This is a genomic window from Synechococcus sp. BO 8801, assembly GCF_002252675.1.
Lineage (GTDB): Bacteria > Cyanobacteriota > Cyanobacteriia > PCC-6307 > Cyanobiaceae > Cyanobium.
Genome location: NZ_NQKY01000004.1, coordinates 1 through 109,676, shown reverse-complemented (window position 1 = coordinate 109,676; position 109,676 = coordinate 1). Strand labels below are relative to the sequence as shown.

Below are 109,676 nucleotides of genomic sequence, written 5' to 3'. Positions count from 1 at the left end.
AGATGAGTCCCCGGGTGGCCAGCTCCTGGTGCACGTTGCGCTTCCAGACCTTCCAGAAGTCGTCGCCGTCCGGCGAGAGCAGCACCAAGGGAATCGGCGATGTGCGTCCCGTCTGGATGAGGGTGAGGCACTCGAACAGTTCATCGAGGGTGCCGAATCCCCCGGGCATCACCACCAGCGCATCGCTCTCCATCAGGAAGAACAGCTTGCGGGTGAAGAAGTAGCGGAAGTAGAGGAGACGCCCCTCGCAGGCGCTCACGTAGGGGTTGGGATGCTGCTCGAAGGGCAGATCCACGTTGAGGCCGATGCTGTGGTCGCATCCCGCGCCGCTGTTGGCGCCCTCCATGACGCCGGCCCCGGCTCCGGTCATCACCTCGAAACCGGCTTCCACGGCCTGGCGGGCGACGTCCTCGGCCAGGAGGTAGCAGGGATCCTCGCGGCGGGTGCGGGCCGAGCCGAAGACGCTGATCTTGCGGGCGCTGCGCCTGGGGCGGAAGACCTCCAGGGCCTCACTGATGTCGGCCAGACAGCCGGCGATCAGGCGCCACTCCTCCTCCTCCTTCTCCTGCCGCGCCACCTGGAGCAGGGACACCACGGCGCGCTCGATCTGACGGCGCTGGGGGTGGCCGTGGAGAGCTTCGGCGAGGGCCTGCAGGGGGCTGATGCCCGCCGCCGGCGGGGGATTCGGGGGGAGGGGCGGCGTCAGCGGAGCGGTGTCAGAGGTATTTGGAGATGGTGCCCGACAGGGTGTTCTTGGGAACGGCACCCACCACGGTGTCGACCTTCTGGCCACCCTTGAACAGCATCAGGGTGGGAATGCTGCGGATGCCGTACTGGCTGGCGACGTTGGGGTTTTCGTCGGTGTTGAGCTTGTAGACGCGGATCTTGCCCTCGTATTCCTTGGCGATCTCATCGACGATCGGGGCCACCATGCGGCAGGGGCCGCACCAGGGTGCCCAGAAATCAACCAGCACGGGCACATCACTCTTGAGCACGTCTTGCTCGAAGGAGGCGTCGGTGACGGCAGCGGCGCTGGACATTCCTTGCAGACTCGGGATGTAGTGAATCTAGCAACCGGGTTCGGCCGCTCTTCCCGGGAATGGGGCCAGCGTTGCAGGCCGTAGCGGAACCCGGAGGCAGTGCCGCCGGGATCGGCGGCAGAAGACAAAAAGCCCGGACACGCCGGGCCGGGGGGTGTGAGGAGTGTGCGAGCCGGAGCCCCCACATCCAGAGGTTAGCCCCCATCTCGCCTTGAGGCCGTGGCGTCCAGACCTGGGACGACCTACTTGCCCATGCCCAGTTGCTGGGCCTTCTGGTACACCTTGCCCTCGGTCAGAAGGGAGGGCGCCACCACCACCTCCACCTCACGCATTTCCTTGAGGGTGCGGGCCCCCAGGGTGCCCATGGAGGTGCGGATGCAGCCCAGCAGGTTCTGGGTGCCGTCGTCGAGGCCGGCCGGACCGCGCAGGATCTTCTCCAGGCTGCCGGTGGTGCCCACCTTGATGCGCGTGCCCCGGGGCAGCACCGGGCTGGGGGTGGCCATGCCCCAGTGGAAGCCCCGGCCGGGGGCCTCGGCGGCCCGGGCGATCGGGGAGCCGATCATCACCGCATCGGCCCCGCAGGCCAGGCACTTGCAGATGTCACCGCCGGTGACGATGCCGCCATCGGCCACCACCGGTACGTAGCGGCCGCTTTCGCGCTCGTAGTCGTCCCGGGCGGCGGCGCAGTCGGCCACGGCCGTGGCCTGGGGAATGCCGACGCCCAGCACACCCCGTGACGTGCAGGCGGCGCCGGGGCCGATGCCCACCATCACCCCGGCGGCCCCGGCCCGCATCAGCTGCAGGGTGACGTCGTAGGTGACGCAGTTGCCGATCACCACGGGCACGCCGAGGTCGCGGCAGAGGGCGGCCAGGTCGAGGGTCTGGCGGCCTTCCGGGCCGATGTGCTCGGTGGAGACCACCGTCGCCTGCACGAAGAACAGGTCGGCGCCCGATTCCGCCACCGCCGCCCCGAAGCGCAGGGCGGCCACCGGGGTGGCACTCACCGCCGCGATGCCGCCGCCCGCCTTGATCTCGGCGATCCGCTGCCGCACCAGGTCCTCACGGACCGGCTGGCTGTAGAGCTCCTGCATCAGGCCCACGAACTCCTCGCGGCCCACCGAGGCGATCTTCTCGAGCACCGGCTCGGGGTCGTCGTAGCGGCATTGGACGCCTTCGAGGTTGAGCACCCCGAGCGCCCCCAGGCGTGTGAGCTCGATGCACATGCCCACATCCACCACCCCGTCCATGGCGCTGGCGATGATCGGGATCTCCCGCTGGATCCCCCCCAGGCTCCAGCTGCTGTCGGTCACCTCGGGATCGACGGTGCGACCGCCCGGGACCAGAGCGATTTCATCGATGCCGTAGGCGCGGCGTACGGTCCGGGAGCGACCGAGCTGAATGTTCACCGTTGGACGGACACAGTGGGCACAAACTATCAACCGGTCCGCGTCGGCCCCCGGCCCGTGCCCGTGCCCTGGATCACTCCCGGCCGCGGAAGTCGTTCCAGCGGCGGCTCCAGTCGGCGAAGACCTGGTCCCGGTCGCTCTTGCGCACCAGCCGGGTGGCGGTGAACCGGAGCGCGGCGATCAGGCCCACCAGCTCCAGCAGGCCGCCCACCAGGGGCAGGCTGTCGAGGGTGCCGATCAGGGACGCGTAGACCCGCAGCAGCAGCACCACCCCGATCAGGATCGCCAGCCCCTTGAGGGGGCCGCGGAAGCGCTGCCACTGGGCCTGCAGTTCGCCGCTGCCGAGCCAGTCCTTGATCTTCTGCAGCAGCAGATCGAATTCGCCACCGCCCTCGCCGGCAGGCTCCGCCGAGCCCTCCAGGGGGGGCACCTCCAGGGTGGCGGTGATGCCGGGTTCCGGCTCGCTCACCGGGGTGGGCACCGGCGCCGGGATCTCGCTGTCGGCTTCGGCCAGGGGCTCGAACCCGGCACTCATCGGCTCCGGCTCTGGCTCCGGTTCCGGCTCGGGGGCCACGTGCTCCGGTTCATGGGCCACGGGTTCCGCCGCCCACGGCTGCGGAGACGGTCCGTTCTCCTGGGCCTCGGGGCTGGAGGGGGCCTCGGGGCTGGAGGGGGGCTCGGGGCTGAAGGGGGTCTCGGCCATGGCAGGCGCCGGCAGCTCACGGCGGAGCTTACGGCCGTTTTCCCCCACCGCCCCGGAGCTGTGCAGGGAGTTCAGCTGTCGAGGGGAATCAGGCCACCACGGCCGGAGAGGGGCCGGACCGGCAGGCGCAGCGGAAAGCGGTCCTCCTCGAGCCAGGTGATCAGCTCGGCGCCGATCGACTCGGCCAGCCGTGGGCTGTGGGCCGGAGCGGCGGTGACGCGGCGTCCCTCCACCTGGATCCGGCCGGACCTGAGCCGGGCATAGCTGACCGAACCGAGGCGGGGCCGCAGGCGGCGCGGAATGGAGACATCCAGCACCGGCGCCTCCAGGTCCTCGTCGCCGCAGGCGGCCTGGCGGGCGACCGCTTCGTTGATCAGGGGGATCGGCGCCGCCAGGCCCACCAGCAGGGCGGCGCCGTGGCCCTCGAAGAAGCAGGGCCGCAGCCATTCGGGCCGCAGGCCGTGCAGATCCACGCTCACCGCCGCCACCGCCCCGGGGCTGAGGGCATGGCCGGCGGCGGAGCGCGGCACGCCGGGCTGGTGGCCGCTGCCGCTGCCCATCACCCAGCCGATGGCCCCCGCCACCAGCACCGGTGAGCCCGGCCCCAGCAGCGCCAGCCCCGGCATGGTGAGGCCGATGCTGCCGGCACCGCCGCAGCTGTGCAGGGCATTGCCGAACGGTCCCAGCACGGGGCCCCAGGGGCTGCGCAGCACCCCTTCGGCGCTGCTCACGGCCACCAGGCCGTTCTCGGTGATGCCCCGGTGCAGCAGCAGCCGGCCGGAGCCGATCCGCTCCAGATCCAGCTGGGCCTGCAGGTCCCGGCGGGGATGCAGGGCGGTGATGTCCCCGGTGGCGGCGAGGGTCAGGCTCCCGCCCCGCAGCAGCCGGTCGAGCAGGTGGGCGCCCCCCTGCCGCTGGGCTTCCCCGAGCCCACCGCCGATGGGCAGCACCAGGTCGCCGCCACCGCCGCCGCTCTGGGCGCCGAAGGATTCCAGCTGGGCGTCCCGGAAGCGGATCGGCGGATCGCTGGGGCCGATATTGAGGTGCAGGCTGCCCTGATCGGTGAATTCGGCATTGGCGGCCACCACCACGTCGGTGGCCGCGTAGGCCTCCGCCAGCCCCGCCTCGGCCACCAGCCGGCGGAAGTCGGCGGCGGCCCGCACCCGCAGCACACCCTTGCGCTGGCGCTGGCGCAGGGCCGATTCACTCCGGGCCGGCAGGGTCATCGATAGAGTGGGTTGTGCCCCATACGGTCTTGCATGGCGGATCCAACCGGACCCGGTGAATCCGACGGACGGATCATCCAGACCGACCTGCGCAATGAGATGTCGCGCTCCTACCTGGAGTATGCGATGAGCGTGATCGTGGGCCGGGCCCTGCCCGATGCCCGCGACGGCCTCAAGCCGGTGCACCGGCGCATCCTCTACGCGATGTACGAGCTCGGCCTCACGAGCGACAGGCCCTACCGGAAATGTGCCCGTGTGGTGGGGGAGGTGCTCGGTAAGTACCACCCCCACGGCGACACGGCCGTCTACGACGCCCTGGTGCGCATGGCCCAGGACTTCTCCATGCGGATGCCCCTGATCGACGGGCACGGCAACTTCGGCTCGGTCGACAACGATCCGCCGGCCGCGATGCGGTACACGGAGTCGCGCCTGCAGGCCCTGACCACCGACAGCCTGCTGGAGGACATCGAAGCCGAGACCGTCGACTACATCGACAACTTCGACGGCTCCCAGCAGGAACCCACCGTGATGCCGGCCCGGGTGCCGCATCTGCTGCTCAACGGCTCCTCCGGCATCGCCGTGGGGATGGCGACCAACATCCCCCCCCACAACCTCACCGAGCTGATCGACGGGCTGCTGGCCCTGATCGACGATCCGGAGATCGAGGACCGGGCCCTGATGGCGATCATCCCCGGACCCGATTTCCCCACCGGCGGCCAGATCCTCGGCCGCCGCGGCATCCGCGAGACCTACACCACCGGCCGCGGTTCGATCACCATGCGCGGCGTGGCCTCGATCGAAACGGTGGAAGCCAAGGGCCGCCCCGACCGGGATGCGGTGATCATCACCGAACTCCCCTACCAGACCAACAAGGCCTCCCTGATCGAGCGCATCGCCGAGCTGGTCAACGACAAGAAGCTCGAGGGCATCGCCGACATCCGCGACGAAAGCGATCGCGACGGCATGCGCATCGTGATCGAACTGCGCCGCGACGCCTACCCCCAGGTGGTGCTGAACAACCTGTTCAAGCTCACGCCGCTGCAGAACAACTTCAGCGCCTACATGCTGGCCCTGGTGAAGGGCGAACCGGTGCTGCTCACCCTCGGCAGGATGCTGCGGGTGTTCCTGGATTTCCGCATCGAGACGATTGAGCGGCGCACCCGTTACTTCCTGCGCAAGGCGGAGGAACGCGACCACATCCTGCAGGGTCTGCTGCTCGCCCTCGACCAGCTCGACCCGATCATCGCCCTGATCCGGGCCGCCCCCGACACCGCCACCGCCCGGGCCCAGCTGCAGGAGCGCCATGGCCTCAGTGAGATCCAGGCCGACGCCATCCTGCAGATGCAGCTGCGGCGTCTCACGGCCCTGGAGGCTGACAAGATCCGGCTCGAACACGACGACCTCGTCGCCAAGATCGCCGACTACAAGGACATCCTCGGCCGCCGGGAGCGGGTGCTGGGGCTGATCCAGGAGGAACTCCAGGTGCTCCGCACCCGTTACGACTCCCCCCGCCGCACCGAGATCCTCGACCTCGAGGGCGGGCTGGAGGACATCGACCTGATCGCCAACGAGCGCTCGGTGGTGCTGCTCACCGAGAACGGCTATCTCAAGCGGATGCCGGTGAGCGAGTTCGAGGCCACCAGCCGCGGCACCCGCGGCAAGGCCGGCACCCGCAGCCAGGGCGAGGAGGCGGTGAAGCTGTTCATCAGCTGCAACGACCACGACGCCCTGCTGCTGTTCAGCGACCGGGGGGTGGTGTATTCCATTCCCGCCTACAGGGTGCCGATCTGCAGCCGTTCCGCCAAGGGCACGCCGATCGTGCAGCTGCTGCCGATTCCCCGCGAGGAGGCGATCACATCCCTGCTGGCGGTGAGCGCCTTCGATGACGACGTCCAGCTGGTGATGCTCACCAGCGGCGGCTACATCAAGCGCACCCGCCTGTCGGCCTTCAGCAACATCCGCTCCAACGGCCTGATTGCCATCTCCCTCGAGGACGGTGACGCCCTGCGCTGGGTGCGGCTGGCCCTGCCCGGCGACAGCGTGCTGATCGGCTCCCTCAAGGGCATGACGATCCACTTCCGCCTCAGCGATGAGGAGCTGCGTCCCCTGGGCCGCACCGCCCGCGGCGTGCGGGCCATGAATCTGCGCCCCGGCGACGAGCTGGTGAGCATGGATGTGCTCACGGCGGAACTGGCCGACCGTGTCGCCAGCACGGCCGAGACCGGCGCCGACGAGGAGGAGGGTGACGAGGTCGCCCCCAGTGAGGGCCCCTGGGTGCTGGTGGCCAGCGCCAGCGGCCTCGGCAAGCGGGTGCCGGTGGATCAGTTCCGGCTGCAGCGCCGCGCCGGCATGGGTCTGCGGGCAATCAAGTTCCGCCGCGACGGCGATGTGCTGGTGGGCCTCAAGGTGCTCGGGGCCGGCGAGGAGCTGCTGCTGGTAAGTGAGCGGGGGGTGATCGTGCGCATGAAGGCCGACGCCATTCCCCAGCAGTCCCGGGCGGCCACCGGGGTGCGGCTGCAGAAGCTGGATGCCGGCGATCGCCTCACCGAGGTGGTGCTGGTCCCGCCGGCCGCCGAGGAGGAGGAACTGGCCGATGGGCCGGTGGTGGACACCGTTGATGTCACTGCCGGCGCTGCTCCAGAGGATGCGCCCCCGCCGGATGCCCCCACGGATGCCGCCGGGGCCCCGGCCGGCGAGGAGCCCACTGACCCTGAGGCCAGCGACGACTGACCCCACCGACGACTGAGCCCACCGCCGACTGAGCCCCCGGCGGGCTCAGCGCTGGCCCAGGGCCCAGAGCAGCAGCACCCCGTAGCCGGCCAGGCTGGCCAGCTGCAGGCCCAGCTCCAGCCGTTCGATGCGGCGTTCGAGCCGTGGCCGCTGCGGGCCGCTGCCGTCGCTGGCGAGACGATCCAGCCGATTGGCGCACCAGATGAACTCGCAGAAGAACACCAGGGTCACCAGGTAGGAGAAGGCGTAGAGCCCATCCAGCACGGTGAGATAGGGCAGGGAGGGCAGGGAGTCGCGGTAGGCCTGCTGCATGAACACCAGCGTCAGCAGGATCACCGGTGGGATCGCCAGGCGCTCGGAGCTGAAGCCGGCCCGCAGATTGGGGGTGAGCAGCATCACCACCATCGTGATCGTCAGGGGCAGCAGCCACTTCACCAGGGCCGCCCAGCCGATCGGGTCATAGAGCAGCTCCATCTCCACACCGCCGCGGCTGGGGAACAGGCGCCAGCTGCGCAGCCGGTAGCCGTTCATGTTGCTGCGGCGGCTGACGCCGGAGGCGGCGCTGTCGGCCTCCAGCCGGATCCTGGGCGGGTCAGGGATCGTGGCGGGAAAGCTGGGGTCGGCCACCAGCCGGATCTGCAGGGGCAGGGTTCCGAAGGGGTAACCCCGGTAGTCGATCTCATCGGAGTAGAAGTTGCCGTTGAAGCGGTAGTCGCGGCCCAGATCCGCCCCCAGCCGCAGCGGACCGCTGCTGGCCTCCAGCAGGGAGTCCCAGGGCTCCACCAGGTTCTGGAAGCGCACCAGCGTGAGGGGATCCACGCCGGCCGCCAGCCACCGCCCCATCACCGCCGCCGGTGCCGAGAGCCGCAGCGTCCCTTCGACGCTGAAGGTCTTCTCCCGCGAGGAGAAGCGGTAGACGTTGTCCACCGCCATGGCGACGCGGATCGTCACCCCGGAGGGCGGCACCACCGGGGGCGGCACTGCGCCCCCTGCCCCTGCCGCTCTCGGCACGGCGGAACCCCAACCTGCCACCAGGGCCAGGATCAGGCCCAGGCCCAGGCAGGCCAGCGTCGCCAGCCGCCGGCGAGCAACACCGCGCATGGCCGTGGTGCAGGATGAGCCCTCACCGTACCGGCGAGATGGCGAGGGACGTGCTGGTGCTCGGCGGCGGCCCCGCCGCCCTCTGCATCGCGGCGGCCCTGGCGGACCAGGGGCTCGCCGTGGCCCTGCTGGCGCCCGACGACCCGCGCGCCCCCTGGCCCAACACCTACGGCATCTGGGGCGACGAGGTGGACGCCCTGGGCCTGGGCCATCTGCTGGAGCACCGCTGGAGCCACACGGTCAGCTACTTCGGCGCCGGTGATCCGGACCCGGAGGCGGCGGCCAACCGCCCCACGGTCCACGGCCGCGATTACGGCCTGTTCGACCGCGCGGCCCTGCAGGGGCACTGGCTGGAGGCCTGCGGGCGCGGCGGGGTGGAGCTGCTCCAGGGGCTGGCCAGCGGCTGCGACGCCTCCGGGGCGTCGAGCACGGTGGAGCTGGCCGATGGACGCCGGCTGCAGGTGCGGCTGGTGGTGGACGCCACCGGCCATCAGCCGCTGCTGGTGCAGCGGCCCGACCGGGGCCCGGTGGCCGGCCAGTCGGCCTACGGCATCATCGGCCGCTTCTCGGCGCCGCCGGTGCAGCCCGATCAGTTCGTGCTGATGGACTACCGCGCCGACCACCTCAGCGAGGCGGAACGGGCCGAGCCCCCCACCTTTCTCTATGCGATGGACCTGGGCGGCGGCCGCTTCTTCGTCGAGGAGACGTCGCTGGCCCTGGCCCCCCCGGTGCCCTTCGCGGTGCTCCAGCAGCGCCTCCACCGCCGCCTGGCCCACCGCGGCGTGCGGGTGCTGGAGGTGGAGCACGAGGAGTTCTGCCTGTTTCCGATGAACCTGCCCCTGCCGGACCTGCAGCAGCCGGTGCTGGGCTTCGGCGGGGCGGCCTCGATGGTGCACCCGGCCTCCGGCTACATGGTGGGCGCCCTGCTGCGCCGGGCCCCGGCGGTGGCGGCGGCGGTGGCGGCGGCGATGGCCGATGCCGATGCCCCCTCGGCCCTGCTGGCCCGGGCGGGCTGGGGCGCCCTCTGGCCCCCGGCCCTGCGCAGCAAGCACGCCCTCTACCAGTTCGGTCTGGGCAAGCTGATGGGCTTCTCCGAGGCCGAACTGCGCCAGTTCTTCGCCAGCTTCTTCTCCCTGAGCGGCCCCCAGTGGTATGGCTTCCTGGCCAACACCCTGACGGTGCCGGAGCTGCTGGCGGCCATGCTCCGCCTGTTCGCCCTGTCCCCGTGGGCCGTGCGGGCCGGCCTGCTGCTGCCGCCGCGCCGGCCCTAGGCCGGCGGCGCCAGCCCCAGCACCTCGGCGCTCTCGCTGCGGATCCGCTGGCAGAGGTCGGCGTCGCAGCGGATTGATTCGCCGTAGGAGGGCAGGATCCGCTTCAGGGTGTCCTGCCAGCCGTCGGGCAGCTTCTCGCGGAAGCAGGAGTGGAGGATTTCCAGGGCGATCGCCACGGCGGCCGACGCGCCGGGGGACGCCCCCAGCACGGCCACCAGGGATGTGTCGGCGGCGTGCACCACCTCGGTGCCGAACTGGAGCAACCCGCCGCGCCGGGCATCGGCCTTGATGATCTGCACCCGCTGGCCGGCCACCGCCAGGGTCCAGTCGGAGGGGCGGGCGGTCGGATAGAAGTCGCGCAGGGCGGCGAAGCGCTGCTCGGCGCTGGCGAACACCTGGCCGATCAGGTACTGGGTCAGGGGCAGGTTGTCCCGGGCCACCGCCAGCAGCGGCAGCAGGTTGCCGGTCCGCAGGGAGCGGGGCCAGTCGCAGAGGGAGCCGCTCTTGAGGAACTTGCTGGAGAAGCCCGCGTAGGGCCCGAACAGGATCCAGTGGCGGCCGTCGACGAGGCGCGTGTCGAGGTGGGGCACCGACATCGGCGGCGAGCCGGCGGTCGCCATTCCGTAGACCTTCGCATGGTGGCGGCTGGCCACGGCGGAGTCGCCGCAGCGCAGCCAGAGGCCGCTGACGGGAAAGCCGCCGTAGCCGCGCCCTTCCGGGATCCCCGATTTCTGCAGCAGGGTGAGGGCGCCGCCGCCGGCCCCGAGAAACACGGTGCCCGAATCGATCAGCCGGGTCTCCCCGGTGGTCTGGTCCCGGGTCTCCAGGCGCCAGCCACCCTCCGGCCGCCGCCGCAGCGATTGCACCGCCGTGGAAAAGCGCGCCTCGAAGGCCCCGCTGGCCCGCAGGTGATCCAGCAGCTGGCTGGTCAGGGCCCCGAAGTTCACGTCGGTGCCGTCGGCGATGTGGGTGGCGCCGATCGCCTGGGCCGGGTTCCGGCCCTCGATCAGCAGCGGTGCCCACGCCGCCACCTGGGCGTGGTCCTCGCTGTAGGCCATCCCCCGGTAGCAGTGGTGGGCCGCCATCACCCGGTGGCGTTCCCGCAGGTAGGCCCGCCGCTCCTCCCCCAGCACGAAGCTCATGTGGGGGACGCCCTGGATGAAGGCCCCGGGGGAGCCCAGGGCCCCGTCCCGCACCAGGTGGGTCCAGAACTGACGCGACAGGTCGAAGGCTTCGTTGATGTCGAGCGCCTTGGCGAGGCTGATCGAGCCGTCCGCCGCCATCGGCGTGTAGTTGAGTTCGCAGTTCCCCGCATGGCCCGTGCCGGCGTTGTTCCAGGCGCTGGAACTCTCCTGGGCCTCCCGGGGCAGGCCCTCGACGAGCAGGAGACGCAGGTCCGGCCGCAGCTGCCGCAGCAGGGTGCCCAGGGTGGCGCCCATGATCCCCGCCCCGACCAGGGTCACATCGACGGTGGTCAGGGTCACGGGGTCTGCGGTGGGATCGGTTCGGCCAGCAGGCCGGGCGACACGGTATCCGATGGCCGTCGGCGCCTGGCAGCATGGATCCTGTTGCGCCCCCGTGCCGCGGGTGAGAGCAGTGACGCAGGCTCCCCCGGCCATTCCCGATGGCCCTGCCGCTGGCGCCGGCGACGCCCAGGCCTGTCGGCAGGAGCTGCTGGGGCTGCTGCGGGGCGGATCTCCCGGTGCTGCAGCCCCCGCCGCCGGGCGCATCGAGGTCCTGATCGAGCGGTTGGAGCACCTGCAGCCCGCCGATCTCACGGCCCAGGCTGACCAGCTGGCGGGGGTTTGGGAGCTGCGCTGGAGCAGCAGTTCCCTGCCCTATCTGGCGGTCAGGCCCTGGCTCGAGAATCTGCAGTTGCTCGATCCCGCCGGCGGCCGTGCCCTGAACCTGCTGCGGCCGGCCGGCCCCCTCGGGCCCCTGGCGGGGATCGCCGTGCAGGCCAGCATCGCCGTGGCTGCCGAGGCCCCCCACCAGCGGGTGTCGGTGCGGTTCGAGCGGGGCGGCTGGCTGGGGCCCAGGTTCGGAGACCAGCGGCTGGAGCTGTTCCGGCAGGTGCGGCAGAGCTTTCCCGCCTGGCTCGATGTCACCGTGCTCGATGACGAGCTGCGGGTGAGCCGCGGCCAGAACGGCACCCTGTTCGCCCTGGTGCGGCGTCAGGACCTGGCCCTGGCGGCGTTTCTGGCCTGAGGGCCCCGAGCCCCCTCACCACCGCCCCTCACCAGCCCCCGTCGTCGTCCCCGTCCTCGGCCGGCTCGGGCGGCCAGGCCAGGTGCACCGCCACCGGCGCATGGTCGCTGGGCTGCGCGTTGCCCCGCACCCCCTTGTGGATCACGCAGCCCGTGGCGCAGGCCAGCAGCTCCTCGGAGAGATAGATGTGGTCGATGCGCCAGCCCCTGTCCATGTCCCAGGCGCCGGTGCGGTAGTCCCACCAGCTCCAGTGGCCGGTGTCCGGTTCGAAGACGCGGAACACGTCCTCCAGGCGATCACCCAGGGCGTCCCTCAGGGCCTGGCGCTCCGGCTCGCTGGCCATGATCCCGCCGCTGAGGCGTTCCGGGTCGTGGATATCGCGGCCCTCCAGGGCGATGTTGAAGTCCCCCACCATCGCCAGGGGTTCCCCTTCGGCGTCCTGGGCCTCCAGGTAGCGCCGCAGACACCCCAGCCACGCCAGCTTGTAGGGGTACTTGTCCGACGTCAGGGCCGAGCCATTGGGCACGTAGAGGTTGAGCACCCGCACCCCTTCGATCCAGGCACTGATCACCCGTTTCTGTTCGCCCAGCTCCTCGGCCGCCGGATCGTCCGGCAGCAGGGCGGCGAAGCCCACCCGCACGTCCTCGATCGGCAGCCGGCTGAGGATGGCCACGCCGTTGTAGGCCTTCTGGCCGCTGATCACGGCCCGGTAGCCCAGGGCCTCGAAGGCCGCGTGGGGGAACAGCTCGTCCGCCACCTTGGTTTCCTGCAGGCAGAGCACGTCGGGCGCTTCGGCCTGGAGCCAGGCGCACACCTGATCGAGCCGGGTGCGCACCGAGTTGACGTTCCAGGTGGCGATCCGCAGGGCCATGGCGACAGAACGGGGAACCGGCTGAGGGCCCTTATCATGAAGGCCTTGGTGATTCGACCCTCCGCCGGCAGGAGCCATGAACCGTTCGTTTTCTCTGCAGGCCTGCGCGGCCGGCGTCGGGGCCCTCGCCCTGCTGATGGTCGGTGAGGCCCGGGCCCAGCAGGCCGGCTACGGCCAGACCCTCGGTACCAGCATCCAGGAGCGTCAGCTCTACGACTACGGGCCGAGCAAATCGGGATCCGGCAGCGGTTCGATCCTCGACAGCACCAACCCGCTCGACCTGATGAACAAGCTGAAGCGCAGCACCGCCCTGGACGACGCCACGCCCCCCAGCTCCGCCATCGATCAGGCCCTCAGGGAGTTTGACGCGAAGACGCCGAAGCCGGCGCCGGCGGGGTCGGCCGGGCAGCTGAAGGGGATCTGAGCGGCTCGAGCCCCCAGCTGGCCGCCAGTTTGTCGAGCCTCGGATCCGGCTTGTCGGGATCGGGGCTGCGCAGTCTTGCCTGGGCCAGGGCCTCCTGGGCTCCCTTGGTGTCGCCCCGGTCGTGGCGCAGCATGGCCAGCCCCAGCAGGGGGCGCTGGTCCTGGGGGAACAGGTTGGCCAGCTGCAGGTAGGTGGCCGCCGCCGTCGCCGCCTGGCCACGTTTGAGCTGCAGTTCCGCCAGCAGCAGGCCGATGCCGAGGGCCTCCGGCCTGACGTCGGGTTTGATCGCCATCCCGTAGGCCGCCTTGACGCGGGCCTCCGCGGCGGCGCCGCGCCCCTGTTCCAGGTTCAGCAGGCTGAGCAGCTGCAGGGCCTCCACCTGGGTGGGACGCAGGTTGAGGATCTGACGCAGTTCCCGTTCGGCGCCGCTGCTGTCGCCCTGGTCGCGGCGCAGCTCGGCCAGCATCAGCCGCAGGGACCAGCGCTCGGGCTCCCGGTCGGCCATCGGCTCGAGCAGGCCGACGGCCTCCCCCTTGCGATCGAGGGCGACGAGGAGTTCCAGCAGCCGCTGACGGTCGGCCGGGGTGGCCTCATCGGCGTCGAGCCGCAGCCGCAGGCGGGTGGCCTCCTTGGTGAGCAGCGTCCGCTTCGGATCGGCGCTGGCCTGCGTGGCCGACTGGCGGTGACCCAGCCACCAGCCTCCCCCGAGGGCCAGGATCCCGACCAGGCTGACGGCCAGCAGCGACCAGAGGCCGCTCAGGCTTCGGTTCGGGGAGGGCATCCGTTGACGGTGTGGGCTCGGTGTCGCGACCGAGTCTGGCCTGGGCATCGCGCTTCCGCTGCTGCTTACATTGACCCGGGCCAGTCCAGGTACCGCCACGGGGTTTTTCCTTCCACCATGCGCCAGCATCCCATTTCCCCGGTCACCGAGCCGCTCCAGTACCGGGCCATCGGAGTGGTGCGCGGGTCCTACGTGCCGGCCGATCCGGCCCAGCTCACCAGGGGCGTGATCCGCACCGCCGAGGGCACCGAGATCGAAGCGGTGGTGCTCGGCCGCCTGCTCACCCTGATGCGCCGCCATCTCGACCTGGAGACCCCCCATCTGTGGGTCGTCTACCCCCGCTCGCGGGAGGAGAACCAGCTCCACCTGCAGATGGTGGGGGTGTGGGAGCCCAGCACCCTCTCGACGCCAGGGGCCGAAGCCGCCGAGCCCGCCGCAGAGGCGCCCGCTGCCGCCGACCAGCTCCCCGAGGGCGACGACTACTTCTCGATCCGCGGCGAGCTGATCTTCACCCGTCCCGAGACCGGCGATCTGGTGATCAAGGTGCGGCAGCAGCCCCGCCCCGACGGCAACCGTCCGGTGCCGTTCAAGCTTCAGCTGCGCGGTGAGATTCCCCTGGAGCACCTGCGCCATTTCGTCTCCCTCGACCTGCGGCGCCAGGGTCAGCAGCTCGCCGTCGAGCGTTTCGAGGTGATCGGCCCGGTGGCCCAGCGGGGCAACCGCGGTGGTCGGGGGGCCCGCCGACCCGGCGCTGACAAGGGCGGCCCGGCCAAGCCCAAGGGCCATGACCGGGCCGTGACCCGCCAGGGCCGCTGAGATGACCAGCGGTGCCTTCACGGCCGGGGTCGTGGTGCTGCTGCTCAGTCTTGCCGCCGTGGTCGGTCCGCTGGTCGGGCTCTCCCCCTGGTGGGTCACCCTGCTGGTGGCCCTGGGCCTGGGCTCGCTCACCGTGGACGCGGCCCGCTTCGGCGGCCGGGGAGGCCACCTGCTGGCCGAAGCCCTGCCCGGCGGTGCGTGGCGCCTGCGCCGCATCGCCGTGCACGAGGCCGGCCATGCCCTGGCGGCGGACAGCGACGGCCTGGCGGTCCGGCGGGTGCTGGTGGGCAGCCTTGCCTGTCTGCGGGCCGGCGTCGACAGCGGCGGCTGCACCGAATTCGCCCTGCCCGAGAGCGTGAAGCTCTCCGCCGAGGACCTGCGTCGCTGGAGCCGGGTGCTGCAGGCCGGCATGGTGGCCGAGACCCTGGTCTACGGCGACAGCGTCGGCGGCGACGACGACCGGGCCCTGCTGGGCCGGCTCTGGGGCCTCTCCGGCTTCGACGTCGAGATGGCCCGGCTGGAGCAGCGCCGGGCCCGCCGTGAGGTGGAGCAGGCCCTGCGGGCACGCCGCGCCGAGATCGAGGCAGAGGCCGATCGGCTCCTGGCGGCGGCCCCCCGGTTCGGACGCCGGTCCCCTTCATGACCCTGGCCCTGCTGGATTGCCCCACCGGTCTGGCCGGCAACATGCTGCTGGCAGCCCTGCTGGACCTCGGCCTTCCCCAGGAGGTCATCGAGGCCCCCCTGGCCGCCCTGGGGCTGGAGGGCCGCTACCGGCTGCGGATCGAGGAGCGGCGCAGCGCCGGGCTGCGGGGACTGCACCTGGACGTGGAGTCGCTGGAGCCCCAGCCGCACCATCGGCCCTGGGGGGCGTTGCGCGGGCAGCTCCAGAGCGCTCCCCTGGAGCCGGCGCTGCAGGAGAGGGTGCTGGCGGTGTTCGGGCTGCTGGCGGAGGCGGAGGCGGCGGTCCACGGCCACGCCGCCGAGGCCGTGGAGTTCCACGAGGTGGGGGCGATCGATGCCCTGGTGGACATCGTCGGCGTCTGCGCCGGGCTGCTCCATCTGGGGGTGGAGGAGCTGTTCTGCGGCGTGCCGCCGGCGGGCCATGGCCGTGTCGTCACCGCCCACGGGGCCCTGCCCCTGCCCGCCCCGGCGGTGCTGGAGATCGCCCGTTCCCGGGGGCTGCCGCTGGGCTCCAGTGAGGGCTTCCCCGCCGGCGAGCTCACCACCCCCACCGGGATGGCCCTGGCGGCCTGCTGGGCCGACCGGTTCGGCCCCTCCCCCGCGGCCCTGCCGCTGCGGGTGGGGGTGGGTCTGGGCAGCCGCGAGCTGGATCGGGCCAACCTGCTTCGGCTCACCCTGGCCCGTCCCCTGGAGGAGGCGGGTGCGGAGGGGGCCATCGAGGGGGGCAGCGAGGGGGGCGAGCTGCGCGAAGCCCTGCTGCAGCAGCAGGCCCAGATCGACGACGCCACGGCCGAGGACCTGGCCTTCCTGGCCGAGGCCCTGCGCCGGGACGGGGCGCTGGAGGTGTTCAGCCAGCCGGTGGCGATGAAGAAGGGACGCACCGGCACCCTGATGACGGCGCTGATGCCCCCGGAGCTGGGGCCCCGGCTGCGCCGGGTGTGGTGGCGCCACGGCACGACGCTGGGGGTGCGGGAGCAGCTGCAGGACCGCTGGATCCTGCCGCGACAGAGCGAGACGCTGGCCACCCGGCTGGGGCCGGTGCGGATCAAGTGGGCCACCCTCCCCGACGGCCGCCGGCGGGCCAAGGCGGAGCACGCCGACCTCGTGGAGCTGGCCGCACGCCTGGGACGCTCGATCGAGGAGGTGCGCGACGAGGTGCGCCGGGCCCTGCCCGCCGACGGGGGAGCCCCATGAGCGCCTGGTCCCGCCACCTGCTGGCCCTGCTCCAACGCCTGGGGACCGGCCTCGGGGCCCTGCGGCGCCGGCTGCCGTCGCCCCCCAAGCTGCCGGCCCTGCCCGGCGGCCTGCGCCCCTGGATCACCCTGGGCAGCATCGGCTTCGTGATGGCGGCCCTGCTCAGCCACGGTCGCCAGCTGGTCCAGCTGCGGCTCGATGGCCAGGGCTGGCTGTGGTTGCTCCTGGGCGTCGGCGTGAGCCTGCTCAGCCTGGTGGTCAACGGCCTGGCCTGGGGCGTGGTGATGCGCTGGCTGGGCCTGCGCCCCGACTGGGCCGCGGTGGTGGAACTGCACGTGGCCACCAACCTGCGCAAGTTCCTGCCCGGGGGCATCTGGCACCTGGCCTCGCGGGTCCAGCGGCTGCGCAGCGAGGACACGCCCCTGGCCGCGCCGGTCGGCACGACCATGGCGCTGGTGGCGGTGCTGCTGGATCCCCTGGTGGCGGCGGTGGCGGCCCTGGCGCTGGTGCCCCTCGGCGGCTGGCAGGGCGGGCTGGGCCTGGTCTGTCTGCTGCCCCTGGCCCTGCTGCTGCCCCGCTGGCTCGACCCCCTGCTGCTGCGGCTGGAGCGGCGCCGGGCGCGGGACCTCGGCCTGGAGGAGGAGCTCAGGCAGGAGACGCCGCTGGAGCGGTCGACCGTGCTGCGGGGCTATCCCTGGCCGCCCCTGCTGGCGGAGATGGCCTTCGTGCTGCTGCGCTTCGCCGGCTTCTGCTGCTGCATCCAGGCCTTCGACCTGCCACTGGCGAACGATGCCACCGTCTGGCTGGCGGGATTCGCCCTCGCCTGGACCGCCGGACTGGTGGTGCCGGGTGCGCCGGGGGGCCTGGGGGTGTTCGAGGCGGTGCTGCTGTTGCGGATGGGGGTGGCCCTGCCGGAGGCGCCGCTGCTGGCGGTGGCCCTCAGCTACCGCCTGATCGTCACGCTCACTGATCTGCTGGGGGCCGCCCTGGTCAGCCTGGACGGCAGCCTGGCCCGGGGGGCGTCGTCCGGGCCCCCGACGTCGGCCAGCACACCAACCTCCGACACCCCTTCTCAATAGGCTCTAGTGTTGCGAAGGTCTGGGATCGCGTGGTGAACACTCCCCCCACCGGTCTGGCCCAGCCCCGCAGTCTGCGCACCACCCTGAACGACCGGGGCCAGCGGCTCACGCCCCAGCGTCAGCGGGTGCTGGATCTGTTTGAGCGGATCGGCGAGGGCAGCCACCTCAGCGCCGAGGAGGTGCACCTGCGCCTGGTGCGCAGCCAGGAGCGGGTGTCCCTGGCCACCGTCTACCGCACCCTGCGGCTGCTGAGCTCCATGGGGCTGCTTCAGGAGCTGGAGCTGCCGGAGGGGGGGCGGCGCTTCGAGCTGGCGGGCGACGCCCACCGCGACCATCACCATCTGGTCTGTGTCCGCTGTGGCCGCACCGAGGAGTTCGAGAGCGGTGCTGTGCTGGCCGCCGGTGAGGCGGCGGCAGGGACCTTCGGCTTCCGGCTGCTGGAGTGCGTCCTCAACGTGCGGGCCCTCTGTCCGGCCTGCGCGGCTGAGGAGCAGGGCTGAGGGGTGCGCCGGCGCCGAGCAGCGGCAGTTGCAGCTGCTGATCGGCCCAGTGGGCCGCCAGGGCCGCCAGCAGGCTGGACCGGTCGCCACGGATGCGGAGCATGGGGTGGAAGGGGGAGAGGTCGGCCTCCAGGCTGGGGCGCGTCCCCAGGGCCGGCGCGATCCATGGCACGGCTCCAGGCAGCGGATGACACCAGTGGATGAAACCGGCGGGAGGTGCGCAACTCCTGAAGACCCGTGGCAGGGACCCGTCGAGCCCCCTAGACGGAGGGGGTGCCCGGAGTGGGAGAGGCAAGATCCGGTCTTCCCGAGCACGATGGCCGCTCCCGCCGTGATCGAACCCCATCCATCCACGGGCGATTGGGGCTTTCCTGTAGCCACGGCGCCCTGGCCATGAACCGCACCGGCGCCCCGGACCCCCTTCCCGTCCACCAGCTCCTTCTCTCCCTGCTGGCGACGGAAGCTCCTGTCGGGTGTTGGTACGAGCGGGTGCTGCCGTTCAGCGGCACCCTGCCCCAGCTCACCAGCCGCTGGAGGCATCGGCGCGCCGTCGTTGCCGTGGTGGCGGCCCTTCGCAGCCTGGGCCAGGTGATCTTCATCAACAATCCCCTCAGTGGCCTGCTGCTGCTGCTGGCTCTGCTGCTTCAGTCGCCGTCGGTGGCGCTGTTCGCCGCCTTCGGAATCGCGGCGGCGCACCTGGCGGCCAAGGCCCTCGGCAGCTCCTGGGACGACCGCCACAACGGCATCTACGGGTTCAACGGAGCCTTGGTGGGCAGTGCCATCGGCACCTTCGCCGATCTGGGTCCTCCCGGAGCTTTTCTGCTCTGGACGCTGGCGGCCCTGGGGGGTGGGGCGCTGAGTTCCGTGCTGGTCCACGGCCCGGGCCGTCGTCTGCATGCCGCCACCGGCCTGCCGCCGATGACGCTGCCCTTCTGCCTGGTGACCTGGGGGTTGCTGGCGCTGGTCACCCTGGCGGATGTGCCGCCGCTGCAGCTCCACGGTCCCGCGATGGTGCCACCGGCGGGATCCGCCCTGCAGGCCTTCCTGCTGGCCCTGCCGCGGGGCTTCGGTCAGGTCTTCTTCTGTGGTGATCTGGCCAGTGGCTGGTTGGTGCTGGCGGCCACGGCCGTGGCCAGTCCGATGGCGGCAGGGGTGGGTCTGATGGGGGCGGCGATCGGGGCGTTGGCGGGCCTGGCCAGCGGTGCCGCCGGCGCCGTCGGCCTGGGCCTCTGGAGCTACGACGGCGTTCTCAGCGCCATTGCCATCGGTGGCATCTTCCATGCCCCCACCAGGCGCAGCCTGGGGGTGGCGGCTCTGGCGGCCCTCGCGGCCAGCCTGCTCACCCAGCCGCTGGAGCGGCTGATGCCGCTCGGATTGCCGGCGCTCACGCTGTCTTTCATCGTCGCCACCCTGGCCACCCTGCTGGTGGTGCGCCGGGCGCTGCCCACCGTTGTGCCGGTGGCGCTGCACGCGATCCTCACGCCGGAGGAGCATCTGCAGCGCTATCTGGTGACCCGGCGGCTGCTGAACGATTACCGCTCCCGTCTGCGCGGGGCCGTGGGCGGAGGCGCCTGGACCAGCCTGGCCCCATCGGCGGATCCGGCGCTGCTGGGGAGGTTTGAGGAGCTGTTCGAGCGCCTCGACCGCGACCGGGACGGCCAGCTGAGCCTGTCGGAACTGGTCGACGGAATCGAACAGGTCCCCGGCGACCCTGACCAGGGCCCCAGCGACCCTGCGGCGGCCCTGGCCAGGGTGCTGGCGGCCATGGATCTCGATGGCGACGGGGTGGTGGACAGGGCCGAGTTCATCGAGGTGATGCTGCGCCTGCGCCGGCTCTGGGACGGACAGGAGCGGCTGAAGCGCTACCTGATCCCCGTCGATGCGGATGGCGATGACCGGCTCGACCCCGGCGAGATGGACCGGCTGCTGAGCAGCATCGGCCAACCACCACTCAATCGGCTGGAGCAGCGGGCGGTGTTCGGGCCTGAGCGTTCCGGGCTGACCTGGCACGCCTTCTTCGATCGGTTGCTGCTCACCTGAGGGCCTGGGGGCCGCCGCTGCGGCAGAGCGGCTTCGCAATCACCAGCTGCTATTGAGAATCGCTTGCAAAAGTGCCCGTGGGTCCTCTAGGTTGAGAGCCATTCGCAATAAGGCCCCTCCCTTCGCCCGATGCGTTACCGCTTCCTCCCCGACGATCCCGTCAGTGCCGTGCGCATGCCCGCCGGTCAGACGGTTCTGCTTGACCCCACCCCCCGCCCCGGCGGCTCCTGCCTCGAGGTCCTCGACGGCATCGCCCGCGTCTATTGCCCCTGCGAGGAGACCGAGGGGATGACCCTGGCCTTCCTGCAGCCCGGTGACCAGCTCCGCACCGACCGCCTCTGCAGCGAGGGTGTCTGCGTGGAGGCCCTCACCCCCCTCTGCTTCCGCAGCGATGCCGAGCCCCTCGAAGGCCATGGCTTCGATCCGGTCAACGAGTGGACCCTGCAGCTGCTGCGCATCCGCCATCTCGGCAGCGCCGAGCAGCGGCTCCATGCCCTGCTTTCGCTGCTGGTGCGCCGCCTGGGGCGCCGCTGCGGCCCCTGGTGCGACCTCCCCTTCCGCCTCACCCATGAGCGCATCGGGGAGCTGATCGGCACCACCCGCGTCACCACCACCCGGCTGATCTCCCGCATCCGGGCCGCCGACCTGATGCAGGTCCCCAGCGGCGAGACCAGCCTGCGCCTGGCACCGGCCCTGGTGGACGGCGCTCCCCTGGCGGCCTGACGCCCCCTGCTTTCAGCTTTCTCCTTTCTCCTCCCTTTCCCTTCGCCCCCATGGCCCCCTCCCTCGGCAGCCTTCCCGACGTCCCCGCTCCGATCAGCGTCCGCGGTCCCCAGCCCCAGGCCAAGAAGAAGGGCTGCCGCCAGAAGAAATGCTCCAAATGGAAAGGCGGCAAGTGCTGCTGCGGCCGCGACTGAGATCGCGCGGAACCCTGGGCTCCGGTCCGGCCGGGGCCCGCTTCACTCGCCCCGGCCCTGGCGTTCCAGGCTCGGCATCAGGGCGATCGAGGCGGCCAGCCCCAGCACCAGGATCAGCAGCGCCGGAATCAGGGCCGCCCCCACCCGTTCGTCACTGGCGTACTGATAGACGCGCACCGAAAGGGTGTCGAAGTCAAACGGGCGCAGGGAGAAGGTGAGGGGCAGCTCCTTCACCACGTCGACGAAGACGAGCAGCGACCCCACCAGCAGCGGACCGCGCAGCAGCGGCAGGTGGATGCGACGCAGCACCGCCAGCCAGCCGCAGCCCAGGCTGGTGGCCGATTCGTCCAGGCTGGGGGGAATGTGCTCGAACGAGGCGTCGAGTCCCTGCTTTGAGACGGCCATGAAGCGGTCGGCGTAGCCCCAGAGCAGCAGCAGCAGGGGGCTGAGCTGCAGCGGCCCGCCGATCAGCATCAGGGCCAGGGCCAGCACGGTGCCCGGCACGGCGTAGCCCATGCCGGCGAAGAAGGTGAGCCGCCCCAGCAGCCGGTTGGCCAGCCAGCGGCGGCTGATGGCCAGCACCAGGGCCGCCGCCACGGTGACCACGGTGGCAACGAGGGCCAGCCCCAGGCTTCGCAGCGTCAGGGCCAGCAGATCCTCCAGCGGATCGCTCTGCAGGTGATCGCGGCTCGCCACCAGCCAGGTGAGGGGAAGCCCCAGGCTCACCAGGGGCGGCAGCACGGAGAGCAGCTGGGCCAGCAGGCGGCGCCATCCCTGCAGCGGCCACTGCAGCGCGCCGGCACCGTCCTGGCCGATGTTCCAGCGGCGGCTGCGCTGGCGCATCCAGCGTTCGGCCCCCACCAGCAGGCTGACCAGCACCAGGGCGATCAGGGCCAGTCCCACCGCCCCCGGCAGGTCGCCCTCCGCCTGCCAGCGCTGCAGGATCCCCCGCGAGAGGGTGGGCACCCCCAGCAGCTCCACGGCGCCGAGTTCATTGACCACCTCCATGCCGCTGAGGGCGACACCGGCACCGATGGAAGGCAGCGCCAGGGGCAGGGCGACCCGCCGGAAGCTGCCCCAGGGGCCCACCCCCAGGCTGCGGCAGGCCTCCAGCTGGCGCTGCCCACTGCCCGAGAAACTCTCGGTGGAGAGCAGGAAGACGTAGCTGTAGGTGGTGAGGCTGAGCAGCAGCACGGCCCAGCCGATGCCGTGCACGCGGAAGCCCCAGCGGCTGCCGAGGTCGACCAGCACGGCGGCAAGCACGAAGGCCGGTGCCGCCAGGGGAAGCACCTGGGCCAGCCGCAGCCAGCGGCGGCCCGGGAAGCGGCAGCAGGCGGTGAGCCAGCCGTTAGCGGTGCCGAGCAGGGCCGCGATCAGGCCGACGCCCAGCACCAGCACCAGGGTGTTGCTCAGCTGCTCAAGGCCTTCGGCCCCCAGCCAGAGACTGCCGGAGCCGGCATCGCGAACCGCGAAGCCGGCCAGGGCCAGGAACGGCAGCACCGCCAGGGCGCAGACCAGCAGAACGGCCGCCGCCAGGGAGGCCCGCCGCATCGGCGGAGCTGTCCGGGGGGCTGGTGCCCGCTCCGCCGTTGCCGCTGTCGCCATCCGCTGTCCTACTTCCAGCCGTTCGATTCCATCATCCGGGTGGCCGCCCGGCTCCTGGATCCGATCTGCTCCACCGAGACGCCATCGGCCCGGAAGCTGCCGAACCGCTTCAGGATCGGGTTATCCCCGAAGCCCTTGAGCGGGTATTCGTTGTTGGCTTCGGCGTAGCCGCGGCCGCCGGTGGGGGAGGCCAGGAACTCGATCAGCCGGATCGCCGCCTGGGGATTCTTGGAGTGGCGGGTGACGCCGGCGCCGGTGATGTTGACGTGGGAAGGATTGAGGTAGACCACCTTCAGCCGTTCGGCCAGCTGCTTGTCCTGGGCGCCGCCTTCTCCGGAAAGCATGCGGGCGATGTAATAGCTGTTCACCACCCCCACGCCGCACTCGCCCCGGGCGACGGCCCGGGCCAGGGGGGTGTCGGAGGTGAAGAAGGGCTGGCTGACGTTGGCCACCATGCCGCGGATCCAGCTGCGGGTGGCGGCGTCACCGTTGAGGATCATGCGGCTGGCCACCAGGGACTGGTTGTAGGGGCTCTTGCGCTCCCGCAGGCAGAGCTTGCCTTTGAGGGCCGGCTTGGCCAGATCGGCGTAGGTGCGGATCGTGGCGGGATTCACCAGCTTCGGGTTGACGACCACGGCCCGCACCCGGCGGGTGAGGCCGTACCAGCGGCCCTGGGAATCGCGCAGGTTGGCGGGCACGTCCCGCTGCAGGGCGGCTGAACGGGTGGGCCGGAACAGGCCCTGGTCGGTGGCGGCATCGAGGCGGGCGGCATCGACGAGCACGAGCACATCGGCGGGGCTGTTCTTGCCCTCACTCTTGAGTCGCTCCAGCAGGGCGTCGTCCTTGGCTTCCAGCACGTTCACCTTGATGCCGGTGCGGGCGGTGAACTGGCGGTAGAGCTCCTTGTCGGTGTTGTAGTGGCGGCCGGAATAGACACCGATGGTGGTGCCGGCCTGGGCGACGGCGGGAGCCTGGGTCTGCGACTGGCCGATGGCCGGTTGGGAGGCGCCGCCGAAGACAGTGATCAGGGTGGCGGCCAGGGCCGCGGATCCGCCGACAGGCAGCAGCAGGCGACGACGGAGGAACCTGGACGAGGGCATCGGGAAGAACGGGTGTCTGCCCGGACCCTATGAAGGCTCCGAAGGGGTGGTCGGAACAAACGACGCGAAGCCAGGTATCAATGCTTACGCGCGCTTCGCTCAGTAGGAGCTGGAGCGGCGCACCGGGATGAGGGCGGGCTGCATCAGGCCGCCGCCGCCGTTGTCGTCGTCGGAATCCATCGCCATCCACAGCACCAGACCGAGAAGGGCGAGAACGCCCGTCATCAGGAGGAACTCGGTCATGGGAGCAGTACGTAGAGCGTCACCCTAGCGGCGCCAGCCGGTGGTTCCGTAGTGGATGCAGCACAACGGGACGGCGGTTTGCCGATCAGGCGAAGCCCTTGCCGGACGCGCCGGCCACGCAGGCCTGGAGCTGCTGGCGCAGGCGCTGGTGGTCGAGATCCTTGCCGATCAGCACCAGCTGGTTCTTGCGCTCCCCCGGCCAGTCGCTGTCGTCGATGGAGAAGCGTTTGCCCGCCAGGTGGAACACGTGGCGACGCTCGCTTTCGTTGAACCAGAGGATGCCCTTGGCCCGGAAGACCCCCGCCGGCATCTGGTTGTCGAGGAAATTCTGGAACTTGCGCAGGGAGAGGGGGCCGTCGCTGCTGAAGGACAGGGAGGTGAACCCCTCAATGGCCTGGTGGTCGGCATGGCCGCCATGGTCATGGTCATGGGCGTGATCGTGGCCATGGTGATGGCCGTGGTCGTGGTCATGGCCGGCTGCGGCCGGCTCGTGCTCGCAGTGGCCGTGGTCGTGGTCGCAGTGGCTGTGATCCTCGGCCCCGTGGTCGTGGTGGGTGCCGTGGTCATGGTCGTGGTCATGGCCATGGAGGTCACCGGCGGCGGGGGCCTGCTGCTGGGCCACCACCTTGTCGCTCTCGAACAGGCCCACGCTCAGCAGCAGGGGCAGGGGCACTTCGCCCTTCACCGAGCGCAGGATGCGGGCCTCGCTCTTGATCGCCCGCAGCTCGGCCTCCAGCCGCTCCAGCCGCTCCTCGCTGACCAGGTCGCACTTGTTGAGCAGGATCATGTCGCCGTAGACGATCTGGGCGCGGCCCACCTCCCCCTGAAGCGTCTCGGCGCCGAAGTTCTCCGCGTCCACCAGGGTGATGATCGAATCGAGCCGGGTGAGGTCGCGCAGGTCGCTGCCGAGGAAGGTCATGGCCACGGGCAGCGGATCGGCCAGGCCGGTGGTCTCGACCACCAGGTAGTCGACGGGGTCGGGGCGCTCCAGCACCCGGTAGACGGCCTCCAGCAGCTCGCCGTTGATCGAGCAGCAGATGCAGCCGTTGCTCAGCTCAACCATGTCGTCGCCGGTGGCGACGATCAGTTCGTTGTCGATGCCGATCTCGCCGAACTCATTGACCAGCACGGCGGTCTTGACCCCCTCCTGGTTGCTGAGGATGTGGTTGAGCAGGGTGGTCTTTCCCGCCCCGAGGAAGCCCGTGAGGATCGTCACCGGCACGGAGATGGGCCGGGCCTCGGTGGCCGCCTCGGTGGCCGCACCCGGGGTCGGGGCGTCCAGTTTCGTGCTGGTCATGGCCGGAAGGGGAACCGCTGTGGTGATTCTGCCGGCGCGCTCACCCCACCAGTGCCGCCGCGGCTGCTGGAATGGCGGTCTCCGTACCTGGCCCATGAACTCCAGCGAAGCGTTCGCCGCCATCGGCCTTGCCGCCGTGGCCTGCGATGGCGCCCTCGACGGTGAGGAGGCCGCCCTGCTGCGCCAGCAGCTGGAGCTGCGCTCGCCCTACGGCAACCTCGGCGAAGCGGTGATGGGGGCGATGTTCGACGGCCTGCTGGGGCGCCTGCGCAGCGGCGGCTGGGAACAGCTGCTGGTGGAGGCCGCGCCGGTGCTGAGCGAACCCCAGCAGGAGACGGCCTTTGCGATGGCGGCCCTGCTGGTGTACGCCAACCGCAGCCTCAAGCCGGTGGAGCAGGCGATGCTGCAGCGGCTGGGGGAACTGATCAGCGTGCCGGCGGAGCGCTGCAGCCAGATCCTCGATGTGATGGCGGTGCTGCACCGCGACAGCCTCCGGGCCTGATCGGCCGGCCTCAGGACCGGGTGCCCCGGCAGCGGCCGCATAGCCCGAAGAACTCGAGGGTGTGGTACATCGGCAGGAAGTCGCCCAGGTCCTCCCCCGGCAGGTGCAGGCCGTGCACCGGGCACTGGGGCAGCACCATGGTGGTGCCGCAGTCGACGCAGGTGAGGTGGTGCTCGTCCCGCTCGGTCGGGGCGTAGAGGGCTTCGCCGCTGGGCAGGTGGCGGCAGCGCACCAGGCCCCGCTGCTGCAGCTGGCGCAGGTGGCGGTAGACGGTGGCCAGGCCCATGGCGGCGGGGCCACCCCGCAGCCGGGCATGGAGGTCCTGGCCGCTCAGTTCGCCGTCGGCATCGCGCAGTTCCGCCAGCAGGGAGGCCTGGCGCGGCGGCAGATCGGGGGTGGTGGGGGCCTGCATGGTTCCGTTTCTACCCTGCCGGCAGCCAGATGGCCTGGAGGGCCTCCTGGGGAAGGGGCTGGAGGGTGAGGCTGGAGGCCTCGATCAGCACCGCCCGGGGGGGCGCCGGCGGTGCCCCGCGCACGTCCCCCAGCGGGCGCAGCACCAGCGCCAGCCGGTCGCTGGTGGGGTCGTAGCTGAGGCCGGTGCCGGGCTCAAGCTCCCAGCCGGTCAGGCGCCGCGAGGCCAGCACGGTGCCGCGCCGGTCGAGGGTCACCAGGGTGAGGACGGGCCGGCCCACCCCTTCGATCAGCAGCGCCCAGATCCGCTCGCCGCCGCGGCTGCAGGCCGTGGCCGCCAGGGCCTGGGGGCCGAGCCAGAGCTGGCGCGGGGCCACGCCCGGCTCCACCAGCTCCAGGGAACGGCGGAAATCGGGCCAGTGGCGCACCAGCAGGGCGCGCCCCGCCCGGGGACAGAAGCTGCTCAGGTCGCGGCTGCCGGGCAGGGTCTGGCGGCGGGGCGGCCGGGGGGGCAGGTCGCGCAGGCTGAGGCCGTCGATCTCGGGCACCACCAGGGCGCCCCCCTCGGGCAGCAGCCGCACGGCGCCGCTGGCCTCCAGCGGCAGCACCCGGGGGCCACCGCGCGCGGGCCAGAGGCTGATGCTCACCTGGTCGGGCTGCTCACCGCCGGACTGCACCAGCAGGTCGCCGCGGCGGTTGCCGCTGATGTGGGCGAAGACCATCTCGCCCGCGCCGATGGCCTCGGGGGCACCGGCCTGCACGGGCGACGCTGACGCCGGACGCCCGCGGCCCAGGGGGCGCAGGGGCTGCTGGCGCAGCGGCAGCCGCCAGACCCGGAAGCGGCCGTTTTCGGAGCGCGACACCACGGCCACGGCCTCGCCACCGCCGAGCGGTTCGACCATGGTGATGCGCGGCCAGACCGGCGAGATCGGCCGCCAGCGGCCGTCGTGCTCCCGCACCTGCAGCTGCTCGCCGCTGCCCGCCGGCACCACCGCCAGCAGCCGGGGGCGCGGATCCCACTGCCAGCGCTGGGGGGCCAGGGCCAGGCCGCGGCGATCGCGGCCGGCCAGCTGCAGCTCCAGGGGGGAGCTGATCCGCTGGTCGGGGGAGAGGTTCAGCAGCAGGGTGTCGCCGTCGCCGAGCCAGCGGTGGGCCAGGGGCGGGTTGAGGGTGCTGGCGGCCTGGAGGCTGGCCGGGTCCATGGGCCGGCTGAAGCGGGCCTGCAGGGCGGCGGGACCGGAGCTGGCGGCCACCGGCGTGAGCCGCTCGAGCCGGGGCGGGTGGTTCAGCAGCAGCTGCTGCTGGACGAGGGCCAGCAGAGCGGCCAGGGCCAGGGTGAGCGGCAGGGGGCCGGCACCGGGGAGGCGGGAGAGCGGGCTCATGGTTCCAGGGGCCGGGCGGGCCGGGGGATCGGCCGGATGCGGCTGGGAACCACCTCCAGCCGCTCGCCGCCGCCGGGGGCGGGCTTGAGGCCCATCACCCCGTCGATGGCCAGCCATTGGTCGGCGGGGAAGGGGGCCTGGCCGGCGGGCCAGTGGACGGGCAGCCCCACCGGGGAGGCATCGGCCAGACAGCAGCGCACCAGCAGCCGGGCCAGCTGGGGAGGCTCGCCCTCCATCGGCAGCACGAAGCCGCTGATGCGCACCGGATCGCCGGCAAACAATTTGGGGTCGGGCTGGCTGCGCAGCAGCCGCACCCAGTCGGTGAGGCTTCGCTGGGCGGGCGGCAACACGAAGCTGAGCTCGCTTTCGGCGGTCTCGTCGCGGGGGCGCTGGCCGGCCAGGTCGGCGAAGGAGGGGGCCGGCGGCAGCAGCAGCACCAGCAGGGCGATGGCGGCGGTGAGCAGCAGGGTGCGGGCCTGGCGCCGGTCGCCCCGCTCCTGCCGGCCGGGCCCGAAGGCCAGGCGCAACTGCAGCAGGGCGACGAGCAGCAGCAGCAGGCCGGCCAGGGCCACCAGGGGGTGGAACACGGCCCGCAGGAGGAGGTCGAGGCGGCCGTCGACGCTGCTGACAAGCATCACCAGGGCCCAGAGGCCGAGGCTGGCGGCGCGCCAGAGGGCGGCCCGCTGCAGGAGGGGGGGAGTCACAGGCGCCACAGGTTCACCCACTGGCCGATCAGCAGCACCATCAGGGCGGCCCCGGCGGTGGTGAGCACCAGGCCGCGGGGGCGGAACAGCAGCCCGAGCAGGCTGACGAGTTTGAGGTCGATCACCGGACCCAGGAGCAGGAAGGCGAGCAGGGCCCCGGGGGTGACCTGGGCGGCGAAGCTGAGGGCCAGGAACGCATCCACGCTCGAGCACACCGACACCACCAGGGCCAGCAGCATCAGGGCCAGGATCGAGAGGGTGGGGGCGCCGCCCACCGCCAGCAGCCAGCTGCGGGGCACGAAGGACTGCACCAGGGCGGCGATGACGCTGCCCATCACCAGCAGCAGGGCCAGGTAGAGGAACTCCTGGCTGGCGTGCTTCATCAGCTCGGCCAGGGGCGGCCGCACCGGGGCGGCTTCGGCGCTGAGGGCCGAGGGTGGCGGGGCCCCCACCAGGCCGCTGGAGCGCTCCAGCAGCCCCACCGCCGCCAGGGGCTGGTGCAGGCGCCGTTCGGCCAGCAGGTCGGCCTGGAGCAGCTGGGGCTCGCCCACCAGCCCCAGCAGCAGGGCCAGGCCCACGGCCACCACCACGGCGCCGAGGGGGCGGGCCAGCAGCAGCCAGGGCTGGTCGGGGAAGGCGGCCCAGGTGCTGGCGATCACGATCGGGTTGAGCACGGGGGCGGCGAACAGGAAGCCGAGGCCGGCGCCGAGGGGCGCGCCGCCGCTGAGCATGCGGCGGGCCACCGGCACGTTGCCGCATTCGCAGGCGGGCAGGGCGAAACCGAGGGCGGCGCCGGTGAGGGGCCCCAGCAGGGGGTGGGACGGCAGCCGCCGCAGCCAGCGGCCGCCCGGGGCGAACCAGCGTGCGCCGGCGGAGATCAGCACGCCGATCAGCAGGAAGGGCAGCGCCTCGATCAGCAGCCCCTGGAACAGGGCCCAGGCGGTGGCCAGACGGGTGAGGATCACGGCGCCGGCCAGGGCTCCGGGCTGGTGGTGGCGCCGGCTTCGAACCAGTCGGGGATGGCGGTGAAGCGGGCGGCGTTGGCCTCGTTCTCGCGGGCCTCGACGCGCCAGCAGCAGCTGCGGCCGCCATCCCGCTGGTGCAGCATCTCGTTGGCCCAGCCCCAGGCCAGCTCGGCGCTGGCCTCCATGCCCACGTTGGCCATCACCCGCAGGTCGAGGGCGCCCTGGTCATGCAGGGCCTGCCACTGGGCCAGCAGGGGGTCGTCGTGGTTGACCAGGAAGGTGTGGTCGAACTGGGCCTCGAGGCGGGCCCGCAGGGGCTGGAGGCTGGAGAAGTCGACCACGAAACCGTGGACGTCGAGGTGGTGGGCGGCGAACCAGAAGGTGAAGCTGCGGCTGTAGCCGTGTACGAAACGGCAGTGGCCCGGGTGGCGCCACTGGCGATGGCAGCAGGGGAAGCCGCCGTAGCTCTTGCTGCAGGTGTGGGCCGCGGGGGTGGACATGGGGGAGGATCACTGCAGCTGACGTCGCGTCCCTTGGGGGCTCCATCCGCCGCTTCCCCTGGATCCTGTCATCCGCCGTCACCCGGTGGGGGGGGCCAGCTGGCGGGCCCTGAGCTGATCGCCACGCTGCGCTTCGACGGGGCGGGGCTGATCCCGGCGGTGGCCCAGGACTGGCTGGACGGGGCGGTGCTGATGGTGGCCTGGATGAACCGGGAGGCGATCGAGCGCAGCCTGGCCACGGGCGAGGTGCACTACTGGAGCCGCTCGCGGCAGGAGCTGTGGCACAAGGGGGCCACCAGCGGCCATTTTCAGAAGCTCAGGGGGCTCCGCTACGACTGCGACGCCGACGTGCTGCTGCTGACGATCGAGCAGGTGGGCCAGGTGGCCTGCCACACCGGCGCCCGCAGCTGCTTCTACGAGGAAGGCGAAACGGCCACACCCGGCGGACCCGACGCCCTGCCGCCGCCGGCGGACGTGTGCACCGAACTGGCGCGGGTGATCAACGGGCGCAGGGAGCGGCCGGAGCCGGGCAGCTACACGAACAAGTTGCTGGAGGGCGGCGACAACCGCATCCTCAAGAAGATCGGCGAGGAGAGTGCCGAATTCGTGATGGCCTGCAAGGACGACGACCCGGCCGCGATCGCCGGCGAGGCGGCCGATCTGATTTTTCATGTGCAGGTGGCCCTGGCCCACCACGGCGTCGACTGGCGCCGGGTGCAGGAGGTGCTGGCCGAGCGGCGCGGGGCGCCCAGGCGCGAATGAGCCGCCTGCAGCGGGAACTGGCCTGCCGGCGGCGGCTGAGCGATGGATCGGGCGAACGCTGGCTGTGGGCCCTGGGCTCGAGCCTGCCCTGGGTGGGGCTGGCGGTGCTGCTGCTGCACGCCCTGACGCGCCGCACGATCACACCGTTTCTCTATGGCCTGACGGCCCTGGGGGCGGTGGGCTTCCTGGTGCTGACGCTGGGGGGCCTGCCGGACGACCTGGCCAGCCGCAACCGGCTGCCGTCGGGCACGGTGCCGGCGGCGATCACGCTGATCTGCGTGGCGGCGTTTGCCTTCGGGCACCGGCAGGGGCAGGAGAAGGCGGCGGTGGAGGCGAAGAAGTGGCTGGAGCTGGATGGGTGAGCGGTCAGGTCCTGGGAGCGGAACCGCGACGGCTCACCGACGGCTCAGCACCCGGCAATGCGTCTTCAGGGAGCCCCAGCTGTCTGCGGATCAGGTTCAGGCTGTTGAGGGCACGGTCGAGATCTTTCTGGAATGCAGGATCTTTTGGTACAAGTTGGCGGTAGATCTCCACGGCTTCGACGGTGGGTGGAAGCGCTTCTGAAGGGCGTCCGAGCTCACTGAGAGCGATGCCCTGATTGAGCAGGGAACGAGCTAATTCTCCCAGGTAGTCGGAATCCTTCACCACCAGTTGGCGGTAGACCATCACCGATTCCAGGAAGAACGGGAGCGCTTTCGAAGGATGTCCTGACCAGCCGTGATAAGCACCCAGGTTGTTCAGGGCAAGTGCGAGGTTTCCCTTTGCCCGGGGTGTCTCTCTCGCCAGTTGGCGGTAGATTGCCACCGCCTCGATGGCGGGTGGGATTGCATTGGCTTGGCGATCCATCCTGCTGTAGATTTCGGCCAGCTTTCCCAAAGCACCGGCCATCTCCCCCCGAATGGCAGGCTCTCCTCTCGCCAGGCTGCGGTACAGCGACACCGCTTCAAGGCTGGGCGATAGAGATTCCGCGTTGCGTCCCAGTGCACTGAAGCCAAGGCTCAAGTTGGTGAGAGATCGGGCAAAGTCAGCCTGGAATGTGGAGTCTCGCTCCACGAGCCCCCGATAGATCTTCACCGCTTCCAGGCTTGCAGGAAGTGCCTCTTCATGCCGTCCAAGATCGGTCAGGCAGTTTCCCTGGTTGTTCAAGGTTCTGGCCAGGCCCTCAACGTGCTCGGAGCTGACTGCCGACAGTCTGCGGTAGATGGAAATCGCTTCGATCTGTGCTGGCAGTGCATCAGAAGGATGTCCCAGATCTCTGTAGATGTGGCTCAGCTGATCAAGAGCATCTCCCAGGCTGTTCTGCCTACCGGGGTCACTACTGGCCTGCCGGCGGACGATCTGGAGCATTTCCAGACTCAATGGCAGGGCCTCTGAGGGACGCCCGAGTTCGTGGTAGACCCCGATAAGGGTGTCGAGGGTGACGGCCAGATCGCTGAGGGAGGCAGGATTGGCTGAAGCCAACCTTCGGCGCATGTCCATGGCCTCCAGAAATGGCGGTAGAGCGTCTTCGAGTCGGCCGAGGTCGCCGTAGCGTTCTCCCAGATCATTCAGGGCATGGGCCAGGTTGGCCATCTCATCTGGATTCCTGATAGCCAGTGATCGGCGGATCGTTACCGACTCGAGGGTGGGTGGCAGCGCCTCTGATGGCTGGCCAAGCTCGCTGTAGAGCAGTCCCAGGACGTTCAGGGAAAGGGCAAGCTCACCCCTCAGGCCGGTGTCGCGTTCGGCCAGCCGGCGATGCATCGCCACCGCTTCCAGGATGGGTGGAAGCACCTCCTTGCTGCGCCCTGTGGCTGCGTAGAGAGGGGCTACCAGTCTCAGGGAAGCCGCCAGATCAGCTGCGCCATCGCTGCTGATTCCCTCCAGACTCCGGCGCAGCTTCACGGCTTCCTCGACTGGGCCAAGCGCCTCGACGAACCGGTTGTTGATCCAGAGAAGCCGCCCGTAAGCATGGAGGATTCGGGCCGTGGTGGCATCATCCTGCTGGGGATTCGCCCGCAGCCAGTCCACCACCTTCTGCTGCAGGTTCAGGGCTTCTCCGTCGGCTCCCGCGTCTTCCAGTGCCATGGCCTGGCGGATCCAGCCGCTCACCTGCGGCGGCAGCTGGTTGTCCGTTCGTGGCGTTGCCTGGGAGCCCCTGGTGTCGCCCGCAGTAGCGGGAAACTGCTGGGCGACGGCTATGGCGGGCACGGGTGTCCCGATGGCATGGCCCAGGAGCAGGGCAACCGCTGGAAGGCTTCGGCTGAACCACGGATTCACCACGGCAAGCACGGCGGCTTGATTTCAAGCTAGGCAGCAGGGCTTTGGCCGCTGAAGACGGGTGAAGGTTTGTCTCTTTGGCTCTGGGCGCACCAGCGACTAGGCGGCTCTGGGGCCAGAGCCCAGCAATGACCCTCGTGGGCCTGCCGCTCACCATGGCACCGGTATCGCCACCAAAGGTGGTACGAAGGTCACTGGCCGCAGCCTCGACAATGGTCTGGATCGCGACGCAGCGCTGAGACAAGGACGTGTCCTACATGGCCTTGCAGCGCTGATCCAGGACTTTGTGCCCCATTGTCAGCCGTGTGCCTTGATGCCTGAAGACCCTCCTGGTGCGGTAGATGCCGCCCTGGCTGGACAGGCATCGTTGAAGCGCTCTGACTTCTTCCACGACGGCCTCCCGAAGCACTGACGCGTGGAGCCATGGACCCCGTGACCGCCGCCGGGAAGCCTGGAACAGGACCTGCACGCGTTCGACGTTTCGTCATCGCTGGCCGATCCCCCTGTCCATCGTTAGGTTCTCAACGTGCAACTCCTGATGTCCAGGAAGTCGCGTGATGGCAATTCCACCAACGCGGATCATGGCTTCCAACCGTTGTGTCCCACAGTGTTTGAGGCAACCCAGATGGGCTTCGTGAACGAAGTGGTCTCGGATGAAGACATTGCCCGATACAACCTGCCGTTCAAGCCCGGTGATGGCCGTTACTGGACGAGGGATAGGGAGCTGGATTGCTACCTGTGGGGGGGGATCATGCAAAGCTACGCATTTGGATACGATCCAGAAGGGCAGTTTGATTTCTATCTCGAAGGAATTCTCTTGAGAGTTTACCTGAATATGGGTAGTGGATCGGAGTCATTCAAAGAGTCTCCGTACCGAATCGTGTGGAAAGAGGTTGCTCATATTCAGCCATTCGACCTTGGCGGCCTGAGTAAGCAAGCCGTGTTCTCGACATTGAAAGCTGCTCTTCTCGCCTATGGTTTTGATGGCAGGGAGAATGCGTTTGCTCCTATTCGTCAAGTGTCTTTTGAATTCTAGTAAGTCAAGAAAGTTAAGTCGCTCCTCAACATCATGTTGCTTACTGCTGAGCAGGCGAATGAACTGCTGGATACGGTTCACACTAAAGAGCAGCTTCTCGAACTAATTGACCGAGTTGACCACCGGGTTGATGGCCCCGTTACTGTTTTGTATAGTGGCTTTACTGGCGAGTTTCACTCGGAAGGAACTCGCAGGCTGCATTCGGGAGCGATTGCAGAGGCCCTGCATAGGTCTGGAAATAATGTCCGCACAATCGACCAGTCTGAGGCGGGTAAGTTCCTGAATCAAACTCAAGGCACACAGTTTTACAATGAGAAGCTAAAGAGAAAGTTTGAAGAGATCTTCAAAGACAATCCTGATGAGCTCAGGAGCTTCATGGATGGCGAGAGAATTGGAAATTCGAGGATCAATAACGGAGTATGGGATCGATTGTCTGCCAAGTACGCTGCTGATGCAGTAGGTGAGGTCGTCACATTTACTGGAAGCGCCGTTGACAACAGAGTATTCTTTCAGACTGAGCTTCCAATTATCCTTAGCAACCCAAACGTTACAAGTATAGATGGTATTCCCATAGAGGCTTTCCGGGGAATGACAATTGAGGAGGCGTTCTCCGTCATCATTACTGCTTCTGACGAAAGAGCTTCGAGGCTAAAGATTGCTGTTGATGCAGCTGGAAATCCAGTGATGGTGGATCGGCATTACGTCCTTGACGCCCGAAACTTCTTTGAAGACTCCAATGCGATCAATGGGAATGCCCCTCCCCCCGATACTCCGATGCGGTCGATGGCGGACTTCATTCCCCAGGAGAGGGTGGTTGCCCATCGTGAAGCGCTGAGAGAGATCCGAATAGCCCAGGACAATTTGGCTGTTCACTACAAGCGAGATCTTCTCAATCAGTCTCCTCAGACTCCTCAGACTCCATCGCGTTGGCTCAAGGCCATGGATCAACTGGGTCACATTGCTGACGTCGTCAGCCTTGCGGCCGTGGCCCATGATGCCAAAGCAGCAATGGATGCGGGCGATCCGGACGCTGCACAGCGGATGATGACCCAATGGGCACTTGAGAATGCCGGGGCGATTCTTGCTGGTCGCCTGGCATCACTGGCAGTGGCACCCTTGCTGGCTGCGGGCCCGCTGGGCTGGTTGGCTGCAAGTGGCATCGTGCTGTCGGCCTCGATGCTTGGAAGTGCCTATTCCGACGAGGCTGCAGAGTTTGTGGCCGGGCACCTTGCCGATCTCTGGGATCGGGGACTGGGGGTATTGAGAAATCAGTTTCAAGCGGCGGAAAGAAACTATTCATGTCCCCTTATTCTTGATCTTGACCGCAATGGAGTGATTACATCATCTGAGCATGGATCTGCGATCCATTTTGATCATGACGGTAATGGATTTGCCGAACGGACGGGTTGGATCAGCCCGACGGACGGACTGCTTGTGCATGATCTTGATAGCAATGGTCTCATCGACCATGGAGGTGAGCTATTTGGCAATCACACATTGCTGCCGAATGGAACGAAGGCGGCCAATGGATTTGATGCTCTCAGGGCGCTTGATGGAAATGGAGATCGCTGGATCGATCAACAAGATCCAGTATGGTCGAAGCTGAGTGTATGGATTGACAGAAATAGCAATGCGGTTACCGATCATGACGAGATTGTGAGCCTCAGCGAGGCAGGCTTGCTGCGGCTTGGTGTTGACTATGCAGCATCAGATATGGTCGACTCTGAGGGTAACCGGCACCTTCAGATCGGTAGATTCCAGGCCTCTGACGGAACTCTTCAATCCATGCATGATGTCTGGTTTCAGGTCGACCAGGCACGAACCAGGTGGCTTCACCCTGTCTCCATTGATGCAGGCCTTTCTGCACTTCCAGATCTGAAAGGCATGGGTATGGTGCCTGACCTGCATCAAGCCATGGCTGCAGATCAATCCGGAGAGCTGCGATTGCTTCTGGAAAGCTGGATCCAGGGCAACACCTTACAGCGCGAGGTACTGATTGATCCATTGATCTTTCGTTGGGTGGGGGTGTCTTCTGAGCAGCTCAAGGCTGGCTGGGATGCGATCGATGGACGACTCGCAGTCATGGAGCGCCTGCTCGGTCAGCGCTTTCGCCAGGGCTGGACTGACCCTCGGCCGATTGGTCCGGCGGTGCGGTTGCTTCATCAGGCCTATGAAGATCTCCGTCTTCAGTTGGAAGATCAGCTGATTCTCCAGACGGATGCAAAGCCGATCCTGCAACGTCTTGTGACAGCAGATGGTGACATTCACTTGCAGCCATCGCAGCAGAGCCTGCAGTGGATCGCCAACTATCTGGATGCAAGCTTCCTCCAGTCATCAGACTTCCTGGGACTGTATAAGCTGACTCGATCTTTTCGAGCCATCGGAGATTCTGGATCTCTGATTCTGGTCAAATTGCAGGACTCATTCATTTCCGATGCAGCAAAAGGAAGCGTTTTCCAACGGCTTGCTTCAGGGCATCGCCTTTTTCAAGGATCATCAGAATCCAACTACTTGTCTGGTACGGATGGTCAGGATTGGATCGAAGGCGGAGCGGGCGATGACCTGTTGCATGGCGGCGCGGGTCATGACTGGCTGGTGTCGGGGAGTGGCAACGACAGCCTGAACGGCGGTGTTGGCGATGACGTGTATGTGATCAGCCAGGGAGGAGAGCGAAAAGAGATCAGTGACGTGGATTACGCGAGCGGCAACCGTGATGTGGTGCTGTTCACGAATGTGAATCCATCCGATGTGCGGTTAGTCGAACGTCATGGTTCGCAGCTGTACCTGCACTATGGACTGACGGACCGTCTGTGGGTGGAGCATTATTTTGCCTCGGAGGTTTACCGGATCGAGGAGTTCCAGTTCGCCGATGGAAGCCGCTGGGGCGATGTGGAGCTGCGGGATCGTGTGGTGGTGGGAGGAGCGACAGCCGGTGCGGACAGGCTGGGTGGCTTCTGGGACATGGTGAACCGGATTGACGCCCTGGAGGGCGACGATGCGGTGTTCGGCGGCGGATTCAACGATGTGCTGAAGGGCGGCGATGGCCATGACTACCTGAGCGGCAGCGATGGCGATGACCAGCTCGATGGCGGCAGCGGTAATGACCTGTTGCATGGCGGCGCGGGCCGGGACTGGCTGGTGTCCGGCAGCGGCAACGACAGCCTGAACGGCGGGATCGGGGATGACGTGTATGTGATCGGCTTGGGAGGAGAGCGAAAGGAGATCAGTGACGTGGATTACGCGAGCGGCAACCGTGATGTGGTGCTGTTCACGAATGTGAATCCATCCGATGTGCGGTTAGTCGAACGTCATGGTTCGCAGCTGTACCTGCACTATGGACTGACGGACCGTCTGTGGGTGGAGCATTATTTTGCCTCGGAGGTTTACCGGATCGAGGAGTTCCAGTTCGCCGATGGAAGCCGCTGGGGCGATGTGGAGCTGCGGGATCGTGTGGTGGTGGGAGGAGCGACAGCCGGTGCGGACAGGCTGGGTGGCTTCTGGGACATGGTGAACCGTATCGACGCCCTGGAGGGCGACGATGCGGTGTTCGGGGGCGGATTCAACGATGTGCTGAAGGGCGGCGATGGCCATGACTACCTGAGCGGCAGCGATGGCGATGACCAGCTCGATGGCGGCAGCGGTAATGACCTGTTGCATGGCGGCGCGGGCCGGGACTGGCTGGTGTCCGGCAGCGGCAACGACAGCCTGAACGGCGGGATCGGCGATGACGTGTATGTGATCAGCCAGGGAGGAGAGCGAAAGGAGATCAGTGACGTGGATTACGCGAGCGGCAACCGTGATGTGGTCCAGTATCAGAACCTGCGTTCCCAGGACATCACATCGACCGAGCGTCACGGGAGCCACCTGATTCTCCGTGACTCTAGAGGTGGCCAGTTGAAGGTGGAGAACTACTTTGCCTCAGAAGTCCATCGTATTGAGGCCTTCCAATTCACCAACGGTGTTGTCTGGGGGGATGGCCATCTTCGCGACCGCGTCGTGGTCAGTGGTGCCACGGTAGGGAATGACACGCTTGGTGGCTTCAATGACATGGCCAACCGCATCAATGGGTTGGACGGCCATGATCTTCTTTACGGGGGTGTCCTGAACGATGCTCTGACAGGAGGGAATGGCAATGACACTCTGCATGGGGGAGACGGCGATGACATCCTTGATGGTGGCGCTGGTCATGATGCGCTCCATGGTGGGAGAGGGCGGGACCGCCTTATCTCCGGTACGGGGAATGACACCCTTGTCGGTGGCGAGGGAGATGACACCTATGCCATTGTCAGAAGTGGTGCCATCAAGACCATCACGGACTATGAACCCAATGTGACGAGCAAGGATGCGGTGACCTTCTCCAATCTGCGATCCACTGATCTCGTGTCGACTCGACGGCAGGGGGGCAACCTTGAAATGAGGTTTTCTACTAGGGATCTGTTGGTGGTTTCGAATTACTTCGTCTCCAAGGATTATGGAGTAGAGACTTTTCGGTTCTCCAACGGTGTCACCTTCGGTGAAGCGGACGTCCTTGCACTTATCCCCCCGGTTTAGCGCTCTTCGCCGCATCCCCATCATTCGGCCTCGGCCGCCACACCGCCACCCCGATCACATCCGGCACCCGCCCCGCATAAGCCGCGAGATTCTCACTGCGGATCACCCCCGCCCCCTCCGCCGCGTGGATGGCATCCACCACCCCGTCGCGCTTCTCCAGGAAGCCCACGTGGGTCACATCCAGCCCCGGCACCTTCGTCACCAGCCCGAAGATGTCGCCGCTGCGCAGCGACGGCAGCACCCCCGGTAGCGCCGCCAGGGGGATGTAGGCCTGGTTCAGCACCAGATCCTTCTCCAGCTCCGTGATGCACTGTTTGTTGCGGGCCAGCTGCATCGGCTTGTAGCTCTTGATGTGGTTGCTCATGAAGTTGAGCGCCACGTTGCGGCTGCTGGCCCCCGGCAGGAACGGGGTGAGGTTCACCACGTAGCCGTTGCGCTCGGCCGCCTCGGCCCAGCGGCTGAAGTAGTGCTGCCGCCGGCAGTAGTCCACCTCGCCATTCACGTAGCGCAGCCGCCGCACGTGCTGGGTGAAGCGCTCCACCCCTTCGTCCTGGGTGTCCACCTTGCGGCTGTTGCTCAGCGCCAGCAGCTGCTCCACGAACAGGAAGCAGTCGAAGTTGCTGAGATCCAGCACCAGCTGCTCCTTCGGGCCGCCATCGAGGGAGAACCCCTTGAAGGGGTAGTCCAGGAACCGGCGCGCCAGTTGCACCAGCGCCTGGTTCATCGGCGCCCAGGCGGTGGCGTCGATCGCCTCCATCGCCAGCACCCGCGTTTCCCCCACGAATTTCGGTGTCGGATCCCCCAGGGCCACGCCCCCCGGCAGGGGCGGCAACGCCGCCGCCACGCGCGGGCTGGCGGGGGTGGCGTGGCGCAGCAGCAGGTTGGCCGCCGCAAAGCTGGCTCCGGCCGTCATCAGCACCGCCAACACCAGCAGGAGAGTGGGTTTGCGCATCCAGCCGCCACCGCCGCGGCGACCCTACAGCCGCCCTCAGGCGGCGCTGCTCGCCAGCCACTCCCCCAGCCCCACCGCCGGCTGCTGCGGGCTGCTGGTGATCTCGATGATGCGGCCGATCGCGGCCGGGTTCTCCACCGCATCCAGGCACACCCGCGCCACCAGCCGCCGCGGAATGCTGTCGCTCTCCTGTTGGTCGGGCCCGCTGAAACGGATCCCCTCGGCCTCGATCCCCTCCTCTGTTTCCTTCAGCCTTCCGGGGCGCACCACCGTCCAATCCAGGCCGCTGGCGGCCAGCCAGCGCTCCCCCACCCCCTTCCACACCAGGATCAGCCCGAACAGGTTGAGCGGATGCAGCCAGCGGCCGCTGCACAGGGAGCTCACCAGCACCACCCGCTTCACACCGGCCGCCTTGCAGGCATCGATCTGGGGCCGCATCGCCAGGGCATCCACCTTCAGCGGCCCGGCCAGATCCACCGACGGCCGCGCCCCGGTGGCGATCACCAGGGCGTCGCAGCCCGCCAGCGCCGCCCCGAGCGCCTCCGTATCCCCCAGCTCCAGACGCACCAGCTCCGCCCCCTCCAGCCCCGGCGGCACCGCGGAGCTCGGCCGCAGGATCGCCTTCACCCGCCAGCCCCGGCCCAGGGCCTCCTGCACCACTCGCCAGCCCGTCTTGCCTGAAGCTCCGGTCACGGCGAGGCAGGTCATGGGCGGTCTGGGTCCAGAGCATTGACGTCCATTCTCGTGGCCCACAGGTTTGGATGGCGACAGCCAGCAAGGGGCCGTCTGGGTAGGGTGGAGAAATGGCCGAAATGGTTCTCGAAGTCAGCCACCTGAGCGTGCGGCGCGAGGGAGTCACGGCGGTCGATGACGTCAGCTTCCAGCTGGTGGCTGAATCCGACACGGCCCTGGTGGGCCCGAACGGGGCCGGCAAGAGCACCCTGGTGCAGGCCATCCTCGGCATCCTGCCCCGCCAGGCCGGCCAGGTGCGCTTCCTGGGCTGCAGTCTCGGCAGCCACGGCCAGCTGCCACGTGAGCTGCGCGCCCGGCTCGCCTACCTGCCCCAGACCCTGATCCCCCGCGGCCGCTTCCCGCTCACGGTGGCCGAGTTCGTCGGCCTCGGCTGGGATCCCCCGGGCCTGGCCCTGCCCTGGCTGGGCCGCGAGGCCCGTCGCAGCGCCGTTCGCGAGGCCCTGCGCAAGACCCTCTGCGCCGACCTGGCCGACCGGCTGCTGTCGGAGCTCTCCGGTGGCCAGCTCAAGCGGGTGCTGCTGGCCAGCTGCGTGGTGCGCCCCCGCCGCCTGCTGGTGCTCGATGAGGCCCAGGCCGGCCTCGATGCCCGCGCCGCCGAGCAGTTCCACACCCTCCTCTACCAGCTGCGTCGCAGCGAGGGCTGGACGATCCTGCAGGTCTCCCACGATCTGGAGATGGTGCGACGCACCTGCGACGGCGTGCTCTGCCTCAACCGCAGCCTCCGCTGCCACGGCACCCCCGACCACGCCCTCAGCCCCTCCCGGCTCGAGCAGATCTACGGCCTCGGCTTTGTGCCCTACCACCACCGGCACCCTGCTCAGCGGCCAGCGCCCCCCGAGGACGCCCCGCCGGGCTGAGCGGGCACCGCTGCCGCCGGCAGGGGGCGGCCGAAGTCGGTGGGCTGCTGGTAGAGCCAGCGCAGGGTGGCCCGATCCCGCGCGCTCAGCGCCAGCACCGGCCGGGGCCCCGGCACGGCCGCCATCGCGTCGGCCGGATCATCGCTGTGGCCCCACAGGCCGAAGGCATGGCCCAGCTCATGCAGGGCGGTGGCTTCGGTGGCTTCGGGCCGCTGTCCCGGGCTGATGAGCACCCGCACCTGGGGCTCCAGGATCCAGCCCGTGCCCCGATCCACCGCCAGCACCGCCAGCTCGGCCCGGCCATGGCTGGCCCGTGAGCGGCCGGTGGCCTCCCGGCGCAGGGGAGGCCGGCGCCGCAGGATCCGCACCTGGGCCGCCGCCGGATCCGCCACCCGGGTGATCGCCAGCTCCTGCCCCCAGGTGCCCAGGGCCCGCTCCACCGCGCCGAGCCAGCGCTCGTCCCACATCTGGGATGGCCCTTCGCTGGCCGCCGGCTCCACCCAGACGCACCAGTGATCAAGCCGGGCCCAGCCGAAGGGTGTTGGACGCAGCCACTGCCGGTAGTCCGTTGCGCTGGGCGGGGCTGGAGGGGATTCGCCAGGCGTGGGGGGTGGCATCGCGGCAGCCACCGGCGTGTCCCCCACCGGCCGACTGGCCCGGCTGGGGGCACAGCTGGAGCCGGCCGCCGAAGGGGGCCCTGCCAGCGCCGGCAGCAGCAGGGCGGCCACGGCCCCGCCCAGCACCAGCCCGAGGGGCCAGCGCCGGACCATCAGCCCGCCAGTCCGACGCCGCGGGCCATCAGGGCGGCCATCAGGGGAATGGCGGCGAAGCCCGCCAGCTCGATGTTGAGCACCCAGCGCAGGCGGTTGGCCAGGGCCTCGCTCACCTTCGGCAGCTCACCCTTGCGCAGGGGGATGGCCCAGAGGATGTAGGTGATGGTGGGGTAGAGGGAGAGGGCGCCCACCGCCAGGTAGGTGCCCACCTTCCACCAGAACAGGGGGTTCTCGGTGTAGAAGCTGGAGCCCTGGCCGAAATAGAGCACCCGCAGGATGCCGCTGAGCAGCACGCCCAGGGCGGCCAGGCCATAGGTCACGTCCGTGATCACCATCAGGATCGCGTCCTTGCGGTCAGGGTCGGGCCGGATCAGGCGCCGCTCCAGCACCAGGGCCCCGAAGCAGACCATGAAGCTCAGGTAGTGGACGTAGGCCACTCCGGCGCTGGAGAGCACCTCGGAGGGGATGGAGAGAAGCCCGGCCATCGGCTGGTGTCAGGTGATCGACCCGGACGGTAGCGGCTGGCTCCCGGGCGCCGGGAACCCGGGACGGCACTGGAAGGAGCAAATCAGCACAAATTATGGAAACAACTGGCGATTTCAGGGTCCGTATGTGGAAGCCGCAACGGAACACTGAAGGCTTTCTGTTCGTTTCAGGAACATCCGGAAACAACCCTAGGTTCGACACAGCGATTCAGATGCTCTATGGCGAGTTCCCTCAGTGCCTTTCTCGGCGAGATTGGCCGCCATCAGCTGCTCACCCCTGAGCAGGAGCTCACGCTCGGGCGGAAAGTGCAGGCGATGGTGAGCCTCAACGAGCGTTGCTCCCAGGCCGGCGGCAGCGGCCCTGCCTGCGATTTCAATGATCTCGAGAGGCGCACGCTGCGCACCGGGGAGCGCGCAAAACAGCAAATGGTGACAGCCAATCTGCGGCTCGTCGTCAACCTCGCCAAGCGTTATCAAGGCAAGGGTCTGGATCTGCTTGACCTGATCCAGGAAGGAACCATCGGTCTGACACGCGCGGTCGAGAAGTTCGACCCCACCCGCGGTCACCGATTCAGCACTTATGCCTACTGGTGGATTCGTCAGGGTCTGAACCGGGCCCTCTCCACCCAGAGCCGCACGATCCGGATTCCGGTCAACGTCAACGAGAAGCTCACCCGCCTGCGGGCCGCCAAGGCGCGCCACCTCCAGTCCCACGGCTCCTCCCCCAACGCCGCCGAGCTGGCCACCGCCATGGGGCTGCCCGTGGCCGAGGTGGAGGATCTGCTGGGCTGTGAGCTGCGCAGCGTCACCGTGAGCCTGCAGGGGGCCGTGCGCTCCAAGGCCGATCCCTCCGAGCTGGTCGACGTGCTGCCCAGCAACGAGCCGGCGCCGATGGAGCGGGCCGAGCAGGCCGAGCGCACCGAATCGGTCTGGACGCTCCTGGAGAAGTCCAACCTCACCCCCAAGGAACGCACGGTGGTGATGCTGCGCTTCGGGCTCGACGGCAGCCACGAGTGGCGCACCCTGGCCGAGGTGGCGCGGCAGCTGGAGTGCAGCCGCGAGTACTGCCGCCAGGTGGTGCAGCGGGCCCTGCGCAAGCTCCGCAAGACCGGCATCGAGAGCGGCCTGGTGGAGGAGTGAAGGGAGGGGGATCCGTCCCTCGTCCTTCCGCCGCCAGCGCCCACAGAATGGCCTGACGCCCTTCCTGTGGCGTGTTCCTCTCTCCGAGCAGATCGCCATGGCTGGTGCCCCTTCGGCCACTGCCTTTGCTGACCAGGTCGCCCCTGACCAGGCCACCTCTTCCCAGACCGGCGCCGGCCAGGATCCCGTCGACGCCGAGGTGCTCGAAAGTTCGGTGGTCGATGAGGCCCTGCTGGTGCGGCTGCTGCGCCGGGCCGGCCGCACCATCGCCCGCCCAGCCTTCGAGTGCCTGGAGCTGCTGCTCGATGGCGGCACGCCGCCCCAGGTGCGGCTGACGGTCCTGGCGGCCCTCACCTACCTGCTGCTGCCCCTCGATGTGATCCCCGACTTCATCCCGGCGGCCGGCTTCAGCGACGACATGGTGGCCCTCACCGCCCTGCTGGGGCTCTGCAGCACCCATCGCACCCCGGCGATCCGCACCCGGGCCCAGAGCCGGCTCGACCGCTGGTTTCCCCTGTCCCGCCGGCAGGGGTAGGGTCCGGCGATGCCCGCCTCCGCCCCCACCCTCAGCCCGGAGCAGCTCGACGAGCTCCAGAGCCTGCTCAAGGACTGGTTGCGCCTCAGCGGCCGCACCCAGTCCGACCTGCGCCGGGCCCTGCGGGCCGGTTCGATCCGCATGCCCGTGCTGATCGCCGAGCTGCACCTGATCTGGAGCCGCCAGGGCGCCGCCGGGCTGGCGGAACGGCTCTGCGCCATCGAGGCCGGCTGGCTCTGCGAGGAACCCGGCGGCGAAGCGGATCCGGCTGCAGACGATGGCCTGCTTGAGGATTCGATGGGACAGCTGGACCTGCTGCTGCAGGAAATCCGGGCGGACGGCGGCAGCTGAACGAGCTGGCGGGCCAGGCGACCAGCCCCCAGAGTGGGGTCTGAACGATTCCGCGGCCCCAGCCGACGCCCTCCGCCATGAACGCCTCCGCCGTCCTGCACCGCGCCCTCCCCTGGTCCCTGCGGACCGCCACAGCCCTCGTGGCCGGCCTGAGCTTCACCGCTGCGGCCCAGGCCCAGGTGGAGTCCTTCATGCTCAAGCGGGGTGGCAATGTGGGCCCGGAAACCCAGATCAAGCCCACCAACTGCGTCACTGGGCCGGATGGCTCCATCACCTGCGACACGGTGATCGAGAACCCCCCCAGCGACACCCCGGCCCAGCCGAACTTCCAGCCCTTCAAGAACTGATGCCACGTCTGCAGCGGATTTTCCAGGACAAGCCTTTCCTGCACCTGATCGACCAGGGCGAGCGCCTGGTGGCCAAGCTCCTGGCCGTCATGCTGTTCCTGGTGCTGGTGGTGGCCGCCCTCAAGTTCTCCGTCCAGCTGGCCTTCCAGCTGGTCAACCCCGCCGTGCGCTGGGAGGGAGAGGGCCTCATTGCCGTGCTGGGAGATCTGCTCAACCTGCTGATCGCCATCGAGGTGCTGCAGAACATCACCTCCTATCTGCGCCGCCACGTGGTGCAGATCGAGCTGGTGCTGCTCACGGCGATCACCGCCGTGGCCCGGAAGGTGATCGTGCTGCCCCCCTATGCCGAGAACAAACCCTTGCTGGTGGTGGGTCTGGGGGTGGCTGTGCTGTGTCTGGCGGCGGCCTTCTGGATGGTGCGCCAGGTCCATGAGCGGGAGGTCAGGGAGCTGGAGCATTAGGCCAGAACAGGGCCAGCCAGATCGTTCCAGGCGGCGGGTCACTCGCCAGCAGCCGGTGGCGACGACCCGCACTGATCAGCAGGGCCTCACCGCAGGCGAGGGCGCGGGGTTCGGCCTCATCGGCGAACTGCAACGTGCCACTCCCCTGCAGCAGCAGTACCCATTCATGCTCAGCCTGGTCGTACCAGAAGCCCTCGGGGCTGCGGGCGTTGCACGAGTGGATCCGCTCCAGCCGCAGCTGCGGAGTCTCCAGCAGCACGGTGGTGATCTCCTCGCCGTCGGCTGGGCAGGGGCTCCGCACCAGGGAGGCCCCGCCATCCCCTGCGTCGGCCGCGGCCCCCTCCCCCGGAGCCGTCTCCCCCCAGCGGCGGCCGATCTCGAAGCCGCGGGAGCGGGCCAGGGCCACCACCTGATGGTGGTCGCCGCAGTCGCGCAGGGCCTGGCGCAGGGCGGGGTCGGCCTCGCTCAGGGCCACGAAGGCGTTGAGCTGGCGCACCTTCTCCAGGAACTGCTGCAGCTGGGCTTCGGCCATGGGGGCAGGCGGGCTGGCGTCAGAGCAGATCCTTGCCCATCCGCCAGCGCAGGAAGGCGACGCCGCCGAGCGTCACCGTCTCCTCGTCGTCCACCACCCAGCCACGCCGCTCCAGCAGCGGCCGCGACAGCTGGCTGGCCTCGGTGCGCAGGCGAGCCACCCCCCGGGAGCGGGCGTGCTGTTCCAGGGCCTCCAGCAGGGCGCTGGCCCGGCCCTGGCGACTGGAGCGGCCCCGGCAGTAGAGCAGGGAGAGCCGGTCGGCGGGATCGAGAAGGGCAAACGCCTCGATGATCGTGTCGTCGTGGTGGGCGGTGCTCACCAACCCATGGCCGCGTAGCAATGACGACCGGAAGTCATCATTGCGACCGGCCTGTTGCGACCAGGCCTCGATCTGCGACGGGCTGTAGAGGTTCCCGGCCTGGCTGATGACCGCTTCGTGATACACGGCGATCAGCTGCTGGCAATCATCGGGCCGGAGAGGACGGATCGGCAGCATCGAGGCGGTGGTTGTGCATTGATTGTGGCGGCTATCGGCGGAAGGCTGATCGCGCTGGTGTATGTTTTACCTCTAACCTCTCACCTGCCTCCACTTACATACCATGCTGACTGGATCGGAATTACTGGCCAAGGTCAAGGAGCTCGGCGATGTCGGCAAGTCCGAGATCGTGCGGGCCTGTGGCTATGTTTCCACCAAGAAGGATGGCGCCGAGCGCCTGAACTTCACCGCCTTCTACGAGGCCCTGCTCGAGGCCAAAGGGGTCGAGTTCGGTGCGGCCGGCAAGGTGGGTAAGGGCGGGCGCAAGCTCAGCTATGTGGCCACGGTGCAGGGCAACGGCAATCTGCTGATCGGCAAGGCCTACACCGCCATGCTGGATCTCAAGCCCGGCGATGAGTTCGAGATCAAGCTGGGCCGCAAGCAGATCCGCCTGATCCCCGCCGGCAGCGCCGACGACGAGGATTGATTTCCTGGCGTCGCCTGGTGTCATTCCTGGTGGCCCTGTTGCTGCTGCTGGGCCTGATCGTGCCGCCGGCCGCCCTCGGCTTCCCCGGCGCCGCCCTGGCCCTGGCAGCCACGCCGCCCGAGCCCGTCGCCCTTGAGAACGCCCTTGAGGCTGATGTCATCGACGGCAGTGTTCTCAGGCTGAGCGTTCTCGACGCCGGCAGCTCCCTGTTCGGGGCCCACTGCGCCGGCTGCCACCTCCAGGGGGGCAACATCATCCGCCGCGGCAAGACGCTGAAAATGGCGGCCCTGGAGCGCAACGGCATCACCTCTCCGGAGGCCATTGCCGCCATCGCCGCCGGCGGTGTGGGGCAGATGGGCGGCTATGCCCAGTCCCTGGGCGAGGGCGGGCCGGAGGCGGTGGCGGCCTGGGTGTGGCAGCAGGCCCTCGACGGCTGGCCCCGCGCCTGAGCCGTCGTCGGCTCAGAAGGCCTGGATCCAGGGGTGGATCTCCACGGCGGTCCAGATGCCCTGCCGCCAGTAGATGTCCCCCTTGACGAGGCCTTCCACCGTCTCCTGATTGTCAGCCTCGTAGAGGCCGAACACGAAGCGGGTGTCGGCCGTGGGGCCCAGGGTGACCAGCACGCCCTCCTCCTTCTGGTGTTTCAGTCCGGCCAGGTGCTCCTCCCGGAAGGGGACGCGGCGCTCGAGAACGTCGGCGCAGTAGGTGCCCCAGAGGACGAATTTCATGGGCGAACGGCGGCGGCCGCCGGGTCGGGGTGAACGCCCCTCAGCCTTTCATCCCATGCGCCCCTCGGCCTTCTTCTGAAACACCAGCAGCCGGTTGTTGGCCGGCATCGGTTCATCGGCCTGCAGATGCAGTCCCTGGTCGGCGGCCTCGCGCTGGATCGCCTCGGCGTCGCGCACTCCCATGGCCGGATCCAGCTGGCGCAGGTGGGCGTCAAAGGCTTCGTTGCTGGCGGCGGTGTGGCGTTCGCCGTAGCGGAAGGGCCCGTAGATCAGCAGCAGTCCGTCAGCGGCCAGCACCCTGGCGCCGCCCGCCAGCAGGTGGGGCACCGCCGTCGCCGGCATGATGTGCAGCGTGTTGGCCGTGAACACGGCCTCGAAGGGGCCCGCGGGCCAGCTGCGCTGGGTCACATCCAGCACCAGCGGTGGCGCCACCTGCGCCCCCGGGGCCAGTCCGTTCACGCCCTCCAGGCTGATGCGTGCGGCCAGGCCCCCCAGGGCCTCCCGGCGCTCGCTCGGCTGCCAGCGGACCCCCGGCAGATGGCGGGCCATGTGGATGGCGTGCTGGCCACTGCCCGAGCCCACCTCCAGCACCCGGCCGCCGGGGGCCAGCCAGCGGCGCAGCAGCGTCAGGATCGGCTCCTGGTTGCGCAGGCAGGCGGGAGAGAACGGCAGGGCATCGACGTCCATCGGCCCATCATGGGGGCAGCTGCCCCATGGCCATGCCTGTTCCTTCCCTGCTCGCCGTCCTGCTGCTGGCGCTGGCCCTGGGCGCTTGCGCCCCTGCCCTCTGAGGCTGGTTCAGAGCGGCTGGTCGAGGGCCGCGCGCAGCTCGGCGGCGAAGGCGCCGGCATCGGCGGCCACATCAGCGCCGCTCTGGTGGGCCGCGGCCATGCGCCGGACCAGGGCGCTGCCCACGATGGCGCCGTCGGCGCCCCAGCGGCGCACCTGGAGGGCCTGCTCGCCGGTGGCGATGCCGAAGCCCACCGCCACCGGAGTGGGGCCCAGCTCCCGCAGCCGCCCCACCAGCGGACCCACCCGGTCCTCCAGGCTGGTGCGCACCCCCGTCACCCCGGTGACGCTCACCAGGTAGGTGAAGCCGCGGCTGGCGGCATGGATACGGGCCATGCGCTCGGCCGGGGTGTTGGGCGCCACCAGCAGCACCAGATCCAGGCCATGGCCGGCGGCGATGGCGGAGAGCTTCTGGCCCTCCTCCAGCGGCAGATCAGGCACCACCAGGCCGGCGGCACCGGCTGCGGCCGCCTCGCGGCAGAAGCTGTCCATGCCGCGGTTGAGCAGGGGGTTGCTGTAGGTGAACAGCACCACCGGCACGCTGAGCGGGCCCCGCAGGGAGGCCAGCATGTCCAGCACCCGGCCGGGCGTGGTGCCTGACGCCAGGGCCCGGCTGGCGGCGGCCTGAATCACCGGGCCGTCGGCCAGGGGATCGCTGTAGGGGATGCCCAGCTCGATCAGGTCGGCACCGGCGGCCTGCAGGGCCAGCAGGCTGGCGGCGGTGACCGAGAGATGGGGATCGCCCGCCATCAGGAACGGCATCAGGGCGCAGCGCCCAGACGCCCGCAGGGCGGAGAAACGTTCCTGGATCAGGGTGGGGGCGGTGCTGGGGCCGGCGGTGGCGGCGACGCTCATCGGGCCGGAGGGCGGGACGGTGCTCCTGAGCCTATGGGGTCGTCCGTGGGCACCCCGAGGGGCTCACATCTCGGCATCGGCCTGCAGCTGCCCCACCTCGGCCAGCAGCTTCGCCTGCTCCTCGGGGCTGAGGGCCTCAAACTTGCGCTGCAGCTCCTCGTCGGTGACGGCGTCGTAGGCGGCCCGGTAGCGGCGCCGCTGCTCCATGTAGGTCATCTTGCCGCCCACCACCCGCAGCAGGTAGCTGGCGGTCCAGCCGAGCACCACCAGCATCAGCAGCGCCGAGGCGGCGATGCCGGGGGAGAAGCCCTCCAGGCCGCTGGAGCGGAACACCCAGTAGCCACCACCCCCGATGGCGAAGACCACCAGGCCCAGCAGGATCGCCTGTGCGCGGGTCACGGATCAGGCCTCGCCCTGGCCCGCCATGCGCAGGTTGAGGAAGGGGGCGAACAGGATCAGCCCCGGGAAGAACAGGAACACCATCCCGTAGATGGCGGTGCGCTCGATCTTGCCCATCACATACCAGCGCTTGTGCATCCACCAGTAGAGCGCCAGGGGCACCACCAGCAGGTAGGCGCCGGCCAGGGCCAGGTAGGCGCCGATCACCAGCAGGGTGTCGAGCGGCAGGCTGCTCAGGGGTCCGCTCAGGGCCACCGGGGATGTCGCGAAGTGGGGCGAATCTAGGATCTCCCCGCGGGGGCATGGCGAAATTGGTAGACGCAGCGGACTTAAAATCCGCAGGCCGCAAGGCTGTGGGGGTTCAAGTCCCCCTGCCCCCATGCCGTTCATTCCTCTCCTCCTGGAGCTGGTGGGACGGCCGCTCCTCCACGCCGTCGTGGTGCCTGAGCCCCGCGCCCCCCTGGTGCGGCTGCCCCAGCCCCCGGCGGGGCGCTACACGGTGCTGGTCGCGGACTGGGGCTACCACACCGCGATCGTGGTGCAGCAGCCACCCGGCTGGCGGCTCGGGCCCCCCGGGGCGGAAGCGGCCCCGTTCCTGGAGGTGGCCTGGGGCGATCGGCGCTACTTCCACGGGGGAGAGCGCAGTCCCCAGGCCGTGGTCGCCGCCCTGTTCCTGCCCACCGACTCGGTGCTCTTCCTGGCGGGCCACCCCGATCCACCGCGTCTGGCGGGCACGGTCGCCGTGCGGGAGCGGCAGGTGGACGCCCCCACCCTGGGGGCCCTGCTGAGCGCCCTGGAGGGCTCGGTCCAGCGCGGCGGCGACGGCGAGCGCCTGGCTCCCCTGCCGCCCCGTCCCGGCCAGCGGGGCCGGTTCTTCCCCGCCCACGCCGCCTATCTCTGGAGCCGCAACTGCAACTGGTGGACCGTGCAGCGGCTGCGGGAGGCCGGACTGGCCAGCGCGCCGACCGGGGTGGTGGTCGCGGCCCAGGTGCCAGGACGTCTGCGGGGCTTTCAGCCCGTCGCCACCCGGGACAAAAGTTCATCTCCGACTGTGTCTGTGGCTCTCCACACGCACCGGATCGCCGGGCTTTCCCCGTGAGCGCACCCGGCCTAGACCGGAGACATCGTGGGATCCCGAAGTTGGTACATGTCGCACCCCTGCTGGCCGCCACCTGCCTGGCGGGTTTCGCCCTGCTGCAGCTGCTGTTCAGCCTTGCGTCTTGATGAGGGGCCTGGGCGGCCTCTGACGTGGGCCCGCGGACGGGGTTGACGATGGATTCAGGCCTGTCTTCCGGTGCCGGCCGTTTCGGCATCGTGCTGTTCCCCGGGGTGGAGGAACTCGATGCCGTCGGCCCCTGGGAGATGGCCACGCTCTGGGCGCGCCAGCCCGGTGGCCCCAGCCAGTGCCTGCTGATCGGCCAGGAGGAGGCCCCGATCACCTGTGCCAAGGGGATGCTGCTGCTGCCCCACGCCAGCTTTGCCACGGCCCCACCGCTGGATGTGCTGCTGGTGCCGGGGGGCCAGGGCACCCGCACCGAGGTGGCCAACCCCGAGCTGATCGCCTTCATCCGGCGCCAGGCGGCCGGCTGCCGGGCGGTGCTCTCGGTCTGTACCGGCTCCTTCCTGCTGCACGCCGCCGGCCTGCTCAGCGGCCGGCGGGCCACCACCCACTGGGCCTCCCTCGATCGCCTGCGGGCCCTCGGCGACGTGGAGGTGGTGGAGGAACGCTTCACCAGAGACGGGGCGATCTGGACGGCGGCGGGCATCTCCTCCGGCATCGATCTCATGCTGCATTTCATTGCGGAAACGGCCGGGGAAGATGTGGCGGCAACAGTGCAATTGGAGTCGGAATACTTCCCTGCTACGAGAACTTATGGCGATGCCGCCAGCCGTGGGAAGGGATCGTCCTATTTCAGATCATCTTGTTCGGCATCATGAAGCGATGGGATGGGTGTTTCCACTTATCTCGCTGACGATTCCGATCCATTAGGGTCAGGGAAAGAGAGGAGGAGATCCCATGTCCACCTGCGAATTCACCAGCAAATCCACCTACGAATCCACCTGTGAAAGGCCTCGCACCGAGGCCGCTGTTCAGCCCCATGCCAACGCCACCGAAGCCCTCCATCTGGTGAAGGAGCTGGCGCGTCGCGATCCGGAGTTTGCCGCCGCCCTGAGTGCAGCCGATTCGCCGCAGAAAGCGGCTGATCTGGCGCAGTGTCACGGCATCGACGTCAGTCCGGCGGCGCTCTGGCGCCAACGCGGCACCCTGGCCCATGGTGGTGTGCCCACCTGGCGCGGTTAACCCGATCCGGGGCCCTTCAACTCGATGCTGTTCCCTTCCGGATCCTCCAGGTAGAGGGCCGGCCCCACACCTTCGGCCCCGTAGGTGTGATGCAGGGGGCCGGCATCGATGCCCTGGCGGCGCAGATGGGCCCGCAGGGCGCCCTCGTCGAAGGGTTCGATCCGCAGGCAGAAGTGATCCAGGTTGTGGCCGTCCTGGCCCGGTGCCGCCCCTCCCCGGCGACCCAGCTCGCCGCTGACCGCCGCCAGATCGATGAGGGCGTTGCCGGCCCTCAGGTGGATCATTCCCAGGGCTTCATTGCGTCGCGCCACAGCGCAGCCGAGCACCTCGGTATAGAAGCGCTCCATCCGCTCCAGATCCCTGCAGCGCAGCACCACATGGTCGATCCCTGCGATCTCCATGGCCGTCGCCTCCGTTCGCTCGCCTCCCAGTGTCGCCGGCCGTTGCAAGGCCATGCCGCGCCGGTCCCGCTCAGAGCACGGGCTGCCAGCTGATGCTGCGGCCATCGGCACTGTCGGTCTGCTCGTTGAAGGGCACCACCTGGTTGCGGCCGGTCTGTTTGGCCCGGTACATGGCGTGGTCGGCCCTGGAGATGATCTCGTCGGGGTTTTCGCCCGGCCGGACCAGGGTCACCCCGATGCTGAGGGTGATCGACAGGCTGCCGGCACTGGTGACGATCGGCTCGGCCACGGCCCGGCGCAGCTTCTCGGCAATCGTGACCGCATCACCCATCCCCCGTACCCCCTGCAGCACCACCACCATCTCGTCGCCGCCGATGCGGGCGGCCATGTCGCCGCTGCGCAGGCTCGTGCGGATCCGGGAGGCCACCGTCCGGAGCAGTTCGTCGCCGGGCACGTGGCCGAAGGTGTCGTTGATCTCCTTGAAGTTGTCGAGATCGCAGAACAGCACGGCGGTGGCGTCCCCCTTGCGCAGCACCCGGCCGGCGATGGCGGTGATGCGCTCGAGGGCCTCATGGCGGTTCACCAGGCCGGTCAGTTCATCGGTGCAGGCCCGGCGGGCCAGTTCCCGTTCGGCGGCCACCTCCTGGTCCACCGTGCGGAACGAGCCGACGATGCCGTCGAGCCGGCCCAGGGCATCCCGGTGGGGGCTGGCATGCAGTTCCACCCAGCGGTGGCTGCGGTCGTGGGCGAGGGCCTGCAGCCGTCGCACCACCGTGCGACCCTCTGCCAGGGTCTGGAGGTCCTGCTCCAGGACAGGATGGTCGTCGGGGGGGATGAAGCGGCTGAGCGGATGGCCGATCCAGTCGTCCGGCTGCCAGCCCAGCATGCAGGTGAGCGAGGGGGAGATCCAGCTGACCCGGCCCTCCTTGATCAGCAGCACCACGTCGCTGGAGTTCTCCGCCAGCAGCCGGTAGCGCTGCTCCGAGGTGGCCAGGGCGGCTTCCGCCTGCACCATCTCGGTCACGTCGTTGAACTGGGCGATCACGAAGGCCAGGCTGCCATCGGGACGCCGGGAGCAGGACACGCTGCAGTCCACCCAGATGGGGGGACGCTCCCCCTGGAGGAAGCGCTTGCGCAGCCGATAGGAACGACGCCGCCCGTCCAGCAGTTCCGCCATCAGCGGGGCTTCGCTGGCCCGGTCCTCCGGCGGTGAGAGGGAGGGCCAGGTGAGCCCCTCCAGGTCGGTCGGGTCGCGATCGAGCAGCCCGCCACCGGCGGGGTTGATGGAGAGGACGTGGCCCTCACCGTCGAGCAGGGCGATGCCGGTGGAGGTGTTCTCCATGGTGAGCCGCAGCCGTTCCTCCGAGGCGGCCAGGGCGGCCTTGGTGCGCTCCTCCGCCAGGCGGGCGTCCACTTCGCCCTGGATGTCACGCCAGCTGCCCACCAGGCCCGTCACCTCGCCATCGGGACCGGGCACTGGCCGCAGGGCCATGGAGATCCAGCGGCCGTCGCCGTCGGCGGCACGGAAGCGCAGATCGCAGCCGCTGTTCTCCCCCTGGAGGACCCGGCCGATGGCCTGCTCCAGGCGGCCGCGGTCCGGCTCCAGCACCAGCTCGGCGATGGTCCGATCCCTGAGGTCGCGGGCGTCGTGGCCCAGCAGCTGACCCACCGAGGGGGAGACCCAGGAGATCCGCCCCTGCCGGTCGCTGCTGAGGACGACATCAGGGGCGTTTTCGGCCAGCAGCTGGTAGTGATCCTTCAGCTCCCGGTTGCTGCGCTCCTTCGCCTGCAGTTCCCGGGCCAGGTGCATCGCGACCCAGGCCATGCCGATCAGGCCGGCCAGCCGCAGCAGCAGCTTCAAGGTGGTGGCCTGGGGAGACTGGAGCGACCAGATGACGGTCAGGACGATCGCCAGGCTCGTGAACCAGCCCACCTGGCGGGGCGTGGCGAAGGAGGCGGCCAGGACCACGGGGATCCAGTAATACGGAAACAGCGTGATTCCCAGGCGCCTCGACAGGAGCAGATCCACGAGGAACAGGCCGATCAAGGCAACAGCCAGGACGACCAATCGTGATCGATAGCGACGTTGGAAAGAAACCAAATCGTGGTGACTGACGAAGGAAACTGACCATCTCGGAGCCGCCGATGCCACCGACTGTCGGTGGCGGATGGGTTCAGCGGCTCAGGCCTTCCGTCTGGGTCTCGGCGCTGTTCTGGTGCCCCTTGAGATGCTTCTCACAGGCCAGGGTCGCTGATGCGAACAGCAGCGCCATGCTGAGCATCGCCGCCTGAAGCTGGGCCTGTCGCAGGAGAGGAGTCATCGGCCGGCGTCCGCATCAAGAATGATTATAGGTATGGCTCCCCATTCGCGTCCGCAGGCCTTCTGCCCAAGGCCGTGCTGACCATCGGCCCGGCGGTGGCTAGCAAGAGGGAGTGGGAGATCGATGGCATGACCAGCTCCACCGCAGCCTCAGCAGCAGCCGGCGCCGCCAGCGATGATCCGCGCATCGCCCAGGTGGTGCGTCGCCACGGGGCCCGCGCCGATGCCCTGATCGAGGTGCTGCACCAGGTGCAGGAGCTCCACGGCTATCTCTCGCAGGAGTCCCTGCGGGTGGTGGCCGTTGCCATGCGGCTGCCGCTGAGCCGCGTCCACGGCGTGGCGAGCTTCTACCACCTCTTCCGGCTGGAGCCCCCCACCGCCCACCGTTGCGCCATCTGCCTCGGCACCGCCTGCTATGTGAAAGGGGGGGGACAGGTGGCGGCGCGCATCGAGCAGCGGCTGGGGGTGCGCCTTGATGATCCTGTGGGGGATGGCGTCTGGGCCCTGCAGCACGTCAGCTGCCTGGGGGCCTGCGGCCAGGCGCCGGTGCTGGTGGTGGACGGGGAGCTGGTGACCCGGCTGCCGGTGGACCAGCCCGAGGAACTGGAGACCCGCCTGGAGGCCGCCGGCCTGCCTCAGCGCACCACCACCTGATTGGCCCCCAGATCCCTGGATTGGTTCAGGGCCAGCTCCACCCGCGACAGCATGGCCTGGCCGCTGGCATCGCTGGCCGCCAGCAGACTCACCCCCGCATTCATCGCCAGCCCGGTGGCGGGTCCCTTCCCCGCCGGCATGGCCGTCTCGGTCACGACCCTGCGGATCTGTTCCGCCGTGGTGCGGGCCGATTCGAGCGGCTGATCCCAGAGCAGCAGCAGGAATTCGCTGCCGCCGATCCGGAACAGTTCGTCGTTGGCGTGCAGCAGTTGCTTCACGCTGGCGATCAGCCGCTGCAGGACCTCATCCCCCTTCTGCCGGCCGAGCACGGTGTTGATCGGCCGCAGGCCCTGCACCGCGAAGGCCAGGCAGGACAGGGGCACGGTGCACTCGGAGGCCCGATGGGCCAGCAGTTGCAGGCTGCGTTCCAGCTCGGACCGGTTTCTGGCCCCGGTGAGCAGATCGGTGCTCGAGAGACGCCGCAGTTGCTCGCTGCTCTGCCGGAACCGTTCGCTCATGGCGGCGAGATCCTGGCTCAGGCGGGCTTCCCTGCGCAGGTGTTCGTGGAGACGGCCCACCAGTCCCTGGACTTCGGCGATGACGCTGCCATCACCGGAGCCCCCGTCAGGCTCGGGGCCTCCGGTGAGGTCGGGAACGTCGTCGCTGACCTCCGGCACCGAGGCACGCAGCAGCCGCATCTGGCCCTCCACCAGGCTGGCCATCAGCTCGCTGAGCAGGACCCCCAGCAGCATCAGCCCCAGCGATGCGGTGAGCAGGGTGGTGCTCTGGGCCTGCAGCTTCAGCACCACTGGTCGAGCGGGCTGCACCACCTGCACCCGATGGCGGCCGGAGATCACGGTCGTGCTCCAGTACCCCTGGATCCACACCTTGAGGGCGGGGCGTTGACCCCTTGGCACCAGAATCTGAAGCCCATCCGGCTGGATCAACTCCTGTGGCGCCGGCAGGAAGTTGTTCTCCAGCCGCAGGAACAACACAGGATTGGAGCTGGTCCGGTGGCCCTCCCTGTCGATGAGCAGGAAGGCCGTCGCGCCGGGGCTGGCCGGCAGTCCCCGGGTGGGCTCGGCGAGCTGGCGGGGATTGATCCGGGCCGCGGCCTCGGCGACGGTCTGAAGGTTGTCCAGCACCGCCTCCTGGGCAGCCCCCTGCAGCAGGTTGCCCGAGAGGAAGGTGAGGGCCAGCGACGGCAACGTGAAGGCCGCCAGCACCACGGAGAACACCAGGCCCCGCAGCGGTAGCAGTCCCTGGCCCCTGCGGTTGCGCCACACCTGCAGCAGCACGAACAGGAGGAAGGCCATGACCGTGTTGGCCAGGCCGTTGACCGCCTGCTTGGCGGCCGTCACGGCCACGTTCGCCGGATCGATCTGCAGCACGACGCCATAGAAGAAGAACACCATCGGTGTCCCCACCAGGAGCCAGAAACTGATCTCGGCCAGGATGATCCGGCCCTTGAGGTCGTTCTCCGGAGGGCCGTTGAAGCGATTGACGAACACCGCCTGCCACAGGGCCTCGGCGCTGAAGATGACGATGGCCCAGGGATGGCCCCAGAGCTTCCAGGTGTAGAGGCTGGCCACAACGGCGATCGCCACGCTCCACCAGCCCCGGCGCCAGAGAAGGATGAGGGTGGGAACGATCGATCCGAGCAGGATCTGGATGCCGAAGAACAGCGGCAGCGCGCTCACATTGCCGAGCACCGCCAGGCCGGCCAGCAGGGCCAGGAGCAGTCCCTGGCGCAGCGTCATGGTGGGGCTGGGGGCTCTCATGGCAGGGGGACCGCCGCCGGCTCGCCGCCCGCCACCGGGCCGAGGCCGGTTCCCCTGCGGAGCAGATCCTCGAACGCCTCGGCGGAGAGGGGACGACTGAACAGGTAGCCCTGGAAGGCGGGGCAGCCGCAGCGAACCAGGAAGTCCAGTTCCTCGGGGCGCTCCACCCCCTCAGCCAGGACGTTCACCCCGAGGTCCTCGGCCATGGCCAGGGTGGCGCGCACGATCGACTGGGAGGTGGGGTTGCTGTCGACCCCATCCACGAAGGAACGGTCGATCTTGAGCTTGCGGATCGGAAAGTTGTGGATGGTGCTCAGGGAGGAGAAACCGGTGCCGAAATCGTCGATCGCCAGTTCCACACCCATCGCAAATAACCGTAGGAGTTGCTCCCGGGTCCCAAGAGCCGGCATCAGGCAGCTCTCTGTGATTTCCAGCTCCAGCCGTGTCACGTCCAGCCCCGAGTGGCTCAGGCACGCCTGCACCATGTCCGGCACGGTCTGGCGGGAATCCTGAAACTGTCGGCTCGAAAGGTTCACCGCCAGCCGTCCAGGTTCGAATCCACTTTGCACCCACAGCTGCCACTGGCGGCAGGCCTCCTGCAGCACCCATTCGCCGATCCTGTGGATCAGGTCGCTGGCTTCGGCGATGGGGAGGAACTCCAGTGGTGATACGGAACCGAACTTGGGACTGCGCCAGCGCAGCAGGGCCTCGGCCCCCAGCAGGGTCCCCTGGCCATCCACCTGGGGCTGGTAGAGCAGCTCAAGCTGGCCCCCTTCCACCGCCCGCTGCAGATGGGCTTCGATCGCCAGACGGTGGCGGCTGCGGACCGTCATCTCGGCCGCGTACCGCTGCACCGCCTGCGGCCCCTGGCGTCGGGCCTGCCCGAGGGCCGTGGAGGCAAACAGCAGCAGGTTTTCCGGCTCCCTCGAGTCCTGGGGGAAGCAGCTGATGCCCGCCCAGGCCGAAAGGGTGAGCTCCAGCATTCCCCCCGGAGCCTTTGGATCGGTGAGAGCCGCCATGAGGGTGCGGGCCGTCTCCAGGGCCGTGGGGCCGGTCGCCTCCAGGGCCTGCACGATCAGGAACTCGCCCCTGCCGACCTGGGCCATGACGGCGGCGGGCCCCACAAAGCCTCCCAGCCGATCGACGGCGAGCTGCACCAGCTGATCGCCCTTGGCCTGGCCGAAGCTTTCCTCGATGCACTTGATGCCGTCCAGTTCGATCCAGATCACCACCAGGGGCTGGGCCTGCTGGCACAGCTGACCCAGCCGGAGCTCGGCCATCTGCAGGTTGGGCAGGCGGGTCAGGGGGTCATGGAAGCCGAGATACTCCAGCTGCCGATCCTTCTCCCGCAGCACGGTCTGGTCGGTCAGGGCGGCGATGTAGTGGCTGGGGGCCCCGGAGCCGTCCCGCACCACCCCCATCCGCATCCAGACGGGATAGACCTCACCGTTGCGGCGCTGGTTCCAGATCTCCCCTTCCCAGCGGTCGTTGGCGAGCAGTTGCTCCCACAGGGCGGCATAGAACCCCTCCGACTGGTAGGTGGAGCTCATGATGCGGGGATTGCGCCCCACCAGCTCCTCCTCCGGGTAGCCGGTGATGGCGACGTAGGCCTCGTTGCAGGCGAGGATCGCCCCGTCCCGGTCGGTGACCACGATCCCCTCCTGGATCAAGGAGCAGGCCTGGCGGTGGAGGCGGAGCCACTGGAGGCTGTCCTCCAGCTGGCTCCGCAGCTCCCCCAGGCTGCGGCCCTCCTGTTCAGCCAGTCGGCGCCGCCGCTGCAGCTCCCGGGTCAGCAGGGCGGCCAGCAGGCTGGTCGTCAGACCCAGCAGCAGCACCGCCACCCAGCTGGGCAGCCAGTCAGCGGTGCCATGCTGGGGGACCTGCACCAGCAGCAGCCACCGCTGGCCTCCGGTGTCGATCCTGCGGGAGAGGGCATGGGGCAGGACGGCCGCCTCGGGGAGGTTGCGGGAGTCGTAGAGGAGATGGGCGGGGTCGGCGCGATCGCCGACGTACAGCTGCAGATCCACGGGCTCGTCCAGCCGGACCAACGGATGGTTCAGGGCCGCCCGCACGACATCCCGCAGCGGCAGGGTGGCGAAGGCCCAGCGCTTCGCCGCTGGCGACCCTGCGGCTGCCGTGCCGGGGTGGCTGCCGAAGGGCAGGATCTGCACCAGGAAGGCCGGCTCCCCCGGCCGGGGGCGGCCGGGGAGCAGCCACCCCTCCGGCGGTGAGGACTCCCGGCCGGGTTCCTTGCCGGAGCCCTGCACCCACGACCAGAGATCCGCCCCCAGCAGGGCGCGGCTGCCGGGATCCATCGGCGCGACCAGCCGGATCGGCGCCTGCCCGGAGGCGGCCGTTGCGAAGCCCAGGGTGCTGATGCCCTCCAGGCTGCGGCCATCGCTCTCGAGGGACCCGACGAAGCGCTTCAGCTCCCCGAGGGTGACCTCCTGGGACGCCATCTGAAGGCCGACCAGACCCCGCAGCACCGATTCGGTGTTGTCCAGCTTCCTGTGCAGGGCGGCAACGACGAGATCGGCGGCGGGCTGCTCCCGGTTGCGGTGCTCCGTGATCGTCTGATGGACGCTGCTCCAGGTCAGCAGGGCGGTGCCCAGGACTCCGAGGGCCAGCACGGCAGCCACCAGGGAGCTCGACTCCCGGCGGTGTTGCTCAGCTGGCGGCGGAGAAGGCGGCAGCGTGGGAGTCGGCGACGGGGCCGGACGGGGAGGGAACCGTTCACTCTCATCACCCATAATACTTTTTTCACATTTCTGGCCCACCCATGGGGGCTGTCGCTGGCTTCGCCAATCCCCCGGGGTGGCGCCGGAAGGGCTGGCGGCAACGGAATGGTGCGCTGGTGGCTCTGGCGGCCCTGGTGCTGTCGCTGCTGATCGGCTGCCCAGGCCAGCCTCCCCGGTTCGTGCTGGCGATGAATCCCTGGCCGGGCTACGCCTACTTCGCCCTGGCCCAGGCCCGGCAGCACTACGACCCCCGCAGACTCACGCTGGACCTGCGCAACTTCGCCGACAACGACCGGGCGGTGCAGGCCTACGTCGCGGGGGCGGCCCAGGCGATCGCCACCACGGCGATCGATGTGGTCACCATCTGCGGGGCGGCACCGGAGCGCTGTCCGGTGATCGTCTACGTCATCGACGAATCCCGCGGTGGCGACCAGGTGCTGGCCCTCAAGACCGTGAAGGATCTCAAGGGCCTGGTCGGCCGGCCGATCGCCCTCGACCGCAGCAGCCTCTCCCGCTACCTGCTGGCCCGCGCCTTCGAGTCCCAGGATCTGCCCCCTCCGCTGCCGTCCCAGCTCCGGTTCCTGCCCGCCACCGCGTGGGAGGCGTCCCTGCGGCAGGGAACGGTGGCGGCGGTGGTCAGCTACCCACCCCGCAGCGAGCTTCTGCTGCGCGCCCTGCCGCTGCACACGCTGTTCACCAGCCGGCAGCTCCCCAACGAGATCCTCGATGTGCTCGCCGTCGAACCCGAGTTTCTGCGCCTTCACCCCGATGCCGTCCTGGCCCTCGTCCAGGGCTGGCAGGCGGTGCGGGCGGAGGAGAGGCAACGTCCGGCCGCCATCCGCCATGAGGTGGCCGACTACCTCGGCCTCGATCCCGGCGCCGCCGACGCGGTTCTGGGGGGGGTCCGCTATCCCGGGCCCCAGGAGCAGTACGAGCTGCTCGACCCGATACAGAACAACCTGCCCCCGCTGCTGGAACAGATCCGCCAGGTGCTCTACGCCAATGGCGTCATCCCGGCCAACACCCCCCTGCCCGCCACGGAAGACTCCATTGCCCGGGGCCTCGTCAAGGGCCGCTGAACGGCGCCCCGGCCATTTCCTGGCTAGCAGAAGGAAAGGCGCCCCCGGTTCACCATGCCTTCCCCTGTGCAGGTGCGCTGCTGCGATGCCAGTGGCTGCCGTTCCGCCGGCAGCCAGGCCCTGCGCACCGCCCTGGAGGGCGCCCGTGACGCCGCCGGCCTCGATCCCTCCCAGCTGACGATCAAGCCGGTGGGCTGCCTGCGCCAGTGCGGCAGCGGCCCGCTCGTGGCCTGCGACCGGCCCGGCCGCACCCAGCTCTTCGGGGGGCTGGCGCCGGAGCAGGCCGGGGCCCTGATCGCCGAAACCCTCGCCAACCCCGCCGATGACCTGGCGGCCCATCGGATCGATCTGGAGGGTCCCTTCTTCGCCCTGCAGCGGCCCGTGGTGCTGGAGGGCTGCGGGCAGGTGAATCCCGAGTCCATCGACGACGCGATCGCCTTCGGCACCTACGCCCAGCTGCAGCGCATCCTGCAGGAGTTCACGCCCGAGCAGGTGCGGGACGAAGTGCGCCGCAGCGGCCTGCGCGGCCGTGGCGGTGCCGGCTATCCGACGGGCCTGAAGTGGGACACGGTGGCCCTCCAGCCCCCCGGCCCCCGCTACGTGGTCTGCAACGCCGACGAAGGCGACCCGGGCGCCTTCATGGACCGCAGCGTGCTGGAGAGCGATCCGCATCGGCTGATCGAGGGGATGGCGATCGCCGCCTACGCCGTCGGCGCCGAGCGGGGCTTCGTTTACGTGCGGGCGGAATACCCCCTGGCGATCGAGCGGCTGCGGCTGGCCCTGCAGCAGGCCCGCAGCCGACACCTGCTCGGCAACCACATCCACGGCACCAGCTTCAACCTGCGGCTGGAGGTGCGGGTGGGGGCCGGCGCTTACGTCTGCGGCGAAGAGACGGCCCTGCTGCTCTCGATCCAGGGTCAGCGGGGCATGCCCCAGCCACGGCCGCCCTTCCCGGCCCAGTCGGGCCTCTGGGGGGCGCCCACCCTGATCAACAACGTCGAGACCTTCACCGCCGTGCCGGCGATCCTGCGGGAAGGCGGCGACTGGTACGCCGCCATGGGCACCGAGCACAGCAAGGGCACCAAGGTGTTCGCCCTCTCCGGGGCGGTGGTCAACACCGGCCTGGTGGAGGTGCCGATGGGCACCCCCCTGCGCACGGTGGTGGAGGTGATCGGCGGCGGCGTTCCCGATGGCTCACCGATCAAGGCGGTGCAGACCGGGGGACCTTCGGGGGGCTGCATCCCGGCGGAACGGCTCGACACCCCCGTCGACTACGAAAGCCTGCTGGAGCTGGGTTCGATGATGGGCTCGGGCGGCATGGTGGTGATGGGGCAGAGCACCTCCATGCCCGAGGTGGCGCGCCACTTCATGGGCTTCAGCGTCAACGAGAGCTGCGGCAAGTGCGTCCCCTGCCGCGCCGGCACCGTGCAGCTGGCCCAGCTGCTCGATCGCTTCGTGGAGCGCCGGGCCACCGCCGAGGACATGGAGCGCCTCGATGCCCTCTGCCAGATGGTGAAGGTCACCAGCCTCTGCGGCCTGGGCCAGGCGGCCCCCAATCCGGTGCTCAGCACCCTGCGCTGGTTCCGCCACGAATACGAGGCCGCCTGCCGGGAACCTTCGGACTGCGTCGCCACCGCGAGGGTCCGCTGATGGCCGTCGTCACCCTCAACGTCAATGGCCAGGACGTGGCGGTGCCGGCCGGCGCCAGCCTGCTGGAGGCCACCCGGGCCGCCGCGGCCGACGTCCCCACCCTCTGCCACCTCGATGGCCTCAATCCCGTCTCCTCCTGCCGGCTGTGCCTGGTGGAGGTGGAGGGGTCCACCAAGCTGCTGCCCGCCTGCAGCACCGCCGCCGCCGAGGGGATGGTGGTGCACACCCACACCCCTCGGCTCAGGGAGTACCGCCGCATGACGGTGGAGCTGTTCTTCGCCGAGGGCAACCACGTCTGCGCCGTCTGCGTGGCCAACACCCACTGCGAGCTGCAGGACATGGCCGTGACCGTGGGCATGGACCACTCCCGCTTCCCCTACCAGTACCCCCAGCGGTCGGTGGATGCCTCCCACCCCCAGTTCACCCTCGACCACAACCGCTGCATCCTCTGCACCCGCTGCGTGCGGGTGTGCGACGAGATCGAGGGGGCCCACGTCTGGGACATCGGCAGCCGCGGCGGCCATTGCCACATCGTCGCCGGCCTCGATGAGCCCTGGGGCCAGGTGCAGGCCTGCACTTCCTGCGGCAAGTGCGTCGAGGTGTGTCCCACCGGCGCCCTGTTCCGCAACACCGACACCACCGCCGAGAAACAGCCCGACGCCAGCCTGCCCGCCCTGCTGCGCAGCGCCCGCGACCAGCACCGATGGCACAACCAGTGACCCAACCCATGACCCCCACCCCGCCCGCCGCCAAGCTCCGCCTCGCCACCGTCTGGCTGGCGGGCTGCTCCGGCTGCCACATGTCCTTCCTGGATCTCGACGAGTTCCTCTTCGACCTGGCCGAGAAGGTGGATGTGGTCTTCTCTCCCGTCGGCACCGACGTCAAGATCTACCCCGAGAACGTCGACATCGCCCTGGTGGAGGGGGCGGTGGCCAACGTCGACAACCTGGAGCTGGCCCTGCAGGTGCGCGAACGCACGGCCCTGGTGATCTCCTTCGGCGACTGCGCCGTGACGGCCAATGTGCCCGGGCTGCGCAACCTGCTCGATGGCGGCCATGACGGCGCCAAAGCGGTGCTGGAGCGGGGCTACCTGGAGCTGGCCGATGCCACGGGCCAGCTGCCCTTCGCCCCCGGCATCGTCCCCGAACTGCTGCCGAAGGTGCTGCCCCTGCATGAGGTGATCCCGGTGGACCTCTACCTGCCGGGCTGCCCCCCCTCCGCCGAGCGCATCCGTGAGGCGATCACCCCGCTGATGGCCGGCGAGCGGCCCGTGATGGAGGGGCCCGCCATGCTGCGCTTCGGATGAGGACCTCGCCATGACCCGCACCGTCATTATCGATCCGGTGACCCGTATCGAGGGCCACGCCAAGATCACCCTCCACCTCGATGAGGCCGGCCACCTCACCGACACCCGCTTCCACGTGGTGGAGTACCGGGGTTTCGAGAAGTTCTGCGAGGGCCGCCCCTTCACCGAGATGGCGGGCATCACGGCCCGCATCTGCGGCATCTGCCCGGTGAGTCACCTGCTGGCGGCCGCCAAGACCGGCGACAAGCTGCTGGCCCTTTCGATCCCCCCGGCGGCCGACAAGCTGCGGCGGCTGCTCAACCTGGCCCAGCTCACCCAGTCCCACGCCCTCTCCTTCTTTCACCTCAGCAGCCCCGATTTCCTGCTGGGCTGGGAGAGCGATCCGGCCAGGCGCAACGTCTTCGGCCTGATGGCCGCCGACCCCGACCTGGCCCGGGCCGGCATCCGCCTGCGCCAGTTCGGCCAGCAGATCCTGGAGCTGCTGGGCGGCCGCAAGATCCACTCCGCCTGGGCCGTGCCCGGGGGTGTGCGCTCGCCCCTGAGCCAGGAGGCCAGGGACTGGATCCTGGAGCGCCTGCCGGAGGCCCGCGCCACGGTGACCCTGGCGTTGGAGCTCTACAAGAAGCTGCTCGATGGCCCCCTGCAGAAGGAGCAGCTGGTCTTCGGCGACTTCCCCAGCCTGTTCATGGGCCTGGTGACCCCCAAGGGGCTCTGGGAACACATCGAGGGGCGCATCCGCTTCCGGGACGCCACCGGGGCGATCGTGGCCGACCAGCTCAGCGAGGACGACTACGCCGATTTCCTTGGCGAGGCGGTGGAACCCTGGAGCTACCTCAAGTTCCCCTACTACAAACCCCTCGGCTATCCGGACGGCATCTACCGGGTGGGCCCCCTGGCCCGGCTCAACGTCTGCGACAGCGTCGGCACCCCCTGGGCCGACCGGGAGCTGGCTGAGCTGCGCCAGCGCAGCGGCCAGCCCGCCACCTCGAGCTTCGCCTACCACCACGCCCGGCTGGTGGAGATCGTGGCCTGCCTGGAGGCGATTGAGATCCTGGTGGCCGACCCCGAGCTGATGCACGGCCGCATCCGGTTGCGGGCCTCCCTCAACCGCAATGAGGCGGTGGGCGTCAGCGAGGCGCCCCGGGGCACCCTCTTCCACCACTACAAGGTGGATGACGACGGCCTGCTCACCAGCGTCAACCTGATCATCGCCACCGGCCAGAACAACCTGGCCATGAACCGAACGGTGCACCAGATCGCCCGGGAGTACATCCCCGATCCGGTCCCCGCCGGCGCCGAGATCCCCGAGGCGATGCTCAACCGGGTGGAGGCGGGCATCCGCTGCTTCGACCCCTGCCTCTCCTGCTCCACCCACGCCGCCGGCCAGATGCCGCTGCGCCTGCAGCTGCTGGCCGCCGATGGCACGGTGCTGGCCGAGCGCCTGCGGGGATGACCGGCGCCGGCGTCGGCACCGGAGGCGCGCTGCTGATCGGCATCGGCAACCCCCTGCGCGGCGATGACGGGGTGGGCTGGCACCTGGTGGAGGGCCTTGGTCTGCAGCGCCACCAGCTCACCCCCGAACTGGCTGAAGCCGTGGCCGGGGCCGACCGACTGCTGATCGTGGACGCCTGGCTGGCGCCCCCGCGCAGCCGCTGCCTGTTGCGGCCCCTGCTGGCCACGGATGGCTGGGAGCGGGACACGCACCGGGTGGCGCCCGCCCGGCTGCTGGCCCTGGCCGAGCAGCTGTTCGACCGCTGCGTGCCGGCCCATGAGCTGCTCGTGCCGGCCTTCGATTTCTCCTGGGGCGAGCGCTTCTCGCCCCAGCTGCGGCGCCAGCTGCCCCAGGCGCGCCGGCTGCTGCGGGGCTGGTTGCAGGAGGCGGCGGCGCCCCATGCATGAGTTGAGCCTCATGGACGCCGTGCGGGAGCAGGCCCTGGAGCAGGCCGCCCTGCACGGGGCCGGCCGCATCACCGCCATCACCCTGCTGGTGGGCAGCCTGGCGGGGGTGGAGATCGAGGCCCTGCGGCTGGCCCACACGGTGGTGATGGCGGGCACCATCGCCGCCGGCTCCCGGCTGGTGATCGAGGCGGTGAGCGCCGAATGCCTCTGTGCCGCCTGCGAGCAACCCTTCGCCGCGCGCGATGGCTGCTGCGAGTGCCCCCGCTGCGGCCGCATCAGCCGGGAGCTGCTGCGGGGCCGGGAACTGCAGCTGGCCTCCCTGGACCTCGACTGATCCGCCAGGCTTGATGGGGAGCTGGGGCCGTCGCTGGGGCCGTCGATGGTGCCGAACGTCCCGAGGCTGGCGGTGATCCCTATCAGGGCCAGAATAAGTTCTGCCTATTTTATGTACAACGCCGATCGGCACTGGATTCAGGTGCGAAACGTAAACTTGTGCAAGTTTTCTTTTTTTCGCCACTCTGTGCCAGGACTGATGCTGTCCATGGCCTGCAAATTCGTCCATGGCGCGGGTTTATTTGTAAATGAGTGAGAGGAGCGCAACCCCCATGACTTATTCCACAAGGAATTTCACGAAGAATTTCACGAGGACATTTCTCCGCGGGGTGGGAATCGCCGCAACCGGTGGTCTCCTGCTTGGCGGTCCCGCCATGGCGGAGCTCAGGCCTGCTGGCGAGCGCACCGAGCCCGTGACGAATCCCGTGACTTCGGAATCGTCCGCAGGTCTTCCCGGGCTTGTGGAGGCCGGGCCCAGTGATCCTGCCGCCACGGCGGTTCCGGCCCTGGAATCCGCTCCTTCGGTGGCAGCCCCCAGGGCAAGCCTGGATTCCCAGGTTGCTCCGGACGCCACCCTCATTGCCCAGACCTACCCCCAGCCGGTGGTGAAGGAGGTCTATTCCGCCAAGGGGTGGTACCTCACCATCGGTGCCGGCGCCCAGACCCCCAGCGACCAGACGGTCAACAGCACGGGCACGCTCGTTTCACCCTTCTTCACGCCGCTGCTGTTCAACTTCGGCAACAACAACTCCACCAAACTTGACCTCGGCGGCGGCTTCTCCGGTGATGTGGGCGTCGGTTACGACTTCGGCGCCCTGCGCGCCGAGCTCACCTACGGCTACAGCCGGGCCAGCCTCAACGCCGTTGGTGCCGCCAATCCGATCGGCTTCGGTGCCTTCGGTATCGTGCCCTTCACCAACAACGTCTCCGGCATCATCAACAAGAATGATGTGCTGGCCAGCCTCTACTACGACATCGAGACCAACAGCCGCTGGACGCCCTACATCGGCGGTGGCATCGGGTACACCAACCTGAGCACCCCGAGTTTCAGCCTCAACGGCTTCCCCACCAACAGCGTCAACAAGGGGCTGTTCGGCTGGCAGGCCAAGGTCGGTGTCAGCTACGCCATGAGCTACAACTCCGATGTCTACCTTGAGGGCGTCTATCAAGGCGCTGGCGGGTATTCCTCCGAGAACCTGACCTTCGACGCTTTCAACAGCTTCGGCGGCAAGATCGGCTTCCGTTACCGCTTCGGTGCCCGCCCAGTGGCGGCCGCGCCCGCTCCCACCCCGGAGCCGGAACCCGTCATGCAGCCCGCACCGGCTCCAGCGCCGGTCTTCCAGCCCGAACCGGCCCCCGCGCCGATCCGCGGCCTGTGGTGATCACGGCGGCTCTCAGGGCCCCGGCCCCGTCGGAACTCCGTGCTTAGCCTTCGGGCGTGGCCGGGCCCCGGCGGGGCTTTTCCGTGCCGCTCTCCTGTCTGGGGTCGATCCTGCGATGTGTGTCGACTGCAACTGCGGCCAACCGGTCGCCCCCGCCCTTGAGGCCCCGCGGCACCTGGAGCTGGGCCAGCGCCTGCTGGTCCACAACGATGCCCAGGCGGCGGCCAACCGGGAGCATTTCGCCGCCGCCGGCGTCCGGGTGATCAACCTGCTCTCCTCGCCGGGCTCCGGCAAGACCGCCCTGCTGGAGCGGCTGGCCCTGGCGCTGGCGCCGTCGTCTCCGGCGGTGCGCCATCCAATGGCGGTGATCGTGGGGGACCTGGCCACCGACAACGATGCCCGTCGCCTGCGGGCCGCCGGTGTGCCGGCCCTGCAGATCACCACCGGCCAGGCCTGCCACCTGGAGGCGGCGATGGTGCACAGGGCCCTGCATGAGCTCGACCACCTTGGTCACCCCCTGGCGGGCCTGGAGCTGCTGGTGATCGAGAACGTGGGCAACCTGGTCTGCCCGGCCGCCTTCGACCTGGGCGAAAGCCAGCGGGTGGTGCTGCTGTCGGTCACCGAAGGGGAGGACAAACCCCTGAAGTACCCGGCCATGTTCCACTCCGCCGATGTGGTGGTGATCAGCAAGGGAGATCTGGCCGGGGCCTGCGGCTTCGATGCCCACCAGGCCCGCCGCAACGTGGCCCGGGTGGCCCCCCAGGCCCGGATCGTGGAGCTTTCCGCCCGCACCGGTGAGGGCATCGCCGCCCTGCTGGCGGCGCTCGGCCTGGAGCGGGTGGCCGTCGCCGGGTGAGCCGGTCGCCTGGGGACGGCCGGGCCCGGCTGCACCTGGAGTGCCGCGGCGTGGTGCAGGGGGTCGGCTTCCGGCCCCTGGTGCATCGGCTGGCCGCCGAACTGGAGCTCAGCGGCGAGGTGGAGAACGGCCCGGGGACGGTGCGTCTGCGGCTGGAGGGGGACCGGCCTTCGCTGGAGGCGTTCCTGCGGCGCCTGCCGCTCCTGTTGCCCCCCGGGGCCCGACTGGAGCCGTTGGATCCCGTCTGGTCGGCGGCCGCCGCCCCCGCGGCGGGTCCGTTCCAGGCGGGGGTCCGGATCGTGACCGGCCAGGCCGTGCCGCTCGGGGTCGATCTGTTCGCGTCGTCGCTGGTGGCCGACCGGGCCCCCTGCCCCGCCTGCCTGGTGGAACTGGCCGATCCCGCCGATCGCCGCTTCGGCTATCCCTTCATCAGCTGCTGCGACTGCGGTCCCCGCTTCAGCATCGCCACCGCCGAGCCCTGGACCCGGGCCCACACGACCCTGGCGCCGTTCGCCCTGTGCCCGGCCTGCCGCCGGGAGTTCGAGGACCCGTCCGATCGCCGCTTCCACGCCGAGACCATCGCCTGCCCGGTGTGCGGGCCGCGGCTGGCGCTTCTTGATGGGTCCGGGGCGCCCCTGGCGGGTTCCGCCGGCGGCGACGGCAGCCCCGCCGCCTTGATCCGCTCCTGCTGCGACCTCCTGGCGGCAGGGAAGATCCTGGCCCTGCAGGGCGTGGGCGGCTTCCAGCTGCTGGTGGATGCCACCAACGCCGCGGCGGTGGCCCGGCTGCGCCGGCGCAAGCGACGGCCCGCCAAGCCCTTCGCCCTGCTGGTGGCCGAGGCCGAGGCCCTCGCCCCCTTCTGCGTCATCGACGCCGCCGAGCGACGGGCCCTGGCGGATCCCGCCGCCCCGATCGTGTTGCTGTGGCGCCGCCTGGCCGCCACCGACGCCCTGCCGGGGGTGGCCCCGGGCAGCCCCTCCCTGGGGGCGATGCTGCCGGCGTCGCCGTTGCACCATCTGCTGGCGCGCGCCTTCGGCGGGCCCCTGGTGGCCACCAGCGGCAACCCCAGCGGTGAGCCGCTCTGCATCGATCCCGCCGAAGCGGTGCAGCGGCTGGGGGCCGGGGCCGGCGGCCCCATCGCCGATGTCTTCCTGGTGCACGACCGCGCCATCGCCCGCCCCCTGGATGATTCGGTGCTGCAGCTGATCGATGGCCGGCCGGCCCTGCTGCGCCGGGCCCGGGGTTATGCCCCGGAGCCCCTGGTGCTGGCGGCGGGTCCTGGTGCGGCGCCCGATGGTGTGGTGGCCCTTGGGGGGGATCTCAAGAGTGCGCCGGCCCTGGCGCTGGACGGGCGGCTGTGGCTGGCCCCCCACCTGGGGGACCTGGCCGAGGGCCGTCTGCTGTCGCGGCTGGCCGACGGTCTGGCGGCGATCGAGCGTCGCTGGGGCGGGCGGCTGACGCGGATCGCCTGCGATGCCCACCCCGGCTACCTCAGCCACCAGCTCGCCGCCGATCAGCCGTGGCCGCAACAAACGGTGCAGCACCACCGGGCCCACGGCCTGGCCGTGCTGGCCGAGCACGGGCTGCCCTTCCCGCTGTTGGCCGTCACCTGGGATGGGCTCGGCTACGCCCCGGGGGCCGACGGCGGCCCCCAGCTCTGGGGCGGAGAGCTGCTGCTGCTGGGCGGGCCCGGCGATCCCTCCTGCGAGCGACTGGTGGCCCTGCGGCCCTCGGGTCCCGGGCCCTGGGGCACCCCGGCGCCCGCCACAGCCTGGCGGCCTTCGCGGCCGCTGAGCGCCGCCTGCTGCTGCAGGCCGTCGCCAGCGGCTGCAACTGCCCCCTGACCACCAGCATGGGCCGGCTGTTCGATGCGGTCGCCTCCCTGCTGGGGCTGGTGCAGGTGCAGAGCTACGAGGGCGAGGGGGGTCTGCGCCTGGAAGGGGCCGCCGCCGCCGCTCCCCCGGAGCCTGGGCGCTGGTCCCTCCCCCTGCTGCCACCCGAGGCCGTCGCGGCGGGCACCGCCGCCGCTGGTCCCAGCCTGGGCTGGCTCGACTGGGAACCGCTGCTGGACGCTCTGCTGGCGGCGATCGCCGCCGGCGCGCCGCCGGCCCTCTGCGCCGCCCGTTTCCACCACACCCTGGCGGAGGCCCTGGCCGACGCGGTCGCCCTCGCCACGGCTGCCCGTGGGGGGGTGCCGGTGGCCCTGGCGGGGGGCTGCTTCCAGAACCGGCTGCTGCTGGAGGCCGCGATCGCGGCGCTGCGCTCCCGCGGCCTGCGGCCGTTCTGGCCGGAGGTGGTGCCCTGCAGCGATGGCGGGCTGGCCCTGGGGCAGGTCTGGGCGGTGGGCGGTCCGTGGGCAGATCCGGTCGGCGCGCCTACAACCGGGTGGAGTGCCCCCGAGCCGAACCCACCCCATGTGCCTGGCCGTGCCGGCTCGCATCCTCTCGATCCGGGTCCAGCCGCCGGCGGGCGACTCCGGCGATGACGACGGCCTCTGGCGCATGGCCGAGGTGGATTTCGGGGGGGTGCGCCAGCAGGTGAGCCTGGCCTGTCTGCCCGAGGCGGCGGTCGGCGATCGGGTGCTGGTGCACGTGGGCCTGGCCCTCAGCCTCGTCGAGGACGACCCCCCATGACGATCACCGTCGACGGCAACGAGGCCGTGGCACTCGTGGCCTACCGCCTCAACGAGGCGATCGCCATCTACCCGATCACCCCCGCCTCGCCGATGGGCGAGTGGGCCGACGCCTGGAACACCGAAGGCCGCCCCAACCTCTGGGGCACGGTGCCGGCGGTGGTGGAGCTGCAGAGCGAGGCCGGCGCCGCCGGCACCGTCCACGGGGCCCTGCAGGCGGGGGTGCTGACCACCACCTTCACGGCCTCCCAGGGGCTGCTGCTGATGGTGCCCAACCTCTACAAGCTGGCCGGCGAGCTCACCCCCGCCGTGCTGCATGTGGCGGCCCGTTCCCTGGCGGCCCAGGGGCTCTCGATCTTCGGCGACCACAGCGACGTGATGGCCTGCCGCGGCACGGGCTGCGTCATCCTCTGCTCCGCCTCGGTGCAGGAGGCCGGCGACTTCGCCGCCATCGCCACCCGGGCGAGCCTGAAGGGGCGGCTGCCGTTCCTGCACATGTTCGACGGCTTCCGCACCTCCCACGAGATCCAGAAGATCGAGCCCATCGCCGACGACGTGCTCCACGCCCTGATGCCGATGGAGGCGGTGGCGGCCCACCGCCAGCGGGCCCTCTCCCCGGACCATCCGGTGCTGCGGGGCACGGCCCAGAACCCGGACGTCTACTTCCAGGCGCGGGAGTCGGTGAACCGCTTCTACGACGCCCTCCCCGGCCACCTGGTGGAGGCGATGGAGTGCTTCGCCGGCCTCACCGGCCGCCAGTACGGCCCCTACGAGTACGTGGGCGCCGCCGCCGCCGAGCGGGTGGTGGTGCTGATGGGCTCCGGCTGCGAGACCGCCGACGAGACCGTTCAGGCCCTGATCGCGGCCGGCGATCGGGTGGGTGTGCTGAAGGTGCGCCTGTTCCGGCCCTTCGTGGCGTCCCTGTTCGCCGCCGCCTTGCCACCGACGGTGCAATCCCTGGCGGTGCTCGACCGCTGCAAGGAGCCGGGAGCCGGCGGTGAACCCCTCTACCTCGATGCGGTGGCGGCCCTCAGCGAGGAGTGGCGCTCCTGCCACGGCGATCGCCCCCTGCCCCGGGTGGTGGGCGGCCGCTACGGCCTCTCCTCCAAGGAGTTCACCCCGGCGATGGTCAAGGCGGTGTTCGACAACCTCCTGCTGAGCCAGCCCCGCAACCACTTCACCGTCGGCATCGACGACGACGTCACCCATCGCTCGCTGCCCGTCGCGGCGGACTTCCACGTGGATGGGCCCGACCAGGTGCGGGCCGTGTTCTACGGCCTGGGATCGGACGGCACCGTGGGGGGCAACAAGGCCACGATCAAGATCATCGGCGAGCAGACCGACCTGTTCGCCCAGGCCTACTTCGTCTACGACTCCAAAAAGTCGGGGTCGGTCACGGTGTCGCACCTGCGCTTCGGCCCCCGGCCGATCCGCGCCCCCTACCTGATCGAGCGCCCCACCCTGGTGGCCTGCCACCAGTGGGATTTCGTCGACCGCTTCGACCTGCTGGCCGGCCTGGACGCCGGTGGGGTTCTGCTGCTCAACAGCCCCTTCCCGATCGAGGAAAGCTGGCGGCGGATGCCGGCGTCGCTGCGCTGCGGCATCCGGGAGCGGGGGCTGTCGGTGTGGCTGATCAACGCCTACCGGGTGGCCCGGGAGGCGGGCATGGGGAACCACATCAACACGGTCATGCAGGCCTGCTTCTTCGCCGTCAGCGGCGTGCTGCCGCGCCAGGAGGCGATCGAGCAGATCCGTGCCTCCCTGCGCAAGACCTACGGCCGCAAGGGGGAGGCGGTGGTGGCCATGAACCTGCGCGCCCTCGATGCCACGCTCGACAACCTCCTGCCCCTCGACTGGCGCCAGCTGCCGGCCGAGGACGACCTGCCGCCACCGGCCCCTGCGGCCGACCGGCTCGCCGAGGCTCCGCTGTTCGTGCGGGAGGTGATCGGGCCGCTGCTGGAGCGGCGCGGCGATGCCCTGCCCGTCAGCGCCCTGCCCTGCGACGGCACCTGGCCCACGGGCACGGCCCAGTGGGAGAAGCGCAACATCGCCGAGACCGTGCCGGTGTGGGAGAGCGACCTCTGCGTGCAGTGCGGCAAGTGCGTCATGGTGTGCCCCCATGCCGTGATCCGGGCCAAGGCGGTGGCGCCGGAGACCCTGGAGGGCGCACCGGAGGGCTTCCGCCAGGCCCCGGCCCGTGATCCGGACCTGGCGGGCCGCAGCTTCACGATCCAGGTGGCCGTGGAGGACTGCACCGGCTGCGCCCTGTGCGTGGAGGTCTGCCCCGCCCGGGACCGCACCGAGCCGAAGCGCAAGGCGATCAACATGGCCCCCCAGCGCCCCCTGCGTGAGGCCGGCCGCGGCCACTGGGACTACTTCCTGGGGCTGCCCGAAATGGCCCGCGGCGACCTCAACCTGCACAGGATCGGCCAGCAGCAGCTGCAGCAGCCCCTGTTCGAGTTCTCCGGCGCCTGCGGCGGCTGCGGCGAGACGCCCTACCTCAAGCTGGCCAGCCAGCTGTTCGGCGACCGCATGCTGGTGGCCAACGCCACGGGCTGCTCCTCCATCTACGGCGGCAACCTGCCCACCACCCCCTGGAGCATGAATGCCGAGGGCCGCGGTCCCGCCTGGAGCAATTCCCTGTTCGAGGACAACGCCGAGTTCGGCCTGGGCATGCGCGTGGCGATCGACCAGCAGCGCCAGATGGCCCTCGAACTGCTGGAGCGGCTGGGGCCGGCGCCGGAGCGGGCCGAGCCCTTGCTGCCCGGGGCCCTGGTGGCAGCGATCCGGGACGCCGACCAGCACGACGAGGCCGGCATCGTCGCCCAGCGGCAGCGGGTGGAGGAGCTCAAGCGCCTGCTGCACGCCATGGCACCGGAGGCCCCCGAAGCCGCCCGTCTGCTGGATCTGGCCGATGCCCTGGTCAAGAAGAGCGTCTGGCTGGTGGGGGGCGACGGCTGGGCCTATGACATCGGCTTCGGCGGCCTCGACCACGTGCTCGCCAGCGGCCGGGACGTCAATGCCCTGGTGCTCGACACCGAGGTGTACTCCAACACCGGCGGCCAGATGTCGAAGGCCACCCCCCGGGCGGCGGTGGCCAAGTACGCCGCCGGCGGCAAGGCGGCCCCCAAGAAGGATCTCGGGCTGATGATGATGAGCTATGGCACGGTCTACGTGGCCAGCGTGGCCATGGGGGCCCGCGACGAGCACACGGTGCGGGCGTTCCTGGAGGCGGAGAGCTATCCGGGGCCGTCGCTGATCCTGGCCTACTCCCACTGCATCGCCCACGGCATCGACATGGCCCGGGGCATGGAGCAGCAGAAGGCGGCGGTGGATTCCGGCCGCTGGCTGCTCTACCGCTACGACCCGCGCCGCACCGAGCGGGGCGAGCACCCGCTGCAGATCGACAGCCGGGGTCAGAAACGACCCCTGGCCGAAGCCATGGCCACGGAGAACCGCTTCCGGATGCTCTCCTTCAGCCAGCCGGAGCGGGCCCGGGCCCTGGCGCGTCAGGCGGAGCTGGAGGTGACCCGGCGCTGGGCCATGTATCAGGCCCTCGCCGGCACCCCGGCCCCATCCCCCAGCGAGGCACCGGCATGACCCGCCCCGATCTGTCCGTCACCTACCTGGGCCTGGAGCTGCGCAGCCCCCTGGTGGTGGGGGCCGCCGCTCCCCTCAGCGAGGACATCGACCAGCTGCTGCGGCTGGAGGAGGCCGGCGCCGCGGCCGTGGTGCTGCATTCGCTGTTCGAGGAGCAGATCGAGCGCGACCAGCTGGAGCTGCACCGGGTGACCCTGCAGGGCGCCGACAGCTACGGGGAGGCGCTCAGCTACTTCCCCGAGCCCTCGATCTTTCACGTGGGCCACGACCTCTACCTGCGCCACCTGGAGCAGGCCCGCTCCCGGCTGGCGGTGCCGGTGATCGCCAGCCTCAACGGCGCCCACCCGGGCCAGTGGGTGCAGGTGGCGCGGCGGATGGAGTCGGCCGGCGCCAGTGCCCTGGAGCTGAACATCTATTCCGTCCCCACCGATCCGGATCTCTCCAGCGCGGCGATCGAGAACCAGGTGCTGGAGATCGTCGCCGAGGTGCGCGCCGAGGTGACCCTGCCCCTGGCGGTGAAGCTCAGCCCCTTCTTCACCAACTTCGGCGCGATGGCCAAGCGGCTGGCCGCCGTCGGGGCCGATGGCCTGGTGCTGTTCAACCGCTTCTACCAGCCCGACATCGACATCGAGGAACTGGAGGTGCGACCCAACCTGTTGCTGTCCACCCCCCACGACCTGCGGCTGCCCCTGCGCTGGATCGCCCTGCTGCACGGCCGCCACCCGCTTGATCTGGCGGCCACCGGCGGCGTGCACCGCGGCACCGACGTGGTGCGGCTGCTGATGGCCGGCGCCGCCATCACCCAGGTGGTGGCCGCCCTGCTGCGCCACGGTCCGGGCCGGCTGGCGGGGCTGGAGGAGGAGCTGGCCCAGTGGTTGCTGGAGCACGAGCACGCCACGGCCCGGGAGCTGATCGGCTGCATGAGCCAGCAGCGCTGCCCCGATCCCAGCGAGTACGAGCGCTCCCAGTACATGCGCGCCGTTCAGACCTTCCTGCCCGCCGATGCCGCGGCGGCGCCGGGGCCCTGGTGAGTGCTCCGCTGGCGGCGACGGCGGAGGTGGCCGCCGTGCGGGAGCTGGCGGCCGAGCTGGCCGCGATCACCACCCGCCCCTGGACCCTGATGGAGGTGTGCGGCGGCCAGACCCACGCCATCGTGCGCTGGGGGCTCGACCAGCTGCTCCCCCCCGGGCTGCGGCTGATCCACGGCCCCGGCTGCCCGGTCTGCGTCACGCCCGCCGCCACCATCGATGCGGCCCGGGCCCTGGCCCGCCGGCCCGAGGTGATCCTCTGCTCCTACGGCGACATGCTGCGGGTGCCGGGCAGTGCCGCCGATGACGGGCCGGGGGATCTGCTGGGGGTGCGGGCCGAGGGGGGCGATGTGCGCCTGCTCACCTCCCCCCTCGAGGCCCTGGCCCTGGCCCGGCGCCATCCGGATCGCCAGGTGGTGTTCCTGGCGGTGGGCTTCGAGACCACGGCCCCGGCCACGGCCCTGCTGGTGCGCCAGGCGATGGCCGCCGGGGCGGCCAACCTCTCCCTGCTGGCGGCCCACGTGCGGGTGCCCCCCGCCATGGCGGCGATCCTGGTGGCCGAGGGCAACCAGGTGCAGGGCTTCCTGGCGGCGGGGCATGTGTGCGCGGTGATGGGCACCGCGGAGCTGGAGCAGCTGGCGGATCGGCACCGGGTGCCGGTGGTGGTGAGCGGCTTCGAGCCCCTCGATCTGATGCGGGGGCTGGTGGCCTGCGTGCGCCAGCTGGAGCGGGGTGAGGCGCGGGTGGCGAATGCCTACGGCCGGGTGGTGCGCCAGCAGGGCAATCCGGCCGCCCGGGCCCTGCTGGAGTCGGTGTTCGAGCCGGTGGACCGGCCCTGGCGGGGCTTCGGCGTGATCCCGGGGGGCGGCCTGGGGCTGAGGGCACCGTTCCGGAGCCTGGAGGCCGGGGCCCGCTTCAGCGACATGCCCGGTGGCCCCGAGGCCGGGGTCGAGCCGGCGGGCGTCTGCATCAGCGGCCGCATCCTGCAGGGGCGCGCCCGGCCCATGGACTGCCCGGCCTTCGGGACCGCCTGCACCCCCGAGCATCCGCTGGGGGCGCCGATGGTGTCCTCCGAGGGGGCCTGCGCCGCCTACCACCGTTACGGCCGCCGTGGCTGAGCCGGCCCCGCCCGCCACCCCCCGCATCCAGCTGGCCCATGGCGGCGGCGGCACCCTGATGCAGCAGCTGATCGACGCCGAGCTGCGCTGCCTCTACGCCGACCCCGACCAGGTGCTGCACGATGCCGCCCGCCTGTCCCTGCCCCACGGCCGGCTCGCCTTCACCACCGACAGCTACGTGGTGCAGCCCCTGGAGTTCGAGGGGGGCGACATCGGCACCCTGGCGGTGACGGGCACCGCCAACGACCTGGCCATGGCCGGCGCCAGGCCCTTGGTGCTGAGCCTGGGCCTGATCCTGGAGGAGGGGCTGGAGCTGGCCCTGCTGCGCCGCATCGTCAGCTCGATGGTGGAGGCGGCCCGGCGCTGCGGGGTGACCATCGTCACCGGCGACACCAAGGTGGTGGAGCGGGGCAAGGGGGACGGGGCCTTCCTCAACACCAGCGGCATCGGCCTGCTGCAGGTGGACGCGCCGATCGATCCGCTGGCGATCGTCCCCGGGGACCAGCTGCTGGTGAGCGGCGACCTGGGCCGCCACGGGGTGGCGATTCTGGCCGCCCGCCATGGCCTGGATCTGCAGCCCCCCCTGGCCACGGACTGCATGCCCCTGTGGCCGGCGGTGGAGGCGCTGCTGGGAGCGGGGGTTCGGCTCCACTGCCTGCGGGATCTCACCCGGGGCGGCCTGGCCAGTGCCCTGCAGGAGCTGGCGGCCCCCGGCGGGCTGGAGCTGCTGGTGGAGGAGGAGCGCATCCCGGTGGCCGAGCCGGTGCGGCGCACCTGCGAGCTGCTGGGCTTCGACCCGCTGCACCTGGCCAACGAGGGCCGCTTCCTGGCGGTGGTGCCCGAGGCCGATCGGCAGCGGGCCCTGGAGGTGCTGGCGCCGGCAGGTGGGGCCTGGATCGGCCGGGTGCTGGAAGCGGGTCCCGGAGCCGGCCGCCCCCGGGGCCGGGTGCTGCTGCGCACCCCCTACGGCAGTGAGCGGGTGCTGGTGCCCCTCAGCGGGGAACTGCTGCCGCGGATCTGCTGAAGCCTGGCGGCGCCTGTCCAGCGTGGCGCCAGCGCTTGTCGAGGGCATCGGCGAGGATCACCAGCAGCGGAGCCAGGGCCATCGGCCCCAGCCAGGCCATCGGGAATGGCCGCATCCCGAACACCGCCGCCACCGGAGCCAGCAGCACCAGGGCGCTGGCCAGCAGCGGCTCGCTGATCAGTCCCAGCCAGAGCATCGGATTGGGGATGGCGAGCATCGCCCAGGCGGGACGGCGCTCACTGCGGCAGGCCAGCAGGGTGCCCATCTGGCCGGCCACGATCAGACAGAAGGTGACGGTGGTGGCCTGCTGCTGGATCGCCACCACGCCGGCGTCAGCCGTGTGATGCAGCAGCTGAGGGGCCAGGACCCGCAGCTGGCTCCAGCCCACGCCGTTGGCCCGCCAGGTGAGCAGATAGCCCGCCATGGCCACCAGGCCCTCCACCAGCCCCAGCACCAGATAGGCCCGCACCATCACGGCCCGGTTGAGCAACGGCAGGCCCTTGGGGCGCGGGGGCAGGCGCATTACGCCGGGTTCGGGGGGGTCGGCCCCCAGCCCCAGGGCCGGCAGCAGGTCCGTGCCCAGGTCGACGGCCAGGATCTGCAGAACCGTGAGGGCAGCCGGAATCCCGACGGCCACCATCGCCAGGAAGGGCAGCACCTCCGGCACGTTGGACGCCAGCACGTAGGTGATGAAGCGGCCGATGTTGGTCACCACCGAGCGGCCATAACGGACGGCCTGCACGATCGTGGCGAAGTTGTCGTCAAGCAGCACGATGTCGGCGGCTTCGCGGGCCACGTCCGTGCCGCTGATCCCCATCGCCAGACCGACATCGGCGGCGCGCAGGGCCGGCGCATCGTTGACCCCGTCGCCGGTGACCGCCACCACGTCGCCGAGGGCGCGGTAGGCCTGCACCAGGCGCAGCTTCTGCTCCGGCGCCATGCGGGCGAACACCAGCCTGCTGCGGAACTTGAGCAGCTGGCGCAGGTGCACGTCGCTGATCTGGGCCAGGGTGGACCCCTCGATCACCCGCACCGGGTCGGCGCTGGCCTGCTGTTGCGCCGTCGATCCGGCCCTGGGTCCGGGCGGGTCGAGCAGGCCGATCTGCTGGGCGATCGCCTGGGCCGTCAGGCCATAGTCGCCGGTGACCATCGTCACCTTGATGCCGGCTTCACGGCACTGACGGATCGCGTCCGGCACCTCCGGACGGGGCGGGTCGTAGAGACCCAGCAGGCCGAGGAACATCTGGGCGCTCTCCAGGGCCTCCGCCGGCGCCTCGCCGCATCCCCCGTCGCCGCGGCGGAGTGCCACGGCGATGACCCGGTAGCCCCGGGCGGCCAGACCGTCATTGGCCTCCACCACCCGCTGGCGCAGGGCGGCGTCCAGGGGCAGGTCCGCCCCGGGCGACAACCAGGTGGTGCAGTGGTCGAGGACATCCAGTGGCGCCCCCTTGGTGATCAGCAGGGAGCCCCCGCTGGCGATCGGCAGGTCATCGGCCCCGTCGCTCCAGTCGACCAGCACGGTCATGCGGCGGCGATGGGAGTCGAAGGGGATTTCGCGGCGTCGCGGATGCCGGCCCGGCTGCTCCCCCGGCGCCAGGCCGGCGGCGGCGGCGGCCAGCAGCATCGCCGTTTCGGTGGGATCCCCCACCGCGCGCCAGGGTTCGGCGGCACTGCTGCCCCCGGCCGTGGCCGGCTCCAGACGGGCGTTGGAGCAGAGGGCGGCACAGCGCAGCAGCAGCCGCTCCAGCCCCTCCCCGGCCACCGGCAGCCAGGTGCTTTCCACCGCCATGCGGTTGCCGGTGAGCGTTCCGGTCTTGTCGCAGCAGATCACGCTGACCGAGCCGAGGGCCTCCACCGCCGACAGGCGGCGGACCAGCGCCTTGCGCCGGGCCATGCGCTGCACGGCCATGGCCAGGGCCATGGTCACCGTGGGCAGCAGCCCCTCGGGCACGTTGGCCACGATGATGCCCGTGGCGAACACCACGCTCTCCAGGGGGTTCATCCCCACCAGCAGGACGCTGAGGCCGAAGGCCAGCAGTCCCATGGTGACGGCGATGGTGCAGATCGTGTGCACGATCCGGCTCACCTGCACCTCCAGGGTGCTGGCCCCGCGGGCGGTGCCGGCGGCCAGCCTGGCCACCTGTCCGAATTCGGTCTCGGGGCCCGTGGCGTAGACGAAGGCCTCCCCCCGTCCGGAAGCCACCGTGCTGCCGGCCATCACCAGGTTGATGCGCTCACCGGTGCTGACCTTCGCCTGCAGCTGGCTGCCCTCGAGGGCCTCACTGCGGCGGGCCACCGGCAGGGATTCGCCGGTGAGCACCGACAGGTCCAGATAGAGCGCATGGGCCTCGCTCAGCCGGCAGTCGGCCGGAACCCTGTCCCCCTCCTCGAGCCGAATCCGATCGCCGGCCACCAGCTCTTCCGCCGGCAGAAAGCCCAGCTGGCCGTCACGCCACACCTGCACCTGGCTCGGCAGGGCGCGGGTGAGGGCGGCCAGGGTGCGCTCGGCCTGGAACTCCTGCCAGAAGGAGAAGACGCCGTTGATGACCACCACCGTCCAGATGGCCCAGCCCAGCTGGGGGGTCCCGGCGGCGAAGGCCAGACCGCCGGCGACCCACAGCAGCAGGGCCATGAAGTGGACCATCTGGTCCAGGAAGCGGAGGGCCAGGGGTCGACGCTTCAGGGGCGGCAGACGGTTGGCGCCGAATCGCGCCAGCCGCCGTTCCGCCTCCCCGCTGCCAAGGCCCTCCGGTGTGGTCTGCAGGGCCTGGTGGACGCCCTCCAGCGGCAGCGACCAGATCGGCTGGGAGGCGGCGAGCAGCACGGATCGGCGGCGGAGGCCACGTTCAGCATGGCCAGCCCGGGGTCGGGCGAAGTGACGTGGCTAGCGTCCCTTGGCCTGTGGATGCCGCTGCCCATGCCACCGCAGATGCCCCGGTCGATGCGGCGTCGCCTGGTGGCTGTGGCGGCCCTGGTCCTGGCCACCTTTCCGGCGGCAGCGGCCGAGGTCGGCACCCTCTGGCGGGTGCGGGACGGCGCCGGCACCGTCTTCATCGCCGGCTCCCTGCACCAGCTGCGGCGCGACCGGGCCGGACTCCCCCCGTCCTATGGCCTGGCCTACGGGGAGGCGGAGCGGCTGGCCATGGAGCTCGACATGGATGCCATCAGCCCGGCGGCCCTGGCCGGTGAGCTGGTGGCGCGGGCCCTTGATCCCGACGGCCGCTCCCTGCGCGATGGCCTGCCGCCGGCCACCTGGCGGACCCTGCAGCCGCGCCTGGCGGGCCTGGGGCTGCCCGAGGCGGCGATCGATCGTTTCGAGCCCTGGGCCGTGGCCCTGCTGCTCGCCTCCGCCGAGTTCCTGCAACGGGGCTATTCCCCCGACAGCGGGGTGGAGGGCCAGCTCCAGGCCAGGGCCGCCGCCGACCGCAAGCCCATCGATGGCCTGGAGACCCCGGCCGAGCAGTTCGAGCTGTTCGACGGCCTGCCCAGGACCGACCAGGTGCAGCTGCTGGAGGTCACCCTGAAGGAACTGGATGGGGTCGGGCCCCGGCTCGACGCCCTCGAGGACGCCTGGCGGGCCGGCGACCTGCCCCGTCTCGAGGCCCTCCTGCTCGGGGATTACCGCCAGCGGCCGGATCTCCACGAGCGGCTGGTGGTACGGCGCAATGGGGCCTGGGTGGCTCCGGTGCGGGGGTTCCTGCGGCGCCCTGACGACACCCTGGTGGTGGTGGGGTTGATGCACCTCATGGGCGACCGGGGGCTGATCGCCCTGCTGCGGCAGCAGGGGCTGAAGCCGGAGCGGTTCGTGGATGGGGCCTGGCGGCCGGATCCCTAGGCCTGTTCGCCCCGCCGGCCGTGGCCAGCGCCCAGGCTGAGCTCCCAGCCCTTGACGATCCGGTAAAGGGTGGGAACCAGGAACAGGGTCAGCACAGTGGCCACCAGCAGCCCGAAGAACACCACCGTGCCGATGCTGGTGCGACTGGCCGCACCCGCTCCTGTGGCGAACAGCAGGGGCAGGAAGCCCGCCAGGGAGGAGAAGGCGGTGAGCAGGATCGGCCGCAGACGGGCGACGGCGGCGCCGTGGACGGCCTCATCGAGGGGCATCCCCTCCGCCAGGCGCTGGTTGGCGAATTCGACAATCAGGATCGCGTTCTTCGCCGCCAGGGCCACCAGCACCAGCAGGCCCATCTGGCCGTAGACGTCCAGGGGCAGGCCCCGCAGGGCCAGCCCCAGCACCCCACCGAGCACCCCCATGGGCACGGTGACCAGGATGATGAAGGGATCGGCGAAGTTCTCGTACAGGCCGGCCAGCACCAGCAGCATCACCAGCACCGCCAGGGCGAACACCTGCAGATTGCCGCCCCCTGCCCGGGCCTCTTCCCTCGCCAGCCCCGCCCACTCCAGGTCGGTGGCTGTGCTGGCCCGGTCCCGCTGCAGCTGCTCCAGCAGGGCGATGGCCTGGCCGCTGCTCACCCCCGGGGCCGGCTGGGCCCGGATGCTGATCGAGCGCACCAGGCGGGTGTGGTTGATGGTGGTGGGGCCGGTGCCGGCTTCCACCTGCACGATCTGGGCCAGGGGGATCAGCTGGCCGGTGCGGTTGCGCACCTGCAGGGCCAGCACGTCATCGGCATCCCGGCGGGCCTCGCCCTCGAGCTGGACGATCACCTTGCGCACCTGGTCGCCTTCGAAGCTGTCGTTGACGTAGTCGCTGCCGAAGCTGGCCCCGAGCACGCTCACCAGTTCATCGAGATCCACCTGGAGCGAGGCCATGCGCAGCCGGTCGGGGATCAGCCGCAGCAGGGGAGCGTCGGCACTGAAGCGGGTGCCCACCTGGTCAAAGGCGCCCGTCTGCCGGGCCGCGGCGATGAAGGCCTCGGCCTCCTGCTGGAACTCCCCGAGGCTGAGGCGACCGCCACTGGTGTCGAGCAGGTCGAACTCCAGTCCGCTTTCGCTGCTGAAGCCCCGCACCGTGGGGGATTCGCTCACGATCACCGTGGCGTCGGTGATCGTCTGGCGCAGGCGTCTGTTCAGCCGTTCGGCCACGGCGGCCGCGCTCTGGTCGGCCCCGGGGCGCTCCTCGATCGGCTTGAGCCTCAGGAAGAAGATCCCCTTGTTGGGGGAGCTGTCGCCGAAGGAGCGACCGGCGTAGAAGTTGGCGAAGCGGATCAGGGGCTCCTGGTCCATCACCTCCCGCACCTGCTCCATCACCTGCTGGGTGCGGGGCAGGGCGATGCCGTCCTGGAGCAGCAGCACCCCCCGCAGCTGGCCGCTGTCCTCCTGGGGGATGAAGGCCTTGGGCCGCTGCTCGAACGCCAGGCCCGTCAGCAGCAGACCGATCAGCAGGCCGACCACCACGCGACGCCGCCAGCCCAGCACACGGCTGAGCAGCCGGTCGTAGGGGCCCTCCAGACGCTCGAGGGCCCGCCGGGGCGGATCGATCCAGCGCAGCAGCCAGGCGGGCTCCCGGCGATCGGCGTGGAGCAGCCGGCTGGCGGCCACCGGGGTGAAGGTGAGGGCGTTGAAGGTGGAGAAGACGATCGTGCCACCGATCGTGAGGGCGATCGGGGCGTAGAGACGGCCCAGGCTGCCCCCCAGGGTCAGCACCGGCAGGAACACCACGATCAGCACCAGGGAGGTGGCGATCACGGCACCGCCCAGTTCCGCCATGGCTTCGCGGGCGGCGTCCAGGGGGGGGCGGCCATTCTCCAGCCGCCGGCCGATGTCCTCGCTGACCACGATGGCGTCATCCACCACCAGGCCGCTGGCCAGCACCATGCCGAACAGGGTGAGGGTGTTGATCGAATCCCCGCTGAGCCGGAGCACGGCCAGTGAACCGATCAGGGCCACCGGCACCGCCGAGGCGCTGATCAGGGCCAGGCGGCTGTTCCCCAGCCCCAGCAGCAGCACCAGGAACACCAGCAGCACCGCCTCACGCAGGCTCGCCGTGGTGCGGTCGATGCTGGTCCGGATCGAGGCGGCCTCATCCACGATCACCTGGAGATCCACCCCCGGCGGAAAGCGGGGCCCCAGCTCCTCCAGGGCCTGGTCGATTCCCTGGCTCACCTCCAGGGCATTGCTGCCGTCCCGCTGGAAGATCCCCACAGCCACCGCTGTCTTGCCGCTCAGGTCGGTGGCGATCGATTCGTAGTTCTCGCTGCCCAGGCTCACCCGGCCCACATCCTTCAGCAGGGTGACGCCCCCGTTGGCACTGCGGTCGACCACCAGAGATTCGAACTCCTGGGCGGTGCGCAGCCGTCCCTCCATGCGCAGCGGCAGGGTGACCAGCTGGTCATCGGGGGAGGGAGCCACCCCGGCCTGGCCAAGGGCGGCCAGCACGTTCTGCTCCTCGAGGGCATCGCGCACCTCGCTGATGGTGAGATTGCGTTCCTCCAGGCGCAACGGATCGAGCCAGAGGCGGAAGGCGAGCGAGCTTCCCCCGAACAGCCGCACTTCGCCCACGCCGGGCACCCGCTGCAGCCGGTCGCGGATCACCTGGTCCACCCAGCCGCTCAGGAAGGTGGCGTCGTAACGGTCGCGACTGGCACTGAAACTCAGTGTCATCAGCAGGTCATCGGAGGTGCGTCGCACCTGCACCCCGAAGCGCGCCACCTGGGCCGGCAGCTGGCGGCTCACCACCGCCGCCTCGTTCTGGGTGTTGATCTGGTTGATCTCGGGATTGCCGCCCTCGAAGCCGAGGGAGATGCTGCTGCCGTTGGCCGAGCTGGTGGATCGGATCGAATCGAGCCTCTCCAGGCCGTTGAACTGTTTCTCCAGCAGGGTCGTGACGCCCTGCTCCACCACCTCCGGACTGGCGCCCGGGTAGCTGGCGCTGACCGATACCCGGCCCGGGGCGATCGGCGGCAGGTTCTCGACCTTGAGTCCGGGCAGGCTGATCAGGCCGCCGAGAAGCACCAGCAGGCTCAGCACCAGCGTCAGCACCGGCCGGCGCAGGAAGGGGTCGGAGATCGACTTCACGGAAACGCCTGGGTGGGCACCGACCCTGATCGCCGCCCGATCCTGGCAGGGGCGGCAGCCGGCCCGCGATCAGCGCAGGTCGCGTTTCAGCACGGCATAGAGGTAATCCGGGGATTTGTAGCGGCTGGGAAGGCAGATATGGAGCTGCTCCAGGCGGCTCCAGCAGACCGTCTTCTGAATCGCCTCCATGGTGCGGCCCTCCTTCAGCAGGAGCCGCATCGCCTTGCAGTAAAGGGAATATTTCGCCTCCAGCTCTCCGATCGTGGGGGGCTGACCCTGGACCTGGGGCATGGCGGAAGGGGGCACCCGGGTTTTGCAGGGGTGCTGCTCCACTCTACGAGCTGGCCAGTATCCCCTCGACGTCCGGCGCCAGGGTCGTTGGGGCATGGCCGAGGGTGGCGGCCTGGTCATCGCTGAGCCGCCCGGCTGCGTGCAGCACCGCGGTGATGCGGGCGATGTCGAGCACGGCGTGGCAGCGGTAGCCCGCCCGGGCGAGCCGCTCGCGGGCGCTGGTGTCGGCCCGGCCGCCGTGGTCGATGAACACCACCACGTCCTCCACCTCCAGGCCGGAGCTTTCCAGCTTGGCGATGCCCTCGAGCACGCTGTTGCCGGTGATCAGGATGTCGTCCACCACCACCACCCGGTCGCCCTCCTCGAAATCCCCTTCGATCAGGCGGCGGGCCCCGTGGGCCTTCACCTCCTTGCGGGGATAGAGGAGGGGTTTGTGCAGCTGCAGCGACAGCCCGGTGGCGGTGGGCAGGGAGCCGTAGGGAATGCCGGCGATGCGGTCGAAGACCAGCTCCCCGAGCTGGCCGGCGTAGGCGTGCAGCACCCGGTGGAACAGGTTGGGATCGGAGATGATCTGGCGCAGATCCACGTAGTAGTTGAAGACGGCTCCCGAGGCCTGCACGTAGTCGCCGAACAGCAGGCAGCCGATGTCGAACAGGTCGAGGATCAGGCTGGCCAGGGGATCGCCGGAGCCATCGGCGTCCGCGCCGGCCCCGGCATCGGCGCCGCCGTCCGGGCGACGCTCCGGCAGCCACAGGCTGCAGGCCTCGCCCTGGTCCGGCGCCCGCCGCTCCAGCCAGCGGTCCCGGCGCTCGCTGATCCGCTGCTTGAGGGCGGCGGCGCGGACGGCGATGTCGTCCTCCACCAGCAGGTTCTGGGGCAGGGGCATCAGCAGGCCGTCGGCGGCCGGACTCAACCCGGCCTCCAGCAGGGCGTCGAGGCGATCCTCCTCGCCCCAGAGGCTGCGCAGGATCAGGAACCGTTCCGGGGCCTCCTGGCGCACCCGGGCCAGGATCGCCGGGTCACTGGTGCCCACCTCCAGCAGCAGCTGGTCGGGGGTGGCCCAGAGCTGGCACTCCCGCACGATGCGCAGATAGAGGGGATCGCTCTCGTTGGGGTGGTGCTGCAGGACCCGGGCGGCCGCGTTGGAGCTGTGGCAGGTGATCACCACCGCCTTGTCGGGATACAGCAGGAACGGGGCGGCGATGTCCTGGCCGGCCAGGGGGGAGAGGGTGACGCCGTCGGCGCCCAGTTCGCGGAACAGGTAGTGGGCCAGCGCCGAGGAGCTGTTCAGGTCCCCGTGCTTGGTGTCGATGATCAGGGGGATGTCGAGCGGCACCAGCTCCCGCACCTCCCGCAGCAGTTCCAGTCCCACCGGGCCGAGGGCCTGGTAGAAGCCCAGGCTGGGCTTGTAGGCGCAGACGTGGTCGGCGGTGGCCTCCACCACCGCCTTGATCCAGTGGCGGGCCTGGGAGAGAAACGAACGGCCACCCATGCCGCGGCGATGGGCCCAGGCCTGCAGCATCTCCGGGTTGGGATCGAGGCCGGTGACCAGCAGCGACTGACGGGCGGCGATGGCGTCGGTGAGCTGGACGAAGAAGCCCATCGCGCGGGGGGTTGGTGCCCAAGGTGCTAAGGCGAGGGCCGGCGCCTGCGCGAGGGGGTGACACAGGACTTATTGATCCCCGTGCCCCGCCGGCTGCCTCAGCTCAGCCCTGCAGTTCGGCGTACGCGGGGCTCCAGCGGCAGGCCTCCAGGCGCGCGAGGGCGGCCTCGGGGGTGGCGGCCCGGCGGGCCAGCCCCTCCCGCACCGCCTGGATCGCCACTGCTTCGGCCACCGCCCGCGACACCGCCTGAACGGCGGCCAGGGGGGGCATCAGGGGGGCGTCGGGATCGGTCGCGGCCGGAATCACCCCGGCCAGGGCTTCGATGCTGGCATCGATCATGGCGTCGCTCACCTCGGTGGCTCCCACCGCCACGGCGCCGTAGCCCAGGCCGGGGAACACGAAGCAGTTGTTGCACTGACCGATCACCCGTTCGACCGGCTCGCCCGCGCTGCCGGCGCAGACCACCGGTGGGAAGGGGCTGCCGGTGGCCACCAGGGCCCGGCCGCGGCTCCAGCGCAGCAGGTTCTCCGGGGTGATCTCCGCCAGGGGGGTGGGATTGGACAGGGGCAGAACGATTGGCCGCCCGCCGTCGGCGCAGAGGGCTTCCACCACCGCCTGATCGAAGGCCCCGGCGGCGGTGGAGGTGCCGATCAGCACCCCCGGCCGCACCGCCTCGATCACCGCCAGCAGGCCCGGGCCCGGGCCTTCGGCCGGCGCCGCCGTCCCGAACCGTGCCGCCAGCAGCTCGGGCCCCTTCGCGAACGGTTGGGCGCCGCCGGACAGGCCCGGGGTGCCGGTGTGGATCAGCCCGTCGCGGTCGATCAGCCAGAGGCGGTCGGCGGCCTCGGCGGCCGAAAGCCCCTGGCGCTGCAGCAGGCGCCAGAGCCGTTCGGCGATGCCGCAGCCGGCGCTGCCCGCCCCGAAGATGACGATCGGCTGGTCGACCAGCCCGCGCCCGAGGCCCCGCAGGCCCGCCAGGATCGCCGCGGCGGCCACGCTGCTGGTGCCCTGGATGTCGTCGTTGAAGCTCGGCACCCGGTGCCGGTAGGCCTCCAGCACGGGGCGGGCGTGGGCGGCGCCGAAGTCCTCCCAGTGCACCAGGGCGCCGGGGCAGACCGCCTGCACCGCGGCGATGAAGCGGTCGAGGAAAGCGGTGTAGGCCTCCCCCTGCAGCCGGGGCCGGCGCAGGCCGGGGTAGCAGGGATCGGCCAGCAGTTCGGGCCGGTCGGTGCCCACGTCGAGCATCACCGGCAGGCCCCGGGCCGGATCGAGCCCGGCGCAGAGGGTGTACACCGCCAGCTTCCCCTGGCAGATCTGGATGCCCCCCACCCCCTGGTCGCCGATGCCGAGGATCCCCTGGGCGTCGGTGACCAGGAGCAGGTCCGGAGCCTGGCCGGCGGGGCCGCCGCAGGCCTGGGCCAGCAGCTCCTCGAGCCGCTCCTGCTGAGTGGCCGCCAGGTAGATCCCCTGGCTGGGGCTGCGGTAGGTGTGGCTGAAGTGCTGGATCGCCTGCCCCACGGTGGGGGTGTACACGATCGGCATCGCCAGCTCGATGTGGTCGGCGAGGAAGCGGTGGAACAGGGTGACGTTCCGCTCCCTCAGGGTCTGGAGATAGGCGTAGCGCTCCAGGTCGCTGCCCATGGCGCCGAAGGCCAGCCGGCAGCGCTCCACCTGGGCCTCGATCGTCTCCACCTGCCAGGGCAGCAGGGCCTCCAGCCCGAGCGCCCGCCGCTCCTCCCGGCTGAAGGCGGTGCCCTTGTTGAGCAGCGGATCATTGAGCAGCTCGGCGCCCCGGAGGGTGGTGCTCCGCTGGCGACGGGGTTCGGCGACCACGGCGTGCTCCTGGTTCCGCTGGTGCCCCCATCATCCACGGGCTGCCGGGCGAGAGTGTTCGCCGCAGGCGCCTCCCAGCCTGCCGGCAGCCCATCGGCAGGTCCTCCGTTCAGCCCCCCGCGAAGCCCCCATGAAGATCGTGCGCTACGAGGATCCAGCCGGCGCTATCCACCTCGCCTGCCGCCATGCCGACGGCAGCCTGGAGCGCCTGGCGGGCGATCTGTTCGGCGCCCTGGAGCCCACGGGCGAGCCGGCGGCGGCGCGCAGGATCCTGGCCCCCCTGGAGCCACGGGCCATCCTCTGCATCGGCCTCAACTACCGCCGCCATGCCGCCGAGACCGGCGCCACGATCCCCACCTGGCCGGTGCTGTTCATGAAGGTGCCGGGGGCGGTGCAGCATCCGGAGGCGCCGATCACCCTGCCCACCACCTTGGCCAGCCACCAGGTGGACTACGAGGGGGAGCTGGCGGTGGTGATCGGCCGCACCTGCCGCAACGTGCCCCGCTCCGAGGCCCTGGGGGTGGTGCTGGGCTACACCTGCGCCAACGACGTCAGCGCCCGCGACTGGCAGAAGCAGCCCCAGCTCGGTGGCGGCCAGTGGTGCCGCGGCAAGAGCTTCGACACTTTCGCCCCCCTGGGCCCAAGCCTGGTGACCGCTGCGGCGATCCCCGATCCCCAGACCCTCACTCTGGAGACCCGCCTCAACGGGGAAACGGTGCAGGCGGCGAGCACCGCCGACATGATCTTCACCGTGGCGGAGATCATTGAATTCCTGAGCGCCAGCACCACCCTGGCGGCCGGCACCGTGATCCTCACCGGCACCCCGAGTGGTGTCGGCATGGCGGCCGATCCGCCCCGCTGGCTGCGCCGCGGCGATACGGTCGAGGTGGAAATCGAAGGCATCGGCGTGCTGCGCAATCCGGTGCTGGAGGAGTCCACCCCAGAGCCGGCCCGCTGAGGGCCTCTCCCCCGTCGCGCCCCATGAAGCTGCCCGCCGCCTGGACCTGCCAGCCCGCCAGGGCCGCCGGCTGCGGCGGCTATCGCCACTTCGCCGTGCTGGGCCAGCGGGGCCGTGGCCGGGAGCGCACCGTGGAGCTCCAGGCGGTGCTGGACCCCGGCTTCCGGCTGCTGGTGCCCACCGGCGAGCTCCGCGACCGCGCCGCCTGGCTGCCGGGCTGGCAGCGCCTGCCTCGCGAAGAGGAACTGCCCGTAAACTTCGACAACTCCACAGCGGACCTGTGACCTTCAACGGAACCCTGGAGGAACTTCAGTCGCTGGTCGAGGGCCTCGGCTGTTTCGGTCACTGGGTCCACGAAGGGGCCTTCGAGATGCTCGTCATCGAGGACGGCGAATCGAACCTGCGCCTCAACTGGTGGCCCGGCACCGGCACCCTGATGCTGGTGGGGGACCCGGCCCAGCGCAGGGACCTGGAGCCGCGGCTGAAGGAGGCCCTGGCCGGTCGCGCCTGAGCTCAGTCCTTCACCACCAGCTCCGTGGTGCCGCTGCGGCGCAGCAGATCGCCGAGCACCAGCAGGTCGTTGCCGTGGATCAGCCCGATGCAGCCGTCGGTGCCGCTGCTCCGCCCCCGGCCGGCGCTGGGGTCGTGGTGGATCCCCAGGCCCCGGCGGGCGGTGGGGAAGGCGGGCTCCAGGCCGATCCAGAGGAAACGGCCCAGCTCCACATCATCGGTGGGCGCTACAGGGGTGATCTCGGTGACGGCATAGCGTCCCCGCGGCAATGGGGCCTTGCTGCCGAGACGATGGCGGTCGCCCTCCTGGCGCCGCATCCGGCCCACCAGGGCCTCATAGGCCCGCGCCGGCTGGCCCGGGAGCAGCAGCTGCAGTTCCCAGATCGGATCGCCGGTGACGGGCAACTGGCGGTCGGTGCGCACCAGCACCATCCGGCCACCACCGGCCGCCACCGCCTGGGCGGCCTGGGTGGCCTGGGCCGAGGGGGCGGGGGCGGCCAGCACCAGGCCCAGGGCCCAGGCGAGGACCAGCGGGGCCTGGCCGGTGGAACGCTTCATGGACAGCACGGGACCAGCGCCCGTGTTACTGCCCCGGTACGGGTGCCACAAGGGCGGGGCAGCCAGCCATCGAAGACGCACCGTGCAGGTTAAGGTCCGTTCGTCCTGGTCCCGGCTGATCGTCACCAGGGCCGGTGCGAACAGGAACACCGTGTCCCCCAGCCGCTCCGACTGACCGTCCAGCGCGAAGACGCCGCCGGAGACGAAATCGATGGTGCGCTGGGCCTCCTCCGGCGCCATGGCACTGAGGTGCAGCACCACGGTCTTGAACTGCTGCACCGCCAGCACAGCCTCAACGGCCTCCTCAAAGCGGCCCGGTGTCATCACCACCACCTCGTGAAACCAGGTGCCGAAGGGGGTTTCCATCGCTCCAGGTTGCCTCAGCCCGCCCCCGCCAGCCAGCGGCAGAGTGTGAGCCTCCGGTGAGAACCGGCTCAGGCGACCAGGGCGATGGCGTCGATCTCCACCCGGGCGCCCTTGGGCAGGGCCGCCACCTGGACGCAGGCGCGGGCCGGAGCGACGCCCTCGCTGAAGAGACCGGCGTAGAGGGCATTCACGCGGGCGAAGTCGTCGAGGTCGACCAGATACACCGTGGTGCGCACCACCTGATCGGGACCGCAGCCGGCGGCCGCCAGCACCGCCTGGAGATTGCTCAGCACCTGGCGGGTCTCGGCCTCCACGTCGCCATCCCCCACCAGCACCCCGCTCACCGGGTCGAGGGCGATCTGGCCGGAGCAGTAGAGAACCCCGCCGGCGAGCACGGCCTGGTTGTAGGGACCCACCGGCGCGGGGGCCTCCGGGGTGTTGACCGGATGAGACAAGGGGCTGTGCCTTTGGTCACCTCCGCCAGCGCTGGAACTCATGACGGGTAAAAATGCGGGACTGGGATCTTATGGCCTACTCCAACACCATCGCCACGACCATCGTCACGCCGTCCACCGCCGCCGCCACGGCCGTCACCCCCGGGGATGTCACAGGCCCCGGCGCCCACGTCCGCATCGAGGACCTCTGGTACCGCTACCCGGGCCGCGACGTCTCCACCTGGACCCTCCAGGGGATCGACCTCGTCCTCGGGGCCGGCGAGCTGGTGGGGCTGCTGGGGCCCTCCGGTTGCGGCAAGACCACCCTGCTGCGCCTGATCGCCGGCTTCGAGCGCCCTGGCCGCGGCACCATCCGCATCGGCGGCCAGACGGTGGCGGGCCCGGATCGGCTGCTGCCACCCGAGCGGCGGGGTGTGGGCATGGTGTTCCAGGACGATGCCCTCTTCCCCCATCTCGATGCCTGGCGGAACGCCTGCTTCGGCCTGCGCCGCGGCCAGGACACCGCCCGGGTGGCCTGGCTGCTCGATCTGCTGGGTCTGGGCGGCCTGGAGCGCCGCTACCCCCACGAGCTCTCCGGCGGCCAACGCCAGCGCCTGGCCATGGCCCGCGCCTTGGCGCCGTCCCCCTCGGTGGTGCTGCTCGATGAGCCCTTCTCCAACCTGGATGTGGAGGTGCGGCTACGGCTGCGCAGCGAGCTGCCCGCCGTGCTGGCCCGCTGCGGCGCCAGCGGCCTGATGGTGACCCACGATCCCGAGGAAGCCCTGGCGATCTGCGACCGGGTGGGCGTGCTCCGCGACGGGGTGCTGCACCAGTGCGCCCCGCCGCGGGAGCTGGTCGACCAGCCCGCCACCGCCTTCGTCGGCCAGTTCGTGCTCCAGTCCAACCTGTTGCCGGCCACCTGGCGCGGCCGGCGGCTGCAGACCGTCCTCGGCGAGCTCGAGCCGCTCTCCGGGGGGTACGACGGCTCCGGGGGGTCCGGGGCCGTTGAGGTGATGGTCCGCCCCCAGGCCCTGGAGTTCCTGCCCGGGGACGATGGATCCGCCTGGATCAGCGGCAGGGAGTTCCTCGGCCGAGAGTGGCTTTACCAGGTGCAGCTCGGTGACCAGCGGCTGCGCTGGCGGGCGCCCCTGGAGGCCGACCACCCCCATGGCCGCCGGGGACGGCTGCGGTTCCGTGCCGGCGAGTCGGCGCTGCTGTTCCCCGGTGGCCGGCCGCTGGTGACGCTGCCCTCGGGTCACAACGCCGGGCTCAGCTCCCCTGGCTGACCCAGGGGGCTGGCGGGCGCCGCAGCAGCAGCAGGGTGGCGTCGTCCTCGAGGTGGTTGCTGCTGGTGAAGCCCCGCAGGCTCTGGCGCAGGCCATCGATCAGGGCATCGAGCGGGGCCTGGCCCGTCTCCGCAAGCAGGCGCTGGCACCCTTGGACGCCGAAGGGTTCGCCGGCGATGTTCTCCGCCTCGGTGACGCCGTCGGTGTAGATCATCAGCAGGTCGCCCTGTTCCAGCTGCAGGGCCTGGCTCCGGTAGGTCCGGCCGGGAAACACACCCAGCAGGGCCCCGCGGGGGAGCGGGATCGGATGGCTCTCCCCAGCGTGCAGCAGCAGGGGCGGGCAATGGCCGCCGTTTGAGTAGCTGAACTGGCCGGAGGTCAGATCCAGAAAGCCACAGAACATCGTCACGAAGAGGCTCGCCTCGTTGCCCTCGCTGAGGGTGTCGTTGAGTCGTTGAAGAACGGCATCCGGCGAGGACTCCGTGTTGGCCAGCACCCTGAGCAGGCCGACCGTGCGGGCCATGAACAGGGCGGCTCCGAGACCATGGCCGGAGACGTCGCCGATGCAGAGGAACAGTCGGTTGCTGTCGACGAAGAAGGCATCAAAGAAATCTCCGGCCACGGTGGTGGCCGGCTCCATCAGGCTGGCGAGCTCGATTCCCGGATGCTCGGCGAACAGACGTCCCTGCGGCGGCAGCATGGTCCGCTGCAGGTCACGGGCCAGGTCCAGTTCCTTGCGCAGATGGGAGAGTTCCAGGGCTTCCCGCTGGGCCTCCAGGGTCAGCTGGTTGGTCAGCCGGGTGCGCTCCACCAGGGAGATCATCATGTTGCGCGCGACCCCGGGGAGCTGCACCATGTGCGACCAGAACACATGCTGCGGAATCCTCAGCACGATCGCATCATCTTCGGCACGCACCAGCGCCGAGGCCGGTCGTCCGTCGATGGCGGAGAACTCGCCGATGCACTGGCCGACGGGAATCGCCATCCCCTTGCCCCGATAACCATCGGCGCCCAGATGAACCGAGACGGTTCCGGCGACGATGATGAAGATGTCGGCGTTCGTTTGTCCTGGGCTGAGCAGCACATGGCCCGGAGCCAGGGGCAGCAGCTCACAACGGCTGACTGCCGCCTTCAGGTGCTTTCTCTTGACATTCCGAAACAGCGGGATTTTCTTGTAGGGAAGGGAGGCTTTTTTGGACAGGTCCAGGGAGAGCGAGGGCTCAACGCTCATGCCGATCAGGGGCTTTTCAACCAGCGGATGCTGAGCTTAAGCACGTTCCTGTCCCCCTCCCGCCGATAGCTGCATTCATCCATGAATCGATTCACCAGCAGCAGTCCCAACCCGCCGGGCTCCGCCTCCTGAAGGGTGCGGGGCAAGGGCTCGCGGCTGAAGGACAGGGGGTCGAAGGGAGCTCCCGCATCGCTGATGGTCAAGGTGGCGAGGCCACGGTCGTCGCCACCTTCGTCGCCATCGACCCGCTCCAGGGTCAGCTGCACCGGGCAGCTGGACGCTCTGGCGCCGCCATGGTCGATGAGATTGGCCAGAACCTCGTTGAGGCAGAGGTCGAGCTTGCCGCTGGAAGCTGCGGGGACATCCAGCCGCTGGCAGGTGGCCTGGAGCCAATCCGAGCAGCGCCGCAGTTCCAGTGGGTTGGGCTGCAGCAACAGGCTGAGGGTTTCGGGCAGGGGCGGCGCCATCGCAGCGGTCTCAGGCCAGCACGTCCCGTTCGGCCTGATCCGCATCAAAGACCATCGGAATCACGTCATCGATCCCTGTGGACTCCAGCGTCGCCTGCACCAGCTCGTTGCCGCCAAGGAGAATCACCATGCGGCCACCTTTCTGATCCAGGGCCCGGGCGCTGGAGATGATGCTGCGAATCCCGATGGAAGCGAGAAAACTGACTTCCCGGAGATCAAGAATCACCGGCAGAGGTTTGATGGCGGTCAGGGAGGTGAGCTTCAGGGAAATCTCTTCCATGCCGAGCATGTCGAGGCGGCCGGAAAGAACAACCCTACGCAGCTTCGTCGAACCGTCGGCCTCCAGGACATCATCCGATCGGATTGAAGCCGTTTCCATCCTGTCCGCTGGAAATTCAACCTGATGAGATTACCTGTCGAGGGCCATCACCTGACAATGCAAACAGGGCGTTGTGTCGCACAACACATTCGGTTTCGCCGCTCATCCAGCCCAGTCATTTTTGCTGCGGCGCAGATCGGCCAGTTCCCGGGGATCCGCCGCCCGCAGGAACAGGTTGGTGCGGCGCTCCTCGCCGATGCTGCTGGGGATGGTGGGTCCGGCCTGGGCACGGGTGAGCAACACCGCGGCCAGCCGTTCGGCGATGGCCCCGTCCCCGGGCCGCTGCGCCGCCGCCCAGCGCAGGTTGGCCTCGGTGTACTCATGGGCGCACCACACCCGGGTGGTCTCCGGCAGGGCGGCCAGCCGCTGCAGGGAACGGTGCATCTGCTCGGGGGTTCCTTCGAACAGCCGGCCGCAGCCAGCGGCGAACAGGGTGTCCCCGCAGAACAGCTCCCCCTGCAGGGGCAGGTGGAAGGCGATGTGGGCGCGGGTGTGGCCCGGCACCGCCAGCACCTCCACCGGCTGACCCAGCAGGGTGAAGTGATCGCCGTCCGCCACCCCCCGGGTCTGGAAGGGGATCCGCTCCCGGTCGTCGCGGGCCGCCACCACCTCGGCCCGGGGCCATTCCCGCAGCAGGGCGGGGGTGCCACCGATGTGATCGCTGTGGTGGTGGGTGTGCAGCACGGCCACCAGCTCCAGGTGCCGCTGCTTCAGCCAGGCGATCGCCGGCTCCGCCACCGCCGGGTCCACCAGCACCGCCCGCCGACCGTCGTGGAGCACGAACAGGTAGTTGTCCCGCAGCACCGGCAGCAGCGCCACCTGCAGGGGCTCCGGTAGTGGCGCCGGGGCTCCGGCTGCGACGGCGGCTTCGGCATGATCCGGCATCGTTACAGTCCAGGTTGCTGCTGGCTTCCATGATCACCGCGAACCAGCGGTCCCCGATCACCGTCGCCCTGGCCAAGGGCGCCCTGCTGAAGGACTCGGTGCGCCGCTTCCAGTCGGCCGGCCTCGATTTCTCCGCCCTGCTGGAGGAGGACAACCGTCTGCTGATGGTGCCCAGCCGCTGTGGCACCGCCCGGGCCCTGCTGGTGCGCAACGCCGATGTGCCCGTCTATGTGGCCTACGGCCAGGCCCAGCTCGGGGTGGTGGGGTACGACGTGCTGCGGGAGCACCAGCTGCCGGTGGCCCAGCTGGTGGATCTGGGCTTCGGCGGCTGCCGTATGGCGGTGGCGGTGAAGGCGAGCAGCGGCTACCGCCGCGCCGCCGACCTGCCGGCCCACTGCCGGGTGGCGAGCAAGTTCACCCGCTGCGCCGAAGCCTTCTTCGAGCAGCTGGATCTGCCGGTGGAGCTGATCCATCTCACCGGCTCGGTGGAGCTCGGGCCGATCACGGGGATGTCCGAGGCGATCGTCGATCTGGTGGCCACCGGCCGCACCCTGCGGGACAACGGCCTGGTGGCGATCGAGGACCTGTTCAGCAGCACGGCCCGGCTGATCGGTCATCCCCTGGCCCTGCGGCTCGATGACGGCACCCTCCAGGGCCTGGTGGAGCGCGTCGCTGCCGCCCAGGTGCCGGCCCGATGAGCAGCCTCGATGGCCAGCGACTGCGGCGCCTGCTGCCCTACCTGGGCCGCGATCGCAAGCGGCTGCTGCTGATTCCCCTGGCCCTGGCGGCCTCCGTGCAGCCGCTGCTGGTGGGCCAGGTGATCTCCAAGCTCCGGGGCGAGGAGGTGCTGCCCTGGCTGACCCCCCTGTCGGTACCGACGGCCCTGCGGGTGCTGGTGGCGATGCTGCTGGCGGCGGTGCTGCTGCGCCTCTCCCTCCAGGGCACCCAGACCTACAACGTGCAGGTGGTGGGCCAGCGCCTCACGGCGCGCATCCGCGACGACCTGTTCCGCCATGCGATGGCCCTGTCGCTGCGCTTCCACGACCGCACGCCGGTGGGCAAGCTGCTCACCCGCCTCACCAGCGACGTCGATGCCCTGGCCGAGGTGTTCGGCAGCGGTGCGGTGGGGGTGCTCTCCGATCTGGTCACCCTGCTGGTGATCGGGCTCACCATGCTCTCCATTGAGTGGCGCCTGGGGCTGCTGCTGCTCGTCAGCCAGGTGCCCGTCACCCTCGGTGTGCTCTGGCTCCAGGGCCGCTACCGCAAGGCCAACTACCGGGTGCGCGAGGAGCTGGGCCAGCTCAACGCCGACCTCCAGGAAAACCTCCAGGGTCTGGAGGTGGTGCAGATGTTCCGCCGCGAGGCCGTCAACGGCCAGCGCTTCTCCCACACCACCGACGCCTACCGCCGGGCGGTGACGGGCACGATCTTTTACGACAGCGCCATCTCCGCCTTCATCGAGTGGGTGGCCCTGGCGGCCGTCGCGATGGTGCTGGCCCTCGGCGGCGCCATGGTCACCGGTGGGGCGATGGGCCTGGGCACCCTGACCACCTTCATCCTCTTCTCCCAGCGGGTGTTCGACCCCCTGCGCCAGCTGGCGGAGCGCTTCACCCAGATCCAGGGGGGCCTCACGGCGGTGGAGCGCATCGGCGAGCTGCTGGAGCAGCCGATCGAGATCGCCGATCTGCCCACCAGCCAGCGCAGCGCCGCCGCCATGGTGTCGGGGGCGGAACGGTTCAGCCCCGGCGAGGTGGAGTTCGAGAACGTCTCCTTCGCCTACCGCCCCGACGACCCGATCCTCACCGATCTCTCCTTCCGCATTGCCCCCGGTGAGCACGTGGCGATCGTGGGGCCCACCGGATCCGGCAAGACCACCGTGATCCGCCTCCTCTGCCGGCTCTACGAACCCCAGCAGGGAACCATCCGCCTCGATGGCGTCGACATCCGCGAGCTGCCGATCGCCACCCTGCGCCGCCGCCTGGGGGTGGTGCTGCAGGACACGTTCCTGTTCAGCGGCAACGTGGCGGAGAACCTGCGCCTCGATGCGGCCATCAGCGATGAGGATCTGGAGCGCCTCTGCAGCGACCTCGGCCTCGGCCCCCTGCTGGCCCGGCTGGGCGATGGCCTGGCCTCCGAGCTGCGTGAGCGGGGCGGCAACCTCTCCTCCGGTGAGCGCCAGTTGCTGGCGGTGGCGCGGGTGGCGATCCGCGACCCGTCGGTGCTGGTGATGGACGAGGCCACGGCCTTCATGGATCCCTCCACCGAGGCCACCCTGCAGCGGGACCTCGACACCCTGCTCAGCGGCCGCACCGCCATCGTCATCGCCCACCGCCTGGCCACCGTCGAGGCCGCCGACCGGATCCTGGTGCTGCGCCGCGGCCGCCTGATCGAGGAGGGCAACCACCGCGAACTGCGGGCCGTCGGCGGGCTCTACGCCCAGCTGGCGGAGCTGCAGGAGAAGGGACTGGCCACGCTCTGAGGCCCGGGCGGCTCGGACGACAGGCCCAGGTCGTCCGCCAGCCAGGCGTCGATCAGGGCCGCCAGCGCGCGGGGGTTCTCGAGCATCGGCAGGTGGCCCAGCCCGGGAAGGATCGCCAGCTGGTGGTCGGGGCTGTAGCCGGCCAGGTGGCGCACGTAGCGGGGCTCCATCACCTGGTCGCGGCTGCCGGCGAGCCAGAGGCTGGGCACCGTGAGGGCGGCGGCCAGCCTGGGCAGCTGACGCACGGCGCCCCGGTTGGTGCTGCAGGCCAGCAGCCCCCGGGCGGCGCGGACGTCCGCCAGCAGCGGGCTGCGGATCGCCTCCGTGCCCGGCAGACGGGCCAGCCAGGACGGCCGCCAGCGCAGGAAGGCGGCCCCGCCGCGGCGCACCCGGGCGAAGGGGCGGGGCTGGAACACACCGCCCCCGGCCGCGATCTGCACCAGGCCCCGCAGCTGTCCCCCCAGCAGGGGCGCCGCATGCAGCGCCACGCTGCCCCCCAGCGAGTGACCCAGGAGCACCACCGGTCGCCCGGCGGCTTCCCGCTGGACGGCCTCCGCCAGCCAGCGCCCGTAGCTGGCCAGGCTGGCCTGCAGCCCCCGGGGCCGGTCGCTGCCGCCGAATCCGGGCAGATCGGGGCACCACAGCGTCCAGCGGGGCGCCAGTTCCCGCTGGAGCGGGTGCCAGAGACGTCCCGCCAGCAACCAGCCATGCACGCCCACCAGCAGGGGGGACCCAGGCGTCACCGGAGCGGCCTGGGTCCGATCGGAGCCGGTGGAGGGGACGCTCAGGACGAGGGCCGCGTCGATCCCCCACCCTGCCGCAGTCCGGCCGGCATCCGTCAGGATCTTCAGAACGCGTAGCCCTCTCGCCGTGCCCGGGACCCTTCCGCTGATGACCGACCTCTACGGGCCCGGCCATCGCCTCTGCGCCTGCCCCAACCCCAGCCTGGAGCTGGTGCTCAGCCAGGCCCGGCCGATCGACCTGATCGAGCTGGAAGCGCTCTGCGATGCCGTGGGCTGGAGCCGCCGCCCGCTGCGGCGCGTGCGCAAGGCCCTCCAGCACAGCCTGCTCCAGGTGGGGCTCTGGCGCCATGACGCCCGCCTGCCGCGGCTGGTGGGCTTCGCCCGCTGCACCGGCGACGGGGTGGTGGAGGCCACGGTCTGGGATGTGGCGGTCCATCCCCGCTACCAGGGAGCCGGGCTGGGCAAGGAGCTGATGGACTACGTGCTCGAACAGCTGCGGGCCATGGGCATCGACCGGGTGAGCCTGTTCGCCGACCCCGACGTGGTGGGCTTCTATGCCGCTCAGGGCTGGGAGCTGGAGCCGCTGCAGCGTCGCTGCGCCTTCTGGTACGCCCCCTGAGGGGCGGGCCCGTAGTAGCGGGCGGCCAGCTGCTCCACCGGGGTGCCGCGGCGCCAGTCGCGGCGCAGGCGGGCATTGGCCAGCATCGTCTGCCACACCCCCAGCCGTCGCCAGCGCCGGCCGTTGACCCGCAGGGCGGGCGCCAGGAGGGCGATCCTGGCCAGGGGCCGCAGCCGCTGCACGAACTCCACGTCCTCCATCAGGGGCAGCGGGGCGATCCCGCCGGCGGCATCGTGCAGGCGCCGGGCCAGCAGCAACCCCTGGTCGCCGTAGGGCAGCTGGCGCCAGCGGCTGCGCAGCTCCACCGCCAGCTCCACCAGGCGCAGGGCCGGATCGTCGCCGGCGATGCGCAGCCGGAAGGCCCAGGCGGTGGACGCACCGCCGCCGATCGCGGCGGCCAGAGCCTCGGCCCATCCCGGCGGCAGGCGCACGTCCGCGTGCAGCAGCAGCAGCCACGGGGCCGTGCTGCGGGCCACCCCGGCGGCCAGCTGGCCGCCGCGGCCACCACCCTGGTGGAGCACCAGCGCGCCAGCCAGGGCGGCCAGCCGCGGGGTGGCATCGGTGCTGCCCCCATCCACCACCAGCACCTCCCGGACCAGGGCGGGCGCCGTGGCCAGATCGGCCAGCAGCGCCGGCAGGCCCTGGGCCTCGTCACGGGTGGCGATCACCACGCTCAGGGGCGGGCTCATCGCCAGCGGTCCAGGTCGGCGGGACGGTCGAGATCGTGGCGCTCCGCCAGCAGGGCCGTGCTCAGGCCCGAGCGATGGGCCAGCTGCAGGGTCTCCTCCAGCACCCGGTCGCTGCCCCAGTCGATGCCGCTGAACACCTGGGGCGTCGCCCGGCGCCGGCCGATCAGCCAGTAGCCCCCGTCGCCGGCGGGACCCAGCACCAGGTCGCTGTGCTCGAGCGCCTGGAATGCGGCCAGCAGGTCGTCGGCCGCCAGCTCCGGCAGGTCGCTGCCGATCAGCACCACCGCGGCGGCCCCCTCCCGCCAGCCGCGCCGCATCTGGCGCTGCATCCGCAGGCCGAGGCTGCCCGGTCCCTGGTCCACCACCCGGTCGACACCGAGCCGGCGCCCCCAGCGGCCCGCGGCCCCGGGGCCCAGACCACTGGTCGCCAGCACCAGCCGCAGCCCGGCCCCGGGGCGTCCATCGCAGTCGGCCGCGGCCATTCCCCGGCGGGCTTCGGCCGCGGCGGCCAGCCCGTGCTGGGTGAGGCGGGCCTGGATCGCGGCCGCCCGCCCCGTCCCCACGCCGGGGACGAGACGGCTCTTGCAGCGACCCGGCGCCGGCCAGCGGGCCAGCATCACCAGCTGGGGCGGCCCGGTCCCCCGGCCGTTCGGCGGTCTCAACCCTCGCGCGGCAGTTCGGCGGGACGAACGGTGAGGTTCTGCCGGGAGCCGTTGCGCTGCACGGTGATCGTCAGCGGCTCGCCCACCCTGCCCCGGTCGACGGCCAGCTGCACCTCCGAGGCGTTCTTCACCGCCTTGTCGCCCACCTTCTCGATCAGGTCGCAGGGCTTGAGGCCGCCCCGGGCCGCCGGGCTGTTGTCCATCACCTCGACCACCACCACGCCGTTCACCTCCGGCAGGCGGCACTCGTTGGTGGTGGCGTTGATCTCCTTGGCCAGCTGGGGCGTCAGGGCCTGCAGGCGCACGCCGATGTAGGGGTGGCTGGCGTAGCCGCGCTCGAGGATCTGGGCGGCGATCTGGCGGGCCGTGTTGATCGGGATCGCGAAGCTCAGGCCGGCCCCCGGCGCCTGGCGGATGGCGGTGTTGATGCCGATCACCTGGCCCCGGTCGTTGATCAGGGGACCGCCGCTGTTGCCGGGGTTCACGGCCGCATCGGTCTGGATGTAGGGCACGCGCTGGCCCTCACCGACGGCGTTGGTGCGCTGGATGGCGCTGATGATCCCGGCCGTGACCGTGTTGTCGAGGCCCAGGGGGTTGCCGATGGCGATCGCCCATTCCCCCGGCCGCACCTTGTTGGAGTCGCCCAGGGTGGCGACCGGCAGCTTGGAGGCCACCACCTTCACGACCGCCACGTCGGTGAGGGGGTCGGCCCCCAGCACCTTGCCGGTGAAGCTGCGGCCGTCGGGGAGGGTGACGCTCACCTCGCTGGCGCCCTCGACCACGTGGGCGTTGGTGAGCAGCACCCCGTCGGAGCGGGTGATGAAGCCCGATCCCTGGCCCTGCTGCTGCTGGATCGCCGGACCGCGGCCGAAGATCCCCCCGAGGGGGTTCACGGTGCGCTTGACAGTGTCGATGCGCACGACCGCCGGACCGGCCTTCTCGACGGCATCGACGATCACCGAGCTGCTGGGCTGCAGCGTCGGCGCCGGAGAGGCATCACTGATCGGGGGCTGCTCGGGCTGGCGCACCCCCGGCAGGGCCAGACGGGTGCCGGTGCAGGAGGTCAGCAGGCCTGCCGTGGCCGCCAGCAGGGTGAGGCGTGACAGGAAACGGGGCTGGACCATCGGAGGTGGGCGGTCGGCGCTGAAGGATTCATTAAAGACGAACCTCCGGGCCGGGGATGTCTATATTCGGCAATCGCGTCGTGGGCTCCTGGTGCAGCAGGGTGATCAGCTGTGGCACCGGGTGAGCCAGGATCTTCAGGGCAGGCTCAGCAAGCCCACCTACGAGACCTGGATCCGTCAGGCCCGTTGCCGCGACTACTCCGACGGGCTGCTGCGCCTGGAGGCCCCCAACAGCTTCGCCTGCGGCTGGCTGCGCAAGAACTATCTGGTGATGATCGCCGCGGTGGCCAGCGAGCACGCCGGTCGGCAGGTGCGGGTGGAGGTGGAGGTGGCCCCCGATGCCGAACCCCTGGGCGCCCCCCCGGAGCTGGTGGGCGAGAACGGCGCCGGCGCGCCCACGCCGCCGCCGCCGGCCGCGGCCCCCGAGCGGCCCCAGGCCTCTCCGTCCGCCGGTACCGCCGGCGCCGCCCGGCCCCTGCCCGGCCCCCTGCGCCCCGGGGCGGGCCTGAACACCCGCTACGTGTTCAACCGCTTCGTGGTGGGGGCCAACAGCCGCATGGCCCATGCCGCCTCCCTGGCGGTGGCCGAGGCCCCGGGCCGGGAGTTCAACCCCCTGTTCATCTGCGGCGGGGTGGGGCTGGGCAAGACCCACCTGATGCAGGCCATCGGCCACTACCGGCTGGAGATCGATCCGGAGGCGCGGGTGTTCTACGTGAGCACCGAGACCTTCACCAATGACCTGATCCAGGCCATCCGCAAGGACGGCATGCAGGCCTTCCGGGACCGCTACCGGGCCGCCGACCTGATCCTGGTGGACGACATCCAGTTCATCGAAGGGAAGGAATACACCCAGGAGGAGTTCTTCCACACCTTCAACGCCCTGCACGAGGCGGGCCGCCAGATCGTGATCGCCAGCGACCGGCCCCCCAGCCAGATCCCCCGGCTCCAGGAGCGGCTGATCTCCCGCTTCTCGATGGGGCTGATCGCCGACATCCAGATCCCCGATCTGGAGACCCGGATGGCGATCCTGCACAAGAAGGCGGAGGCCGAGCAGGTGGCCCTGCCCCGGGAGCTGATCCAGTACATCGCTGGCCGCTTCACCTCCAACATCCGCGAACTCGAAGGGGCCCTCACCCGGGCGGTGGCCTTCGCCTCGATCACGGGCCTGCCGATGACCGTGGAATCGCTGGCGCCGATGCTCGATCCGGTCGGCAACGAGGTGGCGGTCACCCCCCAGCAGGTGCTGGAGAAGGTGGCCGAGGTGTTCGAGGTCCGCATCGAGGAGATGCTCAGCCCCAGCCGCAAGCGGGCCGTGAGCCAGTCGCGCCAGGTGGGCATGTACCTGATGCGCCAGAACACGAACCTCTCGCTGCCGCGCATCGGCGAAGCCTTCGGCGGCAAGGATCACTCCACCGTGATGTACGCGGTGGAGCAGGTGGAGAAGAAGCTCAGCAGCGATCCCGCCCTGGCCAGGCGCGTGCAGCAGGTGCGGGACCTGCTGCAGATCGCCTGCCGCCAGCGCCGCTGAGGCTCAGCCCGCGCCGGTGAGGGGCCGGGCCGGATCCAGCCCTTCCACTTCCCCGTGGAACACCCGGCTGGCGGTGATGTCCTCGGCCTCGATCGTCATCAGGTCGGTCTTGGTCAGGGCCCGGCCCATGCCGCTGAACAGGCGGTTGGCCTGGCGCATGCGGGAGCGGTCGATGGCGTTGCGGATCGAGCGGGCATTGGCGAAGAAGGGCAGCTGCATGCGGCGCTGGATGTACTCGGCGAAGGCGGCGGCGGCCTCGGGGCTGAAGCGGTAGTTCTCCGCCGCCAGGATCAGCTGGGCGATCGCCAGGAGCTCGCTGGCGGTGTAGTCGGGGAAGTCGATGTGGTTGGCCACCCGCGAGGAGAGGCCCGGATTGCTCTGGTAGAAGACGTCCATCCGCTCCTTGTAGCCGGCGAAGATCACCACCAGGTCGTTGCGGTTGTTCTCCATCACCTGCAGCAGGATCTCGATCGCCTCGGCGCCGTAGTCCCGCTCGTTCTCCGGCCGGTAGAGGTAGTAGGCCTCGTCGATGAACAGCACGCCGCCCATCGCCTTCTTGAGCATCTCCCGGGTCTTGGGGGCGGTGTGGCCGATGTACTGGCCCACCAGATCGTCGCGGGTGGCCGTCACCACATGGCCCTTGCGCACATAGCCGAGCCCGTGCAGGATCTTCGACATCCGCGCCGCCACCGTCGTCTTGCCGGTGCCGGGCCGGCCGGTGAACGACATGTGCAGGCTGGGGGGCGCCGTGTCGAGGCCCACCTGGGTGCGGGCCCGGTTGATCACCAGCAGGGCGGCGATCTCCCGGATCCTGGCCTTCACCGGCCGCAGACCGATCAGTTCCCGGTCGAGCTGGTCGAGCACCTCCTTGATGCCGGCGGCGTCATAGGCCGCCCGCAGATCCACCAGCGTCGACTCCAGAGGCGAGGAGCCGTCCTCCCCGTCGGACGCGGCGCCCTCAGAGGAGACCATCGATGGCCTTCGCGAAGGTTTCCTCCGGCTCGCCGATGGGGTCCTCGTCGGCTTCGGCGCGGACGGTGAGGTTCACGTAGGTGCGCCCGAAGCTGATGTCGGGGAAGCGGCCCTCCTGCTCCGAGAGCCCGTTCAGGCGCTCCAGGAAGACGCGGGTGCTTTCGTAGTCGTCGAACTCGATGCGGCGCTCGAGCCGATCGGGTCGTGGCCGACGGGTCCAGGGCTGATCCATGGGTCCGACCCTAGATCAGCCCGGATCGTCGAGGCAGTCGGTGCGGGCCACGCAGAGGCGGGCGGCCCAGGCGGCGGCGTGGGCGCGGTTGGCGGCCTGTTCCACCGGCGCCTGGGTCGTGAGCGGGTGGGGGAAGGTGCCGGCGATGGCCGCGTTGGTGACGCAGAACATCGCCTTCTGGAAACTCATGCAGATCTTCACCCGCATGTCCCCGTCGCCGCGGATGCCGCTCAGGTAGCGGTTGCGCAGCCGTTCGGGGAGGTGGCGGTACATGTCCTGCATCAGCAGGCTGGGGGGGATGCCCGAGCCCATGGTGGGCAGCGGGTCGGCGTAGAGGGCGCCGTACATGAATTTGGCCTGGTCGGGGGAGATCTGCTGGGCCTGGGCGTTGAAGGACACCGTGCCCAGGAACGGGGTGCCGCGCAGGAACACCGCCTCCACGTAGGGCACGGCCACATCCCCCAGGAAGGTGAGACCGGCCTCGGGGGGAAGCACCCAGAAGGAGGTGCCGCCGATCTCCACCGCATAGGTGATCGGCGCCCCGGCCGCCGCCACCAGGCCCTCCTTGATGAACGTCACCACCGCGGCGATCGAGTCGACGCGCCCGTCCCGCTCGGCCCGGGCCAGATCCAGGAACAGATCGCTCATCACCCGCCAGAACTGGCCCAGGGCATGGGTGGTGGCGGCCGAGCGGATCAGTTCCGTGAGGAACTGGGGGAACAGCGGGTTGAGCGCCGCCAGCAGGGGATCGCGGCGGGTTTTGCGGGCGACGATGGCGGCGCAGTTGGCCGCGAACGCTTCGCTGTCGAGATAGGCGTCGAGGCCGCCGGTGCCGTGCCAGAGCATCGCCTTCTGGCAGTACTCGGCGTATTCGAAGTTGATCCGGTCGTGCAGCAGGTGGCGCCAGATCTTCGCCGGGCTGAGGTCGCCGTCGAGGAAGCGGAACACCGGGAAGGGGTTCAGGAACTGCTTCTCGGCCTGGTAGATGAGATTGATGCTGTAGGCATCCAGCACCTCGCCGTAGCTCTCCAGCACGTCCACCACCTGGGCCAGGTGATCGGGGGACTCCGCCAGCAGGGTCTGTCCGGCCAGCAGGGTCTCCACCAGATCGCCGCTGCTGGGGCGGCCCCCGGCGTAGGTGAGGGGCGGTTTGGGGGAGCGGGGGATCGGTCTCATGACACCAGACCTCCGCCCTGGAGGGCCGCCACCAGCGCCGGCAGCTGGGCCATGGCGGTGGTGGCCTGTTCGCTGAGCCGGCCCAGGCCGAAGGGCAGCACCCCCAGGGCCACCACGCCGCTGGCCAGGGCCAGGGCGGGCAGGGTCTCCCGCAGGGCCACCGCCGGCAGTCGCACCTCCAGGCGGGAGTCCGCCACCGGATCGCCGCTCGGGGGGGTCACCGCCAGGCGGCCGAAGAAGGCCCGGTTGACGAGCAGCAGGAAGTACACCGCCGTCAGACCGGAGCCCACCATGCAGAGCAGGGTGGCCACCGGGAAGGCGGCCAGGCTGCCGCGGAACACCAGGAATTCGGAGATGAAGCCCGCCATGCCGGGCATGCCGGCGCTGGCCATCACCCCCAGGATCATCAGGGTGCCGGTGAAGGGCAGGCCCCGCTCGGGGTTGAGCAGGCCGCGCAGCACCTCCAGGTCCCGGGTGCGGGTCTTGCGGTAGACGATGCCCACCAGCAGGAACAGCAGGGCGGAGATCAGCCCGTGGCTGACCATCTGGAAGACGGCCCCCAGCATGCTGACCGGGGTGGCCGCCGCCGCCGCCAGCAGGATGTAGCCCATGTGGCCCACCGAGCTGTAGGCCACCATCCGCTTCATGTCCCGCTGGGCGATGGCCGCCAGGGAGCCGTACAGCACCGATACCGCCGCCCAGCCCGCCAGCCAGGGGGCGAGCAGGGCCCAGGCCTCAGGGAACATCCCCAGGCAGAAGCGCAGCAGGCCGTAGGTGCCCAGTTTCAGCAGCACGCCCGCCAGCAGCACCGACACCGGCGTGGAGGCCTCGGTGTGGGCGTCGGGCAGCCAGGTGTGGAACGGCACCAGGGGAATCTTGATGGCGAAGCCGATCAGCAGCGCCCCCAGCAGCGCCAGCTGGGTGCCCATGCCCAGCTGGGCGGTGGTGACGGGGTGGATGCCGAAATCAGCCTGGCCGGTGAACAGGGAGAGGCCGAGGAAGGCCCCCAGGATCAGCACCCCGGAGACGGCCGTGAAGATCAGGAACTTGGTGGCGGCGTAGCCCCGGTTGGCGCCGCCCCAGATGGAGATCAGCAGCCAGAGGGGAATCAGCTCCAGCTCATAGAAGAGGAAGAACAGCAGCAGGTTCTCGGAAAGGAACGCCCCGTTGACGGCCCCGCTGATCGTCAGCAACAGGGCGAAGTAGAGCCGGGGGCGCTGGCTGAGGTCGCGGGTGCAGATCCCCGACACCAGGGTGAGGGCGGCGTTGACGAGCACCAGGGGCATGGCCAGGCCATCGACGCCCAGGCGGTAGTCGAGGCCGATGCTGTCGACCCAGGCGAAGGACTCCTGCAGCTGCAGGCCCGCCTGGCCGGGGTCGAAGGCCAGCAGCACCCGCAGGCTCCAGAGCAGCTGCAGGCCCAGCAGGGCCAGGGCGGCGCGGCGGATGCGCTCGGTGGCCAGTTCCCCCGGCCAGCAGAGCAGGCCGAGGGCGCCGAAGAAGGGAATCAGCAGCAGGGCGCTCAGCATCGTCCGATCAGCCCCCGAGCCAGGAGAGGCTGCCGACCAGCAGCACGATCGCGGCCACCACCGTGAAGACGTAGGTCTGCAGCCGGCCGCTCACCCCCAGCTTGAGACTCTCGGCCGAGCCCATCGAGACGGCGGCGATGCGGTTGACCATGCCGTTGACCACCAGCTGGTCGAAGCCGTTGGTGATCCGGGCCAGGCCGGCCACGAAGGCCACGATCGTGGCCCGGTAGATGCGGTCGGTGTAGAAGTCGAAGGCCAGCAGGTCCTGCAGGACCCGCAGGGGCCGCAGCACGGAGCGGGACCAGAAGGTGTCCAGGGGGACCAGGCTGCCGACCAGCAGCCCGGCCAGGCCGCTGCCCACCAGGGCCAGGGCGGTGCCGCTCGAGAAGGCGCCGATGCCTGGAACCCGGTCGATGCGGGCCATGACGAAGGGCGTCACCAGCACCAGCACCGCGACGGTGACCATGGGCAGGGCCATCAGCCAGTTGACCTCCGGCGTCCGCCGGGTCTTGGGGTGGGGGGCACCCACGAACACCTGGCGGTAGACCCGGGTGAGGTTGAGGGCCGTCAGGGCGTTGGTGAGCAGCACCACGGCGGCGAAGAACGGGGCCCGGGAGCCCAGACCCTCCACCATCAGGCCGAAGCTCCAGAAGCAGCCGAGGGGAAGCAGGCCGGTGAGGCCCGCGGCCCCCACCAGGAAGCCGGTGGTGGTGGCGGGCATGCGGGAGCCGAGGCCCCCCAGTTCGGTGAGGTCCTGGCAGTTGGTGGTGGCGATGACGCTGCCGACGCTCATGAACAGCACGGCCTTGGCCAGGGCGTGGGAGAAGAGCAGCAGCAGGGCGATGAAGGGCTGCTGCAGGGCGATGGCGATGAACACCAGGCCCAGATAGGAGGTGGTGGAGTAGGAGCAGGCCCGCTTGAGGTCGACCTGGGAGATGGCCACCAGGGCGCCGCCGAGGGCACTGATGGTGCCCACCGCCAGCAGCACGTCGATGGCCACCGGGGAGATCAGCAGCAGCGGCATCACCTTGAGGAGCACCACGGCGCCGCAGGTCACCACCACCGAATTGCGCAGGATCGAGGCCGGATTCGGACCCTCCATCGCCTCATCCAGCCAGAGGTGCATCGGGAACTGGGCACACTTGCCCATCGGGCCGGCGATCAGGGCCAGGCCCAGCAGGGTGGCCCCCAGGGCCGGCAGGGTCTCGTTGGCCGACCAGGCGTAGAGATCGTTGAACTCCAGCGATCCGGCCCAGGCCGACAGGGTCACCACCCCCATCAGGAGCAGCACGTCCCCCACCCGCTTGGTGAGGAAGGCATCGCGGGCGGCGGTCACCACCAGGGGCTGGGCGTACCAGAAGCCCACCAGCAGATAGGTGGAGAGCGTGAGCATCTCCAGCAGGAAATAGCTCATGAACAGGTTGCTGCTCAGCACCACCCCGGCCATGGCCCCTTCGAAGAAGCCCACCAGGGCATAGAAGCGGGCCAGGGACCACTCCTTATCGAGGTAGCCGAGGGCGAACACCTGCCCCACCAGGCTCAGGCCGGTCACCAGCTCCAGGGCCGCCAGGTTGGTGAGGGACAGATCGAAGCCGATGCGCAGATCCAGATCGGCCGCCGAGAACCAGGCGATGTCGAGGTGCTGGGGACCGAGGGCCAGCACGGCGCGCAGCACCAGGCTGCCGTGCAGCACCGCCAGCAGGGTGACCAGGAGATTCAGGTAGGCGGCCGGACGGGGGCCGTTGCGCTTGATCCAGCCCGCCGCCCAGGGCAGCGACAGCAGCATGCCGCTGAACCCGTAAAGGGGAATCAGCCAGCTGAGCTGGATCGACAGGGGAAGGGTGTCCGGCAAGGGGAGGAGGGACCTCAGAAGGTGGCCCGTTGCAGGGCCCTGGACGGGACGGTGGCAAGGCTGCCGATCCAGGCGGCCAGATCTTCCCCATGCTGCTGTTCCTCGTCCCGCAGGGCACGGAAGAAGGACGCATTGTTGCCATCGCCGATCAGCAGGCAGAAGCGCATCGCTTCGCCGTAGTGCTGGATCAGGTCCTCTTCGAGCACCGCATTCAGCCGCAGCAGACCCTCCAGGTCGGCGGCGTGGGCGACCGGCCGCAGCTGGGAGGCGGCGGGGGCCACCCCCAGCTGCAGCATGCGCTGCACCAGCCGTTCGGCGTGCCGCATCTCCTCCACGGTTTCCTGGCGGAACCGTTCGGCGGCACTGGTGTCGCCCCAGAGCTCCACGAGGGAGGCCTGGGTCATGTACTGCTGCACGGCGGACAGCTCCAGACTCAACGCGCGGCCCAGGTAGCCGAGGACGCGCGGATGGGCGGCGTCCATGGGGATCAGCCCCTGCGGCCGACGCCGGAGGCTGCCAGGGCCGGCTCCACCTCGCTGTGGGGACGGGCGATGATGTGGGCCGCCACCAGGCCGTCGCCGACCCGCTCGCAGGCATCGGCGCCGGCCCGCACGGCGGCGTTCACGGCGCCGGTCTCACCGCGGACCATCACGGTGACGTAGCCGCCGCCGACGAACTCGCGGGCGATCAGGGTGACTTCCGCGGCCTTGGTCATGGCGTCCGCCGCCTCGATCGCCGGCACCAGGCCCCGGGTTTCGATCAGACCGAGGGCGATGCCGTGGATGGTGGGGGCCATGGAGGGGGTACGGGGAGTGGGGGTCTGGGGGGGGGGGGTGCCGGCGCCGCCGCTGCCGCGGCGGCTGGAGCTGGAGGCGCTGGAGCGCTGGCTGGCCGGAGCGGCGGCCTTGGCGGTGGTCCGGCGCGGCTGCCGGGTCGCCGGGCTGGAGCGGGCCGCCCGTGGGGCCCG

The 109,676-nt window shown here is 70.2% G+C and carries 111 protein-coding genes and 1 tRNA gene (1 of these 112 running past the window's edge); 55 read left to right on the top strand and 57 right to left on the bottom strand.

What is annotated here, in order from left to right; genetic code table 11:
• The 5 genes from CJZ86_RS04860 to CJZ86_RS04840 all read right to left on the bottom strand — a co-directional run.
• Nucleotides 1-595, bottom strand: partial view of an LOG family protein gene (locus CJZ86_RS04860; RefSeq protein ID WP_233133845.1) — the 5' portion only. The gene continues 380 nt to the left of window position 1, outside the view; the window shows 595 of its 975 coding nt (coding positions 1-595); the start codon lies at nt 593-595; its stop codon lies beyond the left edge, outside the window.
• A gap of 121 nt (nt 596-716) precedes the next feature.
• Nucleotides 717-1,040 (bottom strand): thioredoxin, encoded by a 324-nt coding sequence (trxA, locus tag CJZ86_RS04855; RefSeq protein WP_015110798.1) that lies wholly within the window; start codon nt 1,038-1,040, stop codon nt 717-719.
• A gap of 242 nt (nt 1,041-1,282) precedes the next feature.
• Nucleotides 1,283-2,446, bottom strand: coding sequence for a GuaB3 family IMP dehydrogenase-related protein (locus CJZ86_RS04850; protein WP_094584827.1), 1,164 nt, complete (start codon nt 2,444-2,446; stop codon nt 1,283-1,285).
• 73 nt (nt 2,447-2,519) lie between these two features.
• Entirely contained in the window at nt 2,520-3,149 is a 630-nt protein-coding gene (locus tag CJZ86_RS04845; RefSeq protein ID WP_094584826.1) for a CAAD domain-containing protein, read from the bottom strand.
• Nucleotides 3,150-3,220: 71 nt separating this feature from the next.
• Nucleotides 3,221-4,375: a homocysteine biosynthesis protein gene (locus CJZ86_RS04840; protein WP_094584825.1), complete on the bottom strand. Its 1,155-nt coding sequence runs from the start codon at nt 4,373-4,375 to the stop codon at nt 3,221-3,223.
• 33 nt (nt 4,376-4,408) lie between these two features.
• Here CJZ86_RS04840 and gyrA point away from each other — a divergent pair, with 33 nt between their 5' ends.
• Complete coding sequence (gene gyrA, locus CJZ86_RS04835) at nt 4,409-7,105, top strand: DNA gyrase subunit A (RefSeq protein WP_094584824.1); 2,697 nt, start codon at nt 4,409-4,411, stop codon at nt 7,103-7,105.
• A 45-nt stretch (nt 7,106-7,150) separates the two neighbouring features.
• Here the strand turns inward: gyrA and CJZ86_RS04830 are convergent, their stop codons facing one another.
• Nucleotides 7,151-8,206 (bottom strand): ligand-gated ion channel, encoded by a 1,056-nt coding sequence (locus CJZ86_RS04830; RefSeq protein WP_094584823.1) that lies wholly within the window; start codon nt 8,204-8,206, stop codon nt 7,151-7,153.
• A 14-nt stretch (nt 8,207-8,220) separates the two neighbouring features.
• Here CJZ86_RS04830 and crtL point away from each other — a divergent pair, with 14 nt between their 5' ends.
• A complete protein-coding gene (gene crtL / locus CJZ86_RS04825) occupies nt 8,221-9,477 on the top strand; it encodes a lycopene beta cyclase (protein WP_094584822.1) in 1,257 nt (418 codons plus the stop codon).
• Here the strand turns inward: crtL and mqo are convergent.
• Nucleotides 9,474-10,961: a malate dehydrogenase (quinone) gene (gene mqo, locus CJZ86_RS04820; protein WP_094584821.1), complete on the bottom strand. Its 1,488-nt coding sequence runs from the start codon at nt 10,959-10,961 to the stop codon at nt 9,474-9,476. The genes crtL and mqo overlap by 4 nt on opposite strands.
• A gap of 112 nt (nt 10,962-11,073) precedes the next feature.
• Between mqo and CJZ86_RS04815 the strand changes: the two genes are divergently transcribed.
• A complete protein-coding gene (locus CJZ86_RS04815; RefSeq protein ID WP_233133844.1) occupies nt 11,074-11,685 on the top strand; it encodes a PAP/fibrillin family protein in 612 nt (203 codons plus the stop codon).
• Between the two features lie 28 nt (nt 11,686-11,713).
• On the opposite strand, the gene xth is transcribed toward CJZ86_RS04815, so the two are convergent.
• On the bottom strand, nt 11,714-12,550 hold the full coding sequence (gene xth, locus CJZ86_RS04810) for an exodeoxyribonuclease III (RefSeq protein WP_198960077.1): 837 nt from the start codon (nt 12,548-12,550) through the stop codon (nt 11,714-11,716).
• Nucleotides 12,551-12,632: 82 nt separating this feature from the next.
• On the opposite strand from xth, the gene CJZ86_RS04805 reads away from it, so the two are divergent.
• A complete protein-coding gene (locus CJZ86_RS04805; protein WP_094584818.1) occupies nt 12,633-12,980 on the top strand; it encodes a hypothetical protein in 348 nt (115 codons plus the stop codon).
• Here CJZ86_RS04805 and CJZ86_RS04800 read toward each other — a convergent pair.
• Nucleotides 12,910-13,761 (bottom strand): tetratricopeptide repeat protein, encoded by an 852-nt coding sequence (locus CJZ86_RS04800; protein ID WP_094584817.1) that lies wholly within the window; start codon nt 13,759-13,761, stop codon nt 12,910-12,912. The two genes, CJZ86_RS04805 and CJZ86_RS04800, sit on opposite strands and share 71 nt — an antisense overlap.
• A 117-nt stretch (nt 13,762-13,878) precedes the next feature.
• On the opposite strand from CJZ86_RS04800, the gene patR reads away from it, so the two are divergent.
• From patR to CJZ86_RS17080, 8 genes are all read left to right on the top strand, one after another.
• The gene (patR, locus tag CJZ86_RS04795) at nt 13,879-14,577 is read left to right on the top strand and encodes a heterocyst master regulator PatR (protein WP_094584816.1); all 699 of its coding nucleotides are present in this window, start codon (nt 13,879-13,881) and stop codon (nt 14,575-14,577) included.
• Nucleotide 14,578: 1 nt separating this feature from the next.
• Entirely contained in the window at nt 14,579-15,220 is a 642-nt protein-coding gene (locus CJZ86_RS04790; RefSeq protein ID WP_094584815.1) for a hypothetical protein, read from the top strand.
• Entirely contained in the window at nt 15,217-16,452 is a 1,236-nt protein-coding gene (gene larC, locus CJZ86_RS04785) for a nickel pincer cofactor biosynthesis protein LarC (protein ID WP_094584814.1), read from the top strand. The genes CJZ86_RS04790 and larC overlap by 4 nt, the downstream gene beginning before the upstream one ends.
• Nucleotides 16,449-17,531, top strand: a complete 1,083-nt coding sequence (locus CJZ86_RS04780; RefSeq protein WP_198960075.1) for a lysylphosphatidylglycerol synthase domain-containing protein — start codon at nt 16,449-16,451, stop codon at nt 17,529-17,531. Before larC ends, CJZ86_RS04780 begins: the two co-directional genes overlap by 4 nt.
• A 32-nt stretch (nt 17,532-17,563) precedes the next feature.
• Nucleotides 17,564-18,031: a Fur family transcriptional regulator gene (locus CJZ86_RS04775; protein WP_094584898.1), complete on the top strand. Its 468-nt coding sequence runs from the start codon at nt 17,564-17,566 to the stop codon at nt 18,029-18,031.
• A gap of 360 nt (nt 18,032-18,391) precedes the next feature.
• On the top strand, nt 18,392-20,071 hold the full coding sequence (locus tag CJZ86_RS04770) for an urea transporter (RefSeq protein ID WP_143594033.1): 1,680 nt from the start codon (nt 18,392-18,394) through the stop codon (nt 20,069-20,071).
• Nucleotides 20,072-20,200: 129 nt separating this feature from the next.
• On the top strand, nt 20,201-20,794 hold the full coding sequence (locus CJZ86_RS04765; protein WP_094584090.1) for a Crp/Fnr family transcriptional regulator: 594 nt from the start codon (nt 20,201-20,203) through the stop codon (nt 20,792-20,794).
• Nucleotides 20,795-20,844: 50 nt separating this feature from the next.
• The gene (locus CJZ86_RS17080; RefSeq protein WP_190612590.1) at nt 20,845-20,988 is read left to right on the top strand and encodes a hypothetical protein; all 144 of its coding nucleotides are present in this window, start codon (nt 20,845-20,847) and stop codon (nt 20,986-20,988) included.
• A gap of 42 nt (nt 20,989-21,030) precedes the next feature.
• On the opposite strand, the gene CJZ86_RS04760 is transcribed toward CJZ86_RS17080, so the two are convergent.
• The 4 genes from CJZ86_RS04760 to CJZ86_RS04750 form a co-directional block, all read right to left on the bottom strand.
• The gene (locus CJZ86_RS04760; protein ID WP_094584812.1) at nt 21,031-22,539 is read right to left on the bottom strand and encodes an ABC transporter permease; all 1,509 of its coding nucleotides are present in this window, start codon (nt 22,537-22,539) and stop codon (nt 21,031-21,033) included.
• A gap of 62 nt (nt 22,540-22,601) precedes the next feature.
• Nucleotides 22,602-23,693 (bottom strand): extracellular solute-binding protein, encoded by a 1,092-nt coding sequence (locus CJZ86_RS04755; protein ID WP_094584811.1) that lies wholly within the window; start codon nt 23,691-23,693, stop codon nt 22,602-22,604.
• A gap of 99 nt (nt 23,694-23,792) precedes the next feature.
• Nucleotides 23,793-23,936 carry a hypothetical protein gene (locus CJZ86_RS17075; protein WP_190612594.1) on the bottom strand — a complete coding sequence of 48 codons (144 nt, stop codon included), beginning with the start codon at nt 23,934-23,936 and terminating at the stop codon, nt 23,793-23,795.
• Nucleotides 23,937-24,021: 85 nt separating this feature from the next.
• Nucleotides 24,022-25,233, bottom strand: coding sequence for a CobW family GTP-binding protein (locus tag CJZ86_RS04750; protein ID WP_233133843.1), 1,212 nt, complete (start codon nt 25,231-25,233; stop codon nt 24,022-24,024).
• 94 nt (nt 25,234-25,327) lie between these two features.
• Between CJZ86_RS04750 and CJZ86_RS04745 the strand changes: the two genes are divergently transcribed.
• Entirely contained in the window at nt 25,328-25,735 is a 408-nt protein-coding gene (locus CJZ86_RS04745) for a tellurite resistance TerB family protein (protein WP_094584810.1), read from the top strand.
• Between the two features lie 10 nt (nt 25,736-25,745).
• Here CJZ86_RS04745 and CJZ86_RS04740 read toward each other — a convergent pair whose 3' ends face one another.
• The 5 genes from CJZ86_RS04740 to CJZ86_RS04720 are packed head-to-tail and all read right to left on the bottom strand — an operon-like array spanning nt 25,746 to nt 29,697.
• The gene (locus CJZ86_RS04740) at nt 25,746-26,147 is read right to left on the bottom strand and encodes a Fur family transcriptional regulator (RefSeq protein ID WP_094584809.1); all 402 of its coding nucleotides are present in this window, start codon (nt 26,145-26,147) and stop codon (nt 25,746-25,748) included.
• 10 nt (nt 26,148-26,157) lie between these two features.
• A complete protein-coding gene (locus tag CJZ86_RS04735; protein ID WP_094584808.1) occupies nt 26,158-27,528 on the bottom strand; it encodes an Ig-like domain-containing domain in 1,371 nt (456 codons plus the stop codon).
• Nucleotides 27,525-28,232 (bottom strand): TIGR03943 family putative permease subunit, encoded by a 708-nt coding sequence (locus tag CJZ86_RS04730; protein WP_094584807.1) that lies wholly within the window; start codon nt 28,230-28,232, stop codon nt 27,525-27,527. The genes CJZ86_RS04735 and CJZ86_RS04730 overlap by 4 nt, the downstream gene beginning before the upstream one ends.
• Nucleotides 28,229-29,197, bottom strand: a complete 969-nt coding sequence (locus tag CJZ86_RS04725; protein WP_094584806.1) for a permease — start codon at nt 29,195-29,197, stop codon at nt 28,229-28,231. Before CJZ86_RS04725 ends, CJZ86_RS04730 begins: the two co-directional genes overlap by 4 nt.
• The gene (locus tag CJZ86_RS04720; protein ID WP_094584805.1) at nt 29,194-29,697 is read right to left on the bottom strand and encodes a 6-carboxytetrahydropterin synthase; all 504 of its coding nucleotides are present in this window, start codon (nt 29,695-29,697) and stop codon (nt 29,194-29,196) included. Before CJZ86_RS04720 ends, CJZ86_RS04725 begins: the two co-directional genes overlap by 4 nt.
• A 99-nt stretch (nt 29,698-29,796) precedes the next feature.
• Between CJZ86_RS04720 and hisIE the strand changes: the two genes are divergently transcribed.
• Nucleotides 29,797-30,459 carry a bifunctional phosphoribosyl-AMP cyclohydrolase/phosphoribosyl-ATP diphosphatase HisIE gene (hisIE, locus tag CJZ86_RS04715; RefSeq protein WP_094584896.1) on the top strand — a complete coding sequence of 221 codons (663 nt, stop codon included), beginning with the start codon at nt 29,797-29,799 and terminating at the stop codon, nt 30,457-30,459.
• Nucleotides 30,456-30,821, top strand: a complete 366-nt coding sequence (locus CJZ86_RS04710; RefSeq protein ID WP_094584804.1) for a hypothetical protein — start codon at nt 30,456-30,458, stop codon at nt 30,819-30,821. Before hisIE ends, CJZ86_RS04710 begins: the two co-directional genes overlap by 4 nt.
• Before the next feature lie 4 nt (nt 30,822-30,825).
• On the opposite strand, the gene CJZ86_RS04705 is transcribed toward CJZ86_RS04710, so the two are convergent.
• Complete coding sequence (locus CJZ86_RS04705) at nt 30,826-32,526, bottom strand: tetratricopeptide repeat protein (protein ID WP_233133842.1); 1,701 nt, start codon at nt 32,524-32,526, stop codon at nt 30,826-30,828.
• 817 nt (nt 32,527-33,343) lie between these two features.
• On the opposite strand from CJZ86_RS04705, the gene CJZ86_RS16475 reads away from it, so the two are divergent.
• Both CJZ86_RS16475 and CJZ86_RS04700 read left to right on the top strand, forming a co-directional pair.
• The gene (locus CJZ86_RS16475) at nt 33,344-33,754 is read left to right on the top strand and encodes a hypothetical protein (RefSeq protein ID WP_233133841.1); all 411 of its coding nucleotides are present in this window, start codon (nt 33,344-33,346) and stop codon (nt 33,752-33,754) included.
• Between the two features lie 33 nt (nt 33,755-33,787).
• A complete protein-coding gene (locus CJZ86_RS04700; RefSeq protein WP_094584802.1) occupies nt 33,788-38,305 on the top strand; it encodes a calcium-binding protein in 4,518 nt (1,505 codons plus the stop codon).
• On the opposite strand, the gene CJZ86_RS04695 is transcribed toward CJZ86_RS04700, so the two are convergent.
• Both CJZ86_RS04695 and CJZ86_RS04690 read right to left on the bottom strand, forming a co-directional pair.
• Nucleotides 38,289-39,257, bottom strand: a complete 969-nt coding sequence (locus CJZ86_RS04695) for an N-acetylmuramoyl-L-alanine amidase-like domain-containing protein (RefSeq protein WP_094584801.1) — start codon at nt 39,255-39,257, stop codon at nt 38,289-38,291. The two genes, CJZ86_RS04700 and CJZ86_RS04695, sit on opposite strands and share 17 nt — an antisense overlap.
• A 36-nt stretch (nt 39,258-39,293) precedes the next feature.
• The gene (locus CJZ86_RS04690; protein ID WP_094584800.1) at nt 39,294-39,965 is read right to left on the bottom strand and encodes an SDR family oxidoreductase; all 672 of its coding nucleotides are present in this window, start codon (nt 39,963-39,965) and stop codon (nt 39,294-39,296) included.
• Nucleotides 39,966-40,060: 95 nt separating this feature from the next.
• On the opposite strand from CJZ86_RS04690, the gene CJZ86_RS04685 reads away from it, so the two are divergent.
• A complete protein-coding gene (locus CJZ86_RS04685) occupies nt 40,061-40,867 on the top strand; it encodes a metal ABC transporter ATP-binding protein (RefSeq protein WP_094584799.1) in 807 nt (268 codons plus the stop codon).
• Here the strand turns inward: CJZ86_RS04685 and CJZ86_RS17070 are convergent.
• Together CJZ86_RS17070 and CJZ86_RS04675 are read right to left on the bottom strand one after the other, a co-directional pair.
• Complete coding sequence (locus CJZ86_RS17070) at nt 40,828-41,637, bottom strand: zinc metalloprotease (RefSeq protein ID WP_198960073.1); 810 nt, start codon at nt 41,635-41,637, stop codon at nt 40,828-40,830. The genes CJZ86_RS04685 and CJZ86_RS17070 overlap by 40 nt on opposite strands.
• The gene (locus CJZ86_RS04675) at nt 41,637-42,125 is read right to left on the bottom strand and encodes a DUF2214 family protein (RefSeq protein WP_094584798.1); all 489 of its coding nucleotides are present in this window, start codon (nt 42,123-42,125) and stop codon (nt 41,637-41,639) included. The genes CJZ86_RS17070 and CJZ86_RS04675 overlap by 1 nt, the downstream gene beginning before the upstream one ends.
• A gap of 219 nt (nt 42,126-42,344) precedes the next feature.
• Here CJZ86_RS04675 and CJZ86_RS04670 point away from each other — a divergent pair, with 219 nt between their 5' ends.
• The 5 genes from CJZ86_RS04670 to CJZ86_RS04650 all read left to right on the top strand — a co-directional run bounded on the left by CJZ86_RS04670 (nt 42,345) and on the right by CJZ86_RS04650 (nt 44,959).
• Nucleotides 42,345-43,265: a sigma-70 family RNA polymerase sigma factor gene (locus CJZ86_RS04670; RefSeq protein ID WP_094584797.1), complete on the top strand. Its 921-nt coding sequence runs from the start codon at nt 42,345-42,347 to the stop codon at nt 43,263-43,265.
• Between the two features lie 97 nt (nt 43,266-43,362).
• Nucleotides 43,363-43,800, top strand: coding sequence for a YkvA family protein (locus CJZ86_RS04665; protein WP_233133840.1), 438 nt, complete (start codon nt 43,363-43,365; stop codon nt 43,798-43,800).
• Nucleotides 43,801-43,809: 9 nt separating this feature from the next.
• Nucleotides 43,810-44,151: a hypothetical protein gene (locus CJZ86_RS04660; protein ID WP_094584796.1), complete on the top strand. Its 342-nt coding sequence runs from the start codon at nt 43,810-43,812 to the stop codon at nt 44,149-44,151.
• A gap of 77 nt (nt 44,152-44,228) precedes the next feature.
• The gene (locus tag CJZ86_RS04655; RefSeq protein ID WP_094584795.1) at nt 44,229-44,498 is read left to right on the top strand and encodes a hypothetical protein; all 270 of its coding nucleotides are present in this window, start codon (nt 44,229-44,231) and stop codon (nt 44,496-44,498) included.
• Nucleotides 44,498-44,959 carry a phosphate-starvation-inducible PsiE family protein gene (locus tag CJZ86_RS04650; protein ID WP_094584794.1) on the top strand — a complete coding sequence of 154 codons (462 nt, stop codon included), beginning with the start codon at nt 44,498-44,500 and terminating at the stop codon, nt 44,957-44,959. The genes CJZ86_RS04655 and CJZ86_RS04650 overlap by 1 nt, the downstream gene beginning before the upstream one ends.
• Here CJZ86_RS04650 and CJZ86_RS04645 read toward each other — a convergent pair.
• Both CJZ86_RS04645 and CJZ86_RS04640 read right to left on the bottom strand, forming a co-directional pair.
• Complete coding sequence (locus CJZ86_RS04645; RefSeq protein ID WP_094584793.1) at nt 44,940-45,491, bottom strand: Nif11 domain/cupin domain-containing protein; 552 nt, start codon at nt 45,489-45,491, stop codon at nt 44,940-44,942. The two genes, CJZ86_RS04650 and CJZ86_RS04645, sit on opposite strands and share 20 nt — an antisense overlap.
• Nucleotides 45,492-45,510: 19 nt before the next feature.
• Nucleotides 45,511-45,987, bottom strand: a complete 477-nt coding sequence (locus CJZ86_RS04640) for a GNAT family N-acetyltransferase (protein WP_094584792.1) — start codon at nt 45,985-45,987, stop codon at nt 45,511-45,513.
• Between the two features lie 103 nt (nt 45,988-46,090).
• Here CJZ86_RS04640 and CJZ86_RS04635 point away from each other — a divergent pair, with 103 nt between their 5' ends.
• Together CJZ86_RS04635 and CJZ86_RS04630 are read left to right on the top strand one after the other, a co-directional pair.
• Entirely contained in the window at nt 46,091-46,453 is a 363-nt protein-coding gene (locus CJZ86_RS04635) for an AbrB family transcriptional regulator (RefSeq protein ID WP_015110844.1), read from the top strand.
• A 158-nt stretch (nt 46,454-46,611) separates the two neighbouring features.
• The gene (locus tag CJZ86_RS04630) at nt 46,612-46,902 is read left to right on the top strand and encodes a c-type cytochrome (protein WP_233133854.1); all 291 of its coding nucleotides are present in this window, start codon (nt 46,612-46,614) and stop codon (nt 46,900-46,902) included.
• Between the two features lie 12 nt (nt 46,903-46,914).
• On the opposite strand, the gene CJZ86_RS04625 is transcribed toward CJZ86_RS04630, so the two are convergent.
• The 5 genes from CJZ86_RS04625 to CJZ86_RS04605 form a co-directional block, all read right to left on the bottom strand.
• Nucleotides 46,915-47,181 (bottom strand): YciI family protein, encoded by a 267-nt coding sequence (locus CJZ86_RS04625; RefSeq protein ID WP_094584790.1) that lies wholly within the window; start codon nt 47,179-47,181, stop codon nt 46,915-46,917.
• A gap of 48 nt (nt 47,182-47,229) precedes the next feature.
• The gene (locus tag CJZ86_RS04620) at nt 47,230-47,868 is read right to left on the bottom strand and encodes a DUF938 domain-containing protein (protein WP_094584789.1); all 639 of its coding nucleotides are present in this window, start codon (nt 47,866-47,868) and stop codon (nt 47,230-47,232) included.
• Between the two features lie 111 nt (nt 47,869-47,979).
• Nucleotides 47,980-48,825 carry a tryptophan synthase subunit alpha gene (trpA, locus tag CJZ86_RS04615; protein WP_094584788.1) on the bottom strand — a complete coding sequence of 282 codons (846 nt, stop codon included), beginning with the start codon at nt 48,823-48,825 and terminating at the stop codon, nt 47,980-47,982.
• A gap of 63 nt (nt 48,826-48,888) precedes the next feature.
• Nucleotides 48,889-49,224 (bottom strand): DUF3007 family protein, encoded by a 336-nt coding sequence (locus CJZ86_RS04610; RefSeq protein WP_094584787.1) that lies wholly within the window; start codon nt 49,222-49,224, stop codon nt 48,889-48,891.
• Nucleotides 49,225-49,227: 3 nt separating this feature from the next.
• Complete coding sequence (locus tag CJZ86_RS04605; protein WP_094584786.1) at nt 49,228-49,479, bottom strand: NAD(P)H-quinone oxidoreductase subunit L; 252 nt, start codon at nt 49,477-49,479, stop codon at nt 49,228-49,230.
• A 41-nt stretch (nt 49,480-49,520) separates the two neighbouring features.
• On the opposite strand from CJZ86_RS04605, the gene CJZ86_RS04600 reads away from it, so the two are divergent.
• From CJZ86_RS04600 to CJZ86_RS04585, 4 genes are all read left to right on the top strand, one after another.
• A tRNA-Leu gene (locus CJZ86_RS04600) sits at nt 49,521-49,604 on the top strand.
• Nucleotides 49,604-50,323 (top strand): DUF2459 domain-containing protein, encoded by a 720-nt coding sequence (locus tag CJZ86_RS04595; RefSeq protein ID WP_094584785.1) that lies wholly within the window; start codon nt 49,604-49,606, stop codon nt 50,321-50,323. Before CJZ86_RS04600 ends, CJZ86_RS04595 begins: the two co-directional genes overlap by 1 nt.
• Nucleotides 50,324-50,496: 173 nt before the next feature.
• The gene (locus tag CJZ86_RS04590) at nt 50,497-51,162 is read left to right on the top strand and encodes a DJ-1/PfpI family protein (RefSeq protein ID WP_094584784.1); all 666 of its coding nucleotides are present in this window, start codon (nt 50,497-50,499) and stop codon (nt 51,160-51,162) included.
• A 79-nt stretch (nt 51,163-51,241) separates the two neighbouring features.
• A complete protein-coding gene (locus CJZ86_RS04585; RefSeq protein ID WP_094584783.1) occupies nt 51,242-51,526 on the top strand; it encodes a hypothetical protein in 285 nt (94 codons plus the stop codon).
• On the opposite strand, the gene CJZ86_RS04580 is transcribed toward CJZ86_RS04585, so the two are convergent.
• From CJZ86_RS04580 to CJZ86_RS16915, 3 genes are all read right to left on the bottom strand, one after another.
• A complete protein-coding gene (locus tag CJZ86_RS04580) occupies nt 51,523-51,927 on the bottom strand; it encodes a VOC family protein (RefSeq protein WP_094584782.1) in 405 nt (134 codons plus the stop codon). The two genes, CJZ86_RS04585 and CJZ86_RS04580, sit on opposite strands and share 4 nt — an antisense overlap.
• A gap of 70 nt (nt 51,928-51,997) precedes the next feature.
• Nucleotides 51,998-53,974 carry a sensor domain-containing protein gene (locus CJZ86_RS04575; RefSeq protein WP_094584781.1) on the bottom strand — a complete coding sequence of 659 codons (1,977 nt, stop codon included), beginning with the start codon at nt 53,972-53,974 and terminating at the stop codon, nt 51,998-52,000.
• A 127-nt stretch (nt 53,975-54,101) separates the two neighbouring features.
• Nucleotides 54,102-54,248 carry a hypothetical protein gene (locus CJZ86_RS16915; RefSeq protein WP_158219503.1) on the bottom strand — a complete coding sequence of 49 codons (147 nt, stop codon included), beginning with the start codon at nt 54,246-54,248 and terminating at the stop codon, nt 54,102-54,104.
• A gap of 74 nt (nt 54,249-54,322) precedes the next feature.
• Here CJZ86_RS16915 and CJZ86_RS04570 point away from each other — a divergent pair, with 74 nt between their 5' ends.
• On the top strand, nt 54,323-54,901 hold the full coding sequence (locus tag CJZ86_RS04570; protein ID WP_233133839.1) for an NAD(P)H-dependent oxidoreductase subunit E: 579 nt from the start codon (nt 54,323-54,325) through the stop codon (nt 54,899-54,901).
• Here the strand turns inward: CJZ86_RS04570 and CJZ86_RS04565 are convergent.
• Both CJZ86_RS04565 and CJZ86_RS04560 read right to left on the bottom strand, forming a co-directional pair.
• Entirely contained in the window at nt 54,883-56,682 is a 1,800-nt protein-coding gene (locus tag CJZ86_RS04565; RefSeq protein WP_094584780.1) for a sensor domain-containing diguanylate cyclase, read from the bottom strand. The two genes, CJZ86_RS04570 and CJZ86_RS04565, sit on opposite strands and share 19 nt — an antisense overlap.
• Nucleotides 56,679-59,321, bottom strand: coding sequence for a putative bifunctional diguanylate cyclase/phosphodiesterase (locus tag CJZ86_RS04560; protein ID WP_158219502.1), 2,643 nt, complete (start codon nt 59,319-59,321; stop codon nt 56,679-56,681). The genes CJZ86_RS04565 and CJZ86_RS04560 overlap by 4 nt, the downstream gene beginning before the upstream one ends.
• 140 nt (nt 59,322-59,461) lie before the next feature.
• Between CJZ86_RS04560 and CJZ86_RS04555 the strand changes: the two genes are divergently transcribed.
• The 16 genes from CJZ86_RS04555 (at nt 59,462) to hypE (ending at nt 77,327) form a co-directional block, all read left to right on the top strand.
• On the top strand, nt 59,462-60,499 hold the full coding sequence (locus tag CJZ86_RS04555; RefSeq protein ID WP_094584778.1) for a type 2 periplasmic-binding domain-containing protein: 1,038 nt from the start codon (nt 59,462-59,464) through the stop codon (nt 60,497-60,499).
• 54 nt (nt 60,500-60,553) lie between these two features.
• Complete coding sequence (locus CJZ86_RS04550; RefSeq protein ID WP_094584777.1) at nt 60,554-62,149, top strand: NuoF family protein; 1,596 nt, start codon at nt 60,554-60,556, stop codon at nt 62,147-62,149.
• Nucleotides 62,149-62,868, top strand: coding sequence for a bidirectional hydrogenase complex protein HoxU (gene hoxU, locus CJZ86_RS04545; RefSeq protein WP_094584776.1), 720 nt, complete (start codon nt 62,149-62,151; stop codon nt 62,866-62,868). The genes CJZ86_RS04550 and hoxU overlap by 1 nt, the downstream gene beginning before the upstream one ends.
• 8 nt (nt 62,869-62,876) lie before the next feature.
• Complete coding sequence (locus CJZ86_RS04540; RefSeq protein WP_094584775.1) at nt 62,877-63,455, top strand: NADH-quinone oxidoreductase subunit B family protein; 579 nt, start codon at nt 62,877-62,879, stop codon at nt 63,453-63,455.
• Nucleotides 63,456-63,465: 10 nt separating this feature from the next.
• Complete coding sequence (locus tag CJZ86_RS04535) at nt 63,466-64,908, top strand: Ni/Fe hydrogenase subunit alpha (RefSeq protein ID WP_094584774.1); 1,443 nt, start codon at nt 63,466-63,468, stop codon at nt 64,906-64,908.
• Nucleotides 64,905-65,354, top strand: a complete 450-nt coding sequence (locus CJZ86_RS04530; RefSeq protein WP_094584773.1) for a hydrogenase maturation protease — start codon at nt 64,905-64,907, stop codon at nt 65,352-65,354. Before CJZ86_RS04535 ends, CJZ86_RS04530 begins: the two co-directional genes overlap by 4 nt.
• On the top strand, nt 65,347-65,688 hold the full coding sequence (gene hypA, locus CJZ86_RS04525) for a hydrogenase maturation nickel metallochaperone HypA (protein ID WP_094584772.1): 342 nt from the start codon (nt 65,347-65,349) through the stop codon (nt 65,686-65,688). Before CJZ86_RS04530 ends, hypA begins: the two co-directional genes overlap by 8 nt.
• A gap of 523 nt (nt 65,689-66,211) precedes the next feature.
• Entirely contained in the window at nt 66,212-67,069 is an 858-nt protein-coding gene (locus CJZ86_RS04520; RefSeq protein WP_158219500.1) for an outer membrane protein, read from the top strand.
• A 115-nt stretch (nt 67,070-67,184) separates the two neighbouring features.
• On the top strand, nt 67,185-67,925 hold the full coding sequence (gene hypB, locus CJZ86_RS04515) for a hydrogenase nickel incorporation protein HypB (protein WP_094584770.1): 741 nt from the start codon (nt 67,185-67,187) through the stop codon (nt 67,923-67,925).
• Nucleotides 67,922-69,769 (top strand): carbamoyltransferase HypF, encoded by a 1,848-nt coding sequence (hypF, locus tag CJZ86_RS04510; RefSeq protein ID WP_233133838.1) that lies wholly within the window; start codon nt 67,922-67,924, stop codon nt 69,767-69,769. The genes hypB and hypF overlap by 4 nt, the downstream gene beginning before the upstream one ends.
• Nucleotides 69,670-70,410, top strand: coding sequence for a Kae1-like domain-containing protein (locus CJZ86_RS17260; RefSeq protein ID WP_502690418.1), 741 nt, complete (start codon nt 69,670-69,672; stop codon nt 70,408-70,410). The genes hypF and CJZ86_RS17260 overlap by 100 nt, the downstream gene beginning before the upstream one ends.
• A complete protein-coding gene (locus tag CJZ86_RS04505) occupies nt 70,352-70,558 on the top strand; it encodes a HypC/HybG/HupF family hydrogenase formation chaperone (protein WP_233133836.1) in 207 nt (68 codons plus the stop codon). The genes CJZ86_RS17260 and CJZ86_RS04505 overlap by 59 nt, the downstream gene beginning before the upstream one ends.
• The gene (gene nifJ / locus CJZ86_RS04500) at nt 70,555-74,157 is read left to right on the top strand and encodes a pyruvate:ferredoxin (flavodoxin) oxidoreductase (protein ID WP_094584768.1); all 3,603 of its coding nucleotides are present in this window, start codon (nt 70,555-70,557) and stop codon (nt 74,155-74,157) included. The genes CJZ86_RS04505 and nifJ overlap by 4 nt, the downstream gene beginning before the upstream one ends.
• A complete protein-coding gene (locus CJZ86_RS04495; RefSeq protein ID WP_094584767.1) occupies nt 74,154-75,188 on the top strand; it encodes a dihydroorotate dehydrogenase-like protein in 1,035 nt (344 codons plus the stop codon). Before nifJ ends, CJZ86_RS04495 begins: the two co-directional genes overlap by 4 nt.
• Nucleotides 75,185-76,303, top strand: a complete 1,119-nt coding sequence (gene hypD, locus CJZ86_RS04490) for a hydrogenase formation protein HypD (protein WP_094584766.1) — start codon at nt 75,185-75,187, stop codon at nt 76,301-76,303. Before CJZ86_RS04495 ends, hypD begins: the two co-directional genes overlap by 4 nt.
• The gene (gene hypE / locus CJZ86_RS04485) at nt 76,296-77,327 is read left to right on the top strand and encodes a hydrogenase expression/formation protein HypE (protein ID WP_094584765.1); all 1,032 of its coding nucleotides are present in this window, start codon (nt 76,296-76,298) and stop codon (nt 77,325-77,327) included. The genes hypD and hypE overlap by 8 nt, the downstream gene beginning before the upstream one ends.
• On the opposite strand, the gene CJZ86_RS04480 is transcribed toward hypE, so the two are convergent.
• The gene (locus CJZ86_RS04480) at nt 77,296-80,151 is read right to left on the bottom strand and encodes a cation-translocating P-type ATPase (RefSeq protein ID WP_094584764.1); all 2,856 of its coding nucleotides are present in this window, start codon (nt 80,149-80,151) and stop codon (nt 77,296-77,298) included. The genes hypE and CJZ86_RS04480 overlap by 32 nt on opposite strands.
• A 105-nt stretch (nt 80,152-80,256) precedes the next feature.
• Between CJZ86_RS04480 and CJZ86_RS04475 the strand changes: the two genes are divergently transcribed.
• The gene (locus tag CJZ86_RS04475; protein ID WP_158219499.1) at nt 80,257-81,162 is read left to right on the top strand and encodes a TraB/GumN family protein; all 906 of its coding nucleotides are present in this window, start codon (nt 80,257-80,259) and stop codon (nt 81,160-81,162) included.
• Here CJZ86_RS04475 and CJZ86_RS04470 read toward each other — a convergent pair.
• The 4 genes from CJZ86_RS04470 to CJZ86_RS04455 all read right to left on the bottom strand — a co-directional run bounded on the left by CJZ86_RS04470 (nt 81,159) and on the right by CJZ86_RS04455 (nt 88,030).
• Entirely contained in the window at nt 81,159-84,302 is a 3,144-nt protein-coding gene (locus tag CJZ86_RS04470) for an efflux RND transporter permease subunit (RefSeq protein WP_094584762.1), read from the bottom strand. The genes CJZ86_RS04475 and CJZ86_RS04470 overlap by 4 nt on opposite strands.
• 69 nt (nt 84,303-84,371) lie before the next feature.
• Entirely contained in the window at nt 84,372-84,593 is a 222-nt protein-coding gene (locus CJZ86_RS04465) for a DUF3136 domain-containing protein (protein WP_094584893.1), read from the bottom strand.
• Nucleotides 84,594-84,636: 43 nt separating this feature from the next.
• On the bottom strand, nt 84,637-86,196 hold the full coding sequence (locus tag CJZ86_RS04460; RefSeq protein ID WP_094584761.1) for a bifunctional orotidine-5'-phosphate decarboxylase/orotate phosphoribosyltransferase: 1,560 nt from the start codon (nt 86,194-86,196) through the stop codon (nt 84,637-84,639).
• 103 nt (nt 86,197-86,299) lie between these two features.
• Nucleotides 86,300-88,030, bottom strand: coding sequence for an NAD-dependent malic enzyme (locus tag CJZ86_RS04455; RefSeq protein WP_094584760.1), 1,731 nt, complete (start codon nt 88,028-88,030; stop codon nt 86,300-86,302).
• A 130-nt stretch (nt 88,031-88,160) separates the two neighbouring features.
• Between CJZ86_RS04455 and CJZ86_RS04450 the strand changes: the two genes are divergently transcribed.
• The 3 genes from CJZ86_RS04450 to CJZ86_RS04440 are packed head-to-tail and all read left to right on the top strand — an operon-like array spanning nt 88,161 to nt 89,499.
• Nucleotides 88,161-88,988, top strand: coding sequence for a fumarylacetoacetate hydrolase family protein (locus tag CJZ86_RS04450; RefSeq protein ID WP_094584759.1), 828 nt, complete (start codon nt 88,161-88,163; stop codon nt 88,986-88,988).
• Between the two features lie 23 nt (nt 88,989-89,011).
• A complete protein-coding gene (locus CJZ86_RS04445; protein WP_094584758.1) occupies nt 89,012-89,272 on the top strand; it encodes a TIGR02450 family Trp-rich protein in 261 nt (86 codons plus the stop codon).
• Nucleotides 89,269-89,499, top strand: coding sequence for a hypothetical protein (locus CJZ86_RS04440; protein WP_094584757.1), 231 nt, complete (start codon nt 89,269-89,271; stop codon nt 89,497-89,499). The genes CJZ86_RS04445 and CJZ86_RS04440 overlap by 4 nt, the downstream gene beginning before the upstream one ends.
• A 2-nt stretch (nt 89,500-89,501) precedes the next feature.
• On the opposite strand, the gene CJZ86_RS17255 is transcribed toward CJZ86_RS04440, so the two are convergent.
• Complete coding sequence (locus tag CJZ86_RS17255) at nt 89,502-90,422, bottom strand: cell division protein SepF (RefSeq protein WP_233133835.1); 921 nt, start codon at nt 90,420-90,422, stop codon at nt 89,502-89,504.
• A gap of 68 nt (nt 90,423-90,490) precedes the next feature.
• Nucleotides 90,491-90,919, bottom strand: coding sequence for a Rid family detoxifying hydrolase (locus tag CJZ86_RS04425; protein ID WP_233133834.1), 429 nt, complete (start codon nt 90,917-90,919; stop codon nt 90,491-90,493).
• A gap of 29 nt (nt 90,920-90,948) precedes the next feature.
• Between CJZ86_RS04425 and CJZ86_RS04420 the strand changes: the two genes are divergently transcribed.
• Complete coding sequence (locus tag CJZ86_RS04420) at nt 90,949-92,142, top strand: ABC transporter ATP-binding protein (RefSeq protein WP_233133833.1); 1,194 nt, start codon at nt 90,949-90,951, stop codon at nt 92,140-92,142.
• Here the strand turns inward: CJZ86_RS04420 and CJZ86_RS04415 are convergent.
• The 4 genes from CJZ86_RS04415 to gloB all read right to left on the bottom strand — a co-directional run bounded on the left by CJZ86_RS04415 (nt 92,126) and on the right by gloB (nt 95,104).
• Nucleotides 92,126-93,373, bottom strand: a complete 1,248-nt coding sequence (locus CJZ86_RS04415) for a PP2C family protein-serine/threonine phosphatase (protein WP_094584754.1) — start codon at nt 93,371-93,373, stop codon at nt 92,126-92,128. The genes CJZ86_RS04420 and CJZ86_RS04415 overlap by 17 nt on opposite strands.
• A gap of 5 nt (nt 93,374-93,378) precedes the next feature.
• The gene (locus CJZ86_RS04410; RefSeq protein ID WP_158219498.1) at nt 93,379-93,840 is read right to left on the bottom strand and encodes an ATP-binding protein; all 462 of its coding nucleotides are present in this window, start codon (nt 93,838-93,840) and stop codon (nt 93,379-93,381) included.
• 10 nt (nt 93,841-93,850) lie between these two features.
• The gene (locus tag CJZ86_RS04405; RefSeq protein ID WP_094584752.1) at nt 93,851-94,219 is read right to left on the bottom strand and encodes an STAS domain-containing protein; all 369 of its coding nucleotides are present in this window, start codon (nt 94,217-94,219) and stop codon (nt 93,851-93,853) included.
• 102 nt (nt 94,220-94,321) lie between these two features.
• Complete coding sequence (gloB, locus tag CJZ86_RS04400) at nt 94,322-95,104, bottom strand: hydroxyacylglutathione hydrolase (protein ID WP_233133832.1); 783 nt, start codon at nt 95,102-95,104, stop codon at nt 94,322-94,324.
• A gap of 29 nt (nt 95,105-95,133) precedes the next feature.
• On the opposite strand from gloB, the gene hisG reads away from it, so the two are divergent.
• Nucleotides 95,134-95,802, top strand: coding sequence for an ATP phosphoribosyltransferase (hisG, locus tag CJZ86_RS04395; protein WP_094584890.1), 669 nt, complete (start codon nt 95,134-95,136; stop codon nt 95,800-95,802).
• Complete coding sequence (locus CJZ86_RS04390; protein WP_094584751.1) at nt 95,799-97,583, top strand: ABC transporter ATP-binding protein; 1,785 nt, start codon at nt 95,799-95,801, stop codon at nt 97,581-97,583. The genes hisG and CJZ86_RS04390 overlap by 4 nt, the downstream gene beginning before the upstream one ends.
• Here the strand turns inward: CJZ86_RS04390 and CJZ86_RS04385 are convergent.
• A complete protein-coding gene (locus tag CJZ86_RS04385; protein WP_094584750.1) occupies nt 97,535-98,326 on the bottom strand; it encodes an alpha/beta fold hydrolase in 792 nt (263 codons plus the stop codon). The genes CJZ86_RS04390 and CJZ86_RS04385 overlap by 49 nt on opposite strands.
• A 148-nt stretch (nt 98,327-98,474) precedes the next feature.
• Here CJZ86_RS04385 and CJZ86_RS04380 point away from each other — a divergent pair, with 148 nt between their 5' ends.
• Entirely contained in the window at nt 98,475-98,945 is a 471-nt protein-coding gene (locus CJZ86_RS04380; RefSeq protein WP_094584889.1) for a GNAT family N-acetyltransferase, read from the top strand.
• Here CJZ86_RS04380 and CJZ86_RS04375 read toward each other — a convergent pair.
• From CJZ86_RS04375 to CJZ86_RS04365, 3 genes are read right to left on the bottom strand one after another with little or no spacing between them, the layout of a single operon-like run.
• On the bottom strand, nt 98,888-99,634 hold the full coding sequence (locus tag CJZ86_RS04375) for a TIGR04283 family arsenosugar biosynthesis glycosyltransferase (RefSeq protein ID WP_094584749.1): 747 nt from the start codon (nt 99,632-99,634) through the stop codon (nt 98,888-98,890). The genes CJZ86_RS04380 and CJZ86_RS04375 overlap by 58 nt on opposite strands.
• The gene (locus CJZ86_RS04370; protein WP_094584748.1) at nt 99,631-100,296 is read right to left on the bottom strand and encodes a TIGR04282 family arsenosugar biosynthesis glycosyltransferase; all 666 of its coding nucleotides are present in this window, start codon (nt 100,294-100,296) and stop codon (nt 99,631-99,633) included. The genes CJZ86_RS04375 and CJZ86_RS04370 overlap by 4 nt, the downstream gene beginning before the upstream one ends.
• Nucleotides 100,293-101,420, bottom strand: a complete 1,128-nt coding sequence (locus CJZ86_RS04365; RefSeq protein WP_094584747.1) for a trypsin-like peptidase domain-containing protein — start codon at nt 101,418-101,420, stop codon at nt 100,293-100,295. The genes CJZ86_RS04370 and CJZ86_RS04365 overlap by 4 nt, the downstream gene beginning before the upstream one ends.
• A gap of 91 nt (nt 101,421-101,511) precedes the next feature.
• Here CJZ86_RS04365 and dnaA point away from each other — a divergent pair, with 91 nt between their 5' ends.
• Nucleotides 101,512-102,948, top strand: a complete 1,437-nt coding sequence (gene dnaA, locus CJZ86_RS04360; RefSeq protein WP_502690417.1) for a chromosomal replication initiator protein DnaA — start codon at nt 101,512-101,514, stop codon at nt 102,946-102,948.
• Nucleotides 102,949-102,951: 3 nt separating this feature from the next.
• Here dnaA and cbbX read toward each other — a convergent pair whose 3' ends face one another.
• From cbbX to csoS1, 7 genes are all read right to left on the bottom strand, one after another.
• Nucleotides 102,952-103,920, bottom strand: a complete 969-nt coding sequence (gene cbbX, locus CJZ86_RS04355; protein ID WP_094584746.1) for a CbbX protein — start codon at nt 103,918-103,920, stop codon at nt 102,952-102,954.
• Complete coding sequence (locus tag CJZ86_RS04350; protein WP_094584745.1) at nt 103,907-104,152, bottom strand: 4a-hydroxytetrahydrobiopterin dehydratase; 246 nt, start codon at nt 104,150-104,152, stop codon at nt 103,907-103,909. Before CJZ86_RS04350 ends, cbbX begins: the two co-directional genes overlap by 14 nt.
• A gap of 15 nt (nt 104,153-104,167) precedes the next feature.
• Entirely contained in the window at nt 104,168-105,328 is a 1,161-nt protein-coding gene (locus tag CJZ86_RS04345) for a CO2 hydration protein (protein ID WP_094584744.1), read from the bottom strand.
• Nucleotides 105,325-106,857, bottom strand: a complete 1,533-nt coding sequence (locus tag CJZ86_RS04340) for an NADH-quinone oxidoreductase subunit M (protein WP_094584743.1) — start codon at nt 106,855-106,857, stop codon at nt 105,325-105,327. Before CJZ86_RS04340 ends, CJZ86_RS04345 begins: the two co-directional genes overlap by 4 nt.
• Before the next feature lie 7 nt (nt 106,858-106,864).
• A complete protein-coding gene (locus CJZ86_RS04335; protein WP_094584742.1) occupies nt 106,865-108,709 on the bottom strand; it encodes an NAD(P)H-quinone oxidoreductase subunit F in 1,845 nt (614 codons plus the stop codon).
• Between the two features lie 14 nt (nt 108,710-108,723).
• Nucleotides 108,724-109,191 carry a ferritin-like domain-containing protein gene (locus CJZ86_RS04330; RefSeq protein ID WP_094584741.1) on the bottom strand — a complete coding sequence of 156 codons (468 nt, stop codon included), beginning with the start codon at nt 109,189-109,191 and terminating at the stop codon, nt 108,724-108,726.
• Between the two features lie 5 nt (nt 109,192-109,196).
• Nucleotides 109,197-109,676 (bottom strand): alpha-carboxysome major shell protein CsoS1 (gene csoS1 / locus CJZ86_RS17485; RefSeq protein ID WP_286145688.1); only part of this gene is annotated, 480 nt, incomplete at its 5' end.

Coding starts and splice junctions, on each gene's coding strand:
- CJZ86_RS04790 (WP_094584815.1), top strand. CDS start 14,579: ATGACCAGCGGTGCCTTCACGGCCGGGGTCGTGGTGCTGCTGCTCAGT.
- hisG (WP_094584890.1), top strand. CDS start 95,134: ATGATCACCGCGAACCAGCGGTCCCCGATCACCGTCGCCCTGGCCAAG.
- CJZ86_RS04375 (WP_094584749.1), bottom strand. CDS start 99,634: ATGAGCCCGCCCCTGAGCGTGGTGATCGCCACCCGTGACGAGGCCCAG.
- CJZ86_RS04780 (WP_198960075.1), top strand. CDS start 16,449: ATGAGCGCCTGGTCCCGCCACCTGCTGGCCCTGCTCCAACGCCTGGGG.
- CJZ86_RS04830 (WP_094584823.1), bottom strand. CDS start 8,206: ATGCGCGGTGTTGCTCGCCGGCGGCTGGCGACGCTGGCCTGCCTGGGC.
- CJZ86_RS04595 (WP_094584785.1), top strand. CDS start 49,604: ATGCCGTTCATTCCTCTCCTCCTGGAGCTGGTGGGACGGCCGCTCCTC.
- hypB (WP_094584770.1), top strand. CDS start 67,185: ATGTGTGTCGACTGCAACTGCGGCCAACCGGTCGCCCCCGCCCTTGAG.
- CJZ86_RS04660 (WP_094584796.1), top strand. CDS start 43,810: ATGCCCGCCTCCGCCCCCACCCTCAGCCCGGAGCAGCTCGACGAGCTC.
- CJZ86_RS04735 (WP_094584808.1), bottom strand. CDS start 27,528: ATGAGCCCGCTCTCCCGCCTCCCCGGTGCCGGCCCCCTGCCGCTCACC.
- CJZ86_RS04445 (WP_094584758.1), top strand. CDS start 89,012: ATGAAGCTGCCCGCCGCCTGGACCTGCCAGCCCGCCAGGGCCGCCGGC.
- CJZ86_RS04695 (WP_094584801.1), bottom strand. CDS start 39,257: ATGCGCAAACCCACTCTCCTGCTGGTGTTGGCGGTGCTGATGACGGCC.
- CJZ86_RS04460 (WP_094584761.1), bottom strand. CDS start 86,196: ATGGGCTTCTTCGTCCAGCTCACCGACGCCATCGCCGCCCGTCAGTCG.
- CJZ86_RS04685 (WP_094584799.1), top strand. CDS start 40,061: ATGGCCGAAATGGTTCTCGAAGTCAGCCACCTGAGCGTGCGGCGCGAG.
- CJZ86_RS04410 (WP_158219498.1), bottom strand. CDS start 93,840: ATGGCGCCGCCCCTGCCCGAAACCCTCAGCCTGTTGCTGCAGCCCAAC.
- patR (WP_094584816.1), top strand. CDS start 13,879: ATGCGCCAGCATCCCATTTCCCCGGTCACCGAGCCGCTCCAGTACCGG.
- CJZ86_RS04350 (WP_094584745.1), bottom strand. CDS start 104,152: ATGGATCAGCCCTGGACCCGTCGGCCACGACCCGATCGGCTCGAGCGC.
- CJZ86_RS04655 (WP_094584795.1), top strand. CDS start 44,229: ATGAACGCCTCCGCCGTCCTGCACCGCGCCCTCCCCTGGTCCCTGCGG.
- CJZ86_RS04625 (WP_094584790.1), bottom strand. CDS start 47,181: ATGAAATTCGTCCTCTGGGGCACCTACTGCGCCGACGTTCTCGAGCGC.
- CJZ86_RS04650 (WP_094584794.1), top strand. CDS start 44,498: ATGCCACGTCTGCAGCGGATTTTCCAGGACAAGCCTTTCCTGCACCTG.
- CJZ86_RS04670 (WP_094584797.1), top strand. CDS start 42,345: ATGGCGAGTTCCCTCAGTGCCTTTCTCGGCGAGATTGGCCGCCATCAG.
- trxA (WP_015110798.1), bottom strand. CDS start 1,040: ATGTCCAGCGCCGCTGCCGTCACCGACGCCTCCTTCGAGCAAGACGTG.
- CJZ86_RS04700 (WP_094584802.1), top strand. CDS start 33,788: ATGTTGCTTACTGCTGAGCAGGCGAATGAACTGCTGGATACGGTTCAC.
- CJZ86_RS04340 (WP_094584743.1), bottom strand. CDS start 106,857: ATGCTGAGCGCCCTGCTGCTGATTCCCTTCTTCGGCGCCCTCGGCCTG.
- CJZ86_RS16475 (WP_233133841.1), top strand. CDS start 33,344: ATGGGCTTCGTGAACGAAGTGGTCTCGGATGAAGACATTGCCCGATAC.
- CJZ86_RS04390 (WP_094584751.1), top strand. CDS start 95,799: ATGAGCAGCCTCGATGGCCAGCGACTGCGGCGCCTGCTGCCCTACCTG.
- trpA (WP_094584788.1), bottom strand. CDS start 48,825: ATGAGCGTCGCCGCCACCGCCGGCCCCAGCACCGCCCCCACCCTGATC.
- CJZ86_RS04710 (WP_094584804.1), top strand. CDS start 30,456: ATGAGCCGCCTGCAGCGGGAACTGGCCTGCCGGCGGCGGCTGAGCGAT.
- CJZ86_RS04705 (WP_233133842.1), bottom strand. CDS start 32,526: ATGGCACTGGAAGACGCGGGAGCCGACGGAGAAGCCCTGAACCTGCAG.
- gloB (WP_233133832.1), bottom strand. CDS start 95,104: ATGCCGGATCATGCCGAAGCCGCCGTCGCAGCCGGAGCCCCGGCGCCA.
- CJZ86_RS04405 (WP_094584752.1), bottom strand. CDS start 94,219: ATGGAAACGGCTTCAATCCGATCGGATGATGTCCTGGAGGCCGACGGT.
- CJZ86_RS04620 (WP_094584789.1), bottom strand. CDS start 47,868: ATGGACGTCGATGCCCTGCCGTTCTCTCCCGCCTGCCTGCGCAACCAG.
- CJZ86_RS04555 (WP_094584778.1), top strand. CDS start 59,462: ATGGGGGCTGTCGCTGGCTTCGCCAATCCCCCGGGGTGGCGCCGGAAG.
- CJZ86_RS17070 (WP_198960073.1), bottom strand. CDS start 41,637: ATGGTCCGGCGCTGGCCCCTCGGGCTGGTGCTGGGCGGGGCCGTGGCC.
- CJZ86_RS04805 (WP_094584818.1), top strand. CDS start 12,633: ATGAACCGTTCGTTTTCTCTGCAGGCCTGCGCGGCCGGCGTCGGGGCC.
- cbbX (WP_094584746.1), bottom strand. CDS start 103,920: ATGGTCTCCTCTGAGGGCGCCGCGTCCGACGGGGAGGACGGCTCCTCG.
- CJZ86_RS17080 (WP_190612590.1), top strand. CDS start 20,845: ATGGCCCCCTCCCTCGGCAGCCTTCCCGACGTCCCCGCTCCGATCAGC.
- CJZ86_RS04640 (WP_094584792.1), bottom strand. CDS start 45,987: ATGCTGCCGATCCGTCCTCTCCGGCCCGATGATTGCCAGCAGCTGATC.
- CJZ86_RS04690 (WP_094584800.1), bottom strand. CDS start 39,965: ATGACCTGCCTCGCCGTGACCGGAGCTTCAGGCAAGACGGGCTGGCGA.
- CJZ86_RS04760 (WP_094584812.1), bottom strand. CDS start 22,539: ATGCGGCGGGCCTCCCTGGCGGCGGCCGTTCTGCTGGTCTGCGCCCTG.
- CJZ86_RS04450 (WP_094584759.1), top strand. CDS start 88,161: ATGAAGATCGTGCGCTACGAGGATCCAGCCGGCGCTATCCACCTCGCC.
- CJZ86_RS17075 (WP_190612594.1), bottom strand. CDS start 23,936: ATGACCGAGTTCCTCCTGATGACGGGCGTTCTCGCCCTTCTCGGTCTG.
- CJZ86_RS04585 (WP_094584783.1), top strand. CDS start 51,242: ATGTCCACCTGCGAATTCACCAGCAAATCCACCTACGAATCCACCTGT.
- CJZ86_RS04365 (WP_094584747.1), bottom strand. CDS start 101,420: ATGGTCCAGCCCCGTTTCCTGTCACGCCTCACCCTGCTGGCGGCCACG.
- CJZ86_RS04635 (WP_015110844.1), top strand. CDS start 46,091: ATGCTGACTGGATCGGAATTACTGGCCAAGGTCAAGGAGCTCGGCGAT.
- larC (WP_094584814.1), top strand. CDS start 15,217: ATGACCCTGGCCCTGCTGGATTGCCCCACCGGTCTGGCCGGCAACATG.
- CJZ86_RS04535 (WP_094584774.1), top strand. CDS start 63,466: ATGACCCGCACCGTCATTATCGATCCGGTGACCCGTATCGAGGGCCAC.
- CJZ86_RS04755 (WP_094584811.1), bottom strand. CDS start 23,693: ATGCCCTCGTCCAGGTTCCTCCGTCGTCGCCTGCTGCTGCCTGTCGGC.
- CJZ86_RS04845 (WP_094584826.1), bottom strand. CDS start 3,149: ATGGCCGAGACCCCCTTCAGCCCCGAGCCCCCCTCCAGCCCCGAGGCC.
- CJZ86_RS04665 (WP_233133840.1), top strand. CDS start 43,363: ATGGCTGGTGCCCCTTCGGCCACTGCCTTTGCTGACCAGGTCGCCCCT.
- CJZ86_RS04645 (WP_094584793.1), bottom strand. CDS start 45,491: ATGGCCGAAGCCCAGCTGCAGCAGTTCCTGGAGAAGGTGCGCCAGCTC.
- CJZ86_RS04745 (WP_094584810.1), top strand. CDS start 25,328: ATGAACTCCAGCGAAGCGTTCGCCGCCATCGGCCTTGCCGCCGTGGCC.
- CJZ86_RS04550 (WP_094584777.1), top strand. CDS start 60,554: ATGCCTTCCCCTGTGCAGGTGCGCTGCTGCGATGCCAGTGGCTGCCGT.
- CJZ86_RS04420 (WP_233133833.1), top strand. CDS start 90,949: ATGGCCTACTCCAACACCATCGCCACGACCATCGTCACGCCGTCCACC.
- CJZ86_RS04465 (WP_094584893.1), bottom strand. CDS start 84,593: ATGCCCCAGGTCCAGGGTCAGCCCCCCACGATCGGAGAGCTGGAGGCG.
- CJZ86_RS04415 (WP_094584754.1), bottom strand. CDS start 93,373: ATGAGCGTTGAGCCCTCGCTCTCCCTGGACCTGTCCAAAAAAGCCTCC.
- CJZ86_RS04565 (WP_094584780.1), bottom strand. CDS start 56,682: ATGAGAGCCCCCAGCCCCACCATGACGCTGCGCCAGGGACTGCTCCTG.
- CJZ86_RS04425 (WP_233133834.1), bottom strand. CDS start 90,919: ATGAGTTCCAGCGCTGGCGGAGGTGACCAAAGGCACAGCCCCTTGTCT.
- hypA (WP_094584772.1), top strand. CDS start 65,347: ATGCATGAGTTGAGCCTCATGGACGCCGTGCGGGAGCAGGCCCTGGAG.
- CJZ86_RS04675 (WP_094584798.1), bottom strand. CDS start 42,125: ATGGCCGGGCTTCTCTCCATCCCCTCCGAGGTGCTCTCCAGCGCCGGA.
- CJZ86_RS04475 (WP_158219499.1), top strand. CDS start 80,257: ATGCCCCGGTCGATGCGGCGTCGCCTGGTGGCTGTGGCGGCCCTGGTC.
- CJZ86_RS04495 (WP_094584767.1), top strand. CDS start 74,154: ATGACCCGCCCCGATCTGTCCGTCACCTACCTGGGCCTGGAGCTGCGC.
- crtL (WP_094584822.1), top strand. CDS start 8,221: ATGAGCCCTCACCGTACCGGCGAGATGGCGAGGGACGTGCTGGTGCTC.
- nifJ (WP_094584768.1), top strand. CDS start 70,555: ATGACGATCACCGTCGACGGCAACGAGGCCGTGGCACTCGTGGCCTAC.
- CJZ86_RS04530 (WP_094584773.1), top strand. CDS start 64,905: ATGACCGGCGCCGGCGTCGGCACCGGAGGCGCGCTGCTGATCGGCATC.
- CJZ86_RS04720 (WP_094584805.1), bottom strand. CDS start 29,697: ATGTCCACCCCCGCGGCCCACACCTGCAGCAAGAGCTACGGCGGCTTC.
- gyrA (WP_094584824.1), top strand. CDS start 4,409: ATGGCGGATCCAACCGGACCCGGTGAATCCGACGGACGGATCATCCAG.
- CJZ86_RS04765 (WP_094584090.1), top strand. CDS start 20,201: ATGCGTTACCGCTTCCTCCCCGACGATCCCGTCAGTGCCGTGCGCATG.
- CJZ86_RS04540 (WP_094584775.1), top strand. CDS start 62,877: ATGACCCCCACCCCGCCCGCCGCCAAGCTCCGCCTCGCCACCGTCTGG.
- CJZ86_RS04380 (WP_094584889.1), top strand. CDS start 98,475: ATGACCGACCTCTACGGGCCCGGCCATCGCCTCTGCGCCTGCCCCAAC.
- CJZ86_RS04750 (WP_233133843.1), bottom strand. CDS start 25,233: ATGACCAGCACGAAACTGGACGCCCCGACCCCGGGTGCGGCCACCGAG.
- CJZ86_RS04840 (WP_094584825.1), bottom strand. CDS start 4,375: ATGACCCTGCCGGCCCGGAGTGAATCGGCCCTGCGCCAGCGCCAGCGC.
- CJZ86_RS04330 (WP_094584741.1), bottom strand. CDS start 109,191: ATGGACGCCGCCCATCCGCGCGTCCTCGGCTACCTGGGCCGCGCGTTG.
- CJZ86_RS17255 (WP_233133835.1), bottom strand. CDS start 90,422: ATGGAAACCCCCTTCGGCACCTGGTTTCACGAGGTGGTGGTGATGACA.
- CJZ86_RS04580 (WP_094584782.1), bottom strand. CDS start 51,927: ATGGAGATCGCAGGGATCGACCATGTGGTGCTGCGCTGCAGGGATCTG.
- CJZ86_RS04800 (WP_094584817.1), bottom strand. CDS start 13,761: ATGCCCTCCCCGAACCGAAGCCTGAGCGGCCTCTGGTCGCTGCTGGCC.
- CJZ86_RS04740 (WP_094584809.1), bottom strand. CDS start 26,147: ATGCAGGCCCCCACCACCCCCGATCTGCCGCCGCGCCAGGCCTCCCTG.
- CJZ86_RS04345 (WP_094584744.1), bottom strand. CDS start 105,328: ATGAGACCGATCCCCCGCTCCCCCAAACCGCCCCTCACCTACGCCGGG.
- CJZ86_RS04590 (WP_094584784.1), top strand. CDS start 50,497: ATGGATTCAGGCCTGTCTTCCGGTGCCGGCCGTTTCGGCATCGTGCTG.
- hoxU (WP_094584776.1), top strand. CDS start 62,149: ATGGCCGTCGTCACCCTCAACGTCAATGGCCAGGACGTGGCGGTGCCG.
- CJZ86_RS16915 (WP_158219503.1), bottom strand. CDS start 54,248: ATGACTCCTCTCCTGCGACAGGCCCAGCTTCAGGCGGCGATGCTCAGC.